The following is a 96,795-nucleotide window of genomic DNA, read 5'->3' as shown; positions in this document are numbered from 1 at the left end:
ATGCTGGGCAGTGCCATGGGCTCCGGAGGCCCCACCGTGGTACGTGCCGGGATCCGCAATCGCATGACCCCGATCAAAGATCTCAAGGACAAGAACTCACCGGAGCACCTGAAACGTCTGGTCGCACAGATATCGGAGAAGCCCGAAACCGTGCAGCACCACAACGTCGACCAAGAAGGTCTCGATGCACTGCTCGAGCAACTGGCCAAGAAGCCCGGAATCCATGCGGTGCACCTGAAAAAGGGCAAGTCCAAAGTCATCCCGTCTGAAGAAGTGCAATCAGGTTAGAGGACAACCCAATTCAATGCTTCAGCTCAGCTCGAAAGAAGGTAACCGATGAAACGACTAATGACGCTACTTGGCGTTGCCGCCATGATCGGCCTCGCAGCGCCGGCGTACGCCGATCCCGTTCCGGTAACGGACGGCGATGACGCGGGCTTCATTGCCGCGCTACACCAGGCCGGGTTCAGCTTTTCCAGCGAGGGTGCTGCCGTCTCGGCAGGACGGGCGGTATGCACCTGCTTGAACAACGGCGAGGACAATTTGGAGCTGCTCCACGACGTCAAGAGCCACAACCCCGGAATGGATATGGAGATGGCATCGAACTTCGCCATGATCTCGGCGAAATTCTATTGCCCGCACCAACTTTCGAAGGCCTGATCGAGGGTCGGCTGCTCCAATGCGACCGCTACTTGCGCTGCTTGGCGTCTCCGCGATGATCGGCCTGGCCGCGCCCGCATACGGCGATCCGGACGGCAGCTCCGACGACGCCGGCTTTCTCGCGACCGTGCGCGGCGCGGGCCTCACCTACACCGACCCGGGTCAGGCCGTCGCATTCGGAAAGGCGGTGTGCGGATTGATCGGGGCCGGGAAATCAGGCCAGGAGTTGGTCCACGACTTGCAACGGAACAACCCCGGATTGACGACCGATCACGCAACCCTGTTCGTGGGGATTTCGGCGAAGTACTACTGCCCGCAGCAACTCGCCAACAACCGGGCCCCAGCGCAGTAGCGACGGCCAACCACCCTGCTGCGCAGAGGTTTCGGGGGAGTAGCCGCCGCGGAACGGATCTGGCTGCGATCCATCTGTTGTTCACCTCGGCGTGGTTAGCTGGCCGTGAAGGCGTGGCCATGCCAGCGGGGGAAGGAGTGCGCTGTGACGCAGACATTGAGTGTCGCCGATTTCGCGCTCCGCCTGGGCGTCGGGGTGGGCTGCGGCGCCCTGGTCGGTATCGAGCGGCAATGGCGAGCGCGCAGGGCCGGGCTACGGACGAACGCGCTGGTCGCCGCCGGTGCGACCTTGTTCGTGCTGTACGCGGTTGCCACCGAGGACAGCAGTCCTACCAGGGTCGCGTCCTATGTGGTCTCCGGCATCGGGTTCCTCGGCGGTGGCGTGATCCTGCGCGAGGGCGTCAACGTCCGGGGCCTCAACACCGCCGCCACCTTGTGGTGCTCGGCGGCGATCGGTGTGCTGGCCGCCTCCGGGCACTTGGTATTCACCCTGATCGCCACCCTCACGGTCATCGCCATCCATGTGGTGGGCCGCCCCCTGGGCCGGGTGATCGACCACGACGACAACACCGAGGAAGACGAGGGCCGGCAACCCTTTCTGGTGCAGGCGATCTGTCGCCCGAAAGCCGAAAAGTACGCCCGCGCTCAGCTCATCCAGCACGCCAGCAGTAACGACATGACCCTGCGCGGCATCCACACCGGGCGGGCCGCCGACGACGAAATCACGTTGACCGCACATGTGCTCGTGGACGGCCACACGCCGGCCAAGCTCGAGCGATTGGTGGCCGAGCTGTCCCTGCAGCCCGGGGTCCGCGCGGTGCAGTGGTACGCCGCTGACGAAGCGCAGTCGGACTGAGGGTTACGGCCGGGCCTGTAACTCCGGTGCGGCGGCGGCCAGCAGGTCGGCGCGGCTGCCGCTCAGTGGGGGATAGATTCGCCTGCAGTTGATGGTCTGCTTGGTGGCCTTGGCTTGCGCGCCCGTCGAGACCACCGCGCGTTCCCACCCCTCGGTGTAAACCGCGCCGGCCGGCCCGAGATCGAGAACCGTGACATACCAGGGGATTCGAAGGGCCAGCATCGGCTCGTCGAAGAGGTCGCTGATCACGTTGTATCCGGCATAACGGCCCATCGGCCGCCCATGCTGACACGACATCACCGACAGATGTTCGTCATCCATGCGGGCAGCCGCCACATCACCCGCGGCGAATATCGACTCGACTCCGATCACCCGCAGGTAGTCATCGACGGGCACCCGGCCCGACCGGTCGCGGCTAACCGGCAGCTGTTCGGTGAGCGAGCTGGCCCGCATGCCCGCGCACCACACCACGGTGGCCGCCGCCAGCTGCTCACCGGAGGACAACGACACCGAGCTCGGGCCGACCGCCGCGACACTTACTCCCGTTCTGATTTCAATCCCGTTGTCCGACAATGCTTTTTCGATTACCGGCCGCGCCGAGCTGCCCATATCGGAACCGACCACCGGATTGCGGTCGACCAGAAGCACCCGGGGAGTGACTCCAGAGGACAACGCGCGCAACCGGTCCGGCAGCTCGCATGCCGCCTCGATTCCGGTCAGCCCGGCACCGACCACCACGACGGTCGCCGCCGCAGCGGCCGGGGGACCGCCGGCAAGCCCCTGCAGATGCCGCTGCAGCGCGACGGCGCCGTCATGGGTGTCGACGTCAAAACCGAACTCTCGCAGCCCCGGGATGGCGGGTTTGAGCACCCGGCTGCCTGACGCCAGCACCAGCCGGTCGTAGCCGAAGGTCTCACCGGCCGCGGTTCCGACGGTCCGGGCGCCGGCGTCGATGGTGGTCACCTCGGTGGCGATGTGCGCCACGCCGGCGGGGTCGAGCAGCTCGGTAAGCGGGATGCGGCAGGCGCCTAGATCGGCCTCGTAGTTGCGGACCCGGATGTCGTGGAATGGCGTGGCGCTCAGCACGGTGATGTCGACCGTTCCCGGCGGCACAGTGAGCTCATCGAGGCGCCGGGCAGCGCCCAGCGCAGTCCATAACCCCGCGAACCCGGAGCCGACTACCAGCACAGCGGTCAAGTGCTCAACACCTCATCGATCCGGGCCGTCGCACCGCATTGGCCGATGGTCGTAATCTATCTGTGTGAATGCCGTCACCGGGTTCTGGTCCGCGCTGCCCCCGCAGATGCGGGACCCGGTGCTGTTCGCCATCCCGTTTTTCCTGTTGCTGTTGACCCTCGAATGGGCCGCGGCCCGCAAGCTGCAACACATCGAGGCCTCCGGGGCCGAAGCGCGGCCCGGGTCGGGCGCGTATCTGACCCGCGATTCCTGGGCGAGCATCTCGATGGGCCTCGTCTCGATAGCCACCAGCGCCGGCTGGAAGGCCCTGGCCCTGCTGGGTTATACGGCGATCTACGCTTACCTGGCGCCCTGGCACCTTTCGCCAGCCAAGTGGTACACCTGGGTCATCGCCCTCATCGGTGTCGACCTGCTGTACTACGGCTACCACCGCATCGCGCACCGGGTCCGGCTGATCTGGGCGACGCACCAGGCACATCACTCCAGCCAGTACTACAACCTCGCCACGGCGGTGCGCCAGAAGTGGAACAACAGCGGCGAGGTCTTGATGTGGACTCCGTTGCCGCTGTTGGGGCTTCCCCCCTGGATGGTGTACTTCAGCTGGTCGCTGAACTTGATTTACCAGTTCTGGATCCACACCGAGCGCATCGACAAGCTGCCGCGGCCCTTCGAATTCGTCTTCAACACCCCGTCGCACCACCGGGTGCACCACGGGATGGACCAGCTCTATCTGGACAAGAACTACGGCGGCATCCTCATCATTTGGGACCGGCTGTTCGGCAGCTTCCAGGCCGAGGTGTTCCGTCCGCATTACGGCCTCACCAAGCAAGTGGACACCTTCAACATCTGGAACCTGCAGACCCGCGAATACGTCGCGATCGTGCGCGACTGGCGGTCGGCGAGCCGGCTTCGAGACCGGTTGGGCTACGTTTTCGGACCGCCGGGCTGGACTCCGCGCCTGGCCGGTCAACCCGACGACTCCGTTCGGCTGGCGACGTCGATGTAACGCTGGCCCCGGCTAGCGCGAATAGGTCGATGTCGAAACAGTAACGACGTAATCTCAAGTTGTGGTCGGTGCCCGCGCCGGCCTTGACGGAACGGAGTCCGTCCATGGTCTATCGCATGGCACTTCGCGTACTGGCGGCAAGCGTTGCTGCCCTGGCATTCACCCCCGGTCTCCCCGCCGCCAAGGCCCACGCCGACCCGGTCGCGGTGTTCCCGGGCATGGAGATCCTTCAGGACAACCGTCTGTGCACGCTGGGCTACGTCGATCAAGCCGCCCGGATCGCATACACCGCGGGGCACTGCCGCAGCACCGGAAACGTCGTCACCGACAAGAACCGCAACGCCATCGGCCATCTCGCGACCTTCCGCGACGACACACCCAGCGGCTCGACGGTGGCAGTTGACCAGGCGATCAGCGACTACGAGGTGATCGCGCTCGACGGCAACGTCTCGATGAACGACGTGCTGCCGGGCGGACGTGCGCTGGTATCCAGCCCGAACATCGCGCTGGCGCCCGGGCAGCCGATCTGCCACTTCGGCGTGTCCACCGGGGAAACCTGCGGGACCGTCGAAGCCGTGAACAACGGCTGGTTCACCATGTCCCACGGTGTCCAGAGCCATCCGGGTGACTCGGGCGGACCGGTGTACCTAGCCCCTCCCGGCGGTCCCGGACAGGTCGTCGGGATCTTCAACAGCATGTGGGGCGACTTTCCCGCGGCGGTGTCGTGGCGCTCCACCTCCGAGCAGGTCCACCAGGACATGGCGGGGCAAGCTAACGCCGGTTAGGGCGCCTCAGCGTGACCCGAGCACAAACACCGGTATCGACGGGGCGGCGGCCCGGAACTGCTCGTCGGTCGATTCCGGTGTCAGCCCGGCCACATAGCCCTTGACCTGCCAGTACCACCTGTCGAGGTACCGCTTCAACAGTTCGGGCTTGCCCGCGTCGTCGACCTCGGTGGCCGCGACGCTTTGCCGTCGCCAGCGTGGCCCCATTTCGACGACGCCCGCAGCCCTGACGTTGCGTGCCCATTGGGTATTACCTCGCGGCGAGACGAGATAGTCGACGCCGTCAATGGTCAGGAGGTTGATCACCACCGCGCGCACCTTTCCGGTCTTGCGCCCGCGGACGCGCAGCGCCCGGGACCCGGCGATGCTGACCCCGAGGTCGGCGAGCCAGCGGATCACGGCGTTACCGGCCCGAGCGGCCCGGTTGGGTTCTTCGTAGCGCGTGGACATCGTGGATCCTCTCGACCGGCCTTCCGAATTTGCGAGAGCAGTGCTCTCCTGCTTGGTCACAATGGCACAACACTCACCGAAAAGCAAGAGCGGTGATCTCGATTCGTGTCAGACTGCCTACGTGGGCAAACGCCAGGAGTCGCGGGAACAGATCGAGACGCGCATCGTCGAACTGGGCCGTCGCCATCTGGTCGATCGCGGCGCGGCCGGATTGTCGCTGCGTGCGATAGCGCGCGACCTGGGCATGGTCTCGTCGGCGGTGTACCGGTATGTGTCCAGCCGCGACGAATTGCTCACCCTGCTGCTGATCGACGCGTATTCCGACCTGGCCGAGTCGGTGGACCTCGCCCGCGACACGGTGGGCGAGCAGTGGAGTGACGACGTGGTCGCCATCGCGCAGGCGGCACGGCGCTGGGCCGTGCAGCATCCCGCGCAGTGGGCCCTGCTGTATGGCAGCCCGGTGCCCGGATATCACGCCCCTGCGGAGCGCACCGTCGGAGTCGGCACCCGCGTAGTGGGAGCCATCTTCGACGCGATTGCCGCGGGAATCACCACCGGCGACATCAGGCTAACGAATACCGTTGTGCCACAACCACTGTCATCAGATTTCGACCGAATCCGGCAGGAGTTCAGCTTTCCCGGCGACGATGCCGTCATCGGCAAGTGCTTTTTGTTCTGGGCCGCGGTGCTGGGTGCCATCAGCCTCGAGGTGTTCGGGCAGTACGGCGCCGACACCCTGACCGACCCGGAGGCGGTCTTCAACACCCAACTGGGGCTGCTGGTCGACATGCTGGCCCAGCATTGACCCCAGCCATCGCCCGGCAGCCGGGAGCGCCCGAACTAGAACGTGTTCACCTGACGATTCCGAGCGCAAAACGCGGAATCACGGCAAAGACTTTGTGGGCCTTTCTGAGGGCCGACAGACTGGGCTATCCTGCCAAACGATGACGCTTCCCGTTCGATCACCGACACAGATCGCCTGGGTTACCCAGAATCTGGATGCCACCGAAACGGCTCTCACCGGCCTGTTAGGCGTCCGAAAGTGGGTCCGGATACCCGAGGTGCACTTTGCTCCGGACAGCTGCAGCTACCGCGGCAAACCCGCCGATTTCGTCGCCAGCATCTCACTGAGCTATCTCGGAGAGATGCAGCTGGAGCTCATCGAACCGGTCAGCGGGGAGAACATCTATAGTGAATTTTTGCGCGACTCCGGCCCGGGTTTGCACCACGTCTGCACGGAGGCCGACAGCCCCGAGCAATTCGATGCGGCGCTCGCCGACGTCGTTAACCACGGCGCGGCGGTAGTGCAGCAGGGCGTGATGCCCGGCGGAATCCAATTCGCTTACGTCGCAGCACCACAGGCGGGCGTGCCGTTTTTGGAGATCGCATACGTCTCGCCCGAGATGAGGGCGTTTTACGACTACATCAAACAGGAGCAAGGGTGAGCACCGAGATCCCAGCAACGGTCAACGCGAACACAGTGACGTCCTGGTCGGACGAGGTCGACGTGCTCGTGATCGGTTTCGGCATCGGCGGTGGATGCGCGGCGGTGAGTGCGGCGGCGGCCGGCGCGCGGGTCCTCGTCCTCGAGCGCGCCGCCGTGGCGGGCGGAACGACCTCGCTTGCCGGCGGCCACTTCTACCTGGGTGGCGGCACCGCGGTCCAGGAGGCGACCGGTCATACCGACTCGCCCGAGGAGATGTACAAGTACTTGGTCGCGGTGTCTCGCAAGCCCGACCACGACAAGATTCGTGCGTACTGCGAAGGCAGCGTCGAGCATTTCAACTGGCTCGAAGATTTGGGCTTTCAGTTCGAACGCAGCTACTTCCCGGGCAAAGCGGTGATCCAACCCAACACCGAGGGGTTGATGTTCACCGGCAACGAAAAGGTATGGCCCTTCCTGGAGAAGGCGGTGCCGGCACCGCGCGGCCACAAGGTGCCGGTGCCCGGCGACACCGGCGGCGCCAGCATGGTGATCGACCTGCTGCTCAAACGAGCCGTAAGCCTGGGCGTGCAAATCCGTTACGAGACCGGTGCCACCGAACTCATCGTCGATGATTCGGGCGCGGTAACCGGTGTGACGTGGAAGCAGTTCACCGAAACCGGTGCGATCAAGGCAAAGTCGGTCATCATTGCCGCCGGGGGATTCGTGATGAATCCGGAGATGGTTGCCAAGTACACGCCGAAACTGGCCGAAAAGCCGTTCGTGCTCGGCAACACTTACGATGACGGCCTCGGCATCCGAATGGGTGTGTCGGCCGGCGGCGCCACCCAGCACATGGACCAGATCTTCATCACCGCCCCGCCGTACCCGCCGTCGATCCTGCTGACCGGGATCATCGTGAACAAGCTCGGGCAGCGGTTCGTCGCCGAGGATTGCTATCACTCCCGCACGTCGGGGTTCATCATGGATCAGCCGGACAGTGCGGCGTTCTTGATTGTCGACGAGGCACACCTCGAGCACCCGTCGATGCCGTTGGTGCCACTCATCGACGGCTGGGAGACCGTCGCCGATATGGAAGCGGGCCTTGGCATCCCGGAAGGCAACCTGGTCGCGACGCTGGACCGCTACAACACCTATGCCGCCCGCGGCGAGGACCCCGACTTTCACAAGCAGCCGGAATTCCTTGCGGCACAAGATAAAGGCCCCTGGGGGGCGTTCGACATGTCACTGGGCAAGGCGATGTACGCCGGCTTCACCGTCGGTGGGCTGGCCACCTCCGTGGACGGTCAGGTGCTGCGCGAGGACGGCACGGTGGTGCCCGGCCTGTACGCGGTCGGGGCGTGTGCGTCCAACATCGCCCAGGACGGCAAGGGTTACGCCAGCGGCACGCAGCTGGGCGAGGGCTCGTTCTTCGGCCGCCGCGCCGGAACGCACGCGGCCCAAGAGGCCGGGGGCGGGCAGGCGCGCTAAGACACCGCGCCGGAACGCACGCGGCCGAGCACCGCTAAACCTTCGCGGGCTCCTGGCCTACCGGTCCGAGCCGCCATTGGCCGCCACCAAGCAAGTGCAGCTCTTGTTCGTGGTGCTGCTCGACGGTATGGCGATGGCTGACGCTGACCACGACACACTCCGGCAACTCGCTGCGTAGCAACTGATACAGCGCGAATTCCAGTCCTTCGTCGAGCGCCGACGTGGCTTCGTCGAGGAACACCGCCTTGGGCTTGGTGAGCAGAATCCGTGCGAATGCAACACGCTGCTGCTCACCGGGCGAGAGCACCTTGGCCCAGTCCTGTTCTTCATCCAGTCGTTCGATCAGCGGGGCCAGCGCCACCTTGTTCAGCACGTCGTGCAGTTCACCATCGGAGATGTCGTCCGGCGAATTCGGGTAGCACACCACGCCGCGCAGACTGCCCAGCGGTACATATGGCAACTGCGACAAGAACATCGTCACGTTGTCCCCGGCCGGGCGGCACAGCGTTCCGGACGCGTATGGCCACAATTCGGCCAGACTGCGCAGCAGCGTGGTCTTGCCGGCACCGGAACGCCCGGTGATCACCAGCGAGTCACCGGTGTCGAGCTCTACGTCGAGCGAATCGATCAGCTGATCTCCGGCCGGCGTGCGCACCTCGATACCGGCCAGCTCGACCGCTTTGTCCTGGCTCGGTTTCACCAACACAGCGGGCAGCGCGCGGCCCTGGGCGTTGGCGTCCACCAGCCCGTGCAACCGGATGATGGCCGCGCGGAATGAGGCGAACGCGTCGTAGTTGTTCCGGAAGAACGACAGCGAGTCATGAATGTTGCCGAATGCCGTTGCCGTCTGGCCTACGTCGCCGAAGTCGATCTTGCCGGCGAATAGCCGCGGGGCCTGAATGATCCACGGCAGCGGGACAATCGCCTGAGACACCGACCAGTTCCAGCCGTTGAAGATGATGGTCCGCCGGACGAACTTGCGGTAGTTGTCGATGATCGGCGTGAAGCGCCGCCACAGTTGGGCCCGCTCGACTCGCTCGCCGCGGTAGAAGCCGACCGCTTCCGCGGCGTCCCGCAACCGCACCAGGGCATAGCGGAATGCGGCGTTGAGCTTCTCGTTGTTGAAGCTCAGCCAAATCAGCGGGCGCCCAAGCCAAATCGCGACGACTGTCGCGATCAGCACGTAGACCACAACCGTCCAGAACATGGCCCGCGGCAGCGTGACGCCGAAGAGGGTCAAGTCGCCGGACAGGTTCCACAGGATCGCGGCGAACGAGATCACCGACGCGACCGCATTGACGGCGCCGAACAGCAACGTGCTTCCGGTGCCGTTGGACGGGTTGTTAGGGGTTCCACCCGCGTTGGCGGTGAAGATGTCGATGTCCTGCTGAATACGCTGGTCCGGGTTGTCAATGGTGTTGTCGATGAACAGATCTCGGTAGTAGGCCTTGCCGTCCAGCCAGTCATCGGTGAGGTGGGCGGTCAACCAGATGCGCCACGAGATGATGAACCGCTGCGTCAGATAGATGTCGAACATGAACCGGACGACGTACAGCGTGGCCAGCACACTGAAGATCACCAGCGACATCCAAAAGCCGTGAATACCAGACTGTTTGACGGCGTCGTCGCCCGCGGCCATGCCCTGGACCGCCTTCTGAACCGCCGTGTACAGGTCGTTGCCCTGGTAGCTGAGCAACACGGTGAGCCGCACCGCGAGGAGTACCGACAGCAACAGCACAGCAAGCATCACCCACACTTTGACGCTGTCCGGACCGACAAAGTAGCCGCGGGTGATCCGCCAGAACTGCCGGCCCCAGGGTGTGAAGTATCTGAATGCGGCCAGCACGACGATCAGACAAACGGCGCCGATCGCCCAGGCAATGGCGACCCATTGCAACGAGTCAACAAGTGCCGACGACCAGTCGATGGATGGCTTGAATAGCGTGGGACCCAACTTCGACGTCTCCTTGCTATCGAGGCATCCTGCGGAGCCTCATGGCGAATGCTTCCCCGCGAAGGTACCCGAGACCGGCGGATAGGCTGCCAGGATGAGCATCGACGCTCCGTCCAGCCAGATCGTCCACGCCGGCCGCCTCATCGCCCGCCGCCTGCGGGCCAGTGGTATCGACACCCTGTTCACGTTGTCCGGCGGCCACCTGTTCTCCATCTACGACGGCTGCCGTGACGAGGGCATTCGACTCATCGACACCCGCCACGAGCAGACGGCGGCGTTCGCCGCGGAGGGCTGGTCGAAGGTGACCCGGGTGCCGGGCGTGGCCGCACTCACCGCGGGCCCCGGCGTCACCAACGGAATGAGCGCAATGGCGGCCGCACAGCAAAACCAGTCGCCGCTGGTGGTGCTGGGCGGCCGGGCGCCCGCGCAGCGATGGGGCATGGGATCGCTGCAGGAGATCGACCACGTGCCGTTTGTGGCGCCGCTGACTCGTTTCGCGGCCACCGCGCAGTCCGCCGAGGATGCGGGCCGGCTTGTCGACGAGGCCTTACGCGCCGCGGTCGGCGCCCCGTCGGGGGTGGGATTCGTCGACTTTCCGATGGATCACGTGTTCGCCGTCTCCGAGGACGACGGCCGTCCCGGCGCGCTGCGCGAGCCGCCCCCGGCGCAAGCTCCCGACGGCAACGCCCTGGACCGCGCCGCCGGCCTGCTGGCGACCGCACAGCGGCCGGTGATCATGGCCGGCACCAACGTGTGGTGGGGACACGCCGAGGCGGCGCTGCTGCGGCTCGCCGAGGAGCGGCAAATCCCGGTGCTGATGAACGGGATGGCCCGCGGCGTCGTGCCCGCCGATCACCCGTTGGCGTTCTCGCGGGCGCGGGCCAAAGCGCTGGGCGAGGCGGATGTCGCCCTCGTCGTCGGGGTGCCGATGGATTTTCGGCTCGGCTTCGGCAAGGTGTTCGGGCCCAACACCCAGCTCGTCGTGGCGGATCGGGTCGAACCCGACCGGGAGCACCCCCGGCCGATCGCCGCGGGCCTCTACGGCGACCTCACGGCCATTCTCTCGGCGCTGTCCGGGCCGAATGCAGCCGACCATCAGGACTGGATCGCTGCGCTGCGGACGACCGAGACCGCCGCGCGCGATCAGGAAACGGCCGATCTCGGTGACGACCGGATCCCGCTGCACCCGATGCGGGTCTACGCCGAACTGGCGCCGCTGCTGGACCGCGACGCCATCGTGGTCATCGACGCCGGCGATTTCGGTTCCTACGCGGGCCGGGTGATCGACAGCTACCAGCCGGGCTGCTGGCTGGACAGCGGTCCGTTCGGCTGTCTTGGCTCGGGTCCCGGCTACGCCCTGGCCGCCAAATTGGCCTACCCGAACCGCCAGGTCGTTCTGCTGCAGGGCGACGGCGCATTCGGGTTCAGCGGGATGGAATGGGACACCCTGGTGCGCCATCAAGTGCCGGTCGTGTCGGTGATCGGCAACAACGGAATCTGGGCGCTGGAAAAGCATCCGATGGAGGCGATCTACGGCTATTCGGTGGTCGCGGAGCTGCGTCCGGGCACCCGCTACGACCAGGTGGTGCGCGCGCTGGGCGGCCACGCCGAACTGGTGTCGGCGCCCGCGGAGCTTCGGCCCGCGCTGGAGCGGTCCTTCGCCAGCGGCCTGCCCGCGGTCGTCAACGTGCTCACCGACCCGAGCATCGCCTATCCCCGCCGATCGAACCTGGCCTGACGGGTCGGCGCTGCTCACCGCGTACGGTTGACCTGTGTCAAAGACCACCCGCACTCAACCGGGCCGTCTGAGCAGCAGATTTTGGCGACTGCTCGGCGCAAGTACGGAAAAGAACCGCACGCGCTCCCTCACGCAGGTCAGCGAGTCGTCCGAATACGACGAGAAAGCCGCCGATCTCTCCGACGAGCAGCTGCGCAAGGCCACCGGATTGCTCAACCTCGACGCTCTCGCGGACTCCGAGGACATCTCGCAATTCCTGGCGATCGCCCGGGAAGCCGCGGAGCGGTCAACGGGGTTGCGGCCGTTCGACGTTCAGTTGTTGGGCGCGTTGCGCATGCTCGACGGCGATGTAATCGAAATGGCGACCGGTGAGGGCAAAACCCTGGCCGGCGCGATCGCGGCCGCCGGATACGCGATCGCCGGCCGGCACGTGCACGTGGTCACCATCAACGACTACCTGGCCCGCCGCGACGCGGAATGGATGGGCCCGCTGCTTCAGGCGATGGGATTGACGGTCGGCTGGATCACCGCGGAGTCGACGAGTGAGGAGCGCCGCGCGGCCTACGACTGCGACGTCACCTACGCCTCGGTCAACGAGATCGGCTTCGACGTACTACGGGATCAGCTGGTGACCGACGTCGACGACCTGGTATCGCCCAATCCCGATGTGGCCCTTATCGATGAGGCCGATTCGGTTCTGGTCGACGAGGCGCTGGTGCCGCTGGTGCTGGCCGGCACCACGCACCGGGAGACGCCGCGGCTGGAGATCATCAAACTGGTGGGCGAGCTCGTCGCCGACACCGACTACGACACCGACTCCGACAGCCGCAACGTGCATCTGACCGATGCCGGTGCACGCAAGGTCGAAAAGGCGCTCGGCGGCATCGATCTGTACTCCGAGGAACACGTCGTCACCACGCTCACCGAGGTCAACGTCGCGCTGCACGCGCACGTGCTGCTGCATCGCGACGTGCACTACATCGTCCGCGACGATGCCGTGCACCTGATCAACTCCTCCCGCGGCCGCATCGCGCAACTGCAGCGCTGGCCGGACGGCCTGCAGGCCGCGGTCGAGGCAAAGGAAGGCATCGAGACCACCGAGACGGGCGAGGTGCTGGACACCATCACCGTGCAGGCGCTGATCAACCGCTACACGACCGTGTGCGGAATGACCGGCACCGCGCTGGCCGCCGGTGAGCAGCTGCGTCAGTTCTACAAGCTCGGCGTCTCGCCAATTCCGCCGAATACTCCCAACATTCGCGAGGACGAGTCCGACCGGGTTTACATCACCGCCGCGGCCAAGAACGATGCGATCGTCGAGCACATCGCCGACGTGCACGAAACGGGACAGCCGGTGCTGGTGGGCACCCGAGACGTGGCCGAATCCGAGGAGCTGCACGAGCGGCTGGTGCGCCGCGGTGTGGCGGCGGTCGTGCTGAACGCCAAGAACGATGCCGAGGAAGCCCAGGTGATCGCCGAGGCCGGCAAGTACGGCATCGTCACGGTGTCCACCCAGATGGCCGGGCGCGGCACCGATATCCGCCTTGGCGGATCCGACGAAGCCGACCACGACCGGGTCGCCGAACTGGGCGGGCTGCATGTGGTCGGCACGGGACGCCATCACACCGAACGGCTGGACAACCAGTTGCGCGGGCGGGCCGGACGCCAGGGCGATCCCGGCTCGACGGTGTTCTTCTCGAGCTGGGAGGACGACGTCGTTGCGGCCAACCTCGACCGCAACAAGCTGCCGGAGCAGACGGACGAGGACGGCAAAATCGTCAGCCCGAAGACCAACGAGCTGCTCGATCACGCGCAGCGCGTCGCCGAGGGCCGGCTGCTGGATGTGCACGCGAACACCTGGCGCTACAACCAGCTGATCGCCCAGCAGCGCGCGATCATCGTGGATCGCCGAAACACCTTGCTGCGCACCGTAACTGCGCGTGAAGAGCTCGCGGAACTGGCGCCGAAGCGCTACGAGGAACTGGCCGAGACCGAGGGAATATCTGAGGAACGCCTCGAGACGATCTGCCGGCAGATCATGCTCTATCACCTCGACCGCGGCTGGGCCGATCACCTGGCCTACCTCGCCGACATCCGCGAAAGCATCCATCTGCGCGCGTTGGGCCGGCAGAACCCGCTGGACGAGTTCCACCGGATGGCGGTGGACGCGTTCGCGTCGCTGGCCGCCGACGCGATCGAGGCGGCTCAGCAGACGTTCGAAACGGCGAACGTCCTGGAAGAGGAGCCGGGCCTGGATCTGTCCAAGCTGGCCCGACCGACGTCGACGTGGACATACATGGTCAACGACAACCCCCTGTCCGACGACACGTTGTCCACCCTGAGCCTGCCCGGAGTGTTCCGCTAGACCGACGGGGCGTTGTCCGCCGAGGGTGCGGCCAGTCGCACGCTCGCACCCGGCTCGTCCCGCGGTGCGGACCGCCGCGTCACCGGGCTAAGGTCACGGCTCATGGAGCCGGATCCACCAGACCGGGTGCTGACAGTGCCCAACCTGTTGAGCGCCATCCGCCTGCTGCTCATCCCGGTATTCATCTACGTTCTGGTGTTCGCGCACGCCAACGGCTGGGCGGTGGCGATCCTGATGTTCAGCGGCGCCTCCGACTGGGCCGACGGCAAGATCGCCCGCACGCTGGACCAGTCGTCGCGGTTGGGTGTCCTGCTCGACCCCGCGGTCGATCGCCTCTACATGGTCACCGTGCCCCTGGTGCTGGCGCTGACCGGGATCGTGCCGTGGTGGTTCGTCATCACGCTGGTGGCGCGCGACGTGCTGCTAGCCGCCACCTTGCCGCTGTTGCGCAGCCGCGGGTTATCGGCGTTGCCGGTGACCTACGTCGGCAAGGCCGCGACGTTCGCCTTGATGTCGGGCTTTCCGCTCGTTTTGCTGGGTACGTGGGACGCGTTGTGGAGCCGGGTGATCGGGGCGTGCGGTTGGGGCTTCCTGATCTGGGGTATGTACGCCTACCTGTGGTCATTCGTCCTCTACGCGGTGCAGATGGTCCTGGTGATGCGCCGGATGCCCAAAGTCACCCGGCAGCCGGCGCAGCCGATCACCCCCAAGGCGGGTGAGCATGGCTGAACCGGACCGCATGCTCGGCGGCTACGACCCCAGCGCGGGCCGCAGCGCGCATGCGGCGGCGCGCCCGACGCTGATCCCGGTACCGTCCCTGCTGCGCGCACTGCTGTCGGAGCATCTGGATCCCGGTTATGCCGCGGCAGCGCATCGGCGTGCCGGCACAGCCACACCACAGACCGGTCGAACGCGCGTTTTCAGCTGGCTCTGGCAAGGCGTGGCGGCGATGCTGGTCGCCACCGTGTTCGCCGCCGCGGTCGCGCAAGCTCGCTCGGTCGAGCCCGGTGTGCGCACGGCCCAGCAGCTGCTGGTGCGCAGTGTGCGATCAACCGAAGACGCCGCCACCAAATTGGCTCAGCAGCGCAGCAAGCTGTCGAGCCGGGTCGACGACGTCCAGCGACTCGCGCTGGCGGACGACACGGAGGGCCAGCGGCTGCTGACCCGTCTGGACGGGCTCAGCCTGGCGGCGGCCAGCACAGCGATCATCGGCCCCGGCCTGACCGTGAAAGTGACCGATCCCGGTGCCAGCCCGAATCTTTCCGACGTGTCCAAGCAACGGGTGAACGGCAGCCGGCAAATCATCCTCGACCGCGATCTGCAGCTCGTGGTCAACTCCTTGTGGGCCAGCGGCGCCGAGGCCATTTCGGTGGGTGGAGTGCGGATCGGGCCGAACGTGACAATCCGTCAGGCCGGGGGGGCGATCCTGGTCGACAACAACCCCACCAGTAGCCCCTACACGATCCTCGCGGTCGGGCCGCCGCACGCGATGCGGGACGTCTTCGAGAACAGTCCCGGATTGCAACGCCTTAGGCTGCTGGAGGTCTCCTACGGTGTCGGCATCACGGTGGACGTCTCCGACGGTCTCTCGCTGCCTGCCGGTTCCGTCCGGGAAGTCAAGTTCGCCAAACAGATTGGGCCCTAGTGAGAATTGTCCTCGTAAGTCTGGGGGAAATGCGAACGGGAAACCGCGCATGATCGGTATCGCGGCGCTGGTGATCGGCATCGTGCTGGGCTTGGTCTTCCACCCGGCGGTGCCCGAGGTCGTTCAGCCGTATCTGCCCATCGCGGTGGTGGCCGCACTCGATGCTGTCTTCGGCGGGCTGCGTGCCTACCTCGAGCGGATCTTCGACCCCAAGGTCTTCGTGATTTCGTTCGTGTTCAACGTGTTTGTGGCCGCACTGATTGTCTACGTCGGCGACCAGTTGGGCGTCGGCACGCAGCTGTCCACGGCCATCATCGTCGTATTGGGTATCCGGATCTTCGGCAACGCCGCCGCGCTGCGGCGCCGGCTATTCGGGGCATGACACAAAGATGAGGTCAGCGTGAGCCAGGACCTGCCACCCGGCGCGGCCGACGAAAGTCGTGACGCGCCAACCCGGCACGAGGATTCCGGGGCTGACGCCGACGACGCTGCGCAGCGTGGTCGCCACGAATTGCCCGCACGCACTCCGCGCCCCGAGATCGGAGCGGTGGGCCGGACCGGGTTGTCCGCAATGCTGCGCAGCGGTCGGTCCCGGCTGATGTTCGGAACGCTGGCGGTCGTGCTCTGCCTGCTCCTCGGCGTCGCTATCGTCACCCAGGTCCGCCAGACCCGGTCGGGGGACTCGCTGGACACGGCGCGCCCCGCGGATCTGTTGGTGCTGCTGGATTCGTTGCGACAGCGCGAGGGCACGCTGAACGGCGAAGTCAACGATTTGCAGAACACCCTGAATTCGTTGCAGGCGTCCGGCAACACCGACCAGGCCGCGATCCAAAGCGCACAGGCCAGGCTGGCCGCGCTGTCCATCCTGGTCGGCGCGGTCGGCGCCACCGGCCCCGGCGTGACCATCACCGTCGACGACCCCGGCCCGGGGGTGTCACCAGAGGTAATGCTCGACGTGATCAATGAATTGCGGGCTGCCGGAGCAGAGGCGATCGAGGTCAACGGCGCACACCAGTCCGTGCGGGTAGGTGTCGACACTTGGGTGGTCGGCACGCCCGGTTCGCTGACCATCGACAACAAGGCGCTGTCGCCACCGTATTCGATTCTGGCGATTGGCGATCCGCCCACCCTGGCCGCCGCGATGAACATTCCCGGTGGGGCAGAGGACAGCATCAAGCGGGTCGGCGGAAAGATGTCCGTGCAGCAGAGCGAACGCATCGACGTGACCACCTTGCGACAACCAAAACCGCACCAATACGCTCAGCCCGTCAAGTGAGACGCCGACCAGAACAGGATTACCGTGAGCGATATCCGGCCCGATCTGCACTACACCGCCGAACATGAGTGGGTTCGCCGGAGCGGTGACGACACCGTGCGGGTCGGCATCACCGACTTCGCGCAGTCAGCACTGGGCGACGTTGTTTTCGTCCAGCTGCCCGACGTCGGCACCGAATTGACGGCGGGCGAGTCTTTCGGCGAAGTGGAATCGACGAAATCCGTCTCGGACTTGTACGCACCGCTGTCCGGCAAGGTCACTGCCGTCAACGGCGATCTGGAAGGCGACCCGCAGCTGGTCAACTCGGATCCGTACGGTGCCGGCTGGCTGCTGGATATTCAGGTCTCGGAAGCATCCGAGTTGGAGTCCGCCATTTCCGCGCTGCTTGATGCCGAGGCCTACCGCGGCACGCTCACCGAGTGACGGTTGCTAATGTCCCTGCCAGCCCTGCGCGCGGACGCAACGCGGGCCATGACAACGCCCGTACTTGGGGCCGCGCCGGGGAGAGGGGGCCGGCCACGCGATCGCCTTGCGATCCTGCCGGTGGTTAGCGCATTCCGAACCACCGCGCGGTACGGTCGACACAACAGCACTAGAAGGCAAGTAATCGGCAATACAGGGTTTACGAACCTAGTGGGAAGCCGGCCGAACGGCCCGGTCAGACAACGCCACAGCAGCCAGTGAGGAGCAGCGCGTGACGGACATGGACTCAGGAAGTTCGCAAGACCAGACTTCGGACGAAGTCACCGTGGAGACGACTTCGGTATTCCGCGCCGACTTCCTGAATGAACTGGACGCGCCCGCACAGTCGGGCGCCGAGAGCACGGTGTCCGGGGTTGAAGGACTTCCGGCGGGCTCGGCGTTGCTGGTCGTCAAACGGGGGCCCAACGCTGGATCGCGCTTCCTGCTCGACCAGGCCATTACGTCGGCCGGCCGGCACCCCGACAGTGACATCTTCCTCGATGACGTCACGGTGAGCCGCCGCCACGCCGAATTCAGGTTGGAAAACAACGAATTCCACGTGGTCGATGTGGGTAGCCTCAACGGGACGTACGTCAATCGCGAGCCGGTGGATTCGGCTGTGTTGGCAAACGGCGACGAAGTGCAGATCGGCAAGTTCCGCTTGGTGTTCCTCACGGGGCCCAAAGGTGATGACGATGGAGGATCTGGAGGCTAGTGAGCGCACCCGATAGCTCGGCCCTGGCCGGGATGTCGATTGGGGCGGTCTTGGACCTGCTGAGGCCGGATTTCCCCGATGTCACGATTTCCAAGATTCGCTTCTTGGAAGCAGAGGGACTGGTGACGCCGCAGCGCGCCGCGTCGGGATATCGCAGATTCACCGCATATGACTGCGCGCGATTGCGCTTCATTCTCACCGCGCAGCGTGATCACTACTTGCCGCTGAAGGTGATCCGGGCGCAGCTGGATTCCCAACCCGACGGTGAGCTGCCGGCTTTCGGATCGCCTTACGGCGTACCGCGATTGGTTTCGGTGACTGACGGCGACGCCGCCCCCGACACCGGATCCGACGCGGCCGCGGTGGCACCCACCCGTGTCCGGTTGAGTCGAGAAGACCTCCTGGAACGCTCGGGGGTGGGCGAAGACCTGCTTACCGCACTGCTCAAAGCCGGGGTCATCGCCAGCGGCCCGGGCGGATTCTTCGACGAGCACACCGTCGTGATCTTGCAGTGTGCGCGAGCGCTGTCCGACTACGGCGTTGAGCCGCGGCATCTGCGTGCCTTCCGTTCGGCCGCCGACCGGCAGTCCGATCTGATCGCCCAAATCGCCGGACCGCTAATCAAAGCCGACAAGGCCGGTGCGCGCGACCGCGCCGACGACCTGGCGCGCGAGGTTGCCGCACTCGCAATTACTTTGCACACGTCGCTGATCAAGTCCGCCGTTCGCGACGTTCTGCGACGCTGAGGACTAGACTTCCCTCAACAGCTTGGTGTTGGGCGGTATGGAGAGAAATGGTGTTCCAGCGGGTCGTCGCGCCGAGCGGAAGTCGGACACGGCGGCATGTGCGGAGGGCAGACGCAAATGGGTGAAGTTCGTGTTGTCGGCATTCGCGTCGAGCAGCCGCAGAACCAGCCGGTGCTGTTGTTGCGCGAGGCCAACGGCGACCGCTACCTGCCGATTTGGATCGGCCAGTCCGAGGCGGCCGCCATTGCGCTCGAACAACAGGGCGTCGAGCCGCCCCGCCCGCTCACACATGACCTGATCCGGGATCTCATTGCAGCCCTTGGGCATTCACTCAAAGAGGTGCGGATCGTCGATCTGCAAGAAGGCACTTTCTACGCCGACCTGGTCTTCGACCGCAACATCACCGTGTCGGCGCGGCCGTCGGACTCGGTGGCGATCGCACTGCGTGTCGGTGTTCCGATCTACGTCGAAGAGGCCGTTCTCGCCCAGGCCGGTCTGCTGATCCCCGACGAGAGCGACGAGGAATCCAACACCGCCGTTCGCGAGGACGAGGTGGAGAAATTCAAGGAGTTTCTCGACAGCGTGTCTCCCGACGACTTCAAGGCCACCTAAGCCTGCAGGCCCAGCGGCCCGGCCGGAATGTGCGTCGTGAAATAGCGGGTCAGAAGGGGTCGCCGGCGCGTAGCTACGCTTGGGCGTCGATATCACGGATCCGTCTCATCTGACACTGTGATGTCGACACGCCTAATGGCTAGCACGCCCCTTGCCCTTACGGCAGCCATACTTTGAGAACGAGTTAAGGCCCGGCAGCGATCGAACAGCGTAAGCTCTCTAGCACTCGGGCCTTAGCCAACAAGGCTGTCGCGGCAGCCAGTAGACGCAGCTAGTGACGAGCGCGATCGGCGAGAGGAACCACTGTGAGCGACCGACCACGTCAAGAACAGCTGGAACTTGCTGACCACGCGGATGCCGCCAGCAACGGTGAACCCAGCGTCACCGTGGCCAGCGGACCCGTGCAGCCGGGCCTGTTTCCTGACGATTCGGTGCCTGACGAGCTGGTCGGCTACCGCGGGCCGAGTGCCTGCCAGATCGCCGGAATCACCTACCGCCAGCTGGACTACTGGGCACGCACGTCGTTGGTGGTGCCGTCGATTCGAAGTGCGGCGGGATCCGGCAGCCAGCGGCTGTACTCCTTCAAGGACATCCTGGTTCTCAAGATCGTCAAGCGGCTGCTGGACACCGGTATTTCGCTGCACAACATCCGCGTCGCGGTCGACCATCTGCGCCAGCGCGGCGTCGAAGATCTCGCCAACATCACCTTGTTCTCGGACGGCACCACCGTCTACGAGTGCACGTCGGCCGAAGAAGTCGTCGACCTGCTGCAGGGTGGCCAGGGTGTGTTCGGCATTGCCGTCTCGGGCGCCATGCGGGAACTGACCGGCGTTATCGCCGACTTCCCAGGTGAGCGGGCTGACGGCGGCGAGTCGATTGCGACGCCGGAGGACGAGCTGGCCTCCCGGCGCAAGCATCGCGACCGCAAGATCGGTTAGTCACCGACACTTGGCCCATTTCGTTCACCGGGCTGCTACTCACGGGTAAACTAGGCGTCGCATCACGCCCGCGCGGGAGAGTTCTGTGGCCGCCAGCCATGGACGCCGAAGGAGCAACACCTCTCCGTCAACCTCTCAGGCACCCCGGACCGCGCAAGGGCGACGATGCCTCTGGAAAGCGGTGCCGCGAGAGCGGTACACCCGCCGATGGGGAAAGGCGCTTGGGGGGACTAGGCGCCGAATCTCTCAGGCGCCCGTGACTGGGTAAAGACAGAGGGGGAGGGCCGTTAGTAGTCCCTCCGTCGGTGTCAGGAGTACCCGTGATCGACAAATCAGCATTTGCCCCCCGCCACATCGGGCCGGACAGCCAAGCCGTCGCAGCCATGCTCGAAGTGATCGGTGTCAGCTCGCTCGAGCAGCTGGCATCCAAGGCCGTCCCGGCCGGCATTCTGGACAAGCTATCCGACAGCGGTGTCGCGCCGGGTCTGGGCGCACTGCCGCCGGCCGCCAGCGAGGCCGAGGCGCTGGCCGAACTGCGGGCCTTGGCCGACACCAACAGTGTCGCGGTGTCGATGATCGGACAGGGCTATTACGACACGCTCACCCCGCCGGTGTTGTTGCGCAACATCATGGAGAACCCCGCCTGGTACACCGCCTACACGCCGTACCAACCGGAGATCAGCCAGGGCCGACTCGAAGCGCTGCTGAACTTCCAGACCATGGTCAGCGGTCTGAGTGGGCTCGAGATCGCCAACGCCTCGATGCTCGACGAGGGCACCGCAGCCGCCGAGGCCATGACGCTGATGCATCGGGCGGCACGCGGCAGCGCGAATCGGCTGGCGGTCGACACCGACGTGTTCGCTCAGACCGCTGCCGTGCTGGCCACCCGCGCCCAGCCGTTGGGCATCGAGATCGTCACCGCTGATCTGCGGGACGGTCTGCCGGACGGCGACTTCTTCGGCGTGATCGCCCAACTGCCCGGAGCCAGCGGCCGGATCACCGATTGGTCCGCGCTGGTCGCCGAGGCTCACGAGCGGGGTGCATTGGTCGCGATCGGCGCCGACCTACTGGCATGTACGCTGATCACTCCGCCGGGCGACATCGGCGCCGACGTCGCGTTTGGCAGCACCCAAAGATTCGGTGTGCCAATGGGATTCGGCGGTCCGCACGCGGGGTACCTGGCCGTGCCGGCCAACCACGCCCGTCAGCTGCCGGGCCGACTGGTTGGCGTCTCGGTCGACAGCGACGGCTCACCGGCCTATCGCTTGGCGTTGCAGACCCGCGAGCAGCACATCCGCCGGGACAAGGCGACCAGCAACATCTGTACCGCGCAGGTACTGCTGGCGGTGATGGCCGCGATGTACGCCAGCTACCACGGCGCCGACGGACTGACCGCCATCGCGCGGCGGGTACATGGCCGCGCCGAAACCATCGCCGCCGCGCTGGGCGAAGCACTGGTGCACGAGACGTACTTCGACACAGTCCTGGCGCGAGTGCCGGGGCGCGCCGACGAAGTCGTTGCCAAAGCCAAGGCCAGGGGCGTCAACCTCTGGCGAGTTGACCCCGACCATGTGTCGGTGGCCTGCGACGAGGCCACCACCGACGCCCACGTGGGCCTGGTCCTGGACGCTTTCGGGGTGTCGCCCGCCGAACCTTCCCCCACCGATATCGCCACGCGCACATCGGAATTCCTGACCCATCCCGCCTTCACGCAGTACCACACCGAGACGGCGATGATGCGCTACCTGCGCACCCTGGCGGACAAGGATATCGCCTTGGATCGCAGCATGATTCCGCTCGGCTCGTGCACGATGAAGCTCAATGCCGCCGCCGAGATGGAGTCGATCACCTGGCCGGAGTTCTCCCGGTTGCATCCGTTCGCTCCGGCGGCCGACTCCCCGGGGCTGCGTCGTCTGATCAGCGATCTGGAGACCTGGCTGGTGCAAATCACCGGCTATGACGCGGTGTCGCTGCAACCGAACGCCGGGTCCCAAGGCGAGTACGCCGGTCTGCTGGCGATCCACGACTATCACGCCAGCCGCGGCGAACCGCACCGCGACGTCTGCCTGATTCCATCCAGCGCGCACGGCACCAACGCGGCGTCGGCGGCACTGGCCGGGATGCGGGTGGTCGTGGTGGGCTGCCACGACAACGGCGATGTCAATCTCGATGATCTGCGCACCAAGATCGGCGAGCATGCCGAGCGGCTGGCGGCGCTGATGATCACCTACCCATCCACGCACGGGGTGTTCGAGCACGACATCGCCGAGATCTGCGCGGCCGTGCACGACGCCGGCGGCCAGGTGTACGTCGACGGCGCCAACCTCAACGCCCTGGTGGGTCTGGCCCGGCCGGGCAAGTTCGGCGGCGACGTGAGCCACCTGAATCTGCACAAGACCTTCTGCATCCCGCACGGTGGCGGCGGCCCGGGTGTCGGTCCGGTCGCGGCACGTTCGCATCTGGCGCCGTTCCTGCCGGGTCACCCGTACGCTCCCGAGCTGCCCGAAGGGCACCCGGTGTCGTCGGCGCCCTACGGCTCGGCCTCGATCCTGCCGATCAGCTGGGCCTATATCAGGATGATGGGCGCTGACGGACTGCGGGCGGCATCGCTGACCGCGATCGCCTCGGCCAACTACATCGCCCGCCGGCTCGACGAGTATTTCCCGGTGCTCTACACCGGCGAGAACGGCATGGTTGCCCACGAATGCATCCTGGACCTGCGCGGCATCACCAAATCGACCGGTGTGACGGTCGACGATGTCGCAAAGCGCCTGGCGGACTACGGCTTTCACGCCCCCACCATGAGCTTCCCGGTGGCCGGCACATTGATGGTGGAGCCGACCGAGAGCGAGAACCTCAACGAGCTCGATGCATTTTGCGAAGCCATGATCGCCATCCGCGGTGAGATCGATCGCGTCGGCGCAGGGGAGTGGCCCACCGACGACAATCCGCTGCGGGGTGCACCGCACACGGCCGAGTGCCTACTGGTCGCCGACTGGGATCACCCGTACACGCGGGAAGAGGCCGCCTACCCGCTCGGCAAGGCCTTCCGGCCCAAAGTGTGGCCGCCGGTGCGTCGTATCGACGGTGCCTACGGCGATCGCAATCTCATGTGCTCGTGCCCACCCGTGGAGGCGTTCGAATAGCGCGTGCTTGGGCCGCCTTGGTCAGCCGAAGCGCTCGGCGATCGCCGCGGCGATCTCGTCGGGCGCGTCCTCCTGGATGAAGTGCTTGGCTTTGGGTAGCTCCACCACGACGTGATCGGGGAACGTCGCCCGCATTCGCGGGAGGGTCGGGCCGGGCCGAAATGCGAAGTCCTTCATGCCCCAAACCAGCAGCGCCGGCTTCGCGCCGAGCTTGGCCGGCACGTCGCGGCTCAGCCGTTCCAGCAGCGGGCGGGCCGCCAAAATCTGCTTGGGCATCTCGGCCACCCCGAGCCGTGCGCCCGGGCTGGGCTGAACGCCCCGGTAGTGGTCCATCACGGCGGTCCCGGGCCGTTGCGCTGTGCCCGCGGGGATCAGTCGCTCGACGAAGAAGTTGCGCTGCAGGATCGCTTTTTGCATTGGGGGACTGGACATCACGCGGGAGAAGATCTTTGTCGTCAGCACGTCGATCGGCCAGAACCAGGTGTTGCCCAATGCGATGCCACGCACCCGATCGGCACGCTCCACCGCGACCGCCATGCTGATCGGCCCGCCCCAGTCCTGACCCATCGTCAGGTAGCCGTCCAGCTCCAAATGATCGACCAGCTCGCCGATCACCTGTGCGTGCTGGTCGACCTTGTACCCGAAACCCGGCGGACGTTCCGAGAGCCCAAATCCCAGATAATCCGGTGCGATGCAACGGAATTGGCTGCGCAGGGCGGTGATGATATTGCGATAGAGGAAACTCCACGTCGGGTTGCCGTGGCACAAGAGCAGCGGCGGCCCGACTCCTTCATCGATGTAGTGGATGCGGCCCCGCGAGCTGTCGAACCAGCGCGACTCGAACGGGTACAACCGTGGATCCGGAGTGAAATCGACGTTCATTGTGCTATCTCCGCTGCCGCTGTCTCAGCCCAAAAATGTGCTGAGTGCCGTGGCCAGCTCCGGGGACGCCGACGTGGTCAGGTTCTGGTAGCTGCCGCCACTGAGCTGGGCGACGCCCTCCCAGGTTGCGCGGTCCGGATCAGCGCCAAAGTCGATGACGTTCACGGCGATCGGTTTGGCCGGGTCAGCACTCGTCCGGATGAAATTCTGCAGGCCCGGCCCGTCCAGGGATTGATCCGTATGCGGTCCCGCAGTGATCAGCAGAATCGAATTCGTTTGCCCGGGACGGTAATTGGTCTGCATATCCTGATAGATCATCCGCAGCGTAGTGAACGACACCGCACCGCCGGCCGACGAATATTGCTTGTCCAGCGCGGCCGCCAGGGCTGCCGGGCGGGGCTGGCCGTTGACCGGGTCGGCCAGCGGGCCGGTCGCGACCTCTGAGCGGCCCTCGTGGCCGTCGAATGTCCACAATCCCAAGATGGCACTCGGCGGCAATGCTTTGATCCGGTCTTGCAGCGCCGCGATCACGTTGGCCAGCCGGGATTTTCCGCCTTCATCGCCGGGCATCGACTGGTCCAGCATGATCGTGGCGGCCAGTCCGCTCGACGGCGCCGCCATGGCGTCGGCCAGCGTGGCGCGCGTGGCGTCGTCCCCCACCGACAGCGTGGAGGGCAGGGCCGCGAAACTCGTTACCGGACTGCTCGGCGGCTTGACGCCGTTGACGCGGAACCCGGCTCTGGCGAGTTTCGCGAGTTGTTCGGGCTTACGGATGAAGTGGGCGAACTCGCTTGCCGCCGAGGTCTGTTCCGGCGTCAGCCATGAGCCGCTGAGCAACACGGTGGGGTAGTCGGCCACCGGTGCGGGGCCCTGCGGTAGCCAGGAAGCCAACGTGTTCTTGGCATCGGACAGCGACTGGCCGCGCGCGAACACCTGCTGCTCGGTGGTGATCACCGCGTGCACCGGCGCGGTCGCCACGTCACCGGGCTTCAGCAACGCGTTCATTGCCTCGGTCAGCGAATTGTCGGCCAGTTTCGGTTGTGCGCTCATCAGGGAGCGCAGTGCGGCGGTGCCCTGGGTGGCCGGCGCACCGGGCGGTGCCGACGCGGCCGCCACCGCTTCGCCCGCCAAGTAGGAGGCATCGCTGTTGCCGTGCGTCGGCAAGGCCAGTCGCAGCGACCCCCACGCCGGTAACTTCAAGCCTGCCAATGCATTCGGATTGGTTTGCAGGCCGGTCAGTGCGCCCCAGTTTTGGTTGGAGAGCGCCTGTTGCAGGTCGGGCCGAACGGCAAGCAACACCGGCGACGTCACCAGTGAGCGGCTGTCGCTGATCGTTTTCTGGCCCGTGGCTGCGGCCAGCCGCGCAGCCGACACCGAGCTGCCCGGGATCCACAACGCGGGCTGCGAGCCCAAATCCGCCGGCCACTTGCCGATGAAGCCGGCGATGACGGCGTCGGAGCCGGCTGGCTTGACGTTCAGCACCATGCAGTGGTCACCGACGGGACCGGCCGAGGAGTTGTAACTCTCCGCGAACTGCTGGACCTGCTCGGTGATCGACGGATCGACGATGATGGCGACGGTCTCCTTACCGCCCACACAGCGTGCCGCGGCGGTGTGCGAGCGATGCGACAACGCGTCGCCGAAGAAACTCCACACGATGATGGTGCCGACCACCACGATGACCGCGACCAGAGCCACGATCACGCCGATGCTGACTCCTCGTCGCCCACTGGCGCTGCGGTGACCGCCCCGCCAGTCGCCGAGCACTCGATGGCCGGACTGGAGGAGACCCGGCCGTGCGTCCTCAGGCGGGCCGGAGCTCTCCGGCCGAGGCGGGAATTCGGGGTACTCGTCATCGATGCCGTCAGCGGCGTAGCGATCCTCGCCGGCGGAGAAGTCCTCATCGGCGTAGTCCTCGTCACCGTCCGCGAAGCTCGCGTCGGCGTCATGCTCCTCGCCGTCGTCGGCATCGTCGCCCTCGTCCGGGTAGTCGCCGTAATCGGCGTCGTCGTCCTCGTCGAGGTCATGCGATTCCGGCTCGGCGCTGGGCCCATCCCGTTCCTCCTGGAAGCGGGAAACGAGGTCGCGGGCGGTGAATTTGTTTGTCGCGGACTCGTCGGCGGGTTCGTCGGCCGACTTCCCGCGATCGGGCATGCTGTGCCTACCCATGCGGGCGCCCGCCACCTTTCCGTCGAGCCGTCATCTTTCTCGTGGCGAAATCGGCGCCGAGTCTAGTCATCAGAAGCATTGCCGCAGGTTGAGCCCGAATCAGGCACCGTCGCGGGCCTTGAGTTCACGCCGCCGCCGATGCAGGATCGGCTCGGTGTAGCCGCTGGGCTGCTGCGCGCCGGACAGGATCAGCTCTTGGGCGGCCAAGAACGCGATGCTGTCGTCGAAGTTGGGGGCCATGGCGTGGTAGTCCGGGTCGCCGGCGTTCTGCTGATCGACCACCGGGGCCATCCGCTCCAGCCCGGCGCGGACGTCCTCGCTGGTGATGATGCCGTGGCGCAGCCAGTTCGCCAGCAACTGGCTGGAGATCCGCAGCGTCGCGCGGTCCTCCATCAGGGCCACGTTGTGGATGTCGGGCACCTTCGAGCAGCCGACGCCGTGGTCGATCCAGCGCACCACGTAGCCCAGGATGGACTGGCAGTTGTTGTCGACCTCCTCGCGGATCTCCTCGGGAGCCCAGGCCAGCTCCTTGGCCAGCGGGATGGTCAGCAGCTCGTCGATGGTGGTGCGCTTGTTGCCCTCGAGTTCCTTCTGCACGGCGAAGACATCCACCTGGTGGTAGTGCATCGCGTGCAGGGTGGCCGCCGTGGGGGACGGCACCCACGCGGTGGTGGCGCCGGCTTTCGGCTGGCCGATCTTCTGCTCGACCATGTCGGCCATCAGCTCGGTCATCGCCCACATGCCCTTGCCGATCTGGGCCTTGCCGGAGAAGCCGGCGGCAAGGCCGATGTCGACGTTGGCGTCCTCGTAGGCCTTGATCCAGGCGGTGTTCTTCATCGCGCCTTTACGGATCATCGGACCGGCCTCCATCGAGGTGTGGATCTCGTCTCCGGTGCGGTCCAGGAAACCGGTGTTGATGAACACGACCCGGTCGGCGGCGGCCTTGATGCACGCCTTGAGGTTGACGGTGGTGCGCCGCTCCTCGTCCATGATCCCGACCTTCAAGGTGCCCTGCGGCAACCCCAGCACGTCCTCGACACGGCTGAACAGCTCGCAGGTGTACGCGACCTCGGCGGGGCCGTGCATCTTCGGCTTCACGATGTAGATGGAACCGGTGCGGCTGTTGGCCAGCGGCCCGTTGGCGTCGCTGGCCTTGAGCCCGTGGATGGCGGTCAGCCCGGTGAACAGTGCATCCATGATGCCCTCGAACACCTCGTTGCCGTCCGCGTCGACGATCGCGTCGTTGGTCATCAGGTGCCCGACATTGCGGACGAACAGCAGGCTGCGCCCGGGCAGCGTCAGCTCACCCCCGTCGGGGGTGTGGTAGGTGCGGTCCTGGTTGAGCACGCGGGTGAAGCTCTTGCCGTCCTTGCTGACCTCTTCGACCAGGTCGCCCTTGTTCAGGCCGAGCCAGTTGCGGTAGCCCAGTACCTTGTCGTCAGCGTCGACGGCGGCCACCGAGTCCTCGAAGTCCATGATCGTGGTGATGGCGGATTCCAGGACCACGTCCTTGATGCCGGCGGGGTCGGTCTTGCCGATCGGCGACTCGGGGTCGATCAGGATCTCGACGTGCAGCCCGTGATTGACCAGTAACACCGACCAATTGGGGGAGCCGAGCTCGCCGCTGAAGCCGACGAATTTCTCCGGGCTGGCCAACTCGGTGGAGTCCGCTCCGACGGCGATGCGCAGCTGGCCGTCCTCGATGCTCAAGCCTGTCGCGTCTGCCCACGAGCCCGACGCCAGCGGCGCCGCCTGGTCGAGGAACTTGCGCGCGTAGGCGATCACCTTGTCGCCGCGAATCCTGTTGTAGCTGTTGCCCTTCTGGGCGCCGTCGGATTCCGGGATTACGTCGGTGCCGTACAACGCGTCGTACAGCGACCCCCATCGGGCGTTGGCCGCATTCAGTGCGAACCGCGCATTGAGCACCGGCACCACCAGCTGCGGGCCGGCGGTCGTCGTGATCTCGTCATCCACTCCGGAAGTGGTGATCGTGAAGTCTTCGGGTTCGGGCAGCAGGTAGCCGATGTCGGCGAGGAACTGACGGTAGGCCTCGACGTCGATCGGCTCGATGACACGGTGGCGGTGCCACTTGTCGATCTGGGCCTGCAGCTCGTCGCGGGTGTTGAGCAAACCCTGGTTCTGCGGAGTGAGGTCGGTGACAACCTTGTCGACACCGGCCCAGAAGCTGTCCGGGTCGATATCGGTGCCGGGCAGGGCCTCGTTGTTCACGAAGTCGTAGAGCACTCGGGCGACGCGCAAGTTCCCCGCCGACACGCGGTCAGTCATTTTTCTCCTCCACATATTTGCCCCATTGGTCCCGTTCGGCCCCCGATTGGCCCCAATTAGCTACGCCATAGCCTACCGGCCAACAGCGCGAACGCTGGTATTCGTCCAACCCGCAACAGCAGCTCACGGCGCGCTTGACGGACTTCACCGTGGGCTTCCCGCCGGGCCCCGCGGAGCGCCTTCCGGCAACACATGCGCTGCGGCCGCACCCTGCCCCTGGCCCCGTCTTGCACCGGCGCCGTTCAATCATACGGGCTGTACGCGGCCCTCTTCGGCGGGCGGCCCGGCGCCTGGCGTCACTGCGCATCGCGCATGCTGCCGACCAGATCCTCCATCAGGTCCTCCATCGCCACCATCGCGACGACGCCGCGGCCGTCGGTGACGAGTGCCAGATGGCTGTTGGTGCGGCGCATCCGCGAAAGGGCATCGGCCAGCGGCAAGGTGATGGGCACGCGCGGCAGCGGGCGCACCAACGTGAGATCGATGACGGTCTGCGGATCGTCGCCGAGCGGCAACATGTCCTTGATGTGCAGGTAGCCGATGAACCTGCCGTCGGCGGCAGCGACGGGGAAGCGGGAGTAGCCGGTCTCGGCCAAGGCACTTTCGACGGCGCCGATCGTCGGCCCGGAACCAGGCGCGGCCACCGGTACTGCCCGGACTTCGTCGAGCGGAACGGCGACATCGCCGACCACCCGGCTGCCGATCTGCAGCGCCCGGGTCAGCCGGGTGTGTTCCTCGGGATCGAGCAAGCCCTCGGACACCGATTCGGCGATCATCGCGCTCAGCTCTGCCGGTGAGACCGTGATGTCGAGCTCGTCTTTGGGTTCCACTCGCAGCAGGCGCAGGATCGCGTTGGCGCATTTGTTGTAGAAGACGATGAAAGGCCGGGCAACGCGTACGTAGGCCAGGTAGGGGGGCACCAGCAGCATCGCCGTGCGCTCCGGCCCCGCCAGCGCGATGTTCTTCGGCACCATCTCGCCCAGCAGCACGTGCAGCGTCACCACCACCGCGAGCGCGATCACGAACGACAAGGTGTGCAGTAGTGCCGGGGGCATGCTGGTCAGCCCAAACGCCGACCGCAACAGGCTGGCGACGGCCGACTCGCCGATCCGCCCGAGCAGCAGCGAGGCCACCGTGACGCCCAGCTGCGAGCCGGCCAACATGGAGGCCAGCTGTTCACCGGCGCGGATCACGGTGACCGCTCGCTTCTGGCCCTGCTCGGCCAGCGCCTCGAGGCGGTCGCGGCGGGCCGAGATCAGCGAGAATTCCGCGCCGACGAAAAAGGCGTTCATCCCGATCAACAGAATCGCCAGCAGCACTCCGAGCGTGTTGTTCATCGCTGGTCGTGCTCCAGGGGTGTGTCGCTACGGCGGCTCAGTTCGGTCAGCTCGAGCAGATCGATCCGTCGGCCGTCCATCCGAACCACCGTCGCTTTCCAGCGAATTGCACTGTCCAACAAGCCATCTCCGTCCAGCGCAGTCAGCTCGACCGTTTCACCGACCGCCGGGATGTGACCAAGCTCGCGCAGCACCAGCCCGCCGATCGTCTCGTACGGTCCTTCGGGAGCTCGGTAGCCGGTGGCGGCGGCGACCTCGTCGGTGCGCAGCAAGCCCGACACCTGCCAGCCGGTGCCCGCCGGCACGACATCCGGCGTGGCGTCGTCGTGTTCGTCGCGGACGTCGCCGACGATCTCTTCGATCAGGTCCTCGACGGTGACAATCCCTGCGGTACCGCCGTATTCGTCAACGACCATCACGGTCTGCAGCGGGTTGGCACGGATCTGGGCCATTACCGCGTCACCGTCCAACGTCGACGGCACCACCGGCACGGGCTGCACGAGCGTGGTCAACAGCGTGCCCGCGCGCTCTGCCCGCGGCACCCTGAAGACCTGCTTCACGTGCACGATGCCGACAGTCTCGTCGAGGTCGCCGTCGACGAGAGGAAAGCGGGAGAACCCGGATTCGGCGGCCGTGGCGATCAGGTCGCCGACGGTGTCGTCGGTTTGCAGCGCCACGATCTTCGACCTCGGCGTCATCAGCTCCTCGGCGGTGCGGGCTCCGAACTGCAGCGAGCGTCGTACCAACGCGGCGGTGGCGGGGTCCAGGGAGCCGCTGCGCGCCGAGCTACGGACCAGCGAGAGCAACTCCTGCGGTGAACGCGCCGATCGCAGCTCTTCGGCCGGCTCGATGCCCATCTTGCGGACCAGCCAGTTCGCCGCCCCGTTCGTCAGGCGGATGACCGGGGTGAGCAGCAGCGAGAACATCAGCTGAAAACCAGCGACGGCACGCCCGGTCGACAACGGCCGCGCCACGGCCAGATACTTCGGGACCAGCTCGCCGAAGACCATCGACACCGACGTCACGATCACGATCACCATGAACGCGGTGATCCCGTCGGCCAACGGATCCGGCACGCCGAGGGCGTCCAGCCACGGATGCGGCAGGTCGGCCACCATGGGTTCGGTCAGGTAACCGGTCACCAGCGTGGTGATCGAAATGCCCAGCTGCGCACCCGACAGCTGGAACGAGAGCCGGTCCTGGGCGCGCTGGATGTAGCGGTCGCGCCGGCCACCCTTGCGGGCGTTGGCCTCGACGGTGCTGCGGTCCAGTGCGGTCAATGAGAACTCGGCCGCGACGAATACCGCGTTGCCGAAGATGAGCACCGCAACGGCGAGCACGCTGACGACGGTGACGGTGAGGTTCATGGCGGGCTCGGCTATCGCTGTGGCCCGGGAGCCAAGAGTCGAGCCAGGGTAGCTCTGGGTAGCCGCTTCGCCCAAAAACCGACGGGCTCGACGGGTGCCTGCGGCACGTCATGCCTTTCGCTTGATGCCGCGCAGCGCGTTGCTGCGGGCGAGAAGATCTAGAAATTCACATGGTAGCGAAGAGATCTGGCTGGACCGGCCACGACGTGCTGTTACCCCGCTGCCGGCGTCACCAGCCCAGCGGCAACGGATGGCCCTCGGCGAAGCCCGCCGCCGATTGCACGCCGACGACCGCTCGCTCGTGCAACTCCGCCAGAGTCGAGGCACCGACGTAGGTGCAGGTGCTGCGCAGGCCCGACGTGATGTGGTCGATCAGGTCCTCGACGCCGCCACGGTCGGGGTCCAGGCCCATCCTCGACCTGGAAATGCCTTCCTCGAACAACGCCTTGCGGGCGCGGTCGAATGCGCTGTCTGCGGCGGTGCGCGCGACGACCGCCCGCTTGGACGCCATCCCGTAGCTCTCCTTGTACGGCTGGTCGTCGCGGTCGCGCATCAGGTCACCGGGCGACTCGTAGGTGCCGGCGAACCAGGACCCGATCATCACGTTCGACGCCCCGGCGGCTAGCGCCAGCGCTACGTCCCGCGGATGGCGGATCCCGCCGTCGGCCCATACGTGCCCGCCGAGATTCTTTGCAGCAGCTGCACATTCGAGTACGGCGGAGAATTGCGGGCGGCCGACACCGGTCATCATCCGGGTGGTGCACATCGCGCCGGGCCCGACGCCGACCTTGACGATGTTGGCGCCGGCGCTCAGCAGCTCCCGGGTGCCCTCGGCCGACACGACGTTGCCCGCCGCCAGCGGCACGCCCAGCTCCAGCGACGCCACGCATCTGATCGCTTCCAACATCCGGAGCTGATGTCCGTGCGCGGTATCGATGACGAGCATGTCGACGCCGGCCTCGGCCAGCGAGCGGGCCTTGGCTCCCGCATCCCCGCTGATGCCGACGGCCGCGCCGACGCGTAGCCGGCCCGCGGCGTCGGTGCTTGGGGTGTACAGACCGGCGCGCACCGCACCCGTGCGGGTGAGCACGCCGGCGAGCTTGCCGTCCGCGGTGGTGACGATGGCGACCCCGATCGGAGCGTTGTCGAGCAGGTCGAAAATCTTGCGCGGCTCGGTGCCCAGCGGAGCACTGACGAATTCGGACACCGCCACGTCGCGAACCCTGGTGAAACGGTCCACTCCGGCGCAGGACGCCTCGGTGACCAAGCCGATCGGGCGGCCCTCGAAGACCACCACCGCGGCGCCGTGCGCCCGCTTGTGGATCAGCGCGATCGCATCCGAAACCGAGTCGTCGGGGGCCAGCATGACCGGGGTATCGAGCACCAGGTCTCGGCTTTTGACGAACTCCACCGTCTGCTGCACCGCGGTGATCGGAAGATCCTGCGGCAGCATCACGATGCCGCCGCGCCGCGCGATCGTCTCGGCCATCCGGCGTCCGGCCACCGCGGTCATGTTGGCGACGACCACCGGAATCGTGGTGCCGGAGCCGTCGCGGGTGGACAGATCGACGTCGAACCGCGACGTGATATCAGACCGGTTCGGCACGATGAAGACGTCGTTATAGGTCAGGTCGTAGCCGGGCCGGTGTCCGTTGAGAAACTTCATCGCAGTCGCCCCACCCTTTACAGCCCCCTAGATCACCTTAATCGGCCCGCTAGGCCGGCACTTCGGTACGGTCTCCGCTCCACAGCGTGTGGAAGCGTTTGTCCGGGTCCTCGTCGATCCGCCCGTAGGTGTGCGCCCCGAAGAAGTCGCGCAGACCCTGGGTCAGCGCGGCGGGCAGTCGCTCGGTGCGCAGCGCGTCGTAGTACGACAGCGCCGAGGAGAACCCAGGGATCGGGATGCCGAGTTCGGTGGCCTTCACCACGACGCGCCGCCAGCTATCGATGGACTCCTCGATAGCGGAGCGGAAGTACGGCGCGACGACGAGCGACGGCAGGTCGGCGTCCTCGTCGAACGCCTCTTTGATCCGGTTGAGGAATTTGGCCCGGATGATGCAGCCGCCGCGCCAGATGGTGGCCATGTCACCGGGGGTAATGCCCCAGTCGTACTCGATGCTGCCGGCCTGAATCTGGTTGAAGCCCTGGGCATACGCAATGATCTTGGAGGCGTACAACGCCTTGCTGACGTCGTCGATGAATTGTGCAGCGTCCGTTGGCTTTTCGCCGAGATGACCCGAGGCCAGTCCGGTTGTGGCCTTGCGCTGGGCAACCGACCCCGAGAGCGCACGGGCGAACACGGCCTCGGCGATACCGGTGACCGGCACCCCGAGGTCCAGCGCGGACTTCACCGTCCAGCGACCGGTGCCCTTCTGCTCGGCCTCGTCCAGGATGAGGTCAACCAGCGGCTTGCCCGTCTTGGCGTCCGTCTGACGCAAGACCTGCGCGGTGATCTCGATGAGGAAGCTGTCCAGGTCGCCCTTGTTCCATTCGGCGAAGACATCCGCGATCTCGGGCGCGGTCTTGTCGAGTGCGTCGCGCAGCAGCTGGTAGGCCTCGCCGATCAACTGCATGTCGGAGTACTCGATGCCGTTGTGCACCATCTTGACGAAGTGGCCGGCGCCGTCGGGGCCGATGTGGGTGCAGCACGGCACCCCGTCGACGTGCGCCGAGATCTCCTCGAGCAGCGGGCCCAGCGATTTGTAGGACTCGGCCGGCCCGCCCGGCATGATCGACGGGCCGTTCAGCGCGCCTTCCTCGCCCCCGGAGATACCCGCGCCGACGAAGTGCAGGCCACGCTCACGGATCGCCTTCTCCCGGCGGATGGTGTCGGTGTAGAGGGCGTTGCCGCCGTCGATGATGATGTCGCCTTCTTCCATGGCGTCGGCGAGCTCGTTGATGACGGCGTCGGTGGGGTCTCCGGCCTTGACCATGATGATCACCCGTCGCGGCTTCTCCAGCGCATCCAGGAATTCTTCGATTGTCTCCGAGCGGACGAAGTTGCCCTCGTCGCCGTGCTCCTTGAGTAGCGCGTCCGTCTTGGCGATCGACCGGTTGTGCAGCGCCACGGTGTAGCCGTGATGGGCGAAGTTACGGGCGAGGTTCGAACCCATGACGGCCAGGCCGGTCACACCGATTTGTGCGGTGCCAGTCTTCGAATCCGACGAACTCATGTCTTCGCCTCTCAGGTTGGAGAACTTTTGCTGCACGGTTTCCGTCACACTGTGGCACAGCGGAGTTCGGGTCTGCCAAAGGGATTCGCCGTGGGCTGGGTCAGAGGTTGAACAGCCGCTTGAGCTCGGTGAGCCACGGCACTGCCAACGCCACTGTGGGCACGACGAGAACGGCTGCCGCGGTCAGGTACGCGGCCACGGAAAGCATGACACTGTTGCCCCGTCCGGACAGCCGACGAACCCGCACCACCGTGCTGGGACCGCCCGCGGCCAACGCGCCCGACGGAGCCCACCCGGCGGCGCAGGCGACCAGCGCCCGGGCCAGGGGAGTGCGTCCGGCCGTGCGCACCGCGGCGTCGTCGGCGAGCAGCTCGACCAGCAGTTGCACCGCACCCAGTGCATTGGAGCTGCGGACCAGGCGCGGGAAAGCGGCGTGCACCGCGGTGAACGCCTCCAGAACCAGGTCGTGGCGGGCGCGCAGATGTGCCCGCTCATGGGTGAGGATGGCGGAGACTTCGTCGTTGGTGAGCTTGGTCAGCGTTCCCTCGCTGACGACGACCCGGCTGCGGACTCCGGGCAGGCAGTAGGCAAGCGGCTCGGCCACCTCCAAGACGCGCAGGCCACGGCCGCGGGCGCAGGGCTGAGCAAGGGCGGCGCCGTGCCCGACCCCGACGAGATCGACCACCATGCGATGGTGAGCCCGCCGGCACCGATTGGCGATGACCACCCGCAAGACCGCGACCACCAGTCGCACACCCACCAGCACGGTCAGTGCGAAGGCGGCGATATAGGCGGTCCATAACGGCCAACCGAGCCGCCCGGCCGCACCGACGACGCTGGCCGTGGGCCGCCCGTCGGGGCCGGGCATCAGAATCCGAGTGGCGATAGCGATACCGGCGCTGAATGCCGAGAGCACGGCGGCCACGGCGATGGCTTGCCAAAGCACCATCGCCGCACGCGGGGCGCGCAGTGGCCAGGACGCTCGCGCTAATAGGGCTGGCGCGGGGCCAATGAGCAGCGCCGCGAGGAAGGTAAAAGCCAGCGCGGACACACTGCTAGTGTCCCTCAGCCCTCCGGTGAAATGCCAGCGGATGACGTATTACGTTGATTGGCTTCCAGTTCGGCAAGCGCGCGCCGCAGCGCCTCGGCCTCATCAGCACCGACACGCTCGACAAAGTGCACCAAAGCCGCCTGTCTGCCCCCGGAGTCCTCGGCCTGGGAGAGCGCGTCGACCATTAGCCCGGCGACCAGCTCGTCGCGCCCGTGTACGGGCGCGTAGCGGTGCGCGCGGTCGTCACGGATTTGGGACACCAGATTCTTCTTGGCCAGCCGCTGCAGCACGGTCATCACCGTCGTATAAGCGAGGTCGCGGCGGGCCGACAAGTCTTCATGCACCTGGCGGACGGTCTGCGGTTCAGCTGTGGACCACAGATGGTCCATCACTGCGCGTTCCAGATCCCCCAGCCGTGTCAGCTTGGCCATAGTTCCTTCATCTCCTGAGCGTCGAAACAAGCGTACTCCGGCTTACTACCGACGGTCGTATAGACAGCCGGCCGATTCGGTGTCCGACCATCGCCTGCGCATACGCCCGGTGGACTACTTGCAGACTACCCTTGCAAAGTTAGGACAGCCTTGCCTATAGTGATGGGGGTCGAGCGCAACAGACCGCCGGAGTGTCCTGAGGGCTGCAGCGACCCCCGGTCTACTCGATCGGCGAGCCCCGTGCCTTAGCGCACGGGGCTCGCCTGTTCTTTGCATCATTCGCGGCCAGCCATGATCGGCGGATTTGGCGATGGTGTAGACACAGAGCGTGTCAACGTCGCCCGATGCGGTGATCCCGCCCGATTTCAACGCACCATTCGATAACGAGCTGGGCCTGCAATTCACCGAACTCAGTCCCGATGGCGTCCGCGCCCAGCTCGAGGTCACGCCCAAACTGCTGCAGCCGATGGGCCTGGTGCACGGCGGTGTCTACTGCTCAATGGTGGAGAGCATGGCCAGCGTGTCCGCCTATATCTGGCTCGCCACGCGCGGCGGCGGCGAGGTGGTCGGGGTGAACAACAACACGGACTTCCTGCGGTCGATTGGCTCGGGCACGGTATTCGGCGCCTCCCAGCCGATTCACCGCGGCCGGCGCCAGCAGCTGTGGTTGGTCACGATCACCGATGACGACGAGAAAGTCATCGCCCGAGGGCAAGTGCGGCTGCAGAATCTCGAGCCCCGGGAGGGCTGAGCAGGCGGCACAGGATGGAATTGGGCGGCGAAACCGTCAGCACCTGGCAGGCCGACCGGCTAGCCGGTTAACTCGCCCTTCTGGCGGCGGCCGGTCGCTTCGCCTCCGCGGCGAGCACCGCAAGCTGTTCGATGCGGGTGCGGGCGAACGCCTGCTGCTCGGTAATGGTGAGCTGGCCACGCTGGGTGCTGAGGAAGGTCACGGTCCAGGACAGCAGCGTGCTGATCTTGGTCTTGAACCCGACCAGATAAACCAAGTGCAGCACAAGCCACATCAGCCAGGCGATGAAGCCGCTGAACTCCAGCGGCCCGACCTTGGCCACCGCGGAAAAGCGCGACACCGTGGCCATGGAGCCCTTGTCGAAATACTGGAAGGGCTCTCGCTCGGCCGGGTTGGCACCCGCGAGTTCGGCTTTGATCATGCCGGCGACGTACTTCGCACCCTGGATCGCGCCCTGCGCCACGCCTGGAACGCCTTCGACGGCGGCCATGTCACCGATGACGAACACGTCGGGATGACCGGGGACGGACAGATCGGGCAACACCTTGACCCGTCCCGCGCGGTCGAGTTCGACCGACGACTGCTCCGCGAGATCCATGCCCAGGCCGCTCGCCTGGACTCCCGCGGACCACACCTTGCAGGCGGACTCAATGCGCCGGAGGGTGCCGTCGGAATCCTTGACCGTGATGCCGTTACGGTCGACGTCGGTGACCATCGCGCCCAGCTGGATCTCGACGCCCATCTTCTCCAGCCGAGCGCGCGCACGTGTGCCCAGCTTTTCGCCGAACGGCGGCAGCACCGCGGGGGCGGCGTCCAGCAGGATCACGCGCGCCCTGGTGGAGTCGATGTGCCGGAACGAACCTTTCAACGTGTGGGCCGCCAATTCCGCGATCTGCCCTGCCATTTCGACGCCGGTGGGGCCGGCCCCGATGACAGTGAATGTCAAGAGTTTGGCCCGTCGTTCCGGATCGCGAGACCGTTCGGCCTGTTCGAAGGCGCTCAGGATTCGTCCCCGCACCTCGAGCGCATCGTCGATCGATTTCATGCCCGGCGCGAACTCGGCGAACTGGTCGTTGCCGAAATACGACTGGCCGGCGCCGGCGGCGATAATCAGGCTGTCATAAGGGGTTTCGTAGGTGTGGCCGAGCAAATCCGATACGACGAAATTCCCCGCGAGATCGACATGCGTGACGTCACCAAGCAGCACCTGGACGTTGCGCTGCCTGCGCAGGACCACGCGGGTAGGTGGGGCGATGTCGCCTTCGGACACGATGCCCGTCGCCACCTGGTACAGCAACGGCTGGAACAGGTGGTGAGTGGTGCGGGCGATCAGTTTGATGTCGACGTCGGCGTGCTTGAGTTTCTTTGCCGCATTAAGTCCGCCGAACCCCGATCCGATGATGACGACTTGATGGCGTCGCTTCGGTTCAGCTGTAGCTTCTGGCTGAGGGCTCATTGGTTGGGATGCTCCTGCGGGGCTTCGTGGCGTGCGATTTCAGTTAGCTACTACGGTAGTCATCCCGCTGCCGCGAAACCCAGGTAGTAAGCCTGTGTAATCAACCACATCGGCCCAGAGTTCCTGGTCGCGCCGACGTGATTCGCGTCATGTCCGACGCCGAAAGCGACCGCGGTTACATACCGAGCAGTGGCCGCAGCGCCTCGGGGGCACCGACGTCGAGCACTCGTTCTAATACGCCCTAGGCGAAACGCGCGAGCGCGCCGTGGCTGACGTGCAGCGTCTGGCCGGTGATGTGGCGGGCCGCCGGAGTGGTGAGGAACAACGCCAACCGGGCGATCTCCTCGCCGACGGAAGGCGGTGTGCGGGAGAGACCGTCGTAGCCGGCCTGGGCGCTGCGCCCGCTCGCCACCGCGTTGACGGTGATGCCGCGGGTGCCGAAAATGCCGGCCTGTCCGGCGATCCAGCTCGACAGCGTCGCTTTGATCGCGGCGTCGACGCCGGCGGCGGGCGGGTTTTCCGGCACGACGCTGATGATGGCGCCACCGGAGCGCAGGTGGTCACCGATTGCTTGAACCGTCAGCACCGCTGACAGCACGGTCGCGTCCAGGGTGTGGTGCCACGCGTTGGCGGTGTCGGACATCGAGTAGGTGCGGGGGTCGCCGACGTCCCAGCCGGGGGCGGGCACGTTGACGATGGTGTCCAGGTGGTGCGGGAACAACCCGCGAGCCTCCTCGAGGCTGGCCGGGTCGGTGGTGTCGCAGACGATGGCGTCGACGTCGAGTTCTTTGGCGTTGACCTCGAGATCGCTGCGGCGTGAACCGACGAGGGTCACCTTGTGACCGTCATCGCGAAAACCCTCGGCAACTGTGCGGCCGAGCTCCGTGTCGCCGCCGGTGACCAGCACCTCCACTGCCATGACCTCCTCGTGTTCAACGTCGAACCGAACCTGTCGTCGCCTGGAATCTCAGCGCGTCAGGGCGTCGATCTAGGTCGATGTTACTGGACAGTAGCTCTAAGGGGAAACTAAGGACGCCACGACGCGCAGACAAATTTCGATAACTCTTTGGCCGTAACTCCGTAACCGTCCGCCAGCTAGGGTCTGACCATGCGTCGGATCGGGGTTCTGGCCGGGCTGGTATCGACGATGCTCGTCGCGGGATTGGTGGCCTGTGGCACGAAAACGCCGTCGTCATCACCCGGCCAACCGGCACCAGCCTCCGGCTCGATCGTGGTGTTCGCCGCGGCCTCGCTCAAGCCCGCGTTCACCCAGATCAGTCAGCAGTTCAAAACCGACAATCCCGGTAGCGGTGTCGAATTCGAATTCGCGGGTTCCTCAGAACTCGCTATGCAGTTGACCCAGGGTGCGACTGCCGACGTCTTCGCGTCGGCGGACACCGCGCAGATGGACACCGTCGTCAAGGCCGGGCTGCTGGCCGGGGACCCGACGAATTTCGCCGCCAACACGCTGGTCATCGTCACCGCGCCGGGCAACCCGAAAAAGATCGGTTCCTTCGCCGATCTGGCCAAGCCGGGAATCAACGTGGTGACCTGCCAGAAGCCCGTGCCATGCGGAGCGGCGACCCAGCGCATCGAAAACAGCACCGGAGTACACCTCAACCCGGTCAGTGAGGAGCCCAGCGTGACCGACGTCCTCAATAAGGTCACCACCGGACAGGCCGATGCCGCGCTGGTCTATGTCACGGACGCGAAAAGCGCCAAAGACAAAGTGGCGACGGTCAACTTCCCCGAGGCTGCCGGTGCGGTCAACGTCTATCCCATCGGGGTGTTGAAGAAGACGCCGCAGGCGATGACGGCGCAAAAGTTCGTGACCCTGGTGACGTCTGATGCAGGCCAGAAGATCCTGGCCCAATTGGGCTTCGCGAAGCCCTGACCGCCCATCGTGCGTCGGCCCACGAACCTGCCCCGATGGGTGTTTGTCCCTGCCGCCGCGGGGGCCACCTTCGTGGTGTTGCCGCTGTTGGCGATCGCGATCAAGGTTGACTGGGCGAATTTCTGGTCGCTGATCACCAGCTCGTCGTCGAAGACGGCACTGTTGCTGAGCCTGAAGACCGCGGCCGCCAGCACGGTGCTGTGCGTGTTGCTGGGGGTGCCGATGGCGTTGGTGCTGGCCCGCAGCACCGCGCGGCTGGTCCGGCTGCTGCGGCCGCTGATCCTGCTCCCGCTGGTGCTGCCGCCGGTGGTGGGCGGCATCGCGCTGCTCTACGCGTTCGGCCGGCTCGGACTGATCGGGCATTACTTGGAAGCCGCCGGAATCAGCATCGCCTTCAGCACGACCGCGGTGGTGCTCGCGCAGACCTTTGTCTCGCTGCCGTTTCTGGTGATCTCCCTCGAGGGCGCGGCGCGCACCGCGGGATCCGATTACGAGGTTGTCGCGGCCACGCTCGGCGCCCGGCCCAGCACGGTGTGGTGGCGGGTCACCCTGCCGCTGCTGCTGCCGGGACTGATGTCCGGCGCGGTACTGGCGTTCGCCCGCTCGTTGGGAGAGTTCGGCGCGACGTTGACCTTCGCGGGTTCGCGGCAAGGCGTCACGCGCACCCTGCCGCTGGAGATCTATCTGCAGCGGGTGACCGACGCGAATGCCGCTGTGGCACTGTCGATCCTGCTCGTCGCGGTGGCCGCGCTGGTGGTGCTCGGCTTGGGCGCTCGCCGGCTTACCGGAACAGACGCGAGGTAGCGGGGAAATGAGCGAGTTGCAGCTTCGCGCGGTCGTCGCAGAACGCCGGCTGGACGTCGAGTTCTCGGTGTCTGCCGGCGAGGTGCTCGCGATGCTCGGACCCAACGGCGCGGGTAAGTCGACAGCCCTGCACGTCATCGCCGGACTGGTCCACCCCGATGAGGGCGTGGTGCGGCTGGGGGATCGGGTGCTGACCGACACGACGGCCGGGGTGGACGTGGCGACGCACGATCGCCGGGTGGGGCTGCTGCTGCAGGACCCGTTGTTGTTCCCGCACCTGAGCGTCGCCGGCAATGTCGCATTCGGACCGCACAGCCGTCGCGGGATCTTTCGCTCCACTCGCGACGAGAGGCAGACGGCTCTGCGATGGCTGCGCGAGGTGGATGCCGAGCATTTCGCCGACCGGAAACCGCGGCAACTGTCCGGCGGTCAGGCCCAGCGGGTGGCGATCGCGCGGGCGTTGGCCGCCGAACCCGACGTGCTGCTGCTCGACGAGCCACTGGCCGGCCTGGACGTCGGCGCCGCCGCGGCCATCCGCGCGGTGTTGCGCACCGTGGTCACCCGCAGCGGCTGCGCGGTCATCCTGATAACCCATGACCTGCTCGACGTGTTCACCCTGGCCGATCGGGCGCTGGTGCTCGAGTCCGGGAAGATCGCCGAAGTCGGGCCGGTGCCCGAGGTGCTGACCGCGCCGCGCAGCCATTTCGGGGCCCGCATCGCGGGCGTCAACCTGGTCAACGGCACCATCGGGCCGGGCGGCTCGCTGCGGGCCCGCTCTGGCGAGAACTGGCACGGCGTCGGCGCCCAGCAGCTGGGCGCCGAACTGACCGACGGGCAGGACGCGATCGCGGTTTTCCCGCCGACCGCTGTCGCCGTGTATCGCGATCTACCGCACGGCAGCCCCCGCAACTGCGTTGAGCTCACCGTGGCGGAGCTGGACATCCGCGGGTCGGCGGTCATGCTGCGTGGCCAGGAGCAGCCCGACGGCGCCCCGGGACTGGCCGCCGAGATCACCGCCGAAGCCGCCGCCGAGCTGCAGCTGACACCGGGGGACCGGGTGTGGTTTTCCGTCAAAGCTCTCGAAGTGACGCTGTATCCGGCGCCGCCACGGCACACCAACCCGCGATGAACTGCGCAGACTGGCGAAGGTTGCACTCCGGCAACATCGGGAAAACCGCCTCGCATCGCCCAGCTTGGCACCCTTGCGTCACAGCGGTAACACGGTAGGTTCGTCGCCATGGATCAGGTGGACTCAAACTCGACACGTCGCAAAGGTCTGTGGGCGACGCTGGCGATCGCCACGGTGACCAGTGCCAGTGTCGTCACCTTCGCATTGCCGGCCCCCGCGAAGGCCGACCCCGAAGTACCGACTCCGGTTCCGGCAACGACGACCGCGCCCGCACCGGCCGCCGCTCCCGCTCCGACGACGGCGCCTCCTGCGGCGGGTGCCCCGGCGCCCGCTGGGCAGCCGGCAGCTGGCGACCCGAACGCGCCGGTACCGCCGCCCCCGCCGGTTGACCCGAATGCGCCGGTACCGCCGCCCGTCGACCCGAACGCGCCCCCGCCCGTGGACCCGAACGCCGCCCGGATCACCAACGCAGTCGGTGGGTTCAGCTACCTGCTTCCCGGCGGTTGGGCCGAGTCGGACGCGTCGCACCTGGACTACGGCTCGGCGCTGCTCAGCAAGATGACCGGCCCTCCGCCGGCGCCCGGTCAGCCGGCGCCCGTCGCGAACGACACGCGCATCGTGATGGGACGATTGGACCAAAAGCTTTACGCCAGTGCCGAAGCCAACGACAGCAAGGCTGCCGTCCGGCTGGGTTCGGACATGGGTGAATTCTTCATGCCGTATCCGGGTACGCGGATCAATCAGGAATCCACCCCGCTCGCCGGCGCCAACGGGATTACCGGCAGCGCGTCGTACTACGAGGTCAAATTCAGCGACCCGAGCAAGCCGAACGGGCAGATCTGGACCGGGGTTGTCAGCGCGCCCAGCGCGACCAACGCCGGACCGCCCCAGCGCTGGTTTGTGGTGTGGCTCGGGACCGGCAACAACCCGGTAGACAAGGTTGGGGCCAAAGCACTCGCCGAGTCGATCCTCCCGTTTAACGCACCGGCCGCACCGCCGCCCGCTCCAGGCGCACCGGCGCCCGGCGCGACAGCACCGGCCCCGGGAGCTCCGGCACCCGCTCCTGGAGCTCCCGCGCCCGCGCCGGCACCAGGCCAGGCACCGGCGAGCCAGGTCACTCCCACTCCGAGCCCGCTGCCGCAGCAGACGTCGTTTACTGCCTGACCCGCATGGATGTGATGGCAGCCTCGGAGTACCTGGCCCTTTCCCCGCCAACGGCAGTGAGTTGGCTCGCCTACATCGTCATCGGCGGAATCGCCGGCTGGATCGCAGGAAAGATCGTGAAAGGCGGCGGGGCCGGCATCTTGCTGAACATCGTCGTCGGCGTAATCGGTGGATTCATCGGAGGGATGCTGCTCACCTGGCTTCACTTTGACGTAGAACATGGCCGCAAATGGTTCACGTTCTTCGCAGCGCTGCTGGGGTCGGTGATCCTGCTCTGGATCGTCGGCATGGTGCGAAGGACCCGCTAAGCCCCGCCACGACAAGGGAAGTCGCTACTCGCTGGTGCGGTTGACGTGGGCTCCATCGGGTATACCCTCCACATCCCTCCAGCGGTCAATTCTCGAAGGAGCCGATCGTGGTAATGCACATCATCTGGCTAATCGTCCTGGGTCTCGTCGTCGGCCTCGTTGCGCGTCTGCTGGTGCCGGGCAAACAGCCCATGGGCTGGGTCGCAACCGTGCTGCTCGGCATTGTCGGCTCGTATGTCGGCGGCACACTGGGCAGCATCGTCTTCCCGCCGCACCAGTTCGACATTCACCCGCCCATCCAGCACTCGTTCCTGGGTGCGCTGGTGGGTGCGGTGATCCTGTTGTTGATCTACAAATTCGCGGTCTCGCGCACGAAGACTTTGTAGGGACAACACCTTTGCGCTGATGCGCATCGGTGATGCATAGCGGCATGATGGGGTGATGGCCCCACCGGCGACCGCCACGACGATGAACGCGTGGCGGGTGCGTCGGCCCGGCCCGATGGACTCCACCCCGCTGGAGCGGGTAACCGCCGAAATACCGCGACCCGCGCCCTCGGAGTTGCTGGTGGCCGTGCGTGCCTGCGGCGTGTGCCGCACCGACCTGCACGTCACGGAGGGCGACCTGCCGGTCCACCGCGAGCACGTCACCCCCGGCCACGAGGTCGTGGGGGAGGTCGTCGAGGTCGGCGCCGACGCCGGCGACGGGTTCCGGGTAGGGGACCGGGTGGGCATCGCCTGGCTGCGCCACACCTGCGGGGTGTGCAAATACTGCCAGCGCGGCGACGAGAACCTGTGTCCGGAGTCGCGCTACACCGGCTGGGATGCCGACGGTGGATACGCCGAATTCGCTACGGTGCCAGCGGCTTTCGCGCACCACCTGCCGGACGGCTACAGCGACGCCGAGCTCGCGCCGTTGTTGTGCGCCGGCATCATCGGATACCGCTCGCTGTTGCGCGCCGAACTGCCACCGGGTGGCCGGCTGGGTATCTACGGCTTCGGCGGTAGCGCGCACATCACCGCGCAAGTCGCGTTGGCGCAGGGCGCCGAGATACACGTGATGACCCGCGGCGAGCTGGCCCGCGAGCTCGCACTCGAGCTTGGCGCCGCGTCGGCTCAGGGTGCCGCGGATCCGCCGCCGGTGCCGCTGGATGCCGCGATCCTGTTCGCCCCGGTCGGCGATCTGGTGCTGCCCGCGTGCCAGGCGCTGGACCGCGGTGGCACCTTGGCGATCGCGGGCATTCATTTGTCGGATATCCCGGCCCTGAACTACCAGCGTCACCTGTTCCAGGAGCGCCAGATTCGCTCGGTCACGTCGAACACCCGGGCCGACGCGCGGGAGTTTCTCGACTTCGCGGCACGTCATCGCATCGAGGTGACCACGCCGGAATATCCACTCGGGCAAGCCGACCAGGCGCTGGCCGATCTCAGCGCCGGCCGCATCGCCGGGGCTGCGGTGCTGCGGGTGTAGCCAGGCTCAGGTCGACAGGTGCCAGACCAGGGCCGCCGCCAGTGCACCCAGCCCGTTCAATGACCAGTGCAGCGCGATCGGCGCGATCAGGCTGCCGCTGCGCCGGCGCAACCAGCTGAACACGAAACCCGCGCTCCCCGTCGCCAGCACTGCCAATGTCACCCCGGCCACCATCCCGACGACGCCGCCGCCGAACATCCGGGTGAAGCCGACGTTGTTGCTGGTCAGCCCGAGCGACGTGGCGACGTGCCACAGACCGAACAGCAACGAGCCAACGAGTGCGACCCCGCGAAATCCCCAGGCCCGGTGCAGCGTGCCGTGCAGCACACCCCGGAAGGCCAACTCCTCGGGGATCACGGTTTGCAGCGGAATGATGACCATCGAGGCGATCAGCGCACCGGAGACCGTCGCGTAGTGGTTGTTCAGGAACATCGGCCGCGTTATGGGCAGCAGCACGCCGACGGTGATCACCGACGCCACGACGGCCACGGCGCCCAGCGCGTAGCCCAGCCCGGACCTCCAGTGCTCGCGGCCCAGGCCCAGGTCGACCCAGTCCAGACCGGTGGAGCGCATCAACAGCACCAGCCCGACGGCAGCCACCGGCACCGTGGCGACGCTCGCCCACGGGGTGGTGAAGTGCGCGATCAGGTTCGTCAGCACCAGCACCGCGACGACCACGACGATGTCGAAGTACAGCCGCAGCCGGTGCAGTGCCGACAATTGCGACACCACCGGGTGGAGGTCAACGGCGTCGAAGGCCGTGGCAGCGTTTTCAGACATCCCGGCCGAGTCTACCTGCGGGTTGCCGACACCAGTTCAGGTCGACTGGCTCGACTCCCACGTCCAGTTAGCGATCTGCGGGTCGTCCTCGCCATGCTCACGGGTGTAGCGGCGCGCATTCAACCGCGCGTCAACCATTCGCTGCCGGAGCAGCGCGGCGCGGCTGGCCAGCCCGTCGACCCGGTCGATGACGTCGATCACCAAGTGGAAGCGGTCCAGGTCGTTGAGCATCACCATGTCGAACGGCGTCGTCGTGGTGCCGCGCTCCTTGAACCCACGCACATGGATGTGCGAGTGATTGGTGCGGCGATAGCTGAGCCGATGGATCAGCCAGGGATAGCCGTGGTAAGCGAAGATGACGGGCTTGTCGCGGGTGAACAAAGCGTCGAATTCCTTGTCGGGCAGCCCATGTGGATGCTCGGAGTCCGGCTGCAGGCGCATCAGGTCGACCACATTGACGACCCGCACGGCCAGGTCGGGCAGTTCGCGGCGCAGAATGTCGGCGGCAGCCAAGGTCTCCAGTGTCGGAACGTCCCCGGCGCAGGCCAGCACCACGTCGGGTTCGCCGGCTGCGGTGCTCGCCCACTGCCAGATCCCCAGCCCACGGGTGCAATGGTCTATTGCTTCGTCCATGTCGAGGTAGGCCAGAGCGGGTTGCTTGCCGGCGACGATGACGTTGATGTAGTCCCGGCTGCGCAGGCAGTGGTCTGCCACCGACAGCAACGTGTTGCCATCCGGCGGGAGGTAGACCCGCACGATTTCGGCGCGCTTGTTGGCGACCAGGTCGATGAACCCGGGGTCTTGATGGGAGGCGCCGTTGTGGTCCTGGCGCCACACGTGCGAGCTCAAGAGGTAGTTCAGCGACGCGATAGGCCGCCGCCAGGGTAGTTCGCGGCTGGTGGACAGCCATTTCGCGTGCTGGTTGAGCATCGAGTCGACGATGTGCACGAACGCCTCGTAGCAGTTGAACAGCCCGTGCCGCCCGGTCAGCAGATAGCCCTCCAGCCAGCCCTGGCACAGGTGCTCGGAGAGCACCTCCATCACACGACCGTCCGGCGCGAGGTTTTCATCGTCGGGCCCGGTTTCCGACAGCCACACCCTGTCCGTCGACTCGAAAACCGCGGACAGCCGGTTCGAGGCGGTTTCGTCGGGACCCATCAGCCGGAAGCGGTCCGGGCTGCGGGTGATTACGTCGCGCAGGAAAGTTCCCAGCACCCGGGTGGCCTCGTGTGTCGTCGTGGCCGGCTGCGACACCGGCACCGCGTAGTCGCGGAAGTCCGGCAGATCCAGCTCGCGCAGCAATAGTCCGCCGTTGGCGTGCGGATTGGCGCTCATTCGCCGGTCACCCATGGGGGCCAGATCGCGCAACTCCGGGCGCAGCACGCCGTGCCCGTCGAACAACTCGTCGGGTCGGTAACTGCGCAGCCACTCTTCCAGCTGCGCGCGGTGCGCGGGGTTCTCGTGCGTCTCCGACAATGGCACCTGGTGCGCGCGCCAGGTCCCTTCCACGTGTTTGCCGTCGACCACCTTGGGCCCGGTCCAACCCTTCGGGGTGCGCAGCACGATCATCGGCCACACCGGACGCTCGGCCGTCTCACCGTTGCGCGCGGCCCGCTGAATCTCCGCAATATCGTCGAACGCGTCGTCCATCGCGGCGGCCAGCTCCTGGTGCACGGTGGCCGGGTCATCGCCGGCGACCGTGATCGGCCGGTATCCGTAGCCCCGCAACAGCGATTCGAGTTCGGTGTGCGGGATGCGGGCCAGCACGGTCGGGTTGGCGATCTTGTAGCCGTTGAGGTGCAAGATCGGCAGCACTGCACCGTCGATGGCCGGGTTGAGGAATTTGTTCGAGTGCCAGCCGGCCGCCAGCGGCCCCGTCTCGGCCTCGCCGTCGCCGATCACGCACGCGACCACCAGATCGGGATTGTCGAACGCCGCACCGAACGCATGCACCAGCGCATAGCCGAGTTCGCCGCCTTCGTGGATGGACCCCGGGGTCTGCGCGGCGACGTGGCTGGGGATGCCGCCGGGGAAGGAGAACTGACGGAACAGCCTGCGCATGCCTTCGGCATCCTCGCCGATACCGCTGTAGACCTCGGTGTAGGTGCCTTCGAGATAGGCGTTGGCCACCAGGCCCGGACCGCCGTGACCGGGTCCGGTGACGTAGATGACGTTGGAGTCGCGGTTGCGGATGATCCGGTTCAGGTGCGCGTAAATGAGGTTGAGCCCGGGTGTGGTGCCCCAGTGCCCCAACAGCCGGGGTTTGACGTGCTCGGCCGCCAGCGGTTCGGCCAGCAGCGGGTTGTCCAGCAGATAGATCTGCCCAACCGACAGATAATTCGCGGCGCGCCAGTATTTGTCGATCAGGGTGAGTTCGTCGTCGGAGAGTGCTTCGGGCGCTGTTGTCGGGGTTTCGAGGCTCACCCGCCCGATTGTCCGCGCCGCCGATGAACGCCGCGAGACGAGTGAGTCACTCCTCGCCGCGCGCGCGGGCCTCGTAGGCGCGGCGCTTCTCGATGTCGACGTCGTCGGTGAAGACATGCTCGCCGCCGAGGGCACGGTTCAGCTCCTCGGCCAGGCCGCGCGGCATGAACTTCTGCGACGCGATGATCGCGCCGGCGGTCTTGGTGACCCGCACCCGCGGCCTGGGATGAGCCACCAGTTTGACGATCGCCTCGGCAATGTCGGCCGGCTCGGCGTTCTTGATTCCCTTGGCTCCGGAGGTGCCGGCGATCAGTTCGGTGTTCACGAACGTGGGCATCACGACCGAAAACTTCACGCCGGCCTGGCGGTATTCGACCCTGGCCGAGTCGGTGAAGCCGATTACCGCGTGCTTGCTGGCGCAGTAGCTGGCCGCTCCCGCGATATACGTCTCCCCGGCCAGCGAGGCGATGTTGATGACGTGTCCGGTTCCGCGCGCAACCATCCGCTGTGCCGCGAGCTTGCTGCCCAGGATCACGCCGTAAACGTTGATGTCGAGAATTCGCCGGGTGACGGCGTCCGACTCGTCGACAATCCGACCAAGCGGCATGATGCCGGCGTTGTTGATCAGGACGTCAATCGGGCCGAGCTGGCGCTCGACCTCGTCGAGGAACTCCGAAAACGAATGCGGATCGGTGACGTCGAGTTTGCCGTAGACGTCGAGGCCGAGCGCGGCGCCCGACTCCTTGACCCTGACCTCATCGATGTCGCCGGTCGCGACCTTGGCGCCCAGGTTGTGCAGGGCGGTCGCGGTGGCCAGGCCGATTCCCCGTGCGCCGCCGGTGATCACGATGACCTTGCCCTGGACTTTGAGGCCGATGGATGCCGTGTCTGCCATCTGCTAAGCACAGCACTCGGCTTCGGGCGGCGCAATGACGCCCCCGTGACAATCGCGGATGCGGGGGCCGCCTGGCGGAGTCGATACTGCAACGATGCCCAGCGTGCGACGAGCAGTCCCGGCCGATGCGCGTGACGTGGCCCGCGTACACGTCCGATCCTGGCAGTGGGCTTACCAAGGGCTCCTCGCCCAGGAATACCTCGACGGCCTCGACCCGGAAGCCTGGGCCACCAGATACACCTTTGGCCGCATGGGCTTTCAGCTCCCGTCCACCCAGGTCGCGGTCGACGGTTCGACGGTGTGCGGCCTGGTCACCACCGGCCAGTGCCGCGACGACGACTTGTCGAATTTCGGTGAGCTGATGGCGATTTACGTCGATCCGGCATATCTGCGCACCGGCGTCGGCTGTCTGTTGATGACGGCCGCCCGGATTCGGCTGCGCCGCGTCGGCGTGTCGGCAGCCGCGCTGTGGGTGCTGGACGGCAATGCGCGCGCACGGCGGTTCTACGAACGCGACGGCTGGAGATGTGACGGGACACAACGCACGTCGACCTACGGCGACGTGGCCGTCGACGAAGTGCGCTATCGATGCACGCTCTAGCGGAGCTAGCGCAGGGTGAGCCAGGCCAAGCTGACCGCCCCGGCGAGGGAGCAGTAGACGGCGAATGGAGTCAGGGTGCGGGTCTGAAAGTATCGGGTGAGATAGCGGACGGCGAGGTAGGCGGCGACGAACGAGGCGATGCTGCCGGCCAGCACCTGGCCGCCGATCCCGGTTCCCAACGGCCCGAACAGATCTGGGATCTTGTATACCCCTGCGGCCAGGATGATGGGTGTCGCCAGCAGAAAGGAGAATCGGGCCGCGTCCTCGTGTGACAGGCCGCGCCACAGGCCGGCCACGATGGTGATGCCGGAGCGGCTGATACCTGGGAGGAGGGCCAGGATTTGAGCGCAACCGATCAACACACCCCGCCCGATCGGCAGTTCGGCGAGCCGGTCGTCGACGGCGTCACCTGTGTGCACGACCGGGAGGTGCTCCGGAACCGCCGCTCGACGGCGCAGCACTTCGCCCACGTACAGGGCAACCCCGTTGATGAGCAGGAAGACCGCCGCCGGTATGGGTTTGCCCAGGGTGGTGCGGAACAGCTGTTCCAGGAGCAGTCCCGCCAGCCCCACCGGGATGGTGGCCGCAACGATCAGCCACGCCAACCGCTCGTCGGGAGTCTCGACCCGGCGATGTCGCACCGAGGAAGCGAAGCCGGCCAGGACGCGCAGCCAGTCACGCCAGAAGAACACCAGCAGCGCGGCGGCGGTGGCGACGTGCAGGCCGACGATGAATGCCAGGTAGGGCGATCGCGGTGCGGAGACGTTCAAGTCCTGGGCCCACTGCCCGCCCACCAGCGCCGGCACCAAGATCGAGTGCCCGAGGCTGGACACCGGGAACAGCTCGGTGATGCCCTGGGCAGCGCCGATTATCACGGCTTCGACGTAGCTCAAGTGCGGGCTCATCCGTTAGCGCGCCTCCATTCAACGGTCGTCGGGCAAAGATCTACAGAGCGTAGCGGGTCGGGAATCCCGACCCGAACCAGCTTGGGCGACTGAGCTTTTGACTACCAAACGGCACCCGGCTGCGGCGGGCCGGTACGGTGACCGCATGGCTGACAGGTTGCTCGCCGCGGTGCGCGTCCTCGACTTGTCCGCCGGGGTCACCGATGCGGTGACCCGCCTGCTCGCCGACCTGGGGGCCGACGTCGTCAAGGTCGAGCCGCCGGGCGGGAGCCCGGCGCGCGACGACCGGCCGACGCTGGCCGGCGCCGGCATCGGCTTCGCGGTGCACAACGCCAACAAGCGAAGCGTGGTGTGCAACCCGCTCGACGACAACGACCGCCGCACCTTCTTCGAACTCGTCGGCGGTGCCGACATCGTCGTCGACGCCGGCCCGGCAAGTCAGACCACGGCGTTCGGGACGTCGTGTGCCGAGCTGGCCGATCGCTACCCGCAGCTGGTCGCACTGTCGATCAGCGACTTCGGCGCGACCGGCCCGCGCTGCTCGTGGAGTGCGACCGACCCCGTGCTGTTCGCGATGTCGGGCTCGCTGTCACGGTCCGGCCCCACCACGGGCACCCCGGTGTTGCCGCCCGATGGTATCGCCTCGGCCACCGCCGCCGTGCAGGCCACCTGGGCCGCGCTCGTCGCGTACTACAACAGACTGCGTTGCGGCACAGGCGATTACATCGATTTCTCCCGGTTCGATGCCGTCGTCATGGCGCTCGACCCGGCCTTCGGCGCGCACGGGCAGGCCACCGCCGGACAGCGCAGCAGCGCGTGGCGGGGTCGCCCGCGCAACCAGGACCCCTATCCGATCTGTCCGTGCCAGGACGGCTATGTCCGGCTCTGTGTCATGGCGCCGCGGCAGTGGCGCGGCCTGCGCCGCTGGCTGGGGGAGCCGCAGGAATTCCAGGACCCCAAGTACGACACGCTCGGCGCCCGCTTCGCCGCCTGGCCGCAGATCAGCGTGCTGGTTGACGCGCTGTTCGCGGACAAGACGATGAAGGAGCTGGTCGCCGAGGGGCAGGCGCACGGGGTCCCCATCTCGGCGGTGTTGACGCCGTCGCGGATCCTGGCCTCCGAGCACTTCCAGGCCGTGGGTGCGATCACCAATGCCGAGCTGATCCCCGGGCTGCGCACCGACGTGCCGACCGGATACTTCGTCGTCGACGACGAGCGCTCCGGCTTCCGGACCCCGGCCCCGGCGGCCGGGGCCGACCAACCGCGCTGGCTGGCCGGCCCGGTGTCGGCATCTCCGACGGGCCGGGCCGGCGAGTACCCGTTCAAGGACCTGAGGATCCTCGATCTGGGCGTGATCGTTGCCGGCGGCGAGCTCAGCCGGCTCTTCGGGGACCTCGGCGCGCAGGTCATCAAGGTCGAAAGCACCGAGTACCCCGACGGATTGCGGCAGTCGCGCGTCGGCCACGAAATGAGCGAGTCGTTCGCCTGGACCCACCGCAACCACCTGGCGCTGGGCCTCGACCTGCGCAGCCGCCAGGGCAAAGAGATATTCGGGCGTCTGGTCGCCGAGGCCGACGCGGTGTTCGCCAACTTCAAGCCGGGAACCCTTACCTCGCTTGGGTTTTCCTTCGACAGGTTGCGCGAGCTGAACCCGCGGATCGTGCTCGCGGGCAGCAGCGCCTTTGGAAACCGGGGGCCGTGGAGCAGGCGCATGGGCTATGGCCCGTTGGTTCGTGCCACCACCGGCGTGACCAGTCTCTGGACATCCGAGGAAGCTTCCGCGGAAGCTCGTGGCGCCGGCGCCCGGCATGCGTTCTACGACGCGACGACCATCTTCCCGGACCACGTGGTGGGGCGGGTCACCGCGATCGCGGCGCTGGCCGCGCTGATCCGGCGTGACCGGACCGGCGACGCCGCACACGTGCACATCTCCCAGGCCGAGGTCGTCGTCAACCAACTGGACACCCTGTACGTCACCCAGGCCGCGTTGCGGGCCGGCGTCGCCGAAGTCCACGATGACACCAGCGTGCACGCGGTCTACCCATGCGCCGGCGATGACGAGTGGTGCGCCATCTCGATCCGTTCAGACGACGAATGGCGTTGTGCCACGGCAATTTTCCAGCACCCGCAATTGGCCGTCGATCCGCGCTTCGCGACAGGGGTGTCGCGGGTGGCCCATCGCGCGGAGTTGGTGGAGCTGGTCTCCGCCTGGACTCGCACCCAAACCCCGGTACGAGCCGCCGAAACGCTGCAGGCGGCCGGGGTTCCGGCCGGCCCGATGAACCGTCCGCCGGACGTTCTGCAGGACCCGCAGCTGATCGAGCGAAACCTGCTCAGCGACATGGTGCATCCGCTGGTCGAGCGGCCGCTGCCGGCCGAGACGGGCCCAGCGCCGTTCCACCACATTCCGCCGGCCCCGCAACGTCCCGCGCCCCTGCCCGGTCAGGACACCCGCGAGCTCTGCCTGAAACTGCTGGGAATGAGCGCAGCGGAGATCGACCGGCTGATCTCCGATCAGGTGCTGTTCGCGCCGGCCACGACAGCCTGAGCCCGCCCGCGCGCCTGGGCACCGGGCCGCCGGCGGGGCCCGCGTCGTCGCCAGGATAAATTCGTCCTATGCCCGTCGACCCCAGGACACCGGTGCTGATCGGCAACGGCCAGGTCAACCACCGCGACGAGATCGACCCGGAAACGCGTTCGGTCGAACCCGTCGACCTGATGGTCGCCGCCGCCCGGGAAGCCGCCGATACCCGGGTTCTGCAGGCCGTGGACTCCATCCGGGTGGTGAACATCCTGTCGGCGAGCTACCGCGACGCCGGGCTGTTGGTCGGTGAGCGGATCGGCGCACCGAAGTTCACGACGCTCTACAGCCCGGTCGGCGGCAACGTGCCGCAGACGCTGCTCAACCAGGCGTGCCTGGACATCCAGCAGGGCCGCGCCGGCGTCGTGCTGCTTACCGGCGCCGAGACCTGGCGCACCAGGCGAGGACTGAAGGCCAAAGGCGGCAGGCTCGAGTGGACGGCTCAGGACGAATCCGTGCCGAAGGCACAGGTCAGCGGCGAGGACGTCCCGATGGCCGGTGACGCCGAGATCAGGATCAAGCTGGACCGGCCGGCCTACGTCTATCCGCTATTCGAGCAGGCGCTTCGCATCGCGAACGGCGAGTCGGTCGAAGACCACCGCAACCGCATCGGCGAGCTGTGGGCAGGCTTCAATGCCGTCGCGGTCGGCAATCCGCACGCGTGGATCCGCAAACCGGCGACCGCGGCCGAGATCTGCCGGCCCGGCCCGCAGAACCGGATGATCAGCTGGCCGTACACGAAGCTGATGAACTCCAACAACATGGTCGATCAGGGCGCCGCCCTGGTCCTGACGTCGGTCGAGCAGGCCACGCGGCTGCGGATCCCCGCCGAGCAGTGGGTTTACCCGCACGCCGGCACGGACGCCTACGACACGCCCTCGATCGCCGAGCGCGACGAGCTGCACCGCTCCACTGCCATCCGGATCGCCGGTGCGCGGGCACTGGAGCTCGCCGGCCTCGGCATCGACGACGTCGACTACGTCGACCTGTACTCGTGCTTTCCGTCCGCCGTTCAGGTGGCGGCCGCCGAATTAGGCTTGAGCACCGACGACCCCGCCCGCCCGCTGACCGTCACCGGCGGGCTGACGTTCGCCGGCGGCCCGTGGAGCAACTACGTCATGCATTCGATTGCCACCGTCGCCGAACTGCTGGTGGCCAATCCCGGCCGCCGCGCCCTGATCACCGCCAACGGGGGCTACCTGACCAAGCACAGCTTCGGCGTCTACAGCACCGAACCGCCGGACGAATTCCGTTGGGAGAACACCCAATCCGCAGTGGAGCAGGAGCCGACCCGGGAGGCGGTGGTGCAGTGGGAAGGCGTCGGCACCGTCGAAGCGTGGACGACGCCGTTCGACCGCGACGGACAGCCGGAGAAGGCTTTCGTTGCTGTGCGCACACAAGACGGGTCACGAGCGCTGGCGGTCATCACCGATCCCGATTCGGCGCAGACGACTGTTCGTGAAGACATCGGTGGCGCCAAGGTTGCCGTCGCCACGGACGGCAGCGCCACGCTGCAGTAGCCCAGCCGGGAATAAAACGCCAGGCAGAAGTGCCGTTCACTCGGTAACGGTCGCGTAGTGATGGTGGCGTGCCTATTGTCAGAGGGGACGTTGGGGGAGGTGAGCCCAGGTGCACATCCTGGTTACCGACGCCACCGGCACGGTCGGGAGGCTGGTTGCACGGCAGCTGATTGCTGCCGGGCATTCGGTCACGGGCATTTCTGAGCGCCCCGACACCCGGCTGGACCCCGCGGTCGAATTCGTCTGCACACCGTTGAGCGACCCCGTCCTGCAAGAACTGGCCGATGAAGCCGACGCGGTGATCCATTTGGCTCCGGTCGAACCCAGCGCACCGGGTAGCGCGGACATCACCGGGGTGGCACATGTCACGCATGCGGCCGGTCGCGCCGGTGCGCGCCTGTTGTTCGTGTCCCAAGCCGCGGGCTCCCCGCAGGTATACGAGCCGGCCGAGGACCTGGTGTCCAGCAGCCTCGGCCCGAGTCTGATCGTCCGGATCGCGCCGCCGGTGGGCCGCCAGCTCGACTGGATGGTATGCCGCACGGTGGCCACACTGCTGCGCGCCAAAGTCTCGTCACAGCCGATGCGGGTGCTGCATCTCGACGACCTGGTGCGCTTCCTCGTGTCGGCGCTGAACACCGACCGCACCGGTGTGGTGGATCTCGCCACCCCGGACACCACCAACGTGGTGACCGCGTGGCGGTTGCTGCGGGCCGTCGACCCCCGGTCCCGAATTCACCGGATTCGCGGCTGGACAGAGCTGATCCCTCCGATGGATATCGTTTCTGCACAAGAGGATTGGATGTTCGAGTTCGGCTGGCCGGCATTTGATGCCGTCGCCGACACCGCGCGGGGACTCGTCGGCCGCCGACCCGCCGCCGCCGGCGCGGTCAGCCACGGGGCACAGATGGCGCTTCCCGTGGAGGTCGTCGCGCCCGCGCCATCCGACGAGCTGCGCAGCGCCGCTCCAGACGGCGTGGAGGGCGAGTTCGACGACCGCATCGATCCCCGGTTCCCGGTCTTCGCCACCAATGGCCTCACCGAAGCGCTGCCCGGGCCGCTGACCCCGATAACGCTGGATGTCCAGTTGAGTGGGCTGCGTACCGCCGGCCGGGTGATGGGTCAGGCGCTGGCCCTGGGCGGCGTGGTGGACCACGAGTGGGGCAGTAGGGCCATCGCGGTGTTCGGTCACCGGCCCTATGTCGGGGTGTCGGCCAACGCCGTCGCCGCCAACCAGTTGCTCGGCTGGGATGACAAGGCCCTGGTCGAGCACGCCTTGGTCGATCAGCCGCAGGTCGGGGACGTGCTGCCGTTTGGTCAGCCCCGGCTGGCCGGCGGAGCGCTTGGGTTGGTCGCCAAGGCGGTCGCCACATCACGATCGCTGGCTCTGATGCGTCATCTCAAAGCCGATACGCGCGCCTACAGTGCCGCCGCGAACGTCGAGCATTGGGATGCCGCGCAGTTGAGCCTGTTGTCCGACGCGAGCCTGGGAGTCCGGGCCCGGTTACTGCGGGACCGTATTCACCAAGGCTGGATTCTCACGGCGCTGTGGTTGATCGATTCCGGTGTCACCGCAGCGGCGCTGGAGCACACCTCAGCGGGCTCTCGCGTGCCGGGGGTCGGCGCGATCATGGAGAGCGAGCGCGTCGCGGACGAGATCGCCGAGCTGACGGCCGCGTTACGTGCTGACCCGCCGCTGCGTGCGATGGCCCAGGAAGGCAACCTCGCCAGCATCCGCGCGTTGTCTCCGCCCACTGCCGGCCTGCTGGAGGGCGCGATCGGCCGGATCGGACACCGGGGCCCGGGGGAAGCCGAGCTGGCCAGCCGGGTCTTCAGCGACAACCCGGCGATGCTGCTGGCCGCGGCAGCCGACACCGCCGCCGCACCGGCCGAGCCGGACCCGCCACCGACGTTGGTCCAGCGGATCGCGAACAACGTCCGGGTGTCACGTGAGCTTGCCCACGACACCACCCTCCGGTTCACGCATGAGTTGCGAATGACGTTGCGCGAGCTAGGATCTCGCCGAGTCGCGGCCGACCTGATCGATGTGGTCGATGACGTGTACTACCTGACCTGCGATGAACTGGTCACCATGCCGGCGGATGCCCGGTTGCGAATCAAGCGTCGCCGCGCCGAGCGGGAACGCTTGCAAGCGCAGTACCCGCCCGAAGTCATCGACCACGCCTGGGTGCCGGTCGACCGAACGTCAGACCAGCAGATCGGCGAGGGGTGACTGCGGGTCGGCCAGTCTGTCGGGGTCGACGGCAGACCTGGAGCGGATCAGCGCTTTGACGTCGTCGAGCACATCCCAGATGTTGACGTTCATCCCGGCCAGCACCCGGTTGTCGCCGTCGAGCCAGAACGCGACGAATTCGCGCCCGGCCACGTCGCCGCGGAAGACCACCCGCTCGAAGTCGGGTGCGTGTCCGGCGTACTCCATTCCGAGGTCGTACTGATCGGTGAAGAAATAGGGGAGCTCCGCGTATTCGCCTGGCTTGCCGAGCATTCCGGCCGCAGCCACCGCGGGTTGCTTCAGGGCATTGGCCCAGTGTTCGGTGCGGATTCGGGTGCCGAACAACGGATGCTCGGCAGCCGCGATGTCGCCGACCGCGTAGATGTCGGGGTCGCTGGTGCACAGCGACGCATCGACGAGCACGCCGCCATCGCCCAGGGACAGCCCTGCCTGCTCGGCGAGTTCGACGTTCGGCTTGGCACCGACGGCCACCAATACGGCGTCGGCGGCGACCGTCGAACCGTCGCGCATCCGTAGCCCGGTGGCCGTCCCGTCCGCCGCGGAGATCTCCTCCACCTCTGCCCGCAGCCGCAAATCCACGCCGTGGTCGCGATGCAGGTTGGCAAACACTTCGCCGACTTTCTCGCCGAGAGCGGCCACCAAGGGTTGTTTGGCGGCCTCGACGACGGTCACCGCGACGCCGCGCTGGCGGGCAGCAGCGGTCACCTCGAGTCCGATCCACCCGGCGCCGACGACGGCCAACGAAGATCCTTCGGTCAGAACGGAATTCAGCAGTTCCGCGTCGTCGTAGCTGCGCAGGTAGTGGACTCCATCGGCCTCCGATCCGGGGATCGGTGGGCGCCGTGACGCCGACCCGGTTGCCAGCAGCAGCTTGTCGTAGCGCGCTGTGGTGCCGTCGCGAAGTCCAACGGTGTGCGCGGCGGGGTCCAGGCTGGACACCCGCGATCCCAGTCTCAAGTCGACCTTCTGGTCGAAGTACCAGTCGGAATTCTGCACGGTGAAGTCCGTCAGCGATTTCTTCCCGGCGAGATACTCCTTGGAAAGCGGAGGTCGCTCGTAGGGCAGATGTGGCTCGTCGGCGAACAGACGGATTTTTCCGTCAAAGCCGTTGTCGCGCAGAGCTTCTACCGCTTTTGCTCCGGCGAGTCCGCCGCCGACGATGACGAATGTATTCGAGCTGGCCATGATCGCTGCTCCGTTCGTGTCGCGTTTTCCACCCTACTCGCGCCGGGCTAACACGAAAGACCGCTAGCCGGCCATCCGCCCGCGCAGGTCGTCGTCCAGCGACGCCCGAACCAGGGCGGCAGCCAGCCGCGCGTTGGCGCGCGGCGCGAGCGCTCCCAGTTTGGCCGGATCGGTGGGCAGTCCCAGTTGCTTGGCGGTGCCCGTGGCACGGTCGTCGAAGTACGGGCGCACCCAGGTCCACACGTCTTGAATCTCGCGCAGGTAGATGTCGGCGCCGGTATCGCCAATTCCCTTGAATTCCTTCAGCATCCGCTTCGCCCCGCCGACGTCGCGGTGACTGCGATCGGCCATTTCGCGCAGATCACCGGAATACTCGTCGCGCACCCGCTGCGCCATCTCGGTGAGACGAGTGGCCGAGCTTTCGTCGTAGCGCACGTAGTGAGCGCGACCGAAGGCGTCGATGATCGTTTGCCGGTCGGCCGACAGGACGGCCTTGGGCGTGCGCAGGCCCGCCCTGAACAGCTCCCGCGCCCCGCGCATGGCGATAGCGGCATCGATCGGCTTGCTGGCGAGCATGCACAACACCAGCAGTTGAAACAGCGGCATCGGCTTGTCGTTGATCCGAATTCCCGCCTCGTCCGCGTACGTGGTGCCGCCGGCCTTGAGCACACGTCGCACCAGCTGCTTGGACCCGTCCGACCCGCTCATACGTCGGCGCGTACCCGCGACGGGCGAGGACAAACCGGCTCGGTTACTTCGGCGGCAGGCTGCGCGCGTACCCGACGCCCCGGGTAATCCAACTCTCAAGCTGGCGTTTGGTTTTCACGCCCTCGGCGTCGACACGCAACCAGCCCCGGGTTTCGCGGCCGGCCATCACCATCGGGCTGACGTGGGGGCGATCCAGCAGCTTGGCGGTGTCCTCGGGCGGCACCCGCACCATCAATCCGCCCTTGCCGCTGGCCACTACCGCCATGTTGCCGCCGATGAGGAACGCGAGCCCGCCGAACATCGACTTCTCGTCGAGACCGCGCTGCGCTGCCAGCAACTCGCGGATCCGGTTAGCGAGTTCGAGGTCGTATGCCATGCGCCGACGCTAACCGTCCGCACCGATACCGTGGCCTGGTCAGTCCAGATCCACCCGGATGGTCAGCAACTCGCTGCCCATGATGCGCACCACCGCGCTGTTGAGCCGCGGCAGATTGCCCAGCCGCTGCACCGGGTCATCGTCGGGCATCAGGTGCGCGGTTCCGTGGCGCCATTGACCGCCGAGGCGCACTCGGACACCCGGGTTGGCCTTGATGTTGCGGACGTAGTCCGAGTGCTCACCGTGTTCGGAGACCATCCAGAACTTGTTGTCCACCAGGCGTCCGCCGACCGGGGTGTGTCGCGGCTGCCCGCTCTTGCGACCAGTCGTTTCGAGCATGGTCACCGGCAATTGCCGGCCCACCGGATTGACCACCAGTCGTTGAACGCGATGCACTACTTGCCGTTTGAGATCCCCAATACCGGTCATATCGTCCAACCTAGCCCCTACCCGAGCCGCGAAGCGGGGACCCCAACGAGACGCAGCACCCACTCGCGGGGAACGGTGAACGCCAAGGACCGGCGGGGATAGGTACGTCAGGCCGCCACGGTAGCGGTCTGTGCCGCCGGTTCCAATGCCTGCGCGACGATCTCCGCCACATCGGTCATCGGTTTGACCTCGAGCGCCTCGAGCACCTCGGCCGGCACATCGTCCAAGTCCGGCTCGTTGCGCGCCGGGATGAAAACCGTTGACAAACCGGCACGTTGGGCGGCCAGCAGCTTCTGCTTGACACCGCCGATCGGCAGCACCCGGCCGTTCAGCGTGACCTCGCCGGTCATGCCGACATCCGAGCGGACCTGACGTCCGGTGGCCATCGACACCAGCGCGGTGACCATCGTGACCCCGGCCGACGGACCATCTTTCGGCACAGCACCGGCGGGCACGTGCACGTGGATGCGCCGGTCGAGCGACTTGGGGTCGACGCCGAGTTCGGCGGCGTGCGAGCGCACGTAGGACAGCGCGATCTGCGCCGATTCCTTCATCACCTCACCCAGCTGGCCGGTCAATTGCAGACCCGACTCACCCTCGGTTGCCCCGGCTTCGATGTAGAGCACGTCGCCGCCCAGCCCGGTAACGGCCAGACCGGTCGCCACGCCGGGCACCGCGGTGCGTTCGGCCGACTCCGGGGTGAACCGCGGCCTGCCAAGGTAATCGACCAGATCGGGCTCGTCGATCGTCACCGGTTCGTCGGCGATCTTCGTGGTGACCTTGCGCAGCGCCTTGGCCAGCAGCCGCTCGAACTGCCGAACACCGGGCTCGCGGGTGTAGTCGGCGGCGATCTTGCGCAGCGCGGCGTCGGTGACTGCGACCTCCTCGGCGGTCAGCGCCGCCCGCTCCCGTTGCCGGGGCAGCAGGTACTCGCGTGCTATGGCGACCTTGTCGTCCTCGGTGTAGCCGTCGATAGCCACCAGCTCCATGCGGTCCAGCAGCGCCGACGGGATGTTCTCAATCACGTTGGCGGTGGCCAGGAACACGACGTCGGACAGGTCGAGGTCCAGATCCAGGTAGTGGTCGCGGAACGTGTGGTTCTGCGCCGGGTCCAGCACCTCGAGCAGTGCCGCGCTCGGGTCGCCGCGATAGTCGGAACCGACTTTGTCGATTTCGTCCAGCAGCACAACGGGATTCATCGATCCCGCCTCGCCGATCGCGCGCACGATCCGACCGGGCAATGCACCGACGTAGGTGCGCCGGTGCCCGCGGATCTCGGCCTCGTCGCGCACGCCGCCCAGCGCGACGCGCACGAACTTGCGGCCCAACGCCCTGGCCACGCTCTCGCCCAGCGAGGTCTTACCGACCCCGGGCGGACCGGCCAACACCATCACCGCGCCAGAGCCTCGGCCGCCGACGACTTGCAGCCCACGCTGGGCCCGCCGCGCACGCACGGCCAGATATTCGACGATGCGGTCCTTGACGTCGTCCAGGCCGTGATGGTCGGCGTCCAGGATGCCCCGCGCCGCGGCGAGATCCGTCGAATCCTCGGTGCGGACGTTCCAGGGCAGGTCCAACACGGTGTCCAGCCAGGTGCGAATCCAGCCGCTTTCCGGGCTTTGGTCGCTGGAGCGTTCCAGCTTGCCGACCTCTCGCAGCGCGGCCTCGCGCACTTTCTCGGGCAGGTCGGCGTCCTGGACGCGGGCGCGGTAATCATCGGAACCGTCGGGCTCACCCTCGCCCAGCTCCTTGCGGATGGCGGCGAGCTGTTGGCGCAGCAGGAACTCCTTCTGCGTCTTCTCCATGCCGTCGCGCACATCCTCGGCGATCTTGTCGTTGACTTCGACTTCGGCCAAGTGGTCGCCGGTCCAGTCGATCAGCACGCGCAGCCGCTCGGCGACGTCGACGGTTTCCAGCAGCTGGCGCTTTTGCACGTCGGTCAGGTACGAGGCGTACCCCGACGTGTCGGCCAGCGCGGACGGGTCGGTCAGGCTGTTGACGTAGTCGATGATCTGCCACGCCTCGCGCCGTTGCAGCATCGCCAGCAACAGCTTCTTGTACTCCGCCGCGAGCGCCTTGACTTCGTCGGTGGGGTCCACGTCATCGACATCGGTCACCTCGACCCACAAGGCCGCGCCGGGGCCGGAGGCTCCCGCGCCGATCTGCGCCCTGCGTTCGCCCCGCACGACGGCGGCGGTACCACCACCGCCGGGGATCCGCCCGACCTGGAGAACCTTCGCGATCACGCCATGGGACGCGTAGCGGTCCTCCAGCCGGGGCGCGATCAGCAGTTCACCTGATTCGCTGGCCTGGGCTGCGTCAATGGCCGCCCGCGCGGCATCGTCCAGGGCAATCGGCACAACCATTCCGGGCAACACGATCGTGTCGGTAACGAACAACACCGGCACTGATTTAGCTTCAGACATCTTTTCTCCAAAGGTTTAGTCTGTTGCGCTCAACCTTTGCCGGATGGTTTTTGTTCCCGACGGACCTCGGACGTGCGGTGTGACCTGGGTCAATTAGCGGAGGCGCGCTGGCGGGCCCGGAAAGCCTGGACCTTCACCTTGTTGCCGCAGGTCGCCATCCCGCACCAGTGGCGGTTCTTGGCTCGCGAGGAATCGACGTAGAGCAGCGAGCAGTTCGGGTGGGCGCACCGTTTGACGTTGCCGATTTCGGGACCCGCGAGCAGGTCGAGCAGGTCCGCGGCCAGGCTGGCGAGTAGTTGCGACGCGGTGCCCTCGCGACTCGTAGTGCCGTTGGGCAGCAGCCGGGGAGTCAGCTGAGGTTGCGACGCGTGCATGTTCAGCAGTTCGACGTCAGCCGCTTTTGGCTCGCGGTCGTCGAGTCGGGCGGTGACCGTCCGGTAGATCGCTTCGCGCACCTCGATCGCGGTGCCGAGATCGTCGTCGGTGACGTCGATTCCAATATCTACCAGCCCCGCCGCAACGGCCCATTCCGATAGCACTGCAGGTTCGGTCAACCGCTCCTCGCGTGAGGTGTTGCGATGTTTCATCGTGCCCGCGAAGTTGAGGCACGCCCGGCCGCATACGAACCTGAATTCCACGTAACCACCTTGGCAGGTTTCAGGACCGCCCGCAACCGATCCGCTGACTTACTCGACCGGAGCAAGCCGCCGCAGCTGCGTCACATGCGCGGCTGAAAGCTCCTCGAGACACGTCACACCCAACAACCGCATCGTCCGGAGCACCCCGGTCTCCAGGATTTCGATAGCTCGGTTCACACCCGCTTCGCCACCGGCCATCAGCCCGTAGAGATAGGCCCGCCCCACCAGCGTGCACCGTGCCCCCAGCGCGATCGCTGCCACGATGTCGGCGCCCGACATGATGCCGGTGTCCACCAGGATCTCGGTGTCCTTACCGACCTCGCGCGCCACCGCAGGCAACAAGTGGAAGGGCACCGGGGCCCGATCTAGCTGGCGGCCACCATGATTGGACAACACGATGCCGTCGACGCCGCGCTGCACCACGGCGCGCGCGTCATCGAGCGTCTGAATGCCCTTGACCACGAGCTTGCCGGGCCATTGGTCCTTGATCCAGGCCAGGTCGTCGAAGGTGAGGCTGGGATCGAACATCGTGCTCAGGTACTCGCCGACGGTGCCCGACCACCGATCCAGCGACGCGAAGGCCAGCGGCTCGGTGGTCAGCAGATCGAACCACCACTTCGGGTGCGGCAGCGCGTCCAGCACGGTCCGCAGCGTCAGCGTGGGCGGGACGGTCATCCCGTTGCGGTTGTCGCGAAAGCGCGCGCCGGAGACCGGAACATCGACAGTGGCCAGCAGGGTGTCGAAACCGGCATCGGCGGCACGCTGCACCAGCGCCATCGAGCGTTCCCTATCGCGCCACATGTACAACTGAAACCATTTGCGGCCCTGCGGGACAGCGGTGACCAGGTCTTCGATCGCGCAGGTGCCGAGCGTGGACAGCGAAAACGGAATGCCGGCTTTGGCCGCCGCCGCGGCGCCGGCGATCTCACCTTCGGTGTGCATCAACCGGGTGAATCCGGTCGGCGCGATCCCGAACGGTAAGGCGACCGGCTGACCCAGCACATTCCACCCTGCTGTCACGTTGCTGACGTCGCGCAGGATTGTCGGGTGAAACTCGATGTCGCGGAAGGCTTGTCGGGCGCGCGCGATCGACAGTTCGTCCTCGGCCGCACCGTCGGTGTAGTCGAATGCCGCCTTGGGGGTGCGGCGTTTGGCGATGTGTCGCAGATCGTCGATCGTGAATGCGGCGTCGAGCCGGCGCTTGGTCGCGTCAAACTGCGGCCGCTTGAACTGCAGCAGCGGCGCGATGTCGCGGGCTTTGGGCATGCGTCGTTTGACGGCCATGTATGCCACCGTAGTCATATGGACTCGGCAGACGACCCCTTCGATCTGACACGTTTCGTTGTCGCGCAAGCTCCGGTCTACGACACCGTCGTCGAGGAGTTGCGCGACGGACGAAAACGCGGTCACTGGATGTGGTTCGTCTTCCCGCAGTTGCGCGGCTTGGGCAGCAGCCCGACGGCGGTGCACTACGGCATCTCGTCATTGCAGGAGGCCCGCGCCTATCTGGGGCACGAGCTGCTGGGGCCGCGCTTGCACGAGTGCGCCCAACTGGTCAATCAGGTGCAAGGCCGTTCGATCTCGGCGATTTTCGGTTCACCCGACGATCTCAAGCTGCGTTCGTCGATGACGCTGTTCGCACTCGCCACCGACGACCGCCAGGACTTCACCACACTGCTGGACAACTACTACCGCGGTGAGCAGGACCCACTGACGCTGGCCCGGCTGCACGACTAAGCGGGCCGCAGGATTCGCCAGCCGTGCGGCTCGACGGTCACCTCGTCGACGACCTCGCCGGGTGGGGCCGCGGATCCGGCGACCACCTCGACGCGCGCCGGGCCCAATTCCGGCAGCACCAGCCGCAACGGCTTGTCGTCGATGTTGAGCGCAACCAACAGCGCATCGTCGCCGCTGCGCGTCTCGTAGACGTAGTGCTCGTTGGCCAGCCGCAGCGCAGTGGTGGTGGCCGCGCACAGCCAGGGATGCCGACGGCGCAGCCCAATCAGGAATTGGTGAAGTTGCCACATCTCGGCACCGAAGTCGTCCAATTGCAATGGGGGAGTGGCGAACTCCGGGCGTACGGCGTCATCGCCGCCGTACCGCTCCTCTTTGACAGCGCGGAATCCGAACTCGTCACCGGCGTACACGCTGGGCACACCGCCGATCGTCAACAGCAGGACCAGGGCGTGCGGCAGATGATCGACGTTTTCCAGTCGGCTGGCGATGCGGGTGACGTCGTGATTGCCGACGAACGTCAACGGCGCGAAGCTGGCCAAGAACGTGCTGTGCCGCTGCAAGGCCCAGTCCAGCTCGAAGAAGTTGCCGTCGTTGAGGCTGCTCCAGATGGCTTTCCACAGCTCGTACTGGGTGGCCGAGTCGAACGTCGCCTCCTCGACGATCGCCGCGTAGTCGCCATGGATTAGTTCGCCGACGAACCAGGCGTCGGGATGGCGCTCGCGCACTTTCGGTAGCGCCTTCGCCCAGAATTGTTGTGGCACGGCATAAGCCGCATCCAGCCGCCAGCCGTCCGCGCCTCGCCGCAACCAGTGCGCCATCACGTCGACGACGTAATCGACGACGTCGGGGTTGTCGTGGTTGAGGGTGATGAGTTCGGAATGCCCCTCGAAGGTATGAAAACGACCGGGGCGCCCGCGAAACCAGCGCGCCGCCGCATCGTCGTGTGTCGCTTCGCGATGTCGCGGGAAGTCGACACCGACATGGTTGAACACGCCGTCCAGCAGCACCCGCAAGCCGCGGCCATGCGCCTCGGCGACGAGATAGTCGAAATCGGCGTCGTCACCGAGCCGGGGGTCAATTCGGAAGTGATCCGTGGTGTCGTAACCGTGTGTGCGCGAGGCGAAGATGGGCCCCAGCGCAATTCCGGATGCTCCCAGCTCGATGGCGTGATCGAACCACTCGACGAGCCGCCGCAACCGGTGCTCGTCCCGATCCGCCCGCGTCGATCCCTCGGGCGTGGGAAACGCTCCCACGAAGCCCAAGGGATAGACCTGCCACCAGATCGCGTGCAGAACCCAGGACGACGTCATACGCGAGTCAAGAAGCGATCAGCCGACGCTTGCCAGTGTTTCGGCGGTGGTGATCGCCTGGGCCACACCGGAAACGATCGCGGCGGCCTTCAGCGCTTCCAAAATCACTTCGCGTTCCACACCGGCCTCACGAAGTGTGTGCTCATGGGCGACGACGCAGTGCGAGCACCCGTTGATCGACGACACCGCGAACGACCACAGTTCGAAGTTCGCCTTGTCCACGCCCGGGTTGCCGATGATGTTCATCCGCAATCCGGCGCGCAGGTCGTCGTACTTGCCCTCCAGGAACCCGCGGCCACGGTAGAACACGTTGTTCATGCCCATGATGGACGCGGCTCCAAGCGCCGCCTGGTACGCCTCGGCAGACAGATTGTCTGCGGCCTCGGCCCCAATCTCAGCCAGCACCTGGGTGTTTCGCGTTGCCGCGGCACTGGCCAGCAGGGTGCCCCACAACTGCTCGTCGTTCAGCACGGTGGTGCGGGTGATCGAGCCGAGGTTGAGCTTGAGATCCTTGGCATACTCAGGCAGCGCGTCCTTGAGATTCTCTACGGTCATTTCGCCTCCAATGCCTATATCGGGGCCTCGATTACGCCGAGGCCTTGAGCAGTTCGCCGGCATCCAGGGTCGGGTCGCCCTTGCGCCAGTTGCAGGCACATAGCTCGTCGGATTGCAGAGCGTCCAGGACCCGCAGCACTTCGTCCACGTTACGCCCCACGGATCCTGCGGTCGCCGAGACGAATTGGATTTCGTTGTTGGGGTCGACGATGAAGGTGACGCGGTCAGCGACGCCGTCGTCATTGAGCACTCCGGTGGCCAAGGCGAGCTCGCGCTTGATGTCCGAGAGCATCGGGAACGGCAGCTTCTTGAGGTCCTCGTGCTGGGCGCGCCACTGGAAATGCACGAATTCACTGTCAACCGAGACGCCGAGCACCTGCGCGTCGCGATCCTCGAACTCGTCGTTCAGCTTGCCGAACGCGGCGATCTCGGTCGGGCAGACGAAGGTGAAGTCCTTCGGCCAGAAGAAGACGATCCGCCACTTGCCCGGGTAGTCGTCGCTGGAGATGGTCCTGAAGTAGTCCTCGGGTTGTGTCGCGTCGACCTTCGACAGGTCGCCGCCGATCAGCCCGGTCAGCTCGTAGGCGGGGAACTGGTCGCCGATCGTAAGCAATGACATATCCGCTCCTTATCTGGATTAAGTCAAGATTAAGTGTCTTCCACCATGGTGCCGGGAGCGGCGTCTGAAGTAAAGGTGATATATCGCACTATACTTATTGCCATGACCGATAAGAGTTTTCAGCCGACCCTCGCCGGGCTGCGGGCCTTCACAGCGGTAGCTGAGAGGCATCATTTCGGTAGTGCCGCAACGGCTCTCGGTGTCAGCCAGTCGACGCTCTCGCAGGCGCTGGCGGCGCTGGAGACCGGCCTGGGCGCCCATCTCGTCGAGCGTTCGACGCGGCGTGTCCGCTTGACGCGCGAAGGTACGCACCTCCTGCCGCTCGCCCAAGCCGTGGTCGAGGCCGCGGAGGCGTTCACCGCCGCCGTGGCGGGGACGTCGGATCCACTGCAGGGCACGCTGCGGCTCGGCATGATCCCCACGGTGGCGCCCTACGTGCTGCCCACCGTGCTGGCCGGACTCTCCAGTCGCCTTCCCGCGCTGACGCTGCGGGTGATCGAAGACCAGACCGAACGCCTGCTGGCGGCGCTGCGCGGCGGTGCACTGGACGCGGCCCTGATCGCACTGCCCGCCGACCCCAGCGGGATCACCGAAGTCCCGATCTATGAAGAGGATTTCTTACTTGCGGTACCGCCCGGGCACCCACTCTCAGGCAAGCGCCGGGTGCCGGTATCGGCGTTGTCGGACTTGCCGTTGCTGCTCCTGGACGAGGGCCACTGCCTGCGCGATCAGGCTCTGGACGTCTGCCAGAAGGCGGGGGTCCGTGCTGAACTCGCCGATACCCGGGCCGCATCGCTGGCGACGGCGGTGCAATGTGTGACCGGCGGGCTGGGGGTGACTTTGATCCCGCAGAGCGCTGCGCCGGTGGAGGCCGCGCGAAGCCAGCTCGGGCTCGCGCAGTTCGCCACTCCACGCCCCGGTCGACGAATCGGCCTGGTGTTCCGGTCCTCTAGCGGCCGCGACGAATCCTATCGGCGGCTCGCCGGCATCATCGGGGAGTCGATCGGCAGTGAACAGCAGGTTCGTGTGGTCAAATAGCGGCACTGCAGGGCCGGCCCCGACGGTAGGTTCACCCCTATGGAAAAGGTGATCGCGGTGCTGATGCGCGCCGACGCGGACGACGATTGGTGTGCCCGCCAACGGGGCCCGGTGGCGGATGCGCTGTTGGGCCTGGGCCTGCCCGGGTTGGCTGTCAATGTCCGCGACGGCGCGGTGCGGCACTCGCTGATGACGCTGACGACCATGGACCCACCGGCCGGTGCCGTGGTGAGCATGTGGACGCAGCAGTGCTACGGCGAACAGATGACCGCGGCGCTGGCTCTGCTCGAGGCCGAATGTGAGCAGCTCGCCGCCTACCTGGTGACCGAGTCGGTCCCGCTGGCCGCTCCGGTCGGCGAGCCTGGTTCTCGCACAACGGGTTTAGCGAACATCGCGCTGCTCCGCCGGCCCCCGGACATGGACCAGGCGACCTGGCTCACCCGTTGGCAGCGCGACCACACCTCGGTGGCCATTGAGACACAGGCGACGTTCGGCTATACCCAGAACTGGGTGGTGCGGGCGCTGACTCCCGACGCGCCGGGAATCGCGGGCATCGTCGAGGAGTTGTTCCCCGATGAGGCGGTCACTGATCTGAAGGCGTTTTTCGGGGCCGCCGACGATGACGACCTACGGCACCGGCTGGGCCGGATGGTCGCCAGCACGACTGCATTCGGCGCTAACGAGAACATCGACACGGTGCCAACCAGCCGCTACGTGTTCAAGGCAGCTTTTAGAACGTGAGGATCGCAGATGACAACACTCAACGACGCGGTGGCGCTGGCGGCAGGGGAAAGCGGACTGGCGGTGATCTCGACCGTTCGTGCCGATGGAACCGTGCAGGCGTCGCTGGTCAACGTCGGACTGTTACCGCACCCGGAAACCGGTGAAATGGTCCTCGGTTTCACCACCTACGGCAAAGTCAAACTCGCCAATCTCCGGGAGCGCCCGCAACTGGCCGTCACGTTCCGCAACGGCTGGCAGTGGGCGACCGTCGAGGGACGCGCCGAACTGGCCGGCCCCGATCACTCGCGGCCGTGGCTTGCCGACGCCGAGCAGCTGCGACTCCTGCTTCGCGAGGTCTTCACCGCCGCCGGCGGATCCCACGACGACTGGGACGAGTACGACCGGGTGATGGCATCCGAACGCCGCGCCGTGGTGCTGATCGCGCCAACTCGCGTCTATAGCAACGGGTGAGGTCAGGCCGGCGACGGCGCGACGTTAGGCTGCAGCGGTGACGCTGCTGATCGACGACACCAATCGGGTACGCACCCTGACGCTGAACCGGCCCGAGGCGCTCAACGCTTTCAACGAAGCGCTCTACGACGCCACCGCCGAGGCGCTGTTGGCCGCCGCCGACGACCCGGAGATCGCGGTCGTGGTGCTGACCGGGACCGGCCGCGGCTTCAGCGCCGGCACCGATCTCGCCGAGATGCAGGCGCGCATCACCGACCCCGCCTTCGCTCCCGGCAAACACGGATTCCCGGGCATGATCGACGCGCTGAGCGCGTTTCCCAAGCCGCTGATTTGCGCCGTGAACGGCGTAGGGGTGGGGATCGGCGCCACCATCCTCGGCTACGCGGATCTGGCGTTCATGTCGACGACGGCGCGGCTGAAGTGTCCGTTCACCAGCCTGGGCGTGGCCCCCGAGGCGGCCTCGTCCTATCTGCTGCCGCAGTTGGTGGGGCGGCAGAACGCCGCGTGGTTGCTGATGTCCTCGGAGTGGGTTGACGCGCAAGAGGCGTTGCGGATGGGCCTGGTCTGGCGGGTCTGCAATCCCGAGGAACTGCTGCCCGAGACCCGTCGATATGCCGAAATCCTCGCCTCCCGGCCGGTTTCGAGCTTGATGGCGGTCAAACACACGATGACCGAACCGATTCGGCCGGAAATCGCGGCCGCAACGGCGCGGGAAAACGCGCACTTCGCCGAGCTGATGGGCGCGCAGGCCAACGCCGCGGCCTTGGCCGATTTCGCGGAGCGAAAGCAAAACTGAAGTACTGAACCAAAAGGAATTGACGAAACGCGGTGCGACCCTGCGCCGCTAGAGCGACGCCGCAGATTCTAGCTCGCTGTCGACTTGTTGCGACGCGGCGATGATCGCCCGAAGCGTACGACGGCACCGCCCGCAGTCGCCGCCGGCACCACACGCCGCGGCCAGCTCCTTGGAGGTGGAGGCGCCACGGGCCACGCACTCGGCGACGGTGTGATTGGTGACGCCCACGCACAGGCATACGTACATCAGCGCACGTCCCATCCACGAGCAGTCACCCGAACAGGCCTCACGTTAAGGGAGTCTAACCTAAGTAGGTTAGACGATCCTAACTACTCGCCGTGCTGCCATTCTCGCTAGTGAGCGCAGCCATACCTTGCTGGAAGATTAGAAATTTGCGTGGCAAAGTGCTGCTACGGCCGGCATGGTGCGCTCCCGCCCAGCCCACCTGCCGCGCTCCGACATGACAGCCCTGACACCGGAGGAGTGATCATGCAAGGGGATCCGGACGTTTTGCGTCTGCTCAACGAGCAGCTGACCAGCGAATTGACCGCGATCAACCAGTACTTTCTGCATTCCAAAATGCAGGAGAACTGGGGCTTCACCGAGATAGCCGAGCACACACGTGCGGAGTCCTTCGACGAGATGCGTCACGCCGAGGCCATCACCGACCGCATTTTGCTGCTGGACGGCCTGCCGAACTACCAGCGCCTCTTCTCGTTGCGCATCGGCCAGACGCTGCGCGAGCAATTCGAGGCCGACCTGGCAATCGAGTACGAGGTTCTGAACCGCCTCAAGCCCGGCGTGATCATGTGCCGCACGAAAGAGGACAGCACGAGCGCGTTCCTGCTGGAGAAGATCATCGCCGACGAGGAAAACCACGTCGACTATCTCGAGACCCAGCTCCAGCTGATGGAGAAGCTGGGCGAACCGCTCTACTTGGCGCAGTGCGTTTCCCGGCCGCCGGGCTCTATCGCGTAGTACTGGCACGCAGCAACTAACCCGCGGCGCGGTTGCCGCGGGTTGACCCTGGGCACCCGTTAGCATCGAACGCCGACGGGAAGGCAGGCATGACGAGCCCGAGAGCAGCATCCACCGCAGCAACCCAGGCCAATCCCGCGGTGGATCCCGCAGCCGGCAGCGCGCTCATCACCCCGCAACGCCGAAACCTGATCTTCGTTGCGATCGTGCTCGGGATGCTGCTCGCAGCGCTGGACCAGACCATCGTCGCGACCGCGTTGCCGACCATCGTTGCCGACCTGGGCGACGCCGGTCATCAATCCTGGGTCGTCACGAGTTACCTGCTGGCGTCGACGATCGTCACCGCGCTGGCCGGAAAGCTCGGCGATCTGTTCGGCCGCAAGCGCGTATTTCAGTCCGCCATCGTGTTCTTCGTGATCGGGTCGGTGTGCTGCGGGCTGGCCCAGTCGATGGGCATGCTGGTGGCATCGCGGGCCCTGCAGGGAATCGGCGGCGGCGGGATCACCGTCACGGCCAGCGCTTTGATCGGTGAGGTTGTCCCGCTGCGCGAGCGCGGCCGCTACCAGGGCATCCTGGGCGCGGTCTTCGGTGTCACGACGGTCGTCGGGCCGTTGTTGGGGGGCTACTTCACCGATTACCTGACCTGGCGGTGGGCGTTCTGGGTGAACGTACCGATCTCGGTGCTGGTGATCTTCGTTGCCGCTGCAGCCATTCCGGCGCTGGCCTCGTCCGCCAAGCCCGTCATCGATTACGCGGGAATCGTGTTGGTCGGTGTGGGCGCCGCCGGCCTGACGCTGGCGACCAGCTGGGGCGGCACCCTCTACCCGTGGGGTTCGCCGACGATCATCGGTCTGTTCGTCGGCGCCGGGGCGGCGCTCGCCGCATTTGTCTGGGTCGAAAGCCATGTCTCGCAACCGATCCTGCCGACTCGGCTGTTTGCCAGCCCGGTGTTCACGGTGTGCTGTGTGTTGTCGTTCGTCGTCGGTTTCGCGATGTTGGGCGCCATGACCTTTCTGCCCACCTACATGCAGTACGTCAACGGCGTCTCCGCGACGACGTCGGGACTGCGCACCCTGCCGATGGTGGTGGGGATGCTGATCACCTCGACCGGCAGCGGCACTCTGGTCGGCAAGACCGGCCGGTACAAGATTTTTCCCGTGACCGGCACCGCGCTGATGGCCCTGGCGTTTCTGCTGATGTCGCGGATGACCCCGTCGACCTCGGCCCTCGTGCAGTCGCTTTACCTCGTCATCCTGGGCGCAGGCATCGGTTTGTCCATGCAGGTGCTGGTACTCATCGTGCAGAACACCTCGAATTTCGAGGATCTCGGTGTCGCCACCTCGGGCGTGACGTTCTTCCGCACCATCGGCAGTTCGTTCGGCGCCGCGATTTTCGGTTCGCTGTTTTCCAACTTCCTCAAGAGCCGGATGGGTGCGGCCCTGGCGGCCAGCGGCGCGTCGCCCGAAGCCGTCAGTTCACCGGGGGCCCTGCATCACCAGCCACATAACGTGGCCGCCCCCATCGTGGCGGCCTATTCGGAGTCGCTGAGCGAGGTGTTTTTCTGGGCGGCGCCGGTCGCGATGCTCGGCTTCGTCCTCGCGTTGTTCCTGCGTGAGATCCCACTGCGCGACATCCACAACAGCGCAGTCGATCTCGGCGACGGATTCGGGATGCCTACCACCGACACTCCGGAAAGGCTGCTGGAGAACGCAATTGCGCGCATGCTGCGGGGCGACCCGGGGGTGCGGTTGCGCAGCATCGCGATGCGGCCCGACTGTCGCCTCGACGTGGCCGGACTATGGGGCGTGATGCGGATCTACCGCTTCGGGCAGATGTACGGTACGGCCCGTCTCAGCGACATCGGCGAGTCCATGCGGATCCCATTCGAAGTCCTGGAACCCACTTTCGGACGCCTGATCTCCAGCGGCTACGCGCAGCGCAACGGCGATCAGATGTGGCTGACTGCGGCGGGAGGCCAGCAGGTCGACTACGTCTACTCGTTGCTGCTGGCCTGGATTGTCGACAAACTATCCCGTTCGCCCAGCTACCAGGGCCGTCCGGACCGCCACGAAGTCGAAATCGCGCTGCAGCACATCGCCCACCGCGTTCTGGCCCAACGTGATTGGCCTGACAACGCGCCCGCCACCGCCCGGCTGCCGGCCGGCACCGGCGGCAGAACCTAGAACGTGTTCCAGAACACCGGAGTGCGGGCGTACCATCACGCCATGAGCCGAATCGGAACGTTCGCCGACGACGATATCTACAGCTGGGCCACCAAGTCCCCGGACCTCGGCGGTGCGATCGCCAACTTCAGCCAGGCGGTCTACACCAAGAACCGGCTGCCGATGCGCACGCGCGAAATCGCCCGCGCCGTGATCGCCCACGACAACGAATGCACCGTGTGCATGAACACCCGCGACGCGGACGGACCGGCCGCCGGCGTCGACGAAGAGCTTTACGAGCACGCGCTGGAGTGGCGCACCTGGCCGGGGTTCAGCGAGCAGGAGCGGCTGGCCGCCGAGTTCGCGCACCGGTTCGGCACCGAGCACACGAAGCTGCGCGATGACGAAGACTTTTGGAGCCGGTGCAACGAGCACTTCTCCGAGGAGCTGCTCGCCGACCTCGCGATGTCGTGCGCGTTATGGGTCGGCATGGGCCGGATGCTGCGAACCCTCGATATCGGCCAGACCTGCATGCTGACCCTGCCCAGCCGGGCATAGTCGTCAACGGCATCCGCCGGTAGGGCTGCGATGACCGCAACGCCGCTTGCGGCCGCGGCGGTCGCCCAGCTGGAGGCCGAGGGCGTCGACACCGTCATCGGTACCGTCGTGAACCCCGCCGGGCTCACGCTAGCCAAAACCGTGCCGATCCGGCACACCAGCACCTTCGCCGATCCGGGCCTCGGTGCCAGCCCGTCATGGCATGCGTTCGCCATCGACCAGACCGGCATCGCCTTTACCGACGACGTCGGGGTGATCGGCGATCAACGCGTGCGCATCGACTTATCGGCGGCGCGGCTCGTCGGCGACGGGTTGGCGTGGGCGCCCGCCGGATTCTTCGAGCAGGACGGCACACCGGTTCCCACCTGCAGCCGGGGAACGCTGAGCCGGGTCGAGGCCGCGCTCAGTGCCGCCGGCATCGATGCGGCCGTCGGTCATGAGATCGAGTTCGTACTGGTCGATTCCGAGGGCGGCCGGCTCCCGTCGACGCTGTGGGCGCAGTACGGCCTCGCCGGTGTGCTCGAGCATGAGGCGTTCGTCCGTGATGTCATCGCGGCGGCCGCCACCTCCGGCGTGGGGATCGAGCAGTTGCATCCCGAGTACGGGGCCAACCAGTTCGAGATCTCGTTGTCGCCGCTGCCGCCGGTGGCCGCGGCCGACCAGTTGATACTGACCCGGATCATCATCGGCCGCGCTGCCCGCCGCCATGGCTTGCGCATCAGCCTGTCGCCGGCGCCCTTTGCCGGCAGCGTCGGATCCGGTGCACACCAGCACTTCTCGCTGACCAAGGCGGAAGGCCCGCTATTTTCCGGCGGCCGGGGCGCCGGCGGCATGACGCCGGCGGGGGAGAGCGCGGTAGCGGGGGTGATTCGCGGGCTGCCGGAGGCTCAGGGTGTGCTGTGCGGATCGATCGTGTCCGGTTTACGCATGCAGCCGGGCAATTGGGCGGGGGCTTATGCCTGCTGGGGCATCGAGAATCGGGAGGCCGCAGTGCGATTCGTCAAGGGTGGGCCCGGCAGCGCATACGGGGGCAATGTCGAGGTGAAGATCGTCGACCCGTCGGCGAATCCTTACCTCGCTTCGGCGGCGATCCTCGGGCTGGCGCTGGACGGAATCCGACGTGACGCCCCATTGCCGCCGGAAACGACGGTAGACCCGGCGAAGCTGTCCGATTCCGACCGCGAGCATGCCGGAATCACGGACCTTGCCCTATCTCAGGTGGACATGATTGCCGCGCTGGATAATTCGGCGTTACTGCGAAACATCCTGGGCGAGTCCGCGGTCGACATGGTTGTCGCCGTCCGCCGCCTCGAGCATGCGCACTATGGCGACCTGACCTCGGAGCAACTGGCGGACAAATTCCGGATGGCATGGAGCCTGTAGCGGTGGCGGCCCCATCGGCTCTCGCGCATCACATCGGCGAAGTGGCATTGATCGATCAACACGTCCACGGATGCTGGTTAGAGCCGAGGGATCGGCAAGGGTTCGAGAATGCCCTCAACGAGGCCAACACCGAGCCGCTCGCGGATTCGGGTTTCGACTCACAGCTCGGCTTCGCGGTGCGCGCCCACTGCGGCCCCGTCCTGGGATTGCCTGAACACGTTGATCCACAGATCTATTGGGAGCGCCGCCGCGAATGCAGCGAGAGCGAGCTGGCCCGGCTGTTCCTGCCGGCCGCCAAAGTGAGCGACTGGCTAGTGGATACCGGAATCGTTTCCGGCACAACGAATGTGGCCGAATTGAGCGCGCTATCGGGCAACCGTGCGCACGAGGTAGTCCGCCTCGAACAGGTAGCCGAACAGGCCGCACAGGCGCCCGGCGATTACGCGTCCGCATTCGAAGAGATCCTGCACGAGCGTGCGGCCCACGCCGTCGGCACCAAGTCCATCCTGGCCTACCGCGGCGGTTTCGACGGCGACTTGACCGAGCCGACCGCGTCGGAAGTCGCCGAAGCCGCCGGTCGGTGGCGGGAACGCGACGGGACCCGACTGCAGGATCGAGCTCTGCTGCGTTTCGGGCTGCACCAGGCCTTGCGGCTCGGCAAGCCGCTGCAGTTTCATGTCGGCTTCGGCGACCGCGACTGCGATCTACACAAAGCCAATCCGCTGTTTCTGTTCGACTTTCTGCGTCAATCCGGCGACACCCCGATCGTGTTGCTGCACTGCTATCCCTACGAGCGCGAAGCCGGCTATCTGGCTCAGGCTTTCAACAACGTCTATCTCGACGGCGGATTGAGCATCAACTACCTGGGCGCCCGGGGAGCGGCGTTCATCGCCAGACTGCTGGAGATGGCGCCCTTCCGCAAGATCCTGTATTCGTCGGATGGCTTCGGGCCGGTCGAACTGCACTACTTGGGCGCCGCGTTGTGGCGCAAAGGTATTCACCGAGTGCTCCGTGGATTCGTCGACGACGGAGACTGGAGCGAGGCCGATGCGATCCGGGTAGTCGATCTCATTGCGCATCAGAACTCCGCCCGCATCTATTGCCTCGATGTCGTCGGCGACTGAGGCCGAAAACACGACTATCGTTCTCATCGGGGAATGGCCGGAAGGTGGGTCTCCAGACAAGGCGTGTCGTGGATCGACGTGATTTCCTCAAATGGGGTGGGCTGGCGGTAGTCACCGCCGGCACAGCCGGCGTCGGTACAGTTGCCGGCTGCTCGCAGACAGCACCACCCTCACCGCCCAACGGCAATCCTGACTACACCCTGCGAATCGGCACCGGGGCCGTCGAATTGGCGCCAGACCATAGTGTTTCCACCACGGTCTATAACGGTCAGTTCCCCGGACCGCTGCTGCGCTTGAAAGAGGGGCAGCGGACCTGGGTGGACATCTACAACGACACCGACACGGAAGAGCAACTGCACTGGCACGGCCAACAGCTGAGCGTTGACGTCGACGGCGCCGCCGAGGAGGGCACACCGTACATTCCCGCACACGGGATGCGGAGGATCACGTTCGTGCCTGGTCCGGCGGGCTTCCGCTTCTATCACACCCACGTAGTTCCACGCGCCGACCTCTCCCGGGGCCAGTACAGCGGATTGGTCGGCCCGGTCTATATCGAACCCAAACAGAACCCCGGTGCATACGACCAAGAGATCTTCTTGACGCTCAAGGAATTCGAGCCCACTTTCAGCCGAGGGGGCGACATGGCCAGCGATTTTCTGGCCGGCGCCCAGGACCCCGAGCTCAAGGAGAAGGGCGATTCGGCCATGCGGGCGTCGCTGGCGCGTGGTGATCCACACGGATACGAGGTCAGCTACGGTGCTTTCGCCGTCAACGGCCGCAAGCTAGGCCACGGCGAACCCATCCGCGTCCAGGCTGGGCAGCGGATCCTGCTCCACGTCCTCAACGGCAGCGCTACCGAATCCCGCAGCTTGGCCCTGCCCGGCCATACCTTCAATGTGATAGCGCTGGACGGCAATCCGGTGGCGAATCCGGCACCGGTACCGGTCCTGTGGCTCGGTGCCGCCGAACGGATCTCGGCGCTGATCAGCATGACCAGTCCAGGAGTGTGGGTGCTGGGCGATCTCTCCGACGATGACCGTGGCCACGGCATGGGCGTGGTCGTCGAATACGATGGCCGCGGCGGCGACCCGCAGTGGACACCGCCCCCGCCATTCCTGTGGGACTACCGGCTTTTCGCATCGGCCACGCCCACACCGATTCCGCCACCCGACCACACCATCGAAATGCTGATCGAGAAACGCAACGCGGCCGACAACGGTTTCAACATCTGGACCATCAACGGCACCTCATTCTCGATGGACACCAACAAACCCGTGCTCGACGTGCAACGCGGCATGCGCTACCGGCTGCGCTTCCGTAATGCCACCGACGACCTGCATCCGATGCATTTGCACCGGCATACCTTCGAAATCACGCAGTTCGCCGGTTCGCCGACGGCCGGTGTACACAAGGACGTCGCGATGCTCGGCGGCTACCAAAGCATGGACATCGACTTCGTCGCCGACCAGCCCGGGCTGTCGCTGCTGCATTGCCATCAGCAGATCCACATGGACTATGGGCTGATGCTGCTACTCAACAGCACCTGAGCCGAACCCGCTCTTGCGCCTTGATTCGATAGATGCTTATATAGAAGAATGTCGAATCAGTCCTCCTGTTGTCCGGCGCTGGGCGTGGCCGCCATGGGCGAGTCGCAGGCAGTGGACCTGGCGGCGATGTTCAAGGCGCTAGGCGACCCGGTACGGCTGCGGCTGTTGAGCCTGATCGCGAGCCACCCGGGCGGTGAAGCCTGCGTATGTGAAATCTCGGCGACCTTCGATGTCTCGCAACCCACGATTTCCCATCACCTCAAGTTGCTGCGCTCGGCCGGGCTGCTGGACTGCGAGCGGCGCGGCACCTGGGTGTATTACTGGGTCATCCCCTCGGCATTGCAGCAGCTTTCGTCGGTCCTGGGTTTTGACGGCCAGCCCCTGGCGGCCGCTGGGCGGAGCAAGCCGTGACCGACACCGACGCATCGCTGTCCACTCCGGGCGCGGCAACCGCCCGGCTCTCGACGTTGGACCGGTTTCTGCCGCTTTGGATCGGCGTCGCGATGGCAGGCGGCCTGCTGCTGGGCAGGCTTGTTCCTGGTCTCGGATCGGATTTGAGTACTGTTGAGATCCAAGGGATTTCACTACCGATCGCGGTCGGTCTGCTCGTCATGATGTATCCGGTGTTGGCGAAAGTCCGATACGACCGGCTCGACGAGGTGACCGCCGACCGCAAGCTGATGGCATCCTCGCTAGTGCTCAATTGGCTCGTCGGGCCCGCGCTCATGTTTGCTCTCGCCTGGTTGCTACTAGCCGACCTGCCTCAGTACCGCACCGGGCTGATCATCGTCGGGTTGGCCCGCTGTATCGCCATGGTCATCATCTGGAATGACCTCGCGTGCGGGGATCGCGAAGCCGCTGCCGTGCTCGTCGCGTTGAACTCGATGTTTCAGGTTGTCATGTTCGCCGCGCTGGGCTGGTTCTATCTCGCCGTGTTGCCCGGCTGGCTGGGACTGCCGCAAAGCGGCATTGACGTGTCTCCATGGCAGATCGCCAAGTCCGTGCTCATCTTCCTCGGCGTTCCGCTACTGGCCGGATACCTGTCGCGCCGTCTCGGCGAAAAGGCCAAGGGCCGCCAGTGGTACGAGACGCGTTTCCTGCCTCGTATCGGGCCGTGGGCCCTGTATGGCTTGTTGTTCACCATCGTCATCCTCTTCGCCCTTCAGGGCCACCAAATCACCTCGCGGCCCTGGGATGTCGCCCGCATCGCGGTGCCACTACTGGCGTACTTCGCGATCATGTGGGCCGGCGGATATACCCTGGGATTCGCGTTGCGGCTCGGCTACGCGCGTACGACTACCTTGGCGTTCACCGCCGCCGGGAACAATTTTGAACTGGCCATCGCCGTGGCAATCGCCACCTACGGTGTCACGTCTGGGCAAGCCCTGGCCGGGGTGGTCGGACCACTGATCGAAGTCCCTGTGCTGATCGGACTGGTCTACGTATCGCTGGCGCTGCGCACCCGGCTGTTCGGAATCGAAGGCGACTGATGGCCGACAAGCCCAGCGTCCTGTTTGTCTGCGTTCACAACGCGGGCCGCTCGCAGATGGCCGCCGCCCTGTTGAGCCACCTGGCCGGAGACCGCATCGAAGTGCGTTCCGCGGGAACCGAACCCGCCGAGTACATCAACCCGGCAGCCGTAGCCGCCATGGCAGAACTCGGTATCGACCTCGTCGGCGCCACACCCAAGGTCCTGACCAATGCCGCGGTACAGACCAGCGACGTCGTGATCACCATGGGCTGTGGCGATGCCTGTCCTTATTTCCCTGGCGTGTCCTACCGCGACTGGAAGTTGCCCGATCCCGCGGGCCAACCCTTGACAACCGTCCGCAACATCCGCGACGAGATCGCCGACCGCGTACGGACGCTGATCACCGAGCTCTTGCCCACATCCACCACGAACATGTAACGGCAGATAGGAGATCGCCATGTCCCGCGTGCAACTCGCCCTCAATGTCGACGACCTCGACGAGGCAATCAAGTTTTACTCCACGCTCTTCGGCACCCAGCCCGCGAAGGTCAAACCCGGCTACGCCAACTTCGCGATCGCCGAACCCCCGCTCAAACTCGTGCTGCTGGAAAGCCCTGGGCATGGCGGAACCATGAACCATCTCGGTGTGGAGGTCGAATCCAGCGAGGTGGTACATCAGGAGGTCGGTCGGCTCGCGGGTGAGGGCATGTTCACCGAAGAGGAGATCGGGACCACCTGCTGCTTCGCCACACAGGACAAAGTGTGGATTACCGGACCCGGCGGTGAACGGTGGGAGATTTACACCGTTCTCGCCGACTCCGACACGTTCGGGCCCCAAGACGAGCGCCCTGACCAAACTTGCTGCGCCACATAGCCGTGTGAAAGCCGCGCAATCCGGGTAGTCGAACCCGAGAAAACGCTAGCGACAGGACACGGACATGGGGCTCGTCGGGGAGGCCATTGACTGGACCCGCAGACAGGTCGTGTCCAGGGTCCCCAAGGCCGACTTCGACCAGCGCGACCCTGACTACATCCGCGATCAACTGCCGGGCACTTGGTTGCTCGCGTCGCTGTACTTCCGGGCGGACGTGCAAGGGTTGGATCGAATCCCCGGCGAGGGACCGGTGCTGATGGTCGGCAACCACAGCGGCGGCAACGTGCCCCCCGACACCTTCGTATTCACGCTTGCGTTCTGCTCGTACTTCGGCGTCGAGCGGCCGTTTTACCAGCTGGCCCACAACCTCGTCGTCTCGGCACCGCCGCTTGGCTGGCTGCGTAAATTCGGCACCGTCGCTGCCAACCCTGAAAATGCCCGGCTCGCACTGGATTCCGGTGCAGCTCTGCTGGTCTATCCCGGCGGCGACTACGAAGTGTTCCGGCCGTCGTGGGAGCGCCACAAGGTCGACTTCGGCGGCCGGATGGGTTACGTGAAGCTGGCTCGCGAGACCGGCGTGCCAATCGTCCCGGTCGCCAGCGTCGGAGGCCAGGAGAGCGCGTTGTTCCTCAACCGCGGGCAGTGGCTGGCCAAGATAGTGATGGCGGATAAGTTACTGCGGCTCAAGAGCATTCCGATATCGCTGGCATTGCCCTGGGGCTTGAACATTGGCGACCTGGCGGGCCACATTCCGCTGCCCACCAAGATCGCGATCGAGGTGCAGGAACCAATTGACGTCGACGGTGACGACGAAGCGGTTCACGACAAAGTAATCGCCAGCCTGCAAGCCGGTGTCGACCGCCTTGCCGCCAAACGTCGCTTGCCGGTGATCGGCTGATGCGCGTCGAACGCCGATGCGTCATCCGGGCCGACCGCGAGTCCGTCTGGAAAATCGTCAGCGACCCGGACTGCTACCCACAGTTCATGGCGAACCTCGAGCGTTGGGAAGCGGCGAACGACCAGGCTGCCGGCGTCGGTGCCCGCTATACCGTCCATTGGAAAATCGGCTCGGTGCCGGTTGGTGGCCTGATCGAGGTGGTCGAATTCGACGAGCGCCGCGACCTCGCCTGGGTGGGCATCACGGGCGTCGCGCTGCGTGGCCGGATCCGGCTGCGCGATGCCGCAGGGGGCCAAACGAAAGTCACGTTCCGGCTGTCTTATCAGGCGCCCGGCGGATTGTTGGGCTACCTTGCCGATCGGATTGCTGTGCGTCAGGTGGGCCGCACGCTGTCCGACACACTGAAGTCGCTCAAGCAACGCGCTGAGTCCTAGTACCCGAGGCATGGCGCAGGGCGGGGCGCTGGCCTACTTTCCGATCTACCTGCGACGCCCCGCGGTGGTCGTCTCGTCCGTGCTGACCGCCAACAGACCATCGCGGCTCTGCGTCATTACGATGCCGTGGCAGTAGAAGAAGGTGGTCGACATGCTGCAGCGCCGCGAGCGTGGCGATCAGGGGCTCCCGGGGCCGTCGCTGCCCGGCTTGCCGACCGGTTCGAGCTGTCCGAGCGGCAGCTCGCCGTGCTCAAGCTGGGCGCGCTGATCGCCTTGGGCCAGGAGTCCAGCATCATCCAGCCCCAGCACTTCCACCGCGCTCGGTACGACCGCGTGGGTCAGCAGGCACGGCTGGGTGAAGGTCAAGGGCAAGCACTACCCGGTCCGTCTTCGCGTGCTGCACGACTTAGCTTCAAAGCAATAGCTTTTCACGTTTTGCGCTGTTCTTGACGCAACGGACCGAATGCATCGGTGAACGCGAAATTCGTTGACCTACTGGGAACTCCAGCTTTACCCAGGGCCGACGCGGTCACGCGCGAGAATCATCCACACGACGAAACCCTTTGGTTCAGTGGGATTACGGCGTAGACTCCATCCATCTCGGGTACTCGGGCGTTCACAAGTCCATATTTCTGGCAACAGATCGTTCAAAGACGAACGGGGGAACTGCCATGTCACGTCGCACGAGCAAGATTATCGTCGCCTTTATCCTCGCCTTTAGCGCTGCCACAACGTCGGGGTGCACGGTACCTCTCACTATCGATTGCAGCCCATTGACCTGCTCACCTTGATAGCAGCCGACCGGTGCATCCCGGTCACAAGTAAGCTGACCGCGCCGCTCTGGGCGCACCCTCATTGAGGTACGCCCGGCGGCGCGTCAGTCACCGCGGTCAACCGAGAGCTGTTGCACTACAGCAACAATGGAACCGCGGTAGCTCGGCCGTTTTGCATGCGCGCACGCCGGAGGAACAGTGGCGCGAGCGATCCCACGGCGCGCTCCGCATCCGCACGCCGACGGTCGGCCGACCTCACGGTGACACTCCGCAGGGGGAGCGGACCGAATCAACCCTGCAGCACATGGGTTTTCGACCGTCCAGATCGGACGACCGCCACGACGTGCGGGACCGACACGTCTAAAGCATTGCCCCGCAATGCGGCCAGTCGCGAGATGCATCCCGACGGAGACGCACCGAAGGCCTGGCCATAGAGCGGAGATCCGCGATAACCCCTGTCCTCACAGGGATTATCGCGAACTCACCCCACGACTACTGAGTGCCTTTTAAGGCGTAAAGACTAGGCCAGAGCCACCTGGGTCGATAGTGAGCGGGATCGTGCACCCCGATGCCGTAAGCGCGGTGAATCCGAGAATCACGGCGACGACAATTTTACTGCTGAGACGTGACATGGTGTTACCCCCGTTCGTCCAAGGGACAATCTGTTTCCAGAGAGCCGTTCTGTTGCCCGAGACACACGTACAATACGACGCCAAACCCCATGATCACGAGGGTTTTCGCGAAAACTCCCGAAAGATTTTTTCAACTTTCCATTCAACCGGTACGGTTCCGGCCTGTCCATCGGAGCACCGGTATGTGACGACGAAAGTGGTTGGTGCACAGGGGATCTCGATTGGCTGTAAATCAAGATCAGTTGCCGCACAAGGGGATGCGCGTCGGATGTGACATAGATGCGGACAAAATGTGACACGCCAGGCGCCCGTCCGTGTCCGCGACCGCGGGATTTCCCGTCGGGGCATGGCCCACTCCGAGATGATGGCGGTGCACGGCGCAAGCGGTTACCGCACCGGCTTCGCGATGTGCAACGTTGGCTAGCCCCAGTGCGGGGGTACTTCGCTACCCGGGCAGTCGGCGTATCGGCAGTTGATATCCCGCACCACGCGCCGGACCACATTGCCGCCGCGGTCGCGGATGTACTCGATCTTGGCCTCGGCTGCCCGGCGGCAATGGGGGCAGACTTCCATTTCTGTCTCGAAACGCGGCATCAGGTCGCCCTCCCCGTCGCGATGCGATCAAAGCGTCGCAGATGCCACGCCTTGGCCATTGATCCTGTTTTTCCGGCAATGAAGCCGCTCGGGAAGCGCCGAGCCGGCGACGCTCGTCGGTGTGGTTACCCCTGAGACTAGAGCAGGGCTCATCGCGCCGGCCTCTATCTGGGCAGCACGCAACCGTCAATGTCCGGGCCGCGAAGTACCCGCGGCCCGGACAGACGACGAACACCGCGCAAGGCACGCCATGAACGTGCCGGCCCTGCGCATGACCTCAGCCCACCAAACGCCTCGCCGACGCCAGAGGCAATCAGCCTTCTGCGTTGCACAGAAGCATTGGTGAACTCCCACACTGCGCGGACGAACATGATGCCTACCCGAGGGCGTCAGGTCGTGGTCAGGGACTCCGAACGGGCAAACAGCTCAATTGGCGTCTGCCCGCGGGTGCCGGCGCACAGTGCGACGAGCCGCCCGGGCTTACATCGTTACCGTGATGAGCGACAAGACCGGCGTACATCCCGTCGCCGACAAGGCGGTAAACCCGAGGATTACGGCGACAGTGATCTTGCTGGTGATGCCCGACATAACGCGCTCCATTCGTCCTGATTTGCGCCCGACTCAATTTGGAGCCAGGTCGATGGCGTCAGGAGCACAAAAGATGACCGCTCCCGACACCGAAGAGAAATTAGCTGGCTTGAAGGCGCCCACCACCGCATTCAGACCCGATTCGGCCCGGTGCAGATACTAACCCGAGAACTGCATGGCATGCCAGGTTTACCGACAAGTAATCTGCGCGTGTCGCTTTGCGGGCCGCTACTCAAGGGCATGCGCGATGTGCGATCGTCGATGACGCCATCCCCCCGCACGACGCCCGCTGGTAGCCGAAACATCAAGGTAGACAATGTATTTGCCACGGTTCTAAGAATCGGACATAGAACAATCGGCTAGCATCCTGAAGCAGTCACGGCGGTAAGGCCGAGGATCAAGACGACACTAACTTTGCTGGTAATGCGCAACATTTGCACTCCATTCGTCCAGGAATTACCCAGCTCTAGCCAAACTGGGGCATTGCACTAGCGAGCGAAAAGAATGGCCGCACCTGGCTCTAGAAAACAAATAGCCGACGTCAAGGCGCCCACTGTTGCATTTACACGAATACGCACCGAGCCCATGGCTCCGGCGGCGGAAGTGGATCGCCGTTATAGATACCACCCACAAACGCCACACCGCCGCGCACATGGACTCAGCCCGCTTTCGAGGCCCGCTTTCGAGCTTTCGCTGACCATTGATGGCCCTAACCGCGGGGCACCTCAACCAGCGAAGAACGACGTCTCAGATCAGCCCCGAAGCGCCGAAAGTTGCCTACGCGTCAAGGCATCAAAAAGAGAAGAGCGACAAGATCGGCGAACATCCTGACGCGGTCACGGCGGTGAAGCCGAGGACCACAGCGACACTGAATTTGGTGGTTAGGCGCGACATTCGCACTCCGTTCGTCCGGGTATCACCCGGCTCAGGCGAGCCGGGCGTGGCGTCAGGAGGCACGAAAAATGGCCGCTCCCGACTCCAAACAACAAATAGCTGGCATGAAGGCGCCCACCACCGCATTCAGACCCGATTCGGCCGGTGCAGATCATAACCGAGATCTGCTGCAGCGCGCTAGATGATACCCACGGGTAACAACCATCCCTGAACGCATCCGTGAGTGAATGAAAGATGACCTAGATCAGACCCGTAGCATCGAAAATCCACGATGTGTCGGCAGCTGCCAGAGCCTCGAAGTGATTCGGAGGAGCAAAGCTGACCAGGCTGTTCATGTCCCAGTAGTCTTTCCAGACCGTGATCTTGCCATCGACGACTTTATGTACCGTGACGAATCTCAGCACGCCCTGTTCACCCGAGGTGAACGTCCAGGTTTCGGAGTGCTCGTACATCACGTCGGCGCCGTTGGTCAACAGCACACCGTCGTGGTTCTCGTAGCCCGCGAGCGGCTCGAGTCCCATCTTGAGTCGCTTCACGGTGTCGTCGGGACCACGCGCCGCCAACGCGGGGACCGGCATGTCGACGTAGAGGCAGTCCTCGTCGAGGAACGACCGGACCGCGTCCCAGTCCCGCCGAGAGAGCGCCCGCCACAGCCCTAGTACGACATCCTCGACCGCGATCATAGAAACTTCTGTCATAGCGGCAAATAAACTCGCTCACCACACCGGTGTCAACCGCCGCGCCCCAGGCGGATACTCGCCAAGATGAACCCGCTGCAGCGCTACATCGCCGACGAGATCGCCACCGACCACGTCGACGGCCTGCTGACCAGGCGCGAAGCCGTGCGGCGGCTATCCCTGCTCGGACTGGGCACCGCGACCGCGACCGCGCTGCTGGCCGCCTGCTCGGTCGCACAAGAACAGTCCGAAGCGCCCCGACCCACGTCGGCCCCCGAAACATCAACTGGCCCAGCCCAACCGCCCGGTATGGCGAACGCACTACCCACATCGTCGATCTCGTGGGGTGGGTCATCGGGTCAGCTGCAAGGGGCGCTGGCGCAGGCGGCCGATCCCAAGGGCGGCGTGCTGGTCACCCACGAGAACAAAGGACTCACCGACTGGGTACGGTCGGTCGCCGGCCGACTGGCCGGAGCCGGGTATTCGGCCCTCGCCATAGACCTGCTCTCCGAGCAGGGCGGAACCGCTGCGTTCCCGGATCCGGCGCAGGCCACCGCGGCGCTCAGCACTATCGCGCCGGAGCAGTTCACCCACGACATGAACTCCGGCGTCGCGGAATTGAAGCTCCGCGCACCGGGGCAGAAGGTTGGTGTGGTCGGTTTCTGCTTCGGCGGGGGACTGGTGTGGCAACTGTTGGGGGCCGGCGCGTTGGGAGTCTCGGCCGCTGTCCCGTTCTACGGGCCGTTGCCGCCCAATCCCGACTTCGCCGGTTCCAAGGCAGCGGTGCTGGGTATCTATGGCGCCCTGGACACCAGGGTTACCGGCTCGCAAGCGACGGCCAAGACCGCTCTGGACCGGTACGGACTGGTCAACGACCTGGTGGTCGAACCCAACGCCGACCATGCCTTCTTCAACGACACCGGCCCCCGCTACAACACCGTGGCCGCGGCCGATGCCTGGCAACGCCTGTTGGACTGGCTGAGCCGCTACCTCGCCCACCAATGATCGACCCTTAGGCGTCGACCGGGGCCATCGCTCGCGCCCGCCCGAGCGCTACCGGCAAGCTCGACCAGCCCCGCAGCACCCGGGTGTCCCGCCTGGTCCCGGCACCGGCCGACCGAACGTCGGGGAAGCGGTCGAAGAAGGCCCGCAGCCCGACCTCGCCCTCGGCTCGGGCGAGCGCAGCGCCCAGGCAGAAGTGCCGCCCCCCGGAGAACGCGAGATGCCTTCCCGCATTGGGGCGTTCGATGTCGAAGCGATGCGGATCGGGGAATATCGACGGATCCCGGTTGGCGGCGGCCAGGTAGAGCAGCACCACGTCTCCGCTTTTGACCTGCCTGCCGGCCAGCTCGACGTCATTGATCGCCTTGCGCGCAGTGAGCTGCACCGGCGAGTCCAACCGCAGGATCTCTTCAACAGCGTTGGGCCATAACTCCGGACGCTCGCGCAATGTGTCGAGGTGCTCGGGGGTATCGAGCAGCATCCGAATCCCGTTGCCTAACAGGTTCACCGTGGTTTCAAACCCTGCGGCCAATACCAGCGCGGCAATCGCGGTGAGTTCGGCTTCGTTGAGATATGTTTCGGCAGAGCCACTTTCGGCGGTCTGAATAAGCTGACTCATCAAATCGTCACCGGGTGAGTGACGCAATTGCTGCAGGTGATCGACGAGCCAGGCGTTGTATCCGGCGATCCCTCGCTGCACCGTGCGGTACTGGCGCCAGGGCAATCCGATGTCCAGACTGGGAGCGGCAAGTTCGCCGAACTGCAGGACGCGCGGCCGGTCCTGTTCGGGCACACCCAAGATGTCGCTGATGATGGCGACCGGAAGTAGCGAGCAATACCGTCCGACGATGTCCACGACACCGGGCTCGTTGGCCAACTCCTCGAGGAGGTTGGCCGCGGTTTCCTCCACTCGATCACGCAACGCGGCGACCGCCCGCGACGTGAACACTGCCGATACCGTCTTGCGGTAGCGCGTGTGATCGGGCGGCTCGGTGGCCAACAGCGAGGGTTCGCGCAGCGGATGCAGAAGGTCGTCGCGAGCGCGGCGCTCCAGCCATCGCACCGGCCCCGGCAGATTCGAACCCAGCACCAGCACCCGGAAGTCGTCGGAGCGCAGCACGCTGTGGATCACGGCATGATCGACCGCCAAATAGCCGACGCGGCTCTTCACCATCGGGCCCAGCGCATGCAGTTCGTCGCAGAACGGCACCGGGTCGGCGGCCACCGTCGGGTCGGCGATCAGCCTGGCCTGCATGTCACCGCGCCGGAGCCCGATCGCCGCGACGCCCCGGATGAACCCGTGCATCGCAAGCCAGTGAAACCGATCCTTCACAGCGCCTCCCTCGGACAGTCGGGTGGTCTTCGCAAAGCGTATGCCCGGTGCGGCCCAGAATGCCCGTCGCTCAACGGCAGTTTCAGCACTCCGCGGTGATCTTGAAGTCCGTGGTGATGACTTTGTTGGGATTGCTGTTGTTGATGCCGTAGGCGCTGCCGGAGATCGTGTACGCATTATTGGTGACGTCGACGTGCCCTTCACCCACCCCGCCTTGCCAGAAGCTGCCGGTGAATCCGTCGATGTTGCGGATCTTCACCCACTGCGGGATGACCCGAGATGCGCTGAACAACACCACCGCTTCGACCTGGCCGTCACGGTCACGGATGTCGATCGTCCGGTAGGACTGCAACTGGCTGCACGCGGGCGGACGTGCCGCATGGGTGGCGCCGCCGATCGTCAGGTGCGCGGCGGCACGCGGCGTCGTCTGGGGCTCCGCGCAGCCCGCGACACTGGCGGCAAGGGCAAACCCGACCGCGACCAACCTGTACTGCATCACTTGGCTCCTTTACTGCTGCTTCGGCATCAACCCGGGCAGCGATTTGGCGATGCGGCCTCGGACGAACTCCGGGCTCAGGCCCTTGAGCAGGTCGATGATGCGAATGCTCTTCGGTACGTACCAATGCAGCCGCTTCGGGTTGTGGTAGGCCTGCCATGCCGCTTCGGCCACGCTGGCCGCCGGCATCAGCCGCAGCATCCCCTTCTTGGGCGCGGTGGCGCGCAGCTCGTCAGCGGTCATTGGCGCGCCGCCATCGGCGGAGTGGTTCGGCGTCGTGGTCAGGATGGCGGTGTCGATCAGACCGGGCAGCACGTCGGCGACGCGTACGCCGTGGCGCTGCCATTCCACGCTGAGTGCCTCGGTCAGTCCTTTGACCGCATGCTTGGTCGACGAGTAGACCGCGATGCGCGGCATGCCATAGGTCGCCGACGACGATGACGTCGAGAACATCAGGCTGCCGGGAGTTTTCTTGAGGTAGGGCAGTGCGCCGTAGGCGCCGGTCAGCACGGCTTTGTAATTCACCTCGACGACACGCATCGTGGCCTCGTAGGGCACGTCCTCGAACCAGCCGGATTCGCCGACCCCGGCGTTGTTCCACATCATGTCCAGCCCGCCGCCGGCATTGTCGGCACAAAAGTCTGCCAGGGCGCCGTCCAGGTCCGCCTTGACTGTGACGTCGACGGCGCGGGTCCACAGGCGCTCGTCGCCAAGCTCCCGGACGAGGGCCGCCAGACCGTCAGCGTTGCGGTCCACGGCTGCGACCCGCCAGCCCTTCGCGTGGAAGAGCCTGACCCCTTCCCGGCCCATGCCACTGCCCGCGCCAGTGATGAAGACCGATTTGACATCCCTGTTTCCGGAGCCTGGCATACAAGCCTTCCTTGTCAGCCCGCCTCGACCACATCTTTGATGCGGTTCAGCGTCTTGGTCATATCACGGACGTTGCGGCGCTTACGCAGAAAGCCGCCAAACAACCAGTAGAGGCCGAGCCACGGTGCCGGGCTGAGCCGGAATGACTCGGTCACGTCCGTGCCGGCGCCCGACGGCGCCAAGCGATAGTGCCAGTTGTTGACCGGTCTGTCGTTGAGAACGACCGCGAATCCGAATTCACGGCCGGGTTCGCATGCCGTGACTTCGCAGGTCGTCCAATAAACCGGTCCGATCTCGTTTCTCTTGACGTGGCCGCGGAATTTAGCACCGAGGGCCGGGCCTGTCGCATCACCCAACCACTCGGCTTCAAAGACCTCCGGCGAGAACTTTCCCGTGTTGCGGACGTCTGAAATCACGTTCCAGATCTTGTCCGCAGGTGCCGCCATATGTACTGTTGCCGAACCTTCCATGGCCCGATCCAAACACATGCTCGGTCGTGAACCTAGGCCGCGACCGGTTTGATCATCAGTGCGGGACGGCGGCCTGGATCAGCCCGTTGATGAGCTCCTTGATGCCCTGCGCGGGGTGCGAGTACCACCCGATCGGGAGGCCAGACTGAGTGCCGCACTTCGGCCAGGGCTCCACACCCTGGTCAGCGAAAAGCCGGTTGGCAACCGCGATTTGCTGTTCACGAGAGGCTGCGGCAGGATTGCCGACACCGCCGTATTGGGCCCAGGTGGCCGGCTTGAATTGCAGCCCGCCGTATTCGCCGTTTCCGGTGTTGGCTTGCCAGTTGCCTCCGGACTCGCACTGCGCGATCGCGTCCCAGTTGGGGGTCGGCGCCGCACCGGCCTCGGCGGTCGCCGGGCCCAGGGTCGCTGCGATGAATCCGCCCACGATGGCGTACTTGACGAGAGGCTTCCCCAAGTTTCTCATGTCAAGCAATTCGGCATGTGTGTAGAAAGCGTTACCGATTTGATTGATTCGCGAGATAAGATTTTTATGGCATTTCTATGGCAATGAAATCGGCACGTCACCCGCCCGCGACGACACGCTGCAACTAGTCAATTAAGCGCAATAAGACTGCGTCGCCAGCGATAAGGCCCGCTGATAGAGGCTGTCGAGCTGGTGAGCACGTATAACGACAGCCCGCGCGGCGTCGAGTTGCGGCCTGCACGCCGGCGCGTGCAGGAGGTCCCAGTGGGCCACGATCTCACTCATCATGGTCTGGTTGAGGACGTCGATCTCCGACCGTGACGCCGACAGGTCGGGCGAACCAGCAGGCGCGTTCGACGGGTTGAGCTTCCAATCCGCGAAGCGGGTGTACTCGATTGCTTCGGTGGCGTTGATCTGGTCATCGAACACCCGGGTGACGTAGGTCGGGTCGATGTGTTCACCGGCGGCATCGGCACTCAGCTTGTCGAGTTCTCCTTGCACGCGGCCCGGATCCTCAATGGCCCCATGCGAATTCCACTTGAACGCGGCGACCGGCTCGGCGATTTGCAGCCGTCGTGCGGCGGCATCGACCAGCTCCGTCAGTGTGCTGGTGTCGGCTCGTGCGGGCGTTGTCGGCAGCGTGGCGCCCGTCAGGGTCAGCACCGCGGCAAGAAAGGCCCTTAACGCGCTACTGCGCCTGACGATCGTCGTCAAGCGCAGTAGCGAAGTCCCGCGGTTCAGGCGATTATCCGCCGCCGCCGGGGGTAGCACCCAAGGTGTTCTGCAGGTCACCCTTCATCGCGTTGAGCTGGGCTCCCCAGTACTCCCAACTGTGGGTTCCGTAGTTGGGGAAGTTGAACACGGCGTTGTGGCCGCCCGCGGCGTTATAGGCGTCTTGGAACTTCTTGTTGACGCCGATCATGAAGTTGCTCTCGAGGAACGTAGCCGGCAAATTGGCACCGCCCAGTTCGTTCGGAGTCCCGTTGCCGCAGTACACCCAGAGCCGGGTGTTATTGGCGACGAGTTGGCCGACGTTGACCAAGGGGTCGTTGCGTTGCCATGCGGGGTCGCTATCTGGCCCCCACATGTCTTCCTTCTTGTAGCCGCCGGCATCGCCCATCGCCAGACCTATCCAGCTCTGCCCGGTGGACGGGCTGAGGTAGCCGGACAGCGAACCGGCGTAGACGAACTGAGCAGGGTGGTAGATCGCCAGATTCATTGACGATGCACCCGCCATCGAGATACCCACCGCGGCGCTACCGTTCGCCTTGACGCCCTTCTGCGACGACAGGTACCCGGGCAGCTCGCTGGTCAGGAACGTCTCCCATTTGTAGGTCGAGCAGCCGGCCTTCCCGCACGCCGGGCGGTACCAGTCCGTGTAGAAGCTCGACTGGCCACCGACGGGCATGACGATCGACAGGCCCGACTTGTAGTACCACTCGAACGCGGGAGTGTTGATGTCCCAGCCGTTGTAGTCGTCCTGGGCCCGTAACCCGTCGAGCAGGTATACCGCGGGAGAGCCGTCTCCGCCGCTCTGGAATTGGATCTTGATACTGCGGCCCATCGACGCGGACGGCACCTGCAGGTATTCGACGGGCAGCCCAGGTCGCGAGAATGCACTCGCGGTGGCCGCTCCGCCGGCAAGACCGATCAGACCCGGCAGGGCCACAGCCGCTGCCGCACCGACCAAAAGCCGGCGCCCCCAGGCCCGGATCTTCTCGCTCACGTCTGTCATACCTGTGCCCCTTGTCGGTTGCATGTCGTCGCGTGGTGCCCTCGCAGAATTTACCGTGTGAATAGGTCAAATGTCGATTGGGACGCGTTGTCATCTCGGTTTTGTTTCGGCGGCCGCCAAAAATGAACCGTGTGCGATAAGTGATCGGCAAAGCTCGCGCCCGGTTCCGCACCCCAATTTGGCACTCCGATCCGGGAAAACAGCAGGTAGACGGCCTTTGATTGAAACGAGGCGCGAGGCGAGTGGCATGCGACAACAAAGGCTACAAATGCTGTCTAATCAAGATGATCTGCCGATTTCGACACGCCCTACGGCGACGACCAATCGGCCGACGCGTTAGCTACGTTGACGCCTGGTACGGCGACGGACCACCCTCGGCGAGCCGGGGCTGCAGCTGTTGACGCTCTCGAAAATTAGTTCGATTCCGTCATCGGCCGCGCCCGCGCCCAGGTTTTCCCAGGATCTGATATCGGTGCAGCCGAACCCGCCACGACCGCGTAGGCTCTCTCGGAGCAAGCCGATGGAGACCGAACGCTAGCCCGGTCCGTTCCGGCCCTCTCGAATCACCGCACCAGCGGAATTCATGGTGCGCGATGGTTCGAAGGGCCTCGGAGTCCGGGACGATTGAGGTGCAAACTTTGGACACGGTACTAGGGCTATCACTGACGCCGACCACCTTCGGGTGGGTCCTCGCTGAGGGTCACGGCGCAGACGGCACCATCCTGGACCACCAGGAGTCGGCGCTGCACGCCGAGCACGGCGTGCCCGCTGTGAGTACCGCAGAACAGGTGGCACAAGAGGTCTTGCGGGTGGACGCGCAGGCCAACGCAAGCGACCATCATCTGCGCGTCATCGGGGTGACGTGGAACGACGACGCGACCGCCCAAGCCGCACTGCTGTTGGAGGCATTGACCGACGCCGGCCTCGACAATGTGGTGCCGGTTCGGCTGCTCGAGGCCGTCGAGACCCTGGCGCGGGCCATCGCTCCGATCATCGGGTACGAGCAGACCGCGGTCTGCGTTCTCGAACACGAGTGGGCGACCGTCGTCATGGTCGACACCCATGATGGCGAGACCCAAACGGTCGTCAAGCACATCAGCGGCGGCTTCGACGGGCTGCGATCCTGGCTGACCGGAATGTTCGACCGCAGCGGGTGGCGCCCGGGTGGCGTGGTTGTCGTCGGCGCGGACAGCGACATCGATGGATTCTCGTGGCAGCTCGAAAAAGCGCTGCCAGTTCCGGTTTTCGCGCAGACCATGGCGCAGGTGACCGTCGCGCGCGGCGCGGCACTGGCGGCGGCTCGAAGCACTGAGTTCACCGACGAGCAACTCGTCGCCCACACCAGCGAACCCGCGCCCGCCGCGCCTCCGCGGCGGCCCGGACACTTGTCCTACGCGGGGGCTGTGACCGCATTGGCCGCGGGCGCGGTCACCTTCGTCTCTTCGCTCGCAGTTGCCGTGGGTATTCAGCTCGCTCCCGACACGGGACACGCATCGGCGAAGCATTCGGTGCACGGACCGACGCCAGAAGTCGCCGAAGCCGCCACGCGTCCGGGTGCACCGCCAGCGGCCGTGCCACTCGCGCCGCAGCAGGCTGAACCGGTTTCGAAACCGGGCTCACCGGAGCAAGGTACTCCCGCCGAGCAGCAGCCCGACCCGAATGGCCCGCAGCCCTATTTGACCCGGATGCTCGAACACATACCGGGCGACACCGGCGATCCGACCACGCCGAGCGCACCGGAACAGCCGTAAGCTGCACGCGGCGGCCTGACGGCTCAATCGTCCTTGACGTGAACCGCGGTGAAAGTCAACGTCACGTCGTCGGCGACCTGTACCGAGCCCATCAACAGCGAGTACGGCTTGATGCCGTAGTTGGACTGGCGGACCGTGGATTCGGCAGACATTTTCCAGGATTCGCCGAGATCCTCTGTGTGCAAGTCGATTACGTGGTCGCACTGTTTGCCGCGGATCGCAAGCGTGCCGGTCAGCCGGTAGCCCTTTTTGGCCTTCTCGATGACGCCGGCGGTGAAGCGGATTTCGGGGAATCGGCCGGCGTCCAACGAGCTGAGCGCGTTCGAACGCACCAGGGCTTTCTCGGGGCCCGAGAGCCCCTTGAGGCCGCCCTGGCTGCTGACCACCTCGAACGAACCCGTCTCGACGACAAGCTCGGCCGCAACGGGATCGGCGCCCGCCCACCGCACCGTCGCCTGCCAGCGTGTCATTTCGATCGTGAGGCGATGGCCCATCCGCGCGGCACGGCCCTTGACGCCGGTACGAAGAAGCAGTTCACCGTCGGCAGCGTCCAAAGTCCACAAGTCGGTCACAGACCGACTGTATTCACATGGTCAAAACGGTGCGGTAGTGCGCTCGTCCCTGCTCCAGAGCCGCGTAGCCATCGGCGGCCTGCGACAGCGGCAATTCCTCGATCCACGCCCGCACCCCCGACAGCACAGCGAAATGCATTGTGTCTTCGACATCTTTCGATGTGCCGGACGGGTGGCCGGTAATACTGACCCCCGGTGTGATGAGCTGGACCGGACTGATCGGCAGCGGATCAGCGGTCACGCCGATGGTGATCAGTTCGCCCTGTGGCAGCAATCCGCCGACCGTGTCGGCCATCGCCGCCGAGTTCCCGGCCGTGCCCAACACCACCGTTGCGCCGCCCAGTGCCTGCAGCGCCGCGGCGACGTCACCGCTGGTGGAGTCGATGTAATGATGCGCGCCCAATTTCCGGGCATCGGCTTCCTTGCCGGTACCGCGTGCGATCGCTATGGTCTCGAAGCCCATTGCCCGCGCGAATTGCACCCCGAGGTGGCCGAGTCCGCCGACACCGAGGATCGCGACCCGGTCGCCGGGCAATGCCTTGGTATGGCGCAACGCGTTGTACGTGGTGACACCGGCGCAACCCATCGGGGCGGCCTCCACATCCGACAGCTCGGCGGGAATCCGGGCCAGCGCATTGGCCGGCACCGTCACCGACTGCGCGTAGCCGCCGGGGTACTGCCAGCTCGGAACCTTCATGTTCGCGCAGTGAATCAAGATGCCCTTGCGGCAGGCATCGCAACGGTTGCAGTTTCCGCCGAACCAGCCGACTGCGACACGATCGCCGACCGCGAAACCCTGCACGCCATCACCGAGTTCGGCTATGGTTCCGGCGATTTCGTGCCCAAGGGTGAGCGGCCACGTCATGTTCGGGAAGCCACCGCTGGCGAAGGCGCGGTCGGTACCGCACACGCCGCATGCCTTGACTGTCAGCCTTACCTCGTCACGGCCCGGTGGTGTCGTTTCGACCTCTGCCAGCTCCAAAGACCCACCAGGGGACTGCATTTGGACAGCTTGATGTGTCGGCATTGCTTACCCCCAGCCGAATCGGTACCTTAGTGCGCGACAGGGCATTCTCCAGCCCCATTGGTGTGATAGTCCACCCGCCAGTGCTTGATTCCATTGAGCCAGCCCGACCGTAGCCGTTCGGGTTTGCCGACCGATTCCAGATCGGGCATGGCGTCGGCGATCGCGTTGAACATCAGGTCGATCGTCATGCGCGCCAGGTTGGCCCCGATGCAGTAATGCGCGCCGGTGCCACCGAATCCCACGTGTGGGTTGGGATCACGCAGGATGTTGAAGCTGAACGGGTCCTCGAAGACCTCCTCGTCGAAATTGGCTGAGCGATAGACCATTACCACTCGCTGACCCTTTTTAATCTGCACGCCGGACAGCTCGTAGTCCTCGAGCGCTGTCCGCTGGAACGACGTGACCGGGGTGGCCCACCGCACGATCTCGTCGGCCGTGGTGACGGGACGCTCCCGCTTGTACAGCTCCCATTGCTCTGGGAAATCGGTGAAGGCCATCATGCCTTGGGTGATCGAGTTGCGGGTCGTCTCGTTGCCCGCGACCGCGAGCAGGATGACGAAGAACCCGAATTCGTCGTCGGAGAGCTTGTGCCCGTCGACGTCGGCCTCGATCAGCTTGGTGACGATATCGTCCCCGGGGTTTTGCGCCCGGTCGGCGGCCATCTGCATGGCGTACGTGATCAGTTCGACCGAGGCGCCCATGGCGTCGTTGCGGGCGAACTCAGGATCCATGTCGCCCACCATCTGGTTGGACCAGTGGAACAGTTTCATGCGGTCTTCCTGGGGCACACCCATCAGCCCGGCGATGGCCTGCAGCGGTAGTTCGCACGACACCTGTTCGACGAAGTCGCCGGAACCGGCAGCGGCGGCGGTCGCGACGATCTGACGGGCGCGCTCGTTGAGGTCGTCGCGCAACCGTTCGACGGCGCGGGGAGTGAAGCCGCGGGAGATGATTTTGCGTAGATGGGTGTGTTGCGGGGCGTCCATGTTGAGCAACACGAACTTGCCGGTCTCGCGCTGCTCGCGGACCG

93 protein-coding genes, 2 pseudogenes and 2 riboswitches (1 of these 97 cut by a window edge) are annotated in these 96,795 nt (G+C 65.8%); of the genes and pseudogenes, 53 read left to right on the top strand and 42 right to left on the bottom strand.

Annotation, left to right across the window (positions count from 1 at the left end; translation table 11 throughout):
- The 4 genes and pseudogenes from ACZY0B_RS10515 to ACZY0B_RS10500 all read left to right on the top strand — a co-directional run.
- Positions 1-288 (top strand): annotated as a pseudogene (locus tag ACZY0B_RS10515) (PPE family protein); the annotation flags it as partial.
- 48 nt (positions 289-336) lie between these two features.
- The gene (locus ACZY0B_RS10510) at positions 337-660 is read left to right on the top strand and encodes a DUF732 domain-containing protein (protein ID WP_463764037.1); all 324 of its coding nucleotides are present in this window, start codon (positions 337-339) and stop codon (positions 658-660) included.
- A gap of 19 nt (positions 661-679) precedes the next feature.
- Positions 680-1,012: a DUF732 domain-containing protein gene (locus ACZY0B_RS10505; protein WP_463764036.1), complete on the top strand. Its 333-nt coding sequence runs from the start codon at positions 680-682 to the stop codon at positions 1,010-1,012.
- 144 nt (positions 1,013-1,156) lie between these two features.
- Positions 1,157-1,867, top strand: a complete 711-nt coding sequence (locus tag ACZY0B_RS10500) for an MgtC/SapB family protein (protein WP_463764035.1) — start codon at positions 1,157-1,159, stop codon at positions 1,865-1,867.
- Positions 1,868-1,870: 3 nt separating this feature from the next.
- On the opposite strand, the gene ACZY0B_RS10495 is transcribed toward ACZY0B_RS10500, so the two are convergent.
- The gene (locus ACZY0B_RS10495; RefSeq protein WP_463764034.1) at positions 1,871-3,064 is read right to left on the bottom strand and encodes an NAD(P)/FAD-dependent oxidoreductase; all 1,194 of its coding nucleotides are present in this window, start codon (positions 3,062-3,064) and stop codon (positions 1,871-1,873) included.
- 64 nt (positions 3,065-3,128) lie between these two features.
- On the opposite strand from ACZY0B_RS10495, the gene ACZY0B_RS10490 reads away from it, so the two are divergent.
- Positions 3,129-4,070: a sterol desaturase family protein gene (locus ACZY0B_RS10490; protein WP_463764033.1), complete on the top strand. Its 942-nt coding sequence runs from the start codon at positions 3,129-3,131 to the stop codon at positions 4,068-4,070.
- 104 nt (positions 4,071-4,174) lie between these two features.
- A complete protein-coding gene (locus ACZY0B_RS10485; RefSeq protein ID WP_463764032.1) occupies positions 4,175-4,855 on the top strand; it encodes an Rv1815 family serine proteinase in 681 nt (226 codons plus the stop codon).
- Between the two features lie 6 nt (positions 4,856-4,861).
- Here the strand turns inward: ACZY0B_RS10485 and ACZY0B_RS10480 are convergent, their stop codons facing one another.
- Positions 4,862-5,305 (bottom strand): nitroreductase/quinone reductase family protein, encoded by a 444-nt coding sequence (locus ACZY0B_RS10480; RefSeq protein WP_463764031.1) that lies wholly within the window; start codon positions 5,303-5,305, stop codon positions 4,862-4,864.
- Between the two features lie 121 nt (positions 5,306-5,426).
- Between ACZY0B_RS10480 and ACZY0B_RS10475 the strand changes: the two genes are divergently transcribed.
- From ACZY0B_RS10475 to ACZY0B_RS10465, 3 genes are all read left to right on the top strand, one after another.
- Positions 5,427-6,110, top strand: coding sequence for a TetR/AcrR family transcriptional regulator (locus ACZY0B_RS10475; protein WP_463764030.1), 684 nt, complete (start codon positions 5,427-5,429; stop codon positions 6,108-6,110).
- A gap of 139 nt (positions 6,111-6,249) precedes the next feature.
- Complete coding sequence (locus ACZY0B_RS10470) at positions 6,250-6,750, top strand: VOC family protein (protein ID WP_463764029.1); 501 nt, start codon at positions 6,250-6,252, stop codon at positions 6,748-6,750.
- The gene (locus ACZY0B_RS10465) at positions 6,747-8,219 is read left to right on the top strand and encodes an FAD-binding protein (protein WP_463764028.1); all 1,473 of its coding nucleotides are present in this window, start codon (positions 6,747-6,749) and stop codon (positions 8,217-8,219) included. The genes ACZY0B_RS10470 and ACZY0B_RS10465 overlap by 4 nt, the downstream gene beginning before the upstream one ends.
- Before the next feature lie 34 nt (positions 8,220-8,253).
- On the opposite strand, the gene ACZY0B_RS10460 is transcribed toward ACZY0B_RS10465, so the two are convergent.
- Positions 8,254-10,173, bottom strand: coding sequence for an ABC transporter ATP-binding protein/permease (locus ACZY0B_RS10460; RefSeq protein WP_463764027.1), 1,920 nt, complete (start codon positions 10,171-10,173; stop codon positions 8,254-8,256).
- Between the two features lie 94 nt (positions 10,174-10,267).
- Between ACZY0B_RS10460 and ACZY0B_RS10455 the strand changes: the two genes are divergently transcribed.
- The 12 genes from ACZY0B_RS10455 to gcvP all read left to right on the top strand — a co-directional run bounded on the left by ACZY0B_RS10455 (position 10,268) and on the right by gcvP (position 23,816).
- On the top strand, positions 10,268-11,911 hold the full coding sequence (locus ACZY0B_RS10455; protein WP_463764026.1) for an acetolactate synthase: 1,644 nt from the start codon (positions 10,268-10,270) through the stop codon (positions 11,909-11,911).
- Between the two features lie 34 nt (positions 11,912-11,945).
- Positions 11,946-14,276 (top strand): accessory Sec system translocase SecA2, encoded by a 2,331-nt coding sequence (gene secA2 / locus ACZY0B_RS10450; RefSeq protein WP_463764025.1) that lies wholly within the window; start codon positions 11,946-11,948, stop codon positions 14,274-14,276.
- A gap of 102 nt (positions 14,277-14,378) precedes the next feature.
- A complete protein-coding gene (locus ACZY0B_RS10445) occupies positions 14,379-15,005 on the top strand; it encodes a CDP-alcohol phosphatidyltransferase family protein (protein ID WP_463764024.1) in 627 nt (208 codons plus the stop codon).
- Positions 14,998-15,921, top strand: coding sequence for a DUF881 domain-containing protein (locus ACZY0B_RS10440; RefSeq protein ID WP_463764023.1), 924 nt, complete (start codon positions 14,998-15,000; stop codon positions 15,919-15,921). Before ACZY0B_RS10445 ends, ACZY0B_RS10440 begins: the two co-directional genes overlap by 8 nt.
- Before the next feature lie 49 nt (positions 15,922-15,970).
- Positions 15,971-16,303: a small basic family protein gene (locus ACZY0B_RS10435; RefSeq protein ID WP_463764022.1), complete on the top strand. Its 333-nt coding sequence runs from the start codon at positions 15,971-15,973 to the stop codon at positions 16,301-16,303.
- Between the two features lie 18 nt (positions 16,304-16,321).
- Positions 16,322-17,197: a DUF881 domain-containing protein gene (locus ACZY0B_RS10430; protein ID WP_463764021.1), complete on the top strand. Its 876-nt coding sequence runs from the start codon at positions 16,322-16,324 to the stop codon at positions 17,195-17,197.
- A 24-nt stretch (positions 17,198-17,221) separates the two neighbouring features.
- On the top strand, positions 17,222-17,620 hold the full coding sequence (gcvH, locus tag ACZY0B_RS10425) for a glycine cleavage system protein GcvH (RefSeq protein WP_463764020.1): 399 nt from the start codon (positions 17,222-17,224) through the stop codon (positions 17,618-17,620).
- A gap of 280 nt (positions 17,621-17,900) precedes the next feature.
- Complete coding sequence (gene garA / locus ACZY0B_RS10420; RefSeq protein WP_423790916.1) at positions 17,901-18,374, top strand: glycogen accumulation regulator GarA; 474 nt, start codon at positions 17,901-17,903, stop codon at positions 18,372-18,374.
- On the top strand, positions 18,374-19,120 hold the full coding sequence (gene ftsR / locus ACZY0B_RS10415) for a transcriptional regulator FtsR (RefSeq protein WP_463764019.1): 747 nt from the start codon (positions 18,374-18,376) through the stop codon (positions 19,118-19,120). The genes garA and ftsR overlap by 1 nt, the downstream gene beginning before the upstream one ends.
- A 117-nt stretch (positions 19,121-19,237) precedes the next feature.
- On the top strand, positions 19,238-19,732 hold the full coding sequence (locus ACZY0B_RS10410; RefSeq protein ID WP_036469133.1) for a bifunctional nuclease family protein: 495 nt from the start codon (positions 19,238-19,240) through the stop codon (positions 19,730-19,732).
- Positions 19,733-20,037: 305 nt separating this feature from the next.
- A complete protein-coding gene (locus ACZY0B_RS10405) occupies positions 20,038-20,670 on the top strand; it encodes a MerR family transcriptional regulator (protein WP_463764018.1) in 633 nt (210 codons plus the stop codon).
- 63 nt (positions 20,671-20,733) lie between these two features.
- Positions 20,734-20,832, top strand: a riboswitch (glycine riboswitch).
- Positions 20,833-20,954: riboswitch (glycine riboswitch) on the top strand.
- Between the two features lie 36 nt (positions 20,955-20,990).
- Positions 20,991-23,816, top strand: a complete 2,826-nt coding sequence (gene gcvP / locus ACZY0B_RS10400; RefSeq protein ID WP_463764017.1) for an aminomethyl-transferring glycine dehydrogenase — start codon at positions 20,991-20,993, stop codon at positions 23,814-23,816.
- Between the two features lie 21 nt (positions 23,817-23,837).
- Here gcvP and ACZY0B_RS10395 read toward each other — a convergent pair whose 3' ends face one another.
- The 9 genes from ACZY0B_RS10395 to ACZY0B_RS10355 all read right to left on the bottom strand — a co-directional run bounded on the left by ACZY0B_RS10395 (position 23,838) and on the right by ACZY0B_RS10355 (position 36,512).
- On the bottom strand, positions 23,838-24,698 hold the full coding sequence (locus ACZY0B_RS10395) for a haloalkane dehalogenase (protein ID WP_463764016.1): 861 nt from the start codon (positions 24,696-24,698) through the stop codon (positions 23,838-23,840).
- Between the two features lie 24 nt (positions 24,699-24,722).
- Entirely contained in the window at positions 24,723-26,867 is a 2,145-nt protein-coding gene (locus ACZY0B_RS10390) for a substrate-binding domain-containing protein (protein ID WP_463764015.1), read from the bottom strand.
- A 99-nt stretch (positions 26,868-26,966) separates the two neighbouring features.
- A complete protein-coding gene (locus tag ACZY0B_RS10385; protein ID WP_463764014.1) occupies positions 26,967-29,153 on the bottom strand; it encodes a malate synthase G in 2,187 nt (728 codons plus the stop codon).
- Positions 29,154-29,449: 296 nt separating this feature from the next.
- A complete protein-coding gene (locus ACZY0B_RS10380; RefSeq protein WP_463764013.1) occupies positions 29,450-30,490 on the bottom strand; it encodes a hemolysin family protein in 1,041 nt (346 codons plus the stop codon).
- Positions 30,487-31,857, bottom strand: a complete 1,371-nt coding sequence (locus tag ACZY0B_RS10375; RefSeq protein ID WP_463764012.1) for a hemolysin family protein — start codon at positions 31,855-31,857, stop codon at positions 30,487-30,489. The genes ACZY0B_RS10380 and ACZY0B_RS10375 overlap by 4 nt, the downstream gene beginning before the upstream one ends.
- Before the next feature lie 229 nt (positions 31,858-32,086).
- Entirely contained in the window at positions 32,087-33,523 is a 1,437-nt protein-coding gene (locus ACZY0B_RS10370; RefSeq protein ID WP_463764011.1) for a GuaB1 family IMP dehydrogenase-related protein, read from the bottom strand.
- Between the two features lie 49 nt (positions 33,524-33,572).
- Positions 33,573-35,030: an NADP-dependent phosphogluconate dehydrogenase gene (gene gndA / locus ACZY0B_RS10365; RefSeq protein WP_463764010.1), complete on the bottom strand. Its 1,458-nt coding sequence runs from the start codon at positions 35,028-35,030 to the stop codon at positions 33,573-33,575.
- 100 nt (positions 35,031-35,130) lie between these two features.
- Complete coding sequence (locus tag ACZY0B_RS10360; protein WP_463764009.1) at positions 35,131-36,081, bottom strand: M56 family metallopeptidase; 951 nt, start codon at positions 36,079-36,081, stop codon at positions 35,131-35,133.
- Between the two features lie 14 nt (positions 36,082-36,095).
- Entirely contained in the window at positions 36,096-36,512 is a 417-nt protein-coding gene (locus tag ACZY0B_RS10355) for a BlaI/MecI/CopY family transcriptional regulator (RefSeq protein ID WP_463764008.1), read from the bottom strand.
- Between the two features lie 328 nt (positions 36,513-36,840).
- On the opposite strand from ACZY0B_RS10355, the gene ACZY0B_RS10350 reads away from it, so the two are divergent.
- Positions 36,841-37,263: a PaaI family thioesterase gene (locus tag ACZY0B_RS10350; RefSeq protein ID WP_463764007.1), complete on the top strand. Its 423-nt coding sequence runs from the start codon at positions 36,841-36,843 to the stop codon at positions 37,261-37,263.
- Positions 37,264-37,330: 67 nt separating this feature from the next.
- Here ACZY0B_RS10350 and ACZY0B_RS10345 read toward each other — a convergent pair whose 3' ends face one another.
- The gene (locus ACZY0B_RS10345) at positions 37,331-38,719 is read right to left on the bottom strand and encodes an NAD(P)/FAD-dependent oxidoreductase (protein ID WP_463764006.1); all 1,389 of its coding nucleotides are present in this window, start codon (positions 38,717-38,719) and stop codon (positions 37,331-37,333) included.
- A 241-nt stretch (positions 38,720-38,960) separates the two neighbouring features.
- Positions 38,961-39,638 (bottom strand): SDR family oxidoreductase, encoded by a 678-nt coding sequence (locus ACZY0B_RS10340; RefSeq protein WP_463764005.1) that lies wholly within the window; start codon positions 39,636-39,638, stop codon positions 38,961-38,963.
- Positions 39,639-39,827: 189 nt separating this feature from the next.
- Here ACZY0B_RS10340 and modA point away from each other — a divergent pair, with 189 nt between their 5' ends.
- The 7 genes from modA (at position 39,828) to ACZY0B_RS10305 (ending at position 45,488) form a co-directional block, all read left to right on the top strand.
- Positions 39,828-40,613 (top strand): molybdate ABC transporter substrate-binding protein, encoded by a 786-nt coding sequence (modA, locus tag ACZY0B_RS10335; protein ID WP_463764004.1) that lies wholly within the window; start codon positions 39,828-39,830, stop codon positions 40,611-40,613.
- Between the two features lie 9 nt (positions 40,614-40,622).
- On the top strand, positions 40,623-41,417 hold the full coding sequence (locus ACZY0B_RS10330; protein ID WP_463764003.1) for an ABC transporter permease: 795 nt from the start codon (positions 40,623-40,625) through the stop codon (positions 41,415-41,417).
- Positions 41,418-41,424: 7 nt separating this feature from the next.
- Complete coding sequence (locus ACZY0B_RS10325; RefSeq protein ID WP_463764002.1) at positions 41,425-42,546, top strand: sulfate/molybdate ABC transporter ATP-binding protein; 1,122 nt, start codon at positions 41,425-41,427, stop codon at positions 42,544-42,546.
- 108 nt (positions 42,547-42,654) lie between these two features.
- Entirely contained in the window at positions 42,655-43,710 is a 1,056-nt protein-coding gene (locus ACZY0B_RS10320; protein WP_463764001.1) for an alanine and proline-rich secreted protein Apa, read from the top strand.
- A gap of 5 nt (positions 43,711-43,715) precedes the next feature.
- Positions 43,716-44,018 carry a GlsB/YeaQ/YmgE family stress response membrane protein gene (locus ACZY0B_RS10315; RefSeq protein ID WP_463764000.1) on the top strand — a complete coding sequence of 101 codons (303 nt, stop codon included), beginning with the start codon at positions 43,716-43,718 and terminating at the stop codon, positions 44,016-44,018.
- Between the two features lie 107 nt (positions 44,019-44,125).
- Positions 44,126-44,404: a GlsB/YeaQ/YmgE family stress response membrane protein gene (locus tag ACZY0B_RS10310; RefSeq protein ID WP_463763999.1), complete on the top strand. Its 279-nt coding sequence runs from the start codon at positions 44,126-44,128 to the stop codon at positions 44,402-44,404.
- Positions 44,405-44,459: 55 nt separating this feature from the next.
- A complete protein-coding gene (locus ACZY0B_RS10305) occupies positions 44,460-45,488 on the top strand; it encodes a zinc-binding alcohol dehydrogenase family protein (protein ID WP_463763998.1) in 1,029 nt (342 codons plus the stop codon).
- A 6-nt stretch (positions 45,489-45,494) separates the two neighbouring features.
- Here the strand turns inward: ACZY0B_RS10305 and ACZY0B_RS10300 are convergent, their stop codons facing one another.
- From ACZY0B_RS10300 to ACZY0B_RS10290, 3 genes are read right to left on the bottom strand one after another with little or no spacing between them, the layout of a single operon-like run.
- The gene (locus ACZY0B_RS10300) at positions 45,495-46,268 is read right to left on the bottom strand and encodes a lysostaphin resistance A-like protein (RefSeq protein WP_463763997.1); all 774 of its coding nucleotides are present in this window, start codon (positions 46,266-46,268) and stop codon (positions 45,495-45,497) included.
- Positions 46,269-46,304: 36 nt separating this feature from the next.
- Entirely contained in the window at positions 46,305-48,692 is a 2,388-nt protein-coding gene (locus ACZY0B_RS10295) for a phosphoketolase family protein (RefSeq protein WP_463763996.1), read from the bottom strand.
- Between the two features lie 46 nt (positions 48,693-48,738).
- On the bottom strand, positions 48,739-49,587 hold the full coding sequence (locus ACZY0B_RS10290) for an SDR family oxidoreductase (protein WP_463763995.1): 849 nt from the start codon (positions 49,585-49,587) through the stop codon (positions 48,739-48,741).
- A 94-nt stretch (positions 49,588-49,681) separates the two neighbouring features.
- On the opposite strand from ACZY0B_RS10290, the gene ACZY0B_RS10285 reads away from it, so the two are divergent.
- Positions 49,682-50,188: an N-acetyltransferase family protein gene (locus ACZY0B_RS10285; protein ID WP_463763994.1), complete on the top strand. Its 507-nt coding sequence runs from the start codon at positions 49,682-49,684 to the stop codon at positions 50,186-50,188.
- A 5-nt stretch (positions 50,189-50,193) separates the two neighbouring features.
- Here the strand turns inward: ACZY0B_RS10285 and ACZY0B_RS10280 are convergent, their stop codons facing one another.
- A complete protein-coding gene (locus ACZY0B_RS10280) occupies positions 50,194-51,093 on the bottom strand; it encodes an undecaprenyl-diphosphate phosphatase (RefSeq protein WP_463763993.1) in 900 nt (299 codons plus the stop codon).
- Positions 51,094-51,238: 145 nt separating this feature from the next.
- Here ACZY0B_RS10280 and ACZY0B_RS10275 point away from each other — a divergent pair, with 145 nt between their 5' ends.
- From ACZY0B_RS10275 to ACZY0B_RS10265, 3 genes are all read left to right on the top strand, one after another.
- Positions 51,239-53,641: a CaiB/BaiF CoA transferase family protein gene (locus tag ACZY0B_RS10275; RefSeq protein WP_463763992.1), complete on the top strand. Its 2,403-nt coding sequence runs from the start codon at positions 51,239-51,241 to the stop codon at positions 53,639-53,641.
- A 68-nt stretch (positions 53,642-53,709) separates the two neighbouring features.
- Complete coding sequence (locus tag ACZY0B_RS10270) at positions 53,710-55,194, top strand: acetyl-CoA acetyltransferase (protein ID WP_463763991.1); 1,485 nt, start codon at positions 53,710-53,712, stop codon at positions 55,192-55,194.
- A 109-nt stretch (positions 55,195-55,303) separates the two neighbouring features.
- Entirely contained in the window at positions 55,304-57,424 is a 2,121-nt protein-coding gene (locus ACZY0B_RS10265; protein ID WP_463763990.1) for an NAD-dependent epimerase/dehydratase family protein, read from the top strand.
- Here the strand turns inward: ACZY0B_RS10265 and ACZY0B_RS10260 are convergent.
- From ACZY0B_RS10260 to ACZY0B_RS10230, 7 genes are all read right to left on the bottom strand, one after another.
- Positions 57,398-58,630 (bottom strand): NAD(P)/FAD-dependent oxidoreductase, encoded by a 1,233-nt coding sequence (locus ACZY0B_RS10260; protein WP_463763989.1) that lies wholly within the window; start codon positions 58,628-58,630, stop codon positions 57,398-57,400. The two genes, ACZY0B_RS10265 and ACZY0B_RS10260, sit on opposite strands and share 27 nt — an antisense overlap.
- Positions 58,631-58,693: 63 nt before the next feature.
- Entirely contained in the window at positions 58,694-59,338 is a 645-nt protein-coding gene (locus ACZY0B_RS10255) for an endonuclease (RefSeq protein ID WP_463763988.1), read from the bottom strand.
- 43 nt (positions 59,339-59,381) lie between these two features.
- Positions 59,382-59,714 carry a TfoX/Sxy family protein gene (locus ACZY0B_RS10250; protein ID WP_463763987.1) on the bottom strand — a complete coding sequence of 111 codons (333 nt, stop codon included), beginning with the start codon at positions 59,712-59,714 and terminating at the stop codon, positions 59,382-59,384.
- A 39-nt stretch (positions 59,715-59,753) separates the two neighbouring features.
- Entirely contained in the window at positions 59,754-60,143 is a 390-nt protein-coding gene (locus ACZY0B_RS10245) for a nitroreductase family deazaflavin-dependent oxidoreductase (protein ID WP_463763986.1), read from the bottom strand.
- 107 nt (positions 60,144-60,250) lie between these two features.
- A complete protein-coding gene (gene lon, locus ACZY0B_RS10240; RefSeq protein ID WP_463763985.1) occupies positions 60,251-62,569 on the bottom strand; it encodes an endopeptidase La in 2,319 nt (772 codons plus the stop codon).
- An 89-nt stretch (positions 62,570-62,658) separates the two neighbouring features.
- Positions 62,659-63,207 (bottom strand): CGNR zinc finger domain-containing protein, encoded by a 549-nt coding sequence (locus ACZY0B_RS10235; RefSeq protein ID WP_463763984.1) that lies wholly within the window; start codon positions 63,205-63,207, stop codon positions 62,659-62,661.
- Positions 63,208-63,255: 48 nt separating this feature from the next.
- Positions 63,256-64,491 carry an alpha-hydroxy acid oxidase gene (locus ACZY0B_RS10230; protein WP_463763983.1) on the bottom strand — a complete coding sequence of 412 codons (1,236 nt, stop codon included), beginning with the start codon at positions 64,489-64,491 and terminating at the stop codon, positions 63,256-63,258.
- A gap of 18 nt (positions 64,492-64,509) precedes the next feature.
- Between ACZY0B_RS10230 and ACZY0B_RS10225 the strand changes: the two genes are divergently transcribed.
- A complete protein-coding gene (locus ACZY0B_RS10225) occupies positions 64,510-64,944 on the top strand; it encodes a DUF1810 domain-containing protein (protein WP_463763982.1) in 435 nt (144 codons plus the stop codon).
- Here the strand turns inward: ACZY0B_RS10225 and ACZY0B_RS10220 are convergent.
- From ACZY0B_RS10220 to ACZY0B_RS10210, 3 genes are read right to left on the bottom strand one after another with little or no spacing between them, the layout of a single operon-like run.
- A complete protein-coding gene (locus ACZY0B_RS10220) occupies positions 64,941-66,254 on the bottom strand; it encodes an alpha-amylase family glycosyl hydrolase (RefSeq protein ID WP_463763981.1) in 1,314 nt (437 codons plus the stop codon). The two genes, ACZY0B_RS10225 and ACZY0B_RS10220, sit on opposite strands and share 4 nt — an antisense overlap.
- Before the next feature lie 18 nt (positions 66,255-66,272).
- A complete protein-coding gene (locus ACZY0B_RS10215; RefSeq protein ID WP_463763980.1) occupies positions 66,273-66,809 on the bottom strand; it encodes an alkyl hydroperoxide reductase in 537 nt (178 codons plus the stop codon).
- A 31-nt stretch (positions 66,810-66,840) separates the two neighbouring features.
- Entirely contained in the window at positions 66,841-67,428 is a 588-nt protein-coding gene (locus ACZY0B_RS10210; protein ID WP_463763979.1) for a peroxiredoxin, read from the bottom strand.
- Positions 67,429-67,530: 102 nt separating this feature from the next.
- Here ACZY0B_RS10210 and ACZY0B_RS10205 point away from each other — a divergent pair, with 102 nt between their 5' ends.
- From ACZY0B_RS10205 to ACZY0B_RS10190, 4 genes are read left to right on the top strand one after another with little or no spacing between them, the layout of a single operon-like run.
- Positions 67,531-68,466 (top strand): hydrogen peroxide-inducible genes activator, encoded by a 936-nt coding sequence (locus ACZY0B_RS10205; protein ID WP_463763978.1) that lies wholly within the window; start codon positions 67,531-67,533, stop codon positions 68,464-68,466.
- 39 nt (positions 68,467-68,505) lie between these two features.
- On the top strand, positions 68,506-69,207 hold the full coding sequence (locus tag ACZY0B_RS10200; protein WP_463763977.1) for an EthD domain-containing protein: 702 nt from the start codon (positions 68,506-68,508) through the stop codon (positions 69,205-69,207).
- A gap of 9 nt (positions 69,208-69,216) precedes the next feature.
- Positions 69,217-69,660, top strand: coding sequence for a PPOX class F420-dependent oxidoreductase (locus ACZY0B_RS10195; RefSeq protein WP_463763976.1), 444 nt, complete (start codon positions 69,217-69,219; stop codon positions 69,658-69,660).
- A gap of 37 nt (positions 69,661-69,697) precedes the next feature.
- Positions 69,698-70,456 (top strand): enoyl-CoA hydratase/isomerase family protein, encoded by a 759-nt coding sequence (locus ACZY0B_RS10190; protein ID WP_463763975.1) that lies wholly within the window; start codon positions 69,698-69,700, stop codon positions 70,454-70,456.
- A 48-nt stretch (positions 70,457-70,504) separates the two neighbouring features.
- On the opposite strand, the gene ACZY0B_RS10185 is transcribed toward ACZY0B_RS10190, so the two are convergent.
- A complete protein-coding gene (locus tag ACZY0B_RS10185) occupies positions 70,505-70,702 on the bottom strand; it encodes a (2Fe-2S)-binding protein (RefSeq protein WP_463764045.1) in 198 nt (65 codons plus the stop codon).
- A 243-nt stretch (positions 70,703-70,945) separates the two neighbouring features.
- Here ACZY0B_RS10185 and bfr point away from each other — a divergent pair, with 243 nt between their 5' ends.
- From bfr to ACZY0B_RS10125, 12 genes and pseudogenes are all read left to right on the top strand, one after another.
- Positions 70,946-71,434 (top strand): bacterioferritin, encoded by a 489-nt coding sequence (gene bfr, locus ACZY0B_RS10180; protein ID WP_463763974.1) that lies wholly within the window; start codon positions 70,946-70,948, stop codon positions 71,432-71,434.
- Between the two features lie 89 nt (positions 71,435-71,523).
- A complete protein-coding gene (locus tag ACZY0B_RS10175; protein ID WP_463763973.1) occupies positions 71,524-73,617 on the top strand; it encodes an MDR family MFS transporter in 2,094 nt (697 codons plus the stop codon).
- A 42-nt stretch (positions 73,618-73,659) separates the two neighbouring features.
- Positions 73,660-74,154 (top strand): carboxymuconolactone decarboxylase family protein, encoded by a 495-nt coding sequence (locus tag ACZY0B_RS10170; RefSeq protein WP_463763972.1) that lies wholly within the window; start codon positions 73,660-73,662, stop codon positions 74,152-74,154.
- Between the two features lie 30 nt (positions 74,155-74,184).
- Positions 74,185-75,537, top strand: a complete 1,353-nt coding sequence (locus tag ACZY0B_RS10165; protein ID WP_463763971.1) for a type I glutamate--ammonia ligase — start codon at positions 74,185-74,187, stop codon at positions 75,535-75,537.
- A complete protein-coding gene (locus ACZY0B_RS10160; protein ID WP_463763970.1) occupies positions 75,525-76,661 on the top strand; it encodes an amidohydrolase family protein in 1,137 nt (378 codons plus the stop codon). The genes ACZY0B_RS10165 and ACZY0B_RS10160 overlap by 13 nt, the downstream gene beginning before the upstream one ends.
- Positions 76,662-76,729: 68 nt before the next feature.
- The gene (locus ACZY0B_RS10155) at positions 76,730-78,208 is read left to right on the top strand and encodes a multicopper oxidase domain-containing protein (protein WP_463763969.1); all 1,479 of its coding nucleotides are present in this window, start codon (positions 76,730-76,732) and stop codon (positions 78,206-78,208) included.
- A gap of 48 nt (positions 78,209-78,256) precedes the next feature.
- Positions 78,257-78,619, top strand: coding sequence for an ArsR/SmtB family transcription factor (locus ACZY0B_RS10150; protein WP_463763968.1), 363 nt, complete (start codon positions 78,257-78,259; stop codon positions 78,617-78,619).
- A gap of 17 nt (positions 78,620-78,636) precedes the next feature.
- Positions 78,637-80,117, top strand: a pseudogene (gene arsB / locus ACZY0B_RS10145) (ACR3 family arsenite efflux transporter).
- A 19-nt stretch (positions 80,118-80,136) separates the two neighbouring features.
- Positions 80,137-80,553, top strand: a complete 417-nt coding sequence (locus ACZY0B_RS10140) for an ArsI/CadI family heavy metal resistance metalloenzyme (protein ID WP_463763967.1) — start codon at positions 80,137-80,139, stop codon at positions 80,551-80,553.
- Between the two features lie 64 nt (positions 80,554-80,617).
- On the top strand, positions 80,618-81,451 hold the full coding sequence (locus tag ACZY0B_RS10135) for a lysophospholipid acyltransferase family protein (protein WP_463763966.1): 834 nt from the start codon (positions 80,618-80,620) through the stop codon (positions 81,449-81,451).
- Positions 81,451-81,885: an SRPBCC family protein gene (locus ACZY0B_RS10130; RefSeq protein ID WP_463763965.1), complete on the top strand. Its 435-nt coding sequence runs from the start codon at positions 81,451-81,453 to the stop codon at positions 81,883-81,885. The genes ACZY0B_RS10135 and ACZY0B_RS10130 overlap by 1 nt, the downstream gene beginning before the upstream one ends.
- Positions 81,886-81,895: 10 nt before the next feature.
- A complete protein-coding gene (locus ACZY0B_RS10125; protein WP_463763964.1) occupies positions 81,896-82,021 on the top strand; it encodes a hypothetical protein in 126 nt (41 codons plus the stop codon).
- 41 nt (positions 82,022-82,062) lie between these two features.
- On the opposite strand, the gene ACZY0B_RS10120 is transcribed toward ACZY0B_RS10125, so the two are convergent.
- Together ACZY0B_RS10120 and ACZY0B_RS10115 are read right to left on the bottom strand one after the other, a co-directional pair.
- Positions 82,063-82,257 carry a hypothetical protein gene (locus ACZY0B_RS10120; RefSeq protein ID WP_463763963.1) on the bottom strand — a complete coding sequence of 65 codons (195 nt, stop codon included), beginning with the start codon at positions 82,255-82,257 and terminating at the stop codon, positions 82,063-82,065.
- Positions 82,258-83,710: 1,453 nt separating this feature from the next.
- Positions 83,711-83,884 carry a 5'-phosphate oxidase gene (locus ACZY0B_RS10115; protein ID WP_463763962.1) on the bottom strand — a complete coding sequence of 58 codons (174 nt, stop codon included), beginning with the start codon at positions 83,882-83,884 and terminating at the stop codon, positions 83,711-83,713.
- Positions 83,885-84,380: 496 nt separating this feature from the next.
- Here ACZY0B_RS10115 and ACZY0B_RS10110 point away from each other — a divergent pair, with 496 nt between their 5' ends.
- Positions 84,381-84,635, top strand: a complete 255-nt coding sequence (locus ACZY0B_RS10110; RefSeq protein WP_463763961.1) for a hypothetical protein — start codon at positions 84,381-84,383, stop codon at positions 84,633-84,635.
- Between the two features lie 970 nt (positions 84,636-85,605).
- Here ACZY0B_RS10110 and ACZY0B_RS10105 read toward each other — a convergent pair.
- Positions 85,606-86,049: a limonene-1,2-epoxide hydrolase family protein gene (locus ACZY0B_RS10105; protein WP_463764044.1), complete on the bottom strand. Its 444-nt coding sequence runs from the start codon at positions 86,047-86,049 to the stop codon at positions 85,606-85,608.
- 81 nt (positions 86,050-86,130) lie between these two features.
- Between ACZY0B_RS10105 and ACZY0B_RS10100 the strand changes: the two genes are divergently transcribed.
- Positions 86,131-87,048 carry a dienelactone hydrolase family protein gene (locus ACZY0B_RS10100; protein WP_463763960.1) on the top strand — a complete coding sequence of 306 codons (918 nt, stop codon included), beginning with the start codon at positions 86,131-86,133 and terminating at the stop codon, positions 87,046-87,048.
- Positions 87,049-87,055: 7 nt separating this feature from the next.
- Here ACZY0B_RS10100 and ACZY0B_RS10095 read toward each other — a convergent pair whose 3' ends face one another.
- From ACZY0B_RS10095 to ACZY0B_RS10065, 7 genes are all read right to left on the bottom strand, one after another.
- Positions 87,056-88,378, bottom strand: a complete 1,323-nt coding sequence (locus tag ACZY0B_RS10095; protein ID WP_463763959.1) for a cytochrome P450 — start codon at positions 88,376-88,378, stop codon at positions 87,056-87,058.
- Positions 88,379-88,460: 82 nt separating this feature from the next.
- The gene (locus ACZY0B_RS10090) at positions 88,461-88,874 is read right to left on the bottom strand and encodes a lipoprotein LpqH (protein ID WP_463763958.1); all 414 of its coding nucleotides are present in this window, start codon (positions 88,872-88,874) and stop codon (positions 88,461-88,463) included.
- A gap of 12 nt (positions 88,875-88,886) precedes the next feature.
- On the bottom strand, positions 88,887-89,744 hold the full coding sequence (locus tag ACZY0B_RS10085; RefSeq protein WP_463763957.1) for an SDR family oxidoreductase: 858 nt from the start codon (positions 89,742-89,744) through the stop codon (positions 88,887-88,889).
- 14 nt (positions 89,745-89,758) lie between these two features.
- Positions 89,759-90,232, bottom strand: a complete 474-nt coding sequence (locus ACZY0B_RS10080) for an SRPBCC family protein (RefSeq protein ID WP_463763956.1) — start codon at positions 90,230-90,232, stop codon at positions 89,759-89,761.
- A 37-nt stretch (positions 90,233-90,269) separates the two neighbouring features.
- A complete protein-coding gene (gene rpfC / locus ACZY0B_RS10075; RefSeq protein ID WP_463763955.1) occupies positions 90,270-90,680 on the bottom strand; it encodes a resuscitation-promoting factor RpfC in 411 nt (136 codons plus the stop codon).
- Positions 90,681-90,812: 132 nt separating this feature from the next.
- Positions 90,813-91,385 carry a chorismate mutase gene (locus ACZY0B_RS10070; protein WP_463764043.1) on the bottom strand — a complete coding sequence of 191 codons (573 nt, stop codon included), beginning with the start codon at positions 91,383-91,385 and terminating at the stop codon, positions 90,813-90,815.
- 40 nt (positions 91,386-91,425) lie between these two features.
- Positions 91,426-92,415 carry an esterase family protein gene (locus ACZY0B_RS10065; protein WP_463763954.1) on the bottom strand — a complete coding sequence of 330 codons (990 nt, stop codon included), beginning with the start codon at positions 92,413-92,415 and terminating at the stop codon, positions 91,426-91,428.
- Positions 92,416-93,053: 638 nt separating this feature from the next.
- Between ACZY0B_RS10065 and ACZY0B_RS10060 the strand changes: the two genes are divergently transcribed.
- Positions 93,054-94,166: a DUF7159 family protein gene (locus ACZY0B_RS10060; RefSeq protein ID WP_463763953.1), complete on the top strand. Its 1,113-nt coding sequence runs from the start codon at positions 93,054-93,056 to the stop codon at positions 94,164-94,166.
- Between the two features lie 23 nt (positions 94,167-94,189).
- On the opposite strand, the gene ACZY0B_RS10055 is transcribed toward ACZY0B_RS10060, so the two are convergent.
- The 3 genes in view from ACZY0B_RS10055 to ACZY0B_RS10045 are tightly spaced (at most 26 nt apart) and all read right to left on the bottom strand, a layout consistent with a single transcriptional unit that may run on beyond the window.
- Complete coding sequence (locus tag ACZY0B_RS10055; RefSeq protein WP_463763952.1) at positions 94,190-94,738, bottom strand: YceI family protein; 549 nt, start codon at positions 94,736-94,738, stop codon at positions 94,190-94,192.
- A gap of 13 nt (positions 94,739-94,751) precedes the next feature.
- A complete protein-coding gene (locus ACZY0B_RS10050) occupies positions 94,752-95,765 on the bottom strand; it encodes an alcohol dehydrogenase catalytic domain-containing protein (protein ID WP_463763951.1) in 1,014 nt (337 codons plus the stop codon).
- A 26-nt stretch (positions 95,766-95,791) separates the two neighbouring features.
- Positions 95,792-96,795, bottom strand: the 3' portion of a protein-coding gene (locus ACZY0B_RS10045; RefSeq protein WP_463763950.1) for a cytochrome P450. 283 nt of this gene lie beyond the right edge of the window; the window shows 1,004 of its 1,287 coding nt (coding positions 284-1,287); its start codon lies off the right edge, out of view; its stop codon occupies positions 95,792-95,794.

The sequence above is a fragment of the Mycobacterium sp. IDUB_19 genome, from assembly GCF_055419445.1.
This window is presented reverse-complemented; position numbering and strand designations above follow the sequence as displayed.

Bases quoted from the DNA above. Each gene is read 5' to 3' on its own strand.
- ACZY0B_RS10140 (WP_463763967.1), top strand. From the start codon at position 80,137: ATGTCCCGCGTGCAACTCGCCCTCAATGTCGACGACCTCGACGAGGCA.
- ACZY0B_RS10480 (WP_463764031.1), bottom strand. From the start codon at position 5,305: ATGTCCACGCGCTACGAAGAACCCAACCGGGCCGCTCGGGCCGGTAAC.
- ACZY0B_RS10105 (WP_463764044.1), bottom strand. From the start codon at position 86,049: ATGATCGCGGTCGAGGATGTCGTACTAGGGCTGTGGCGGGCGCTCTCT.
- ACZY0B_RS10510 (WP_463764037.1), top strand. From the start codon at position 337: ATGAAACGACTAATGACGCTACTTGGCGTTGCCGCCATGATCGGCCTC.
- rpfC (WP_463763955.1), bottom strand. From the start codon at position 90,680: ATGAGAAACTTGGGGAAGCCTCTCGTCAAGTACGCCATCGTGGGCGGA.
- modA (WP_463764004.1), top strand. From the start codon at position 39,828: ATGCGTCGGATCGGGGTTCTGGCCGGGCTGGTATCGACGATGCTCGTC.
- ACZY0B_RS10355 (WP_463764008.1), bottom strand. From the start codon at position 36,512: ATGGCCAAGCTGACACGGCTGGGGGATCTGGAACGCGCAGTGATGGAC.
- ACZY0B_RS10150 (WP_463763968.1), top strand. From the start codon at position 78,257: ATGTCGAATCAGTCCTCCTGTTGTCCGGCGCTGGGCGTGGCCGCCATG.
- ACZY0B_RS10280 (WP_463763993.1), bottom strand. From the start codon at position 51,093: ATGAGCCCGCACTTGAGCTACGTCGAAGCCGTGATAATCGGCGCTGCC.
- ACZY0B_RS10485 (WP_463764032.1), top strand. From the start codon at position 4,175: ATGGTCTATCGCATGGCACTTCGCGTACTGGCGGCAAGCGTTGCTGCC.
- ACZY0B_RS10050 (WP_463763951.1), bottom strand. From the start codon at position 95,765: ATGCCGACACATCAAGCTGTCCAAATGCAGTCCCCTGGTGGGTCTTTG.
- gndA (WP_463764010.1), bottom strand. From the start codon at position 35,030: ATGAGTTCGTCGGATTCGAAGACTGGCACCGCACAAATCGGTGTGACC.
- ACZY0B_RS10290 (WP_463763995.1), bottom strand. From the start codon at position 49,587: ATGGCAGACACGGCATCCATCGGCCTCAAAGTCCAGGGCAAGGTCATC.
- ACZY0B_RS10085 (WP_463763957.1), bottom strand. From the start codon at position 89,744: ATGCCAGGCTCCGGAAACAGGGATGTCAAATCGGTCTTCATCACTGGC.
- ACZY0B_RS10455 (WP_463764026.1), top strand. From the start codon at position 10,268: ATGAGCATCGACGCTCCGTCCAGCCAGATCGTCCACGCCGGCCGCCTC.
- ACZY0B_RS10185 (WP_463764045.1), bottom strand. From the start codon at position 70,702: ATGTACGTATGCCTGTGCGTGGGCGTCACCAATCACACCGTCGCCGAG.
- ACZY0B_RS10225 (WP_463763982.1), top strand. From the start codon at position 64,510: ATGGACTCGGCAGACGACCCCTTCGATCTGACACGTTTCGTTGTCGCG.
- ACZY0B_RS10440 (WP_463764023.1), top strand. From the start codon at position 14,998: ATGGCTGAACCGGACCGCATGCTCGGCGGCTACGACCCCAGCGCGGGC.
- ACZY0B_RS10470 (WP_463764029.1), top strand. From the start codon at position 6,250: ATGACGCTTCCCGTTCGATCACCGACACAGATCGCCTGGGTTACCCAG.
- ACZY0B_RS10255 (WP_463763988.1), bottom strand. From the start codon at position 59,338: ATGAGCGGGTCGGACGGGTCCAAGCAGCTGGTGCGACGTGTGCTCAAG.
- ACZY0B_RS10110 (WP_463763961.1), top strand. From the start codon at position 84,381: ATGAGCGACAAGACCGGCGTACATCCCGTCGCCGACAAGGCGGTAAAC.
- ACZY0B_RS10445 (WP_463764024.1), top strand. From the start codon at position 14,379: ATGGAGCCGGATCCACCAGACCGGGTGCTGACAGTGCCCAACCTGTTG.
- ACZY0B_RS10275 (WP_463763992.1), top strand. From the start codon at position 51,239: ATGGCTGACAGGTTGCTCGCCGCGGTGCGCGTCCTCGACTTGTCCGCC.
- ACZY0B_RS10340 (WP_463764005.1), bottom strand. From the start codon at position 39,638: ATGGCAGTGGAGGTGCTGGTCACCGGCGGCGACACGGAGCTCGGCCGC.
- ACZY0B_RS10170 (WP_463763972.1), top strand. From the start codon at position 73,660: ATGAGCCGAATCGGAACGTTCGCCGACGACGATATCTACAGCTGGGCC.
- garA (WP_423790916.1), top strand. From the start codon at position 17,901: ATGGACTCAGGAAGTTCGCAAGACCAGACTTCGGACGAAGTCACCGTG.
- ACZY0B_RS10325 (WP_463764002.1), top strand. From the start codon at position 41,425: ATGAGCGAGTTGCAGCTTCGCGCGGTCGTCGCAGAACGCCGGCTGGAC.
- ACZY0B_RS10315 (WP_463764000.1), top strand. From the start codon at position 43,716: ATGGATGTGATGGCAGCCTCGGAGTACCTGGCCCTTTCCCCGCCAACG.
- ACZY0B_RS10200 (WP_463763977.1), top strand. From the start codon at position 68,506: ATGGAAAAGGTGATCGCGGTGCTGATGCGCGCCGACGCGGACGACGAT.
- ACZY0B_RS10270 (WP_463763991.1), top strand. From the start codon at position 53,710: ATGCCCGTCGACCCCAGGACACCGGTGCTGATCGGCAACGGCCAGGTC.
- ACZY0B_RS10345 (WP_463764006.1), bottom strand. From the start codon at position 38,719: ATGAGCCCTCAGCCAGAAGCTACAGCTGAACCGAAGCGACGCCATCAA.
- ACZY0B_RS10195 (WP_463763976.1), top strand. From the start codon at position 69,217: ATGACAACACTCAACGACGCGGTGGCGCTGGCGGCAGGGGAAAGCGGA.
- ACZY0B_RS10125 (WP_463763964.1), top strand. From the start codon at position 81,896: ATGGCGCAGGGCGGGGCGCTGGCCTACTTTCCGATCTACCTGCGACGC.
- ACZY0B_RS10175 (WP_463763973.1), top strand. From the start codon at position 71,524: ATGACGAGCCCGAGAGCAGCATCCACCGCAGCAACCCAGGCCAATCCC.
- ACZY0B_RS10505 (WP_463764036.1), top strand. From the start codon at position 680: ATGCGACCGCTACTTGCGCTGCTTGGCGTCTCCGCGATGATCGGCCTG.
- ACZY0B_RS10220 (WP_463763981.1), bottom strand. From the start codon at position 66,254: ATGACGTCGTCCTGGGTTCTGCACGCGATCTGGTGGCAGGTCTATCCC.
- ACZY0B_RS10370 (WP_463764011.1), bottom strand. From the start codon at position 33,523: ATGAAGTTTCTCAACGGACACCGGCCCGGCTACGACCTGACCTATAAC.
- ACZY0B_RS10215 (WP_463763980.1), bottom strand. From the start codon at position 66,809: ATGACCGTAGAGAATCTCAAGGACGCGCTGCCTGAGTATGCCAAGGAT.
- ACZY0B_RS10135 (WP_463763966.1), top strand. From the start codon at position 80,618: ATGGGGCTCGTCGGGGAGGCCATTGACTGGACCCGCAGACAGGTCGTG.
- ACZY0B_RS10390 (WP_463764015.1), bottom strand. From the start codon at position 26,867: ATGGGTAGGCACAGCATGCCCGATCGCGGGAAGTCGGCCGACGAACCC.
- ACZY0B_RS10395 (WP_463764016.1), bottom strand. From the start codon at position 24,698: ATGAACGTCGATTTCACTCCGGATCCACGGTTGTACCCGTTCGAGTCG.
- ACZY0B_RS10410 (WP_036469133.1), top strand. From the start codon at position 19,238: ATGGGTGAAGTTCGTGTTGTCGGCATTCGCGTCGAGCAGCCGCAGAAC.
- lon (WP_463763985.1), bottom strand. From the start codon at position 62,569: ATGTCTGAAGCTAAATCAGTGCCGGTGTTGTTCGTTACCGACACGATC.
- ACZY0B_RS10285 (WP_463763994.1), top strand. From the start codon at position 49,682: ATGCCCAGCGTGCGACGAGCAGTCCCGGCCGATGCGCGTGACGTGGCC.
- ACZY0B_RS10305 (WP_463763998.1), top strand. From the start codon at position 44,460: ATGGCCCCACCGGCGACCGCCACGACGATGAACGCGTGGCGGGTGCGT.
- ACZY0B_RS10065 (WP_463763954.1), bottom strand. From the start codon at position 92,415: ATGACAGACGTGAGCGAGAAGATCCGGGCCTGGGGGCGCCGGCTTTTG.
- ACZY0B_RS10250 (WP_463763987.1), bottom strand. From the start codon at position 59,714: ATGGCATACGACCTCGAACTCGCTAACCGGATCCGCGAGTTGCTGGCA.
- ACZY0B_RS10230 (WP_463763983.1), bottom strand. From the start codon at position 64,491: ATGGCCGTCAAACGACGCATGCCCAAAGCCCGCGACATCGCGCCGCTG.
- ACZY0B_RS10115 (WP_463763962.1), bottom strand. From the start codon at position 83,884: ATGCCGCGTTTCGAGACAGAAATGGAAGTCTGCCCCCATTGCCGCCGG.
- ACZY0B_RS10090 (WP_463763958.1), bottom strand. From the start codon at position 88,874: ATGCAGTACAGGTTGGTCGCGGTCGGGTTTGCCCTTGCCGCCAGTGTC.
- ACZY0B_RS10100 (WP_463763960.1), top strand. From the start codon at position 86,131: ATGAACCCGCTGCAGCGCTACATCGCCGACGAGATCGCCACCGACCAC.
- bfr (WP_463763974.1), top strand. From the start codon at position 70,946: ATGCAAGGGGATCCGGACGTTTTGCGTCTGCTCAACGAGCAGCTGACC.
- ACZY0B_RS10130 (WP_463763965.1), top strand. From the start codon at position 81,451: ATGCGCGTCGAACGCCGATGCGTCATCCGGGCCGACCGCGAGTCCGTC.
- ACZY0B_RS10435 (WP_463764022.1), top strand. From the start codon at position 15,971: ATGATCGGTATCGCGGCGCTGGTGATCGGCATCGTGCTGGGCTTGGTC.
- ACZY0B_RS10160 (WP_463763970.1), top strand. From the start codon at position 75,525: ATGGAGCCTGTAGCGGTGGCGGCCCCATCGGCTCTCGCGCATCACATC.
- ACZY0B_RS10210 (WP_463763979.1), bottom strand. From the start codon at position 67,428: ATGTCATTGCTTACGATCGGCGACCAGTTCCCCGCCTACGAGCTGACC.
- ACZY0B_RS10165 (WP_463763971.1), top strand. From the start codon at position 74,185: ATGACCGCAACGCCGCTTGCGGCCGCGGCGGTCGCCCAGCTGGAGGCC.
- ACZY0B_RS10260 (WP_463763989.1), bottom strand. From the start codon at position 58,630: ATGGCCAGCTCGAATACATTCGTCATCGTCGGCGGCGGACTCGCCGGA.
- ACZY0B_RS10385 (WP_463764014.1), bottom strand. From the start codon at position 29,153: ATGACTGACCGCGTGTCGGCGGGGAACTTGCGCGTCGCCCGAGTGCTC.
- ACZY0B_RS10375 (WP_463764012.1), bottom strand. From the start codon at position 31,857: ATGAACCTCACCGTCACCGTCGTCAGCGTGCTCGCCGTTGCGGTGCTC.
- ACZY0B_RS10300 (WP_463763997.1), bottom strand. From the start codon at position 46,268: ATGTCTGAAAACGCTGCCACGGCCTTCGACGCCGTTGACCTCCACCCG.
- ACZY0B_RS10245 (WP_463763986.1), bottom strand. From the start codon at position 60,143: ATGACCGGTATTGGGGATCTCAAACGGCAAGTAGTGCATCGCGTTCAA.
- ACZY0B_RS10380 (WP_463764013.1), bottom strand. From the start codon at position 30,490: ATGAACAACACGCTCGGAGTGCTGCTGGCGATTCTGTTGATCGGGATG.
- ACZY0B_RS10320 (WP_463764001.1), top strand. From the start codon at position 42,655: ATGGATCAGGTGGACTCAAACTCGACACGTCGCAAAGGTCTGTGGGCG.
- ACZY0B_RS10080 (WP_463763956.1), bottom strand. From the start codon at position 90,232: ATGTGTTTGGATCGGGCCATGGAAGGTTCGGCAACAGTACATATGGCG.
- ACZY0B_RS10205 (WP_463763978.1), top strand. From the start codon at position 67,531: ATGACCGATAAGAGTTTTCAGCCGACCCTCGCCGGGCTGCGGGCCTTC.